Source organism: Macrococcus capreoli (genome assembly GCF_025628935.1).
Taxonomy (GTDB): domain Bacteria; phylum Bacillota; class Bacilli; order Staphylococcales; family Staphylococcaceae; genus Macrococcoides; species Macrococcoides capreoli.
The window spans coordinates 1-92,216 of the sequence record NZ_JAOTIS010000012.1 but is presented as its reverse complement, the minus strand read 5'-3'; the positions used below and the strand labels follow the sequence as shown (position 1 = coordinate 92,216).

The following is a 92,216-nucleotide window of genomic DNA, read 5'->3' as shown; positions in this document are numbered from 1 at the left end:
AATAACCTGCTGATTTTCAGCAGGTTATTTTTGTGTAGCTCTTGATATAAGCAATATGAAATAGCATAGTAAGCCAAATAACAACGTAATAAATAATGCATGTAATAATGCAATATATAAATTTAACATTGAGAATATCGATAATGCTCCGGTCGTTACTTGTAAACAAATTAATGCGAATGCAATCAAATAACCGTATTTGATCACGCGATATTGACTGTAGTTCTTAACTGCATGGTAAACAACGTAACTCAACCAGATAAACAATATGAAGGCTAACGTTCTATGACTCATTTGTACCCATTCATAGAAGTTTTCCGGTAATCCAACTTCCCCTTGTTTACAGAGTGGCCAGCTTAAACAGGCAAGACTTGCTTTTTCATGTCTTACAAGTGCACCACTATAAATAACGATATATATAAAACTTGTTAGTGCAATTGTCTGTCTTCTCAAATGGGGGTAAATAACTAATTGCGTTGCATCGAACTTTTGATCAACTTCAAAGATTAGTAGTGTGAGTAAAAACACTGAACTGAAACTAATTAATGAAATACCGAAGTGAAGTGCAAGTACAAATCCATTTTGCTGCCAAATCACTGCTGCAGCACCAATTAACGCTTGTGCAAAGATAAATCCAATACTCATACCACATAAGAACTTCGTTTCACGCTTATGTCCAATATATTTAATACTCAATATAACGAGCCATGTGACTGATAGTAATGCCATACCTGAAACACCACGATGTGCGAGTTCAATCAATGTTTCTTTCGGAATGTGTGTCGGTACAAATTGCCCGTGACAGAGTGGCCAGCTTTTACCACAACCATCTGCAGATCCAGTCTTCGTTACGAGTGCACCACCAATTTGAACAAACAACATCAGAAGTGTCGTAAACAAAGAAAGCCATTTTAAATTCTTTTCCTTTAACAAATACCTTCACCTCAAATTAGTCATTATCTACGTAAAGTGTAAATGTAATCTTTATTACATAATGACTTCAGTATATACTTAAGATATAGTATAACAATCTAACCAGGATGTAAATGTGTCACATTCGTGAATTATTTGCATCGTCACGAAAAAGAAAAATGTCACAATTTAATTTCGAAAATGTATAGAAAATGTGACAGTTTTCATATATTATTGTTATTATATGCGTTAGTATTGTTTAAGGAGGGTGAAAATGCAAAATGAACACGTATTAAATCGCGTCAAATCAGTGGATTCGTCGCGCCTGACATTTAAAGATGTCAAAGCAGTGGTTAAGCTAGGTCTCGTACAAGGTAATTTGATACCCACTTTTGCAGGTGCATTCGTTGCAATTATGATGACTCAGCGTTCATTTTTAAGTAGCATGCCTGAACTTTTAACGATGCTGATTGGCTCTACACTTATTATGGCAGGAAGTTGTGCATTAAATAACTTTTATGACCAGGATATCGACCGTATTATGCCGAGTAAGCAAGAACGACCGAGCGTTACGGGCAAGATTGCAACGCATTCGATATTTCGATTAAGTTTTATCTTAATGCTCATTGGAGAATTATTATTATTCTCAATTAATATCGAAACAGGTCTGATTGGGTTTTTAGGTATCTTTGGCTATGTGGTGCTTTATTCTATTTGGTCTAAACGTCATTTAGTGTCAAATACTATAATAGGAAGTTTCCCGGGAGCGATTCCACCTCTCGTTGGTTGGGCAGCCATTGATCCTGGACTTTCTAAGATTGCATGGATGTTATTCATTATTATGTTTATATGGCAACCCGCACATTTCTATGCGTTAGCGATTAAACGTAAAGATGAATATGCTATGGCAAATATTCCGATGCTGCCATCTGTTAAAGGTTTTGCACGCACGAGACTTGGAATGTTATTCTGGGTAGCATTGCTATTGCCAACACCGTTTTTAATGGGTGAGCTAGGAACAATCTTTATAGTACTTGCAACAATATTAAATCTTGGTTGGCTGTTACTTGCTTTATCAGGATTTAAATCAAATGTGAAAGAGAATAAATGGGCAATGTCAATGTTTATCTATTCTTTGAACTATTTGATGATATTTTTTGTTATGATAGTAGTAGTTACATTAATTCAAATGATTTGATTATGAATGGTGAAAGAGGGGTTAGAATTTAATGAAGAACAATTTGAAGCATGTGAAGTTGATGGGCTTAATTTCATTATTAATAATGACATTAGCTGGATGTGGTAAACCATATCTTTCAGCTTTACGTCCAGCAGGGGAAGTTGCAAAGGAACAATTCAACTTAATGATGTTAGCAGTTTACATCATGCTATTTGTTATTGCAGTTGTTGTAGTCATTTTCGTTTTAGCAGTTGTAAAATTCAGACGTGGTAAAGTTGGAGAGAACTTTGTACCGAAAGATGTTCACGGTAACCATAAATTAGAGATTATCTGGACAGCAATTCCAATCTTATTATTATTAATTTTAGCAATTCCTACAGTTATGCTGACGTTTAAATTAGCAGATACGAAAGCGATGGATAAAGTAGATGCTAAAGGTAACAATAAAGAAATCATCGTTGATGTAACTGCAAATCTTTACTGGTGGGAATTTAATTATCCAAACCAAAAGATTGTAACGAGTCAAGAGTTAGTTGTACCAACTGATACGAAAGTATACTTTAAATTACATTCAGCTGACGTTAAACACTCATTCTGGATTCCAGCAGTGGGTGGGAAAATGGATACGAACGTTGAAAATATCAACAAATTCTATTTAGTATTTGATGGCAATAAAGCAAAAGATGCTAAGAATATGTTCTATGGTAAATGTGCTGAGTTATGTGGACCATCTCACGCGTACATGGACTTTAAAGTAAAAACAATGTCTAAGGACGACTTCAACACATGGGTGAAATCAATGCAGGATATTAAAAAGCCTGTTGCTACAACAGATGCTAAAGAAGGCGAAAAAGTCTTCAAACAATCTTGTCAAGGATGTCACGCTGTTACACCAACAGGTAAAGGGGCGAAAGGTCCTAACTTAACAACGTTTGGTGATCGCAACCGTGTTGCAGGTATTTTAGAACATAACGAAGAAAACGTTAAAAAGTGGATTAAAGATCCTGAATCAGTAAAACCGGGTAACAAAATGACGGGTCAATATAAAGTAAGTGATTCAGATATCGATGCTTTAGCGAAATACTTAATGGAACGTAAAGTTGAAAAGTAATATTAAAGGGAGGTTACACAATTGGCTACACAAAAAAAACGTGGTTTAATTATGGAATATTTAACGACTGTTGACCATAAAAAAATTGCAATTTTATACTTAATCATGGGTGGATTATTCTTCGCCATGGGTGGTATAGAAGCAATGTTTATTCGTATTCAGCTTGCTGTTCCAGAAAACGATTTTGTTTCAGCAGGTTTGTTCAACCAAATTATTACGATGCATGGTACAACAATGATTTTCTTAGCGGCAATGCCGTTATTATTCGCATTTATGAACGCAGCGGTACCATTACAAATTGGTGCACGTGACGTAGCATTCCCATTCTTAAATGCATTAGGTTTCTGGTTATTCTTCTTCGGTGGAATTTTCTTAAACTTATCATGGATATTAGGTGGCGCACCTGATGCAGGCTGGACATCTTATGCTTCATTATCATTAGCGTCTCCAGGTCACGGGATTGACTTTTATGCATTAGGTTTACAAATTTCTGGTGCTGGTACTTTAATTGCAGGGATTAACTTTATCGTTACGATTATGAACATGCGTGCACCGGGTATGACTTACATGCGTATGCCGTTATTCACATGGACAACATTCGTTGCGAGTGTATTAATCGTATTTGCATTCCCACCATTAACAATTGGTTTATTCTTAATGATTTTTGATAGAATGTTCGGAACAGGATTCTTCGTTGTATCTCAAGGTGGTAACACAATTATTTGGGAACACCTATTCTGGATCTTCGGGCATCCTGAAGTATATATTTTAGTATTACCGGCATTCGGTATTTTCTCAGAGATTTTCTCTACATTCTCTAGAAAGCGTTTATTCGGATACTCAGCAATGGTATTTGCAACAGTATTAATCGGTTTCTTAGGATTCATGGTTTGGGCTCACCATATGTTTACAGTAGGTATGGGTCCAACAGCAAACGCAATCTTTGCTGTTGCAACAATGGCAATTGCAGTACCAACAGGGGTTAAGATCTTTAACTGGTTGCTTACAATCTGGGGTGGTAGTATTGAATTTACAACGCCTATGCTTTATGCATTAGCCTTCATTCCTTCATTCGTAATGGGTGGGGTTACAGGTGTTATGCAAGCATCTGCACCAGCTGACTATCAATATCATGATTCATACTTTATCGTAGCGCATTTCCACTACGTTATCGTTGGTGGGGTAGTATTCGCATTATTAGCAGGATTCCATTTCTACTTCCCATTAATGTTCGGTAAAATGCTAAGCGATAAATTAGGTAAAGTTGCCTGGGTATTATTCGTATTAGGTTTCCATTTAACATTCTTAGTGCAACATATTTTAGGATTAACGGGTATGCCAAGACGTGTATTCACTTACTTACCAGGTCAAGGTTATGATACGTACAACATGATTTCTACTGTCGGTGCGTTAACAATGGCGTTAGCGGTAATCATTACTTTAATAAACGTTGTGATGACATTAGCAAAAGCACCACGCGTTGGTCGCGACGCATGGGGCGATGGCCGTACTTTAGAATGGTCATTACCGCAACCAGTACCGTTCTACAACTTTGCTCAAACACCACTTGTACGTGGTTTAGATGCATTTGATTTAGAGAAGAAACAAGGTAATGGTCAAATCTTACCTGCTGAATCATTAGGTGATATTCATATGCCTAACAATTCAATCATTCCTTTCGTTCAATCATTAGGTTTATTCGTTGCAGCATTTGGTGCATTATACTTAGCTGATGGTCAAAAATGGGCTTTAGCTGCAGTGAAAGATTTACCAGCTCAACCATGGGCACCATTCGTATTAGTATTAGGTTTAGCGATTACTGCGGGCGGTATGATTGTTCGTTCACTTAAAGATGATTTAGGTTACCATATTACTAAAGAAGAGTTAATTGAGTACGAAAGAGGTGTTAAATAATGGCACATCACGAAGAGAAAATGACCGTTGAAAGATGGCCAAGTCATCCTGAAACAGCTTCGATGGAAGGTAAAAATAAGTTATTAGGATTCTGGGTATTCCTTGGTGGAGAAACTGCATTATTCGCATCTTTATTCGCAACTTATTTAGCACTAAAAGATCATGTACCAAGTGAAGATCACTTATTAGCGAAAGATTTATTCCATTTACCACTTGCTTTCGTAATGACGATGTTATTATTAACGTCTTCATTAACAAGTGTGTATGCGTTATACCACATGAAAAACTTTGATTTCGGTAAAATGATTACATGGTTTATCGTAACTGTTGTTTTAGGTTTAGGATTTTTAGGACTTGAAATTTATGAGTTTACTGAGTATGTACATCAAGGTCATACATTCAGATCAAGCGCATTTGGTTCTGCGTTCTACTTCTTAGTTGGAACGCACGGATTCCACGTAGTCATTGGTTTAACTTGGATTATTCTTTTAATCGTGCGTAACATGAAACGTGGATTAAGTGTTTACAACGCTGCGAAGTTTAATACCGCTGCATTATACTGGCATTTCATTGATGTTGTTTGGGTATTCATCTTCACAGTAGTTTACTTGTTAGGGGTGTTAGGATAATGTCAAATGAAACTAACAACAACTTAAAGTTTAATCGTGAGCGTTATAACTTCGAGAAAAGAACACGTACTGAAGAAATGAGAATGCAAGTAACGACATTTGCTGTAATGATCTTCTTAACATTAATCGCATTTGCTATGGTAGCAGCGGGATTAAGTAAAGATTTCGTTATTCCGGCAGTTATCTTAATGGCATTAATTCAAGTTATTCTTCAATTCTACTACTTTATGCATATGAAACATCCTGGTCATGGAGCAGCTAAAATTATGATGTTATCTGGATTATTTATCGCAGGAACATTCATCGTTATGGCATTATACATTACATGGTTAGGTGAACCGTTGTTTAAAAAGTAATTAATATGAGCTGAGGCACATTGTGTGTCTCAGTTTTTTATTTGTGAAATAAGATTGGCATTTTTATGTTGTTAGTTGTCAATAAATTGATAAATTTTATACACTTATATGCCATAAATTAAGTTATAATAATGAGAGTATATTTTATGGAGTGATAATATGGGTAGTATTCGTTCTATCTCAATCTTTGGATTTCTGGCAAACTGGTCACCATTTTTCCTCGTTGCTATTATATTTTCGACGATTGTGTATTTTTTAATTACAGTGAGATGGTACCAAGATATACCGGGCAGTCGACCGCTCAAAAAATCTGAAGGTATTTTATTTATCTTTTTAATGGTATTACTTTATATTATGAAAGGATCACCGATTGATTTATTGAGCCACATCATTTTTAGTTTTCACATGCTGCAAATGGCTGTGATGTTTTTATTAATGATACCTTTACTTTACTTTGCAATACCGAATTATTTAATTGATTATGTTATTAATCAACCTATTATTAAACCGGCGTTTGCATTTATGACACGTCCTATTATTGCACTTGTGACGTTTAATGCATTTTTCTCTTTATATCACTTACCAATCGTACTTGATTTCTTAAAGCAGAATGCGACACCACATTCACTGTATACGATATTATTAACGATTACAGCATTCACGATGTGGTATCCAATCTTTAATCAGAAAGAGAAAGTAAAAGATGAGAAACAATTATCAGGCCTTATGAAGCTTGGTTACATCTTTGCCATTGGTGTATTACTGACACCATCTTGTGGTTTAATCATCTTTGCACAACATCCGATGTATAAGACGTATACAGATCCGAAAGCATGGATGAGTGCAATGAGTTTATGTGTTCCGACGGGGACGCTCAATGATGTATTAGCGAATTCAGGTATTAGTGGACCACAATACTTTACGAATATGACACCGAAAGATGATCAGCAAACAGGTGGCGTTATTATGAAAGTATTGCAGGAAGTATTTTTTGGCTTTATGTTTTATTATATTTTTGTCAACTGGTCACGTTCAGAACGATTAAATCCTGAAGAAATTACACGATTAAGTTTAGAAGAAAAAAGAAAACAGGATGCTTACTTTAAAGAATTTGAATAGGGGGACACTATGAATTTACCAATTTTACCGACAATCAGTACATCTTTTATAGTCATTAGTGCGATATTAGTAGCCATTGGATGGTATTTAATCGCGAAAGGGAATATCGAGGCACATAAAAAAGTGATGATGGCTGCAGGTGTTGCTGCGACGATTTTCTTTGTCATTTATGCTTCAAGAACAATTTTTATCGGGAATACTTCATTTGGTGGTCCGGATAATATTAAAATTTATTATACGATCTTTTTAATTTTCCATATTACATTAGCGACGATTGGTGGCGCTATGGGGATTGTTAATTTATACACAGGTATGAAAGATAAGTTAAACATTCATCGTAAGTTAGGACCGATTACGTCGATTATCTGGTTCTTTACTGCAATTACAGGTGTAGCTGTTTATTTATTATTATATGTATTTTATCATGGTGGCGAAACAACATCTGTGATTAAGGCAATATTAGGATTTTAATAATGTGTTTGGGGATTCCGAAATGGGGGAATCCCCAATTTTAATATATTTTTGAGTTCTGAAATTGGTGACACCCCAATTTCGATTTGACAACTTAATACGAAAGCAATAAAAAGAGCATCCAATCCTCAAAAAATGAGGCAGGATGCTTTTATACTTTGAAATTTGTTTTGATTGCACCGGATTCAAAAATTGTTAAGATTAATATCAGTATGATAGGGCCAACGAAAAAGCCAATAAAGCCCATCAGTTTTAATCCGATATACATTGCGATAAGTGACGGTAACGGACTAAGTCCAACACCGTTTCCAACAATTTTTGGTTCCAATACTTTACGTTGGACAAGTAAAAATGTAGATAACACAACGAGTTTAATCGCCAGGCCAACGTCTCCAGTAGCATATGCGTATAGTGCCCAAGGAATCGTCACACCTGTTGCACCAATAATCGGTAATAAATCAATGATACAAATAATAAACGATAATACGAGTGCATTGCGTGGCGTAATGAAGAGCAACCCGATAAATGTAAAGAACCATGTAATACCTGAAAGAATGAACGCTGCACGTAACATTCCAAATATGGATGAAGTTACGCGATTCCATACGAAACTGACTTTTTGATATGTCTTATCATACGTATGTGTTTTTATAAAATGATGCATTCTCGGTATTTCTAGCATAAATAAAAATAACGCCACTAAAAATACTAAACTGGAAATGAAAGTTTCCGGTAAACTTGCCACTAACGATGTAATGCGCTCTACATTAAAATAATTAAGTACTGAACTACGCATAGATAATAAATATTTCTGTATTTCATCAAATAACGACGATGCAACACTATCTGGAATCATTTTAGAAATCTTTAATTCTATTTTGTCCCATACTTCCATTAAATTATTCATTTTATCTGGTAAATCTTTAGAGAACTGTATAATGTGTTCAATCAGTTTCGTTAAAAAGAAGTAAGTGAATAAGATGATGGATATAAGAATCGAAGCGTAAATGATCGTAACACTCCATTTGCGTGTGCCGACTTTACTTTCTAAATATTTCACTGCAGGTTCAATCATTAAAGCAATAATCAGTGCTGCGATAAGTGGAATTGAAATTGGAATAATGAAATATAATAAAAGCGCTGCTAAAATGATCATTGATGTGATGATTAATATGCGTTTATTAAGCCATTTTTTTACCATAGTTTCACCTCTTGACTGGTAAGAAAAGAGCGTGACACAAATAATTTGTTCACGCTTCAAAGTTATTTAAATTATGCTTGAATTGCTTTAATTTCGTTATAAATGCTTGTAATTGTACGTTTACAATGTTCAACAAGTGCATCACTGAATACTTCATCTTCACCGTATTCAACACCAGTTGGATAGTAATGTTTACCTAAGTAAGGATCCATCATTTGTAAAGTTGCATTACGTGCGCCAACGTCACCTTCTACTGCGTAACCTGGAATACGTAAGTAATAAATACCCTCAGATAATTCGTATTTTAAATCATATGTAACACGTTCGTAATCCCAATGTCCCCCTAATACTAAACCATGTTTATTCATAACATGCTGGATTAAAGATTGTTCAGCTACGATTGTTTCAATACCTGAATTTGTGAATACCATTATAGTTCCTCCCTAAATCATTCTACTTTCAATTTTAAGATAAAAACGCTATTCATGCAATCGAATATTCATTTCAATTCAAATAATGTTAAAATAGTAATAAGAAACAGAAAAAGAAGGTGTGCTGTTGAAAAGTATTTTCATTAAATTGTTATTAATATTTTTAATGGGTGTGTTTTTATTTTACTTATTTTATTCACCATCAATGCAATTTGATGTGCTGGAAAATCCTGCGAAAGAAAGAGTTGCACAGGATAAAAATATTAAACAATCCAATCAAAATAACATCAAACGACCGAAATTAAATAAAGGACTAGGTGTCTATATCGGCAAAGATATTGATACATTTACGAAGCGTTTCGGATATCCGAAGCGTATATATGATTCAAACTTTAACTATAAAAACTTTATCTACGAATTTAACGAGCAGTACTATATTGTTGGCGTTAAAGATAAGACAATCGTCATGCTTTATGCGACAGGGAAAGATGCCAATACGTATCCATTTAAAGTTGGCGAGAGCGCAGATGATATCTTTAATGGGAATGCGATCGTCAGTGAGCCAATCATTAAAACGAAGCAAGGGGAGTTTCAATTCCAGTTAACAGAAGTGGATATAAAGACGCAAACATTAATTCAATACGATAATGTCTTTGTGCAAGTGTACATCGATAGAATTTCAAATAAAGTGATGGCGTTGCGTTATATTAATCCTGAGAGTTTAGTCGTGATGCAACCGTATGCGATGAGTCGTAAAGGTAAGACGATAGAGAAGACTGCTAATGAAGCTACGCATACGAAAGATGAAGTAGCGATTAATAGTAATAAAGTATTAACGATGTTTGAAGTTACGAATTATATGCGTAAGATTAACGGGAGAGAGCCGTTAGAAACGAATGAGTTGATTAATCATGTTGCACAATTTCAGGTGGCGACGTTAAATAAAGATAAGAAAGAGAAAGTGAAACAAGTACAAGACGAAATTGGTAACGAATTGAATAAGATGGATATTGAATATTTACATTTATCGCAAAATATCGCGTATAATTTTGATGATGTACCGAGTTTAATCAATAGCTGGTTGAATTCAGATAAGCATCGTGAGAACATGTTGAATCGTGATATTAATGAAATGGGTGGCGGTATATCGGGATCGTATTATTCATTAATATTTATTGAACATGATAATAAAGAATAGCAGTTGAGGACGTGTCAGTATGATTTTTGATTCAGACGTATTAAATGTATTAGAAGAAGCAGAAACTTTAAATCAAATGATTATGAATAGTGAAGCTTATCAACAATATAAAAATGCATATATTGCACTTGCACAAAATGAAGAAGTGCAAAAGTTAAAACATGACGTTATAAAAATAAAAGAACGTTATGAAGAAGTCAATCGATTTGGTAGATATCACCCGGATTATCAATCTGTGATACTGGAAACAAGACGGAAGAAAAAAGCATATGATATGCATCCTGAAGTGGCGCAAGTTAAATTACTTGAGACAACGTTACAAAGTTTACTGGATGAAGTGATTGTCATTATAACTGAAAGTGTATCACCATCGATAAAAGTTGAAAAAGGGAATCCATTTTTTGAGACGCATACATGTAGTAGTGGGTGTGGATGCAGCTAGGAGGTATTCATGGGTATTGATGAGCAGAAGTTAATTACGAAATGGGAGAAAAAAATTAAATTTTTGAATCGACCGGATGAACGATTATATAAAGCGAAAAATAGTGATTTAATTTTTGTGCCAATATTTGAGAAATATTTAGCACAGTACTTGTCATTGAAATACCATCAAAAAGTATTATGCATCGGTTGTCATTCGGGGAGATGGGTCAGTACACTGGATAAAGTAACGAATATAAAAGGGTTTATATTAGACCAGTCTATTCGAAATTTACAGTCAGCGATGCATATTTATCCGCATTATAGTTATGAAATTGCATCGACTGAAAAACTGCCATATAAAGATAAAAAGTTTCATTATATTTTAATCAATCAAGCGTTTGATACGTTTTATGATAAAGATAAACTAGTAGTAGAATTGAAGCGAATTCTCAAGAAAAAAGGGCGCATACTTTTTTATTATAAAGTGAATTTATTTATTAATCGGAAACAACAGCTGGAACAGTTGTTTGAACCGGTTGACTTAGAAATCGACCATATAACGCATTTTCGTGGAATTGAGATTTATGAAGTGAAACATAAAGGATTGTAGCATGTAAGCTAAAATAATCCCCTCACACACTTAAGATTGTGGCGAGGGGATTATTGGTGCTGATATAAACTTAAAGCACAAGCGGTAGTAAATAGAAGATACAATCTTTTACTCAGCATATTAACTGTAGCTTACCCCTTGTTCGATAGCCTCATAAACGGCATCTCACAAGCAACTGCTAGACAAACTTCACCAATCTCTTCGAAATCAAAGACCGATTTCTAGAGATTGATTCCAGTTTGCTCGCAGCTTACACCTTGTTCGATAGCCTCTCGTGGACTAAGCGCATTGCGATATCTGGTCTGTCTGTCACGATAGTGTGTGCGCCACGTTTCAGTAGATCGTCCATTTCATCAATACTATTGACTACCCAGTAGCCTACTGCAATATTTAGCTTTTGTAAGTACGCAATAAACGACTCGCTATTTAACGGTATGCCATTAAATTGAACGGGAATTTGAAATGTATCTGCTTGTGGCTGATACGTATGTTTAAAACCAGAATGGAAAGCTGCAAACGCACGTGCAACTTCTTTTTGTCCGGCACCAATCGTTATTTTGTCATGCGCGAATTGATTGAAACGCATAATTTGTTCATCATCGAAACTTGTCACACAAACGCGATCACATGAATTTTTCTCGACGATTAATTGATAAAGTAGTGCGGGTGCTAACTTCCCTTTAACCGTATTCGAAAGGTCTTTAATATCGATATTAATTAACATATCCGGGAATGCTTCGAATAACTCACTTAATGTGACGATTTTAGCGTCTTGTCGACCTCTAAATGGATAATTTCCATTTAAATCTTTAAAGTGATAACCAAAGTCTAATGCACGTAATTCTTCAAGCGTATGTTCACTCACCAGTCCAGATCCATTAGAAACACGATCAACGAGCGCGTCGTGAAAGACGACGATTGCATTATCTTTCGTTAAGCGAATATCAATTTCAAAGCCATCGACTTGTAATTCGGCAGCCTGTTGAAATGCAGCCATCGTATGTTCCGGTGCAAGTCCTAAACCTCCACGATGTGCAAATATGTATGGTGCCCGTTGACTGAAGAAAGGTTTAATCTTGCGTGGTGCTTGATGACTGAACATTTTAGTCGCTGCTACTGAAATTGAATATGTAAGTCCGGCAACTGCTGCTGATTTTAATAACGTATATTTTTTCAAAGGTTTAACCTCCACTATAAATTTGTTATTTTAATTTTATCAAAAGTAGTGATACTATTAAAGAAAGCTGAATGAGAGGAAAGAACGATATGACTTTAGTTCAAAGAGAACAATTAATAATTTACTTAAAAAGCCATAAACATGAGCGCCAAATTAGAAAATACGGACACATCGTCCATAGTAATCGTAAAGAAAAGTGGGTGTCGATGTATGTCAACCAGGATAACGTTGAATCGACACTCGCTCAGCTTGAAAAACTAAAATTTGTAACGAACGTGCTCATATCACCTTATAAACAACTTAAAACAGATTATAGTTCGAATACAAAACAAATTAATGCATCGGTTTAATTACGCGTTGCAGTCGCAATACACCGATTAAATATTGATGGTAAAGTGCATCTTCATAAAAGTAATGTTTTGCTTTTACATCAAATTCTTTAATGTTTATATTGTATTGCTCAGCCCATGATTTGACTAAATCAAAGCGTTTATTGCGCGTTGGATATGGATAGTTCATGCCTTCGAATATACTATACATCGCCTGGAAATTACCGTCTTCTGTCGGATTCATAATGAGGACAACCGATGTTTTCGGTGTCGCTTCAAGCGTCGTATGTAAGAATAATAGACAATCAGTACGGGTGTGATTGTATTTCATTAATTGTTCAAGTTCGAATAAATCACTATAGCCATCACCAAGTGAAATAAATGATTGTTTCATAAAATGCGTCTCCTTTTTATCGTTTTTATCATTATACTATAGATTGTTCATACAAAGCATGATTGTTCAAAGTATGATAGCACATAAAAAGAGCGTGGTTCAAAGCAAAAAAATATGTTTAAAGGAGTATCACATGCGTGTAATTGCAGGGAAGTATAAACGATTTCCATTAACAGCACCGAAAGGCGTTACATCAAGGCCGACGACAGATAAAATTAAAGAGACAATGTTTAATATATTAGGACCGATGGAAGGTATTGGGCTTGATTTATTTGCCGGGAGTGGCGGACTTGGTGTTGAAGCACTCAGTCGTGGATTGTCAAAAGTTATCTTTGTTGATGGTAGCTTTGATGCGATTCAAATGATTAAGAAAAATACGTCATTTGTCGAAGAAGACGTTGAAATATATAAAAATGATTATAAAAGAGCATTGAAAGCATTGAATAAACGCGATGTTCAATTCGATATGATCTTTTTAGATCCACCGTACCAAAAAAATATCGTCAATGAAGCATTACCGTTAATTCAATCATTTGATTTACTTGCAAAAGGTGGGCAAATCCTTATAGAATGTGAAAAGAACGAACAAATTGATACGTTAGACTTTGAAGTCGTAAAAAATGAAACGTATGGCATTACAAAACTAATCATATTAAGAGGTAAACATGAATAAAACAATCGCAGTCGTACCCGGAAGTTTTGATCCTATCACTAAAGGACATTTAGATATTATTCAAAGAAGTAGTGGTTTATTCGATGAAGTCCATGTATCCGTGTTAAATAATTCAAAGAAAACAGGTTTTTTTTCAATTGAAGAACGGTTAGCATTAATTGAAGAAGCGGTAAAACATTTACCGAATGTTAAAGTAGATTATTTTTCTGGATTGCTTGTCGATTTTTGTGAAAAGATAGGGGCACAACAAATTGTACGTGGATTACGTGCCGTGTCAGACTTTGAATATGAAATGCAATTGACGAGTATGAATAAGAAGTTGAATGATGATATTGAAACGTTATATATGATGACCAATAATCAATATTCTTTTATTTCGTCGAGCATGGTAAAAGAGGTTGCGAAATACGGTGGGGATGTGTCGAGCATTGTACCGAAGAATGTTGAGATCGCATTGAAAGAGAAGTATCAGCAGTTAGCGGAAGAAGAAAAGTAAATCGTGAAAAGCCACATCGGATATGGATGTGGTTTTTTATGTGATGAGGATATTGATACGCGGCTATAAATAGAAAATACAGCCGCGTACTATACTACATGCGAATTACAAATAAAATGTCACTTTCTATATAACACAGGCGTATTAAAATCGGTCATGTTACTGCCACTTATAAGATTATAGATTTCAGTTGCCTTGATTTCTAAACTGAAATGCTCACGTGTTTCTCGGTTTATATTAGTGATTATATTAACATTATCAATTGATTTAATCAGTGTTCTACCTTTATCATTCATGCCCAGCACACGTATTGCTGAGATAGCCTTTAATGCATTCACATCATCTTCTTTTATATTCAACAATATGTAAACAAGTAATCGCTGAATGCGACTTTTCGTATAACGTTTTGATACCATTGTTTCAATCAAGTCATCAAACGTGTCAACTTGACCAATCACTTTCTTTAGTCTTTTTTCCAATCCTTCATACATCGTATAAATTTCAGAAAGTTCTTCAGTGCTCATCGATATAATACGATACTTCAGTAGCAGGAAAAAATCTTCCCATTTAACCGGATTTATAACCAGTTCACTTCGTGGCATCGTCGTTGAAATATCCGTCTTTTTAAAGTAATTTTTACGGATAGCAGTCGCGCTTGATATTTCTCCGGTTAACGTCTCATCTAAGTAGTCATTACCTAAGCGCTTAATTGGCATTAATTTAATCGATGGGTATATTGCCTGACTTGCTTTTAAATATGCATTGCCTAATATATCGTTTGATTTAAGCCTTTGATCCATTAGTTTAGGATAGGCCGCCCCTGTACGAATCTCTTTTGTTGTCGGTTGTGCGATTTCAGTGTATTGTAATTCACCACTTTCGCTACCGAATGATAAACCATCGAGACGTAGCAACTTTGCAATGTGAAGGCCTCCAAGCGCAAAATCATCTGCATAACTTACCGCATAGATTTGAGGGAGTTCTACAACTAAATCGACATAATCCAGTGCCATTTCTGTACGGATATATTTATTCACAAATGCAGGTTCACCACGTTGTACAAATTGCCCACTCATAATAGCGACAATGGTTGCATCAGGATGTAATTTTTTTGCTTGTGCAATATGATATTGATGGCCATTATGAAATGGATTATATTCACAAATTATTCCGATTGTCTGCATTGTAATTCCCCTTACATCAGTTTATAATGTTGATTGTAACAGAAAATGATGTTAAGAAAAAATCTTGACAAAGTGTTATAAAAAGAGGTAAAATAAATTTTGTGTTTGTAAGAGGTGAAACCATATGAAATGGTCATTAGCTGAATTAAGAAAACACCGTGATAATGGTTATCCATTTGAATCAGAAATCAACTTAAATCATTTGATCTCTAGCTTACAGTTAGTTGATATATCACCCATTGTGGTGAAAGGGAAATTAACGCCTAAGTCAAACGAAGTAGTCGCTGATCTTCATGTTACTGGACAATTCGTGATGACTTGTGCACGAACGCTTGAAGATGTTGAAGTACCATTTGACATTCATTCAGTTGAATATTTTGATGATAACGATTATGTTGAATATGATGAGAATAGACACGCCATTCAGAATGGTGTTATTGACTTAACGCCAGTTATTCAAGAGTTAGTTGTAATTAACAAACCTGTACGTGTGGTAAAAGAGGATGTTGATTTAGAACTAACGAAGGGTAAAGGGTGGGAAGTCATTGATGAAAGTCAAATAGAAGTACAGCCTAAGGTTGATCCAAGGCTTGCTAAACTTCAAGCTTTAAAAGACAGTATGTCTGAAAACTAGATCGATAGGAGGCAAAATACAATGGCAGTTCCATTTAGAAGAACATCTAAAACAGCGAAAAGAAAACGTCGTACGCATTTCAAATTATCAGTACCTGGTATGGTTGAATGCCCATCATGTGGCGAAATGAAATTATCTCACCGCGTATGCCCATCTTGTGGTTCATACAACGGTAAAGAAGTCGTTTCAAAATAATACCTATGAGTGCATCGCATGAGCGATGCACTTTTTTTAATTAACAAGCCGTAAAATTGTATTTGCGAAAAATAATCTTTATACTGAATAATGATAAAATGCGAGGTGTAAACAAAGTGGAGATATTAAAGCAGTTAGCAGATAAAGATAGTGCGTTTATCGCACGCTATACACATCAGGATAAAGTATTGTCACAATACCAATATGATGTAACAAAAGATGAAAGTTATAAAGTAAGATTGCAAACACCAGCCAATGGTCTGGAACATCAGTTAGGTGAAGTAATTAAAGGTTACATGTCTAAATTCGAATTATCGAATGCGCAGTTAACAAACATTGAACGCTTACAAGCCGGGCATAAAGTTGTCATTGGTGGTCAACAGGCTGGTTTATTTGTAAGCCCGTTATATACGATACATAAAATTATATCAATTATTGTATTGGCACAAGCGCAATCGAAAAAACTAAATACAGCAATCATTCCGGTCTTTTGGATCGCTGGTGAAGATCATGACTTTGATGAAGTGAATCATGTGCATGTTTACGATAAAGATGGAAATGTTCAAAAGATTAAATATCATCCGTCAGAGGATGTAACGGATAGTGTTTCAAAGCTTTCATTTGAGCAAGACGCACTTGCATATACAATAAAACGTTTCATTTCAAGTCTAACTGAAACGCCATTGACGAAAGCAGTGCACGCTTTGTTGCAAGATTTGCCATTCAATTGGACAGATCATTTTCAGTATATTATTCATACATTATTTAAATCGTACGGCTTACTGCTCATAGATAGCCAGAATGATGCGTTAAGAGCATTGGAAAAAGACATCCTCGTCTGGATGTTTGATCATCACCAGGCCATCGACGAAGCGTTCCGCACAGGCCAACAGCAAATGCAGTTATTAATTGACGAACAACAAATTACAACGGATACGAACGTCCATCTATTTATGATGTACGAAGGTAAGCGTCAATTGTTGAAATATATTGATGGACAATATGTCCTGCCGAAATCTGACGTTACTTTTACGAAAGCTGAAATCCGTTCAAAGATTCAGGCGGCACCTCATCTATTCAGTAATAACGTCGTCACACGACCATTAATGGAAGAGATGGTGTTTAATACACTTGCCTTTATTGGTGGCCCATCTGAAATCAAATACTGGGGCGAACTGAAGCAAGTATTTGACTATGCTAACGTTGAAATGCCACCTGTTGTACCACGTATGCGTATCACATACACAACAGAAAAAGTATTAAAAGACATGAGTCGCTTTAACATTACATTTGAAGCGTTGTTTGATCAAAGTATTAAACCGTTCTTAAATGCATTTTTAAGCTCTAAAGCGAATCCGGTATTATTAAGTCAAATGGCTTCTACAATGAAGCAGCTTGAAAAAGATTATGAAGGGATGCAATTGTTAAATGTATCGGCGGACACGAAACAATTATTACATGACAATTTACGTTATCATCAACGACAGTTTGAATATTTTAAAAAGCGTTATCATCAAGATATTCAACGTCGACATGATATTGACTTTAAAACATTGAATGCAATCGGAAATATATTAAATCCAGGTGGTGGATTGCAGGAACGTATAATGCACCCACTACAATTGATGAACAATCATCACATGGCAATCTTTGCTCAAGTGATTGATGTGTTACCAACGTATTCGTTTGATCATATCATTTTAAAACCATAATGCACCACTTATTTTCTACAATTGAATTGATTTTGGGATTTCCCCCCACCTTGCCAAAAAGGCATAGTGGGGGGATTTTTTTATGTCAAAAATAAAAATAAAAAAAGTTTTGTATAATTAGTGGAGGAAAGTGGTGTGATGTGGTAAATTTATATTAAGGCTAGGTGATGTATATGTTCATGGGTGAATTTCAACATCAATTGGATACAAAAGGTCGCATGATTGTACCTGCAAAGTTCCGAGATGAATTAACTGAACATTTCGTAATCACGCGTGGCCTTGATAAATGCTTGTTCGGGTATCCTTTAGATGAATGGAAAAGAATAGAAGAAAAACTCAAATCTTTACCAATTACTAAACGCGATGCCAGAAAATTTATGCGATTATTCTTCTCTGGTGCAGTGGAAGTAGAAATTGATAAACAAGGTCGCATTAATATTCCTAAAAATTTAATGGAATATGCCGGTCTTATGAAAGAATGTACAGTTATTGGGGTTTCTACACGCATAGAAATATGGGATCGAAATAACTGGAATAATTTCTACGATGAAACTGAAGAACACTACGAAGAAATTGCTGAAGAGTTAATTGATTTTGATTTATAGGAGGGTATTATGTTCCATCACGTTACAGTATTATTGAAAGAAACAGTCGATCAACTAAATATTAATCCTGAAGGTGTATATGTTGATTGTACGTTAGGTGGAGCAGGTCATAGTCTTTATTTAGTCGAACAATTAACGACAGGTCGATTGATTTCAATTGATCAGGACCAGACAGCGATAGATAACGCACACATCATTTTGAAAGATCATTTAGACAAAGTCACTTTCGTCAAAGATAACTTTAGAAACTTAAATGCCATATTATCAATGCTAAATGTTGATAAAGTTGATGGAGTTTTGTATGATTTAGGTGTTTCAAGTCCACAACTAGATGTTGGAGAACGTGGATTTAGTTATCACCAGGATGCAAGATTAGATATGCGTATGGATCAGACACAATCATTATCAGCATATGAAGTGGTGAATGAATGGCCATACGAGAAATTAGTCTCAATCTTCTTTCGATATGGTGAAGAGAAATTTTCGAAACAAATTGCCAGAAAGATTGAAAGTAGTCGTGAACAATCACCGATTGAAACAACGACTGCATTAGTTGAAATTATTAAAAATGCAATTTCGGCACCCGCCAGACGTACAGGAGGACATCCTGCAAAGCGTGTATTCCAGGCGATTAGAATTGCGGTTAATGACGAATTAGGTGCCTTTGAAGAATCTATCGAACAAGCGATTCAAGCTGTGAAAGTAGGCGGCAGAATTTCTGTCATCACGTTCCACTCTCTTGAAGATAGATTGTGTAAACAAGTATTTCAGGAATACGAAAAAGGACCGGATATTCCGAGAGGATTACCAGTTATTCCGGATGAATACAAACCGAAATTAAAACGTGTCAATAAAAAACCGATTGTATCAACACAAGAAGAATTAGATGACAATAATAGAGCGCGCAGCGCAAAACTTAGAGTTGTTGAAATATTAAAATAAGAGGTGACAACATGGCAGTCGAGTATATGAATCACAATTATTATGATCAAGTTAATACACAACAACAAGTAGCAACGAAAACAGTAATAAAAACCCATGTTGTTTCGTTATCTAAATTAGAGAAATTAGTCTATTTATCTTTAGTGACTTTGATTGCTTTCGTGAGTATTTATATGCTATCTTTAAAATATGATGCGTATCAAACGAATAGTAACATTGCTGATATTGAACAGAACATTGTTCACCAAAAATCAGTAAATGGTGAATTAAATTCTGAAGTGATGAAACAATCTTCTTACGAGCGTGTCTATAGTAAAGCGAAGTCATTTGGACTAAGCTTGAATAATGATAACGTAAAGGTAGTGCAAAAAAATGTCACGAACTAAGTTGAAAATAAGAAAAAATAAAATAGGAGCGGTCCTTTTAGTATTGTTATTCGGACTGCTCTTTTTTTCATTGATTTTAAAATATACTTTCATTATGGTTACAGGTCATTCTAGTGGACAAGATTTGACGATGCGTGCGAGTGAAAAATATGTACGAAATATAGTGAATCAGCCGGTACGTGGCAAAATTCTCGATCGTAATGGTGAAGTGTTAGCAGAAGACATTGAATCGTACAAATTAGTGGCTGTTCTTGATGAACGTATGAGCCAAAAAGGTCAGACACCGCGTCATGTTGTTGATAAAAAGAAAACGGCAAAAGCATTAAGTGAAATTATCGATATGCCTTACAAATCAATATTAAAAACATTAAATACGAAGAAAGCATTCCAGGTTGAGTTTGGTAAAGCAGGTAAAGATTTAACGTTTAATCAAAAAAAATCAATCGAGAAATTAAAATTACCTGGCTTAACATTCTTCGCAGAAAAGAAACGCTTTTATCCAAATGGTAACTTTGCATCACACTTAATCGGGTACGCAGAGAAAAATCCAGATACGAATCAAATTCAGGGGATGCTCGGTGTCGAAAAGATATTCGATACATATTTATCCGGTAAAGCAGGCAAAACAAGCTTCAAGCAGGATATATGGCAATATGTATTGCCGAAATCAGGTGACGTCATCCCTGCAGTGAATGGTGATAATGTCAAACTGACGATTGATAAAAATATTCAAATCTTTGTAGAAGATTCATTAGATGCAATGGTAAAACGATATGAACCGAAAGATTTATTTGCAGTCGTAGCAGATGCAAAAACAGGTGAAATATTAGGGTATAGCCAACGTCCGACGTTCAACCCTCAAACGCGTGAGAATTTCGGTGAGAAATGGGCAAACAACCTATATCAAAATACATATGAACCAGGATCAACGTTTAAAACGTATGGACTTGCCGCAGCGATTGAAGAAGGCAAATATCATGCCAATGAGAAATATAAATCAGGTGAACGAAAAATAGGTGATAGTGTCATTTCCGACTGGAACGATGTCGGTTGGGGTATGATTTCCATGAATAAAGGATTCCAGCTGTCTTCAAACGTGTTAATGATGAAATTGCAGGATGACGTTGGTGAAGATAAGATGAAAGCCTATTATGAAAAGTTTGGTTTCGGTAAATCAACGCACTCATTATTCGATTCTGAAGTGACAGGTAATATTTCCTGGGGTGACGAATTAAGTAAAAAAGTATCGGCATTCGGTCAATCTACGACGGTTAGCCCAGCGCAAATGATTCAGGCAGAAACAGCGATTATTAATGACGGTACGATGCTTAAACCGTATTTTGTACAAGATATCGTAAGCCCGGATAAGAGTGTCGTTTATAAAGGTGAACGAAAAGTTGTCGGACATCCGATATCGAAATCGACAGCGCATAAAACGATGGATGCACTATATGACGTCGTATATGGTTCAGAAATGCATGCGTATAGTTACCGTATCGATGATTATAAAATCGCAGGTAAGACAGGTACTGCGCAAGTGCCTGATACTAAAAATGGCGGTTATGTAAAGGGTTATCAACCTTACATGGTAAGCTTTATGGGGTATGCACCAGCGAAAAATCCGAGAGTAATTATTTACTATGGTATGTCACTTGCACAGAAGAATGCAGGAGAAGCATATAACTTAGGTGTGTCGAACGGTTATAAACCACTGATGGAAAACACATTAAAGTATTTAGATGTTGGTACATCGAAAGATAAAAATAAAAAATTATCACATGAAGTAAAAGATATGACAGGGTTAACTGTTGAAAAAGCGAAACAAAAAATAGAAGATGCAGGATTTAAACCGATTGTATTAGGTGGTGGCGAAAAAGTGATTGCGCAATTACCTTTAAAACAAGAATTGTTATCTGGAGACAGAGTATTCTTATTAACAGATGGCAAATTGACAATGCCGGATATGACATCATGGTCAAAACGTGATTTATTAATGTTTGAACAGCTGACACAAATTAAAGTTCAGTTTGATGGTAGTGGTTATGTCGTTAAACAATCGATTGATCCAAATAGCCAAGTGAGTAAAGGTGATAAAGTAGTCGTTTCTATGGATTCATTAGATCCGCTGAAACAATCACCAGCGTATGATAATATCATTGATGCAAACAAGAAAGATGAAGAAAATCAACTAAAGCAACAACTAGAAGATGAATTGAAGCGTCAGTCTAACGACAAACAGTCGTCTGGTGACAGTAAAACAACAGAACAACCGACAACAGAGGCGAACACGACAGCGTCGAATACATCAGAAGAGAGTACAACTGAAACAAAATCATCAGAATCAAATTAATTGAGAAGAAAGGAATCAGTGCATAACTGATAAGTGAATCACATGAATGCAATATTATTTGGCGTGTTAGGATTTATATTAACAGCGATTTTAGTACCGTTATTTATTCCGTTATTAAAGCGTATGAAATTTGGGCAATCCATTCGGGAAGAAGGGCCAGAGAGCCATCAGCAAAAGAGTGGTACACCAACAATGGGTGGTTTAACATTTCTATTAAGTACGATTGTATTAAGTATTATCGCAACATTTTTTGTTGCAGATAAAGGTCCAATCTTGCTCTTAATATTAGTGACGTTAGGATTCGGTTTAATCGGATTCGTAGATGATTATATTATCGTTGTAAAGAAGAACAATCAAGGTTTAACATCGAAACAAAAGTTTCTCTTTCAAATCGTGATTGCAGTGTTATTCTACATTGTAAGTAACGGATTAGGTTTATTAACATTATCTAATACAATCAATTTACCATTCACAAATATCGGTATCCCATTATCAGTATTCTATGTTGTGTTTATCGTATTCTGGCAAGTTGGTTTTTCAAACGCAGTGAACTTAACAGACGGCTTGGATGGATTAGCAACAGGATTATCAATTATCGCGTTTAGCTGTTATTTCTTCCTGGCGCAACACGCCATGAGCACAGGTATGACGTACTATCTGGCTATATTAATTGGTAGTTTATGTGGCTTCTTAATCTATAACAAATATAAAGCGAAACTATTCATGGGAGACACAGGTTCACTTGCACTCGGTGGCGTTATCGCAACTGTTTCAATTATGTTGAATCAAGAATTAACACTAATCTTCATCGGGCTGGTATTTGTGCTGGAAACATTATCAGTTATGATGCAGGTAACTTCTTTCAAATTAACAGGTAAACGTATCTTTAGAATGAGTCCATTACATCACCACTTTGAATTAGGTGGCTGGAGCGAATGGAAAATCGTTATTGTCTTCTGGACAGTGGGTCTTATTTCAGGACTAATCGGTATTTATTTAGGAGTGAACTAAATGAGAGCTATCACAAAATATCAAGGTCAAAAAATATTAGTACTCGGTCTCGGTAAAAGTGGTTATGAAACAGCAAAATTATTGCATCAGTTAGGTGCAATAGTTACGGTCAATGATGGTAAAGACGTTAGCCAGACCGCTGAAGCACAAGAATTAGCACAATTGAATATACAAGTGATTAGCGGGCATCATCCATTGGATTTACTCGATGATGTTACGTTAATGGTTAAGAATCCTGGTATCCCATATTCAATTCCATTAATTCAGGCTGCCATCGAACGTCATATTCCAATCATTACTGAAGTAGAGTTAGCATATGAAATCAACGAAGGTCAAATGATCGGAATTACAGGAACAAACGGGAAGACAACAGTTACTTCGTTAATTGGCGATATGTTTAAACATAGTAATCAAACAGGTTTATTATGCGGTAATATCGGCTTTGTAGCATCGTTAATCGCCCAAAATGCTAAACCAGACGACACATTAATTACTGAATTATCAAGCTTTCAATTAATGGGGATCAAAACATTTAAACCCCATATTGCATTGATTACCAACATTTATTCAGCGCATTTAGATTATCATGGCACGCAGGATGAATATGTTCGTGCGAAATTAAACATTATTCGCAATCAAACTGCAGAAGATTATCTTATCTTTAATGCACAGCAAAAAGATTTACTTAACGGATTAACGATTCATAGTCAAGTCGTATACTTTAGTTCAGAAGAACGTGTTGACGGTGCTTACATTGCAGATGGGAAAGTATATTTTAAAGATGAATATATCATTGATGTGCGTGATATCGTCTTACCTGGCAAACATAATTTAGAGAACGTGTTATCAAGTGTTGCTGCAGCGAAATTAAGTAACATTCCAAATGAAAGTATCATTGCAACGTTAAAGTCATTTGAAGGGATTAAACACCGTCTGCAGTATGTTACGACAATCGGCGACGTTAAATATTATAACGACTCTAAGGCAACGAATACGTTAGCGACGACTTTTGCACTGGATGCATTTGAAACACCGATACACTGGTTATGTGGTGGATTAGATCGAGGTAATGGCTTTGACGATTTATCATCCCATATCAGCCGTGTTAAACACATGTATATATTCGGTCAAACGACAAAGAAACTTGTTGCGTTTGCTCAACTGTATCACATTGCATATACAGAATGCACAGATGTTAAAGATGCGGTCATAAAGACACAAGGACAAACTGAAGCAGGTGACACAGTATTGTTAAGCCCGGCATGTGCGAGTTGGGACCAATACCCGACATATGAAGTACGAGGAGAAGACTTCATTCAGCAAGTGAAGTTAATACAATAAATGATGGAACAAAAAATTGTCGAAACACCACAATTTGTTGCTGAAAAAAAGAAACGTCGCAAACGTAGACAACGTATTCAGCTCGGCATTTTCCTAGCTGTCGTTGCGCTCGTCACTCTAGTGTTGCTCTTTATGTTTACAAATATTAGTTACGTGAGTAAAGTGACGGTAAATGACACCGTACTAAATAGTAAAGATAAAATCTTAAAAAAAGCAAATGTAACAAAATCGGATAGAATTTATAGTATAGACCCAGGTGAAATAGCGAGTAACATTGAATATCTGGACGGTATAAAATCCGTTACAGTGAAACGTCATTTTCCGAATAAAGTCGATATTCATGTGGATGAATATCAATTAGTCGGCGTCGTGCCAGACGGGAGTGCATTTCATCCTGTACTTGAGAATGGTCAAATATTGCATCGCGTTGATTTTTCAACACCAGGAGATGCACCCATCATTAATAACTTCAGCAAGAAAGAACTCAATCAACTTGTTAAAGTGCTTTCTGAAACGAAAAATGCTATCGCCAATCAAATATCAGAAATTAATTTTGTGCCGAATGAACAGGCATCTGCACGTATTCAAATCTTTATGAAAGACGGCATTGAAGTCATCGGTGATTTACGCACAATTTCTGATAAGCTCAATTATTACCCAAGCATGGTGAAAAATATTAAGCGTGACCAAAACGGCAATATTATAAAGCCCGGAATGATTGATTTAGAGGTTGGTGCAGTATTTATTCCGTACGAATCTAAAAAGGCGGAAGCACGTCGACTCGAATTGGAATCAGAAATGAAAGCGAAAGATTCTAAAGAGAAAAAAGAAGTCGAACAGGCTGTTCAGGATTTACAAAAACAGTTAAAAGATGTGAAACAAACAAAAACGACAGAATAATCTGGACAACGCTTGTTGTAATTTACAAAAAAATTATTTTATTGTGAAAAAAAGCGTTTATAGTTTTCTGAATAAAGTCTATAATGTAATATTGATAGTGTATGTTAAACAAACATAAATAGGAGGTGCCTATCGATGGAAGAACATTACTATGTTTCTATAGATATTGGATCATCGAGCGTTAAGGTAGTTGTAGGCGAAAAGTTTCATAATGGCATTAATGTGATAGGTACAGGTCAAACTTTTACTGACGGTATTAAAAAAGGTATGATTGATGATTTTGATGTCGCAAGTCATGCGATTAAAGATACAATTAAGAAAGCACAAATAGCTTCTGGTATTGAGTTTGAAGATGTATTTTTAAAGATGCCGATTATTCATACTGAAATTCATGATATTGAACATGAAATTACGTTTAATGGTGAGTCTACTGAAATCACTGGTGAACATATTGAAGATGTATTGGACGGCATTCGAGCAAAGAATACATCAAATGAAATTGAAATTATTGGCGTATTCCCGAAAATGTTTAAAGTCGATGACTTACATGAAGTAAGCGATCCGAAAGAAATGATTGCAACGCAAAGTTTAGCAGTGGATGCGGGTGTTATTACAACAAACCGTTCTGTGCTTGTCAATACGTTGAAATGTGTGGAAAGTTGTGGGGTTCATGTGCTTGATGTGTACTCAGATGCTTATAACTATAAACATATTTTAACACCAACTGAAGTTGAGTTAGGTGCAGTAGTGATTGATATTGGGGATCAATTAACGCAAGTCGCATACTATGAACGTGGTCATTTGTTCGATGCAGATAATATTCCGATGGCAGGTAGCCAGATTACGAATGATATTGCACAAGGATTAAATACGACGTTTGATCAAGCGGAAAAAGTAAAAGAACAATATGGGCATGCATTTTATGATTTAGCATCTGAACAAGATATCTTTACGGTAGCACAAATTGATTCAGATGAACCGATGAGCTTCAACCAAAAAGATCTAAGCGATATCGTCGAAGCGCGTGTAGAAGAAATTTTCTTAGAAGTATTTGATTTATTACAAGAAATGGGCTTAAATAAAATTAACGGTGGTTTTGTGCTTACAGGTGGTACTGCCAACATGTTAGGTATTAAAGAATTATTGACGGATATGGTGAATGAAAAAGTACGTATTCACGTACCACAACAAATGGGTATTCGTAAACCAGAATTTTCTTCAAGTATTTCTACAATCAATAGTGGTATTAACTTTGATGAACTATTAGATTATGTTACAATTAATAATCATGATGCGACTTCTGAAGAGGAAGTTGTAGAAGAGTACGTTGAAGAGAAACCGAAATCGAAAGGTCTGGATGGATTCTTTAAACGTAAGACAAATAAAGCAGTTGAAACAGAAGTGTATACATCTAAATCAGTCGGCGAACGCGTCGAACGACCAGATGGAACATTTGAACAACCTGAAAAAGAACAAGAACAAAATGTACTGAAAAAAATTATGAAATCATTATTTGAATAAAATTGGCCACAATGATATAGGAGGAAAATTGAATGTTAGAATTTGAACAAGGCTTTAATCATTTAGCAACATTAAAAGTAATCGGTGTAGGGGGCGGCGGTAACAATGCCGTTAACCGAATGATTGATCACGGTATGAACAATGTAGAATTTATCGCTATTAATACAGATGGCCAAGCTTTAAACTTATCAAAGGCATCTTCTAAAATCCAAATCGGTGAAAAATTAACGCGTGGATTAGGTGCTGGAGCAAATCCTGAAATCGGTAAAAAAGCAGCTGAAGAGTCTCGTGAACAAATTGAAGACGCAATTCAAGGGGCTGACATGGTATTTGTTACTGCAGGTATGGGTGGCGGTACTGGTACAGGTGCCGCACCTGTTGTTGCTAAAATCGCTAAAGAAATGGGCGCTTTAACAGTTGGTGTTGTGACGCGACCATTCTCATTCGAAGGACGTAAACGTCAAACACAAGCAGCTGCTGGTGTTGAAGCAATGAAAGCAGCGGTTGATACGTTAATCGTTATTCCAAATGATCGTTTATTAGATATCGTTGATAAATCTACGCCGATGATGGAAGCGTTCAAAGAAGCAGATAACGTATTACGTCAAGGGGTTCAAGGTATTTCTGACTTAATCGCTGTTTCAGGTGAAGTTAACTTAGACTTCGCTGATGTGAAGACAATTATGTCTAACCAAGGTTCAGCATTAATGGGTATCGGTGTATCTAGTGGTGAAAATCGTGCGATTGAAGCGGCGAAAAAAGCAATTTCTTCTCCATTACTTGAAACATCAATCGTTGGTGCACAAGGTGTGTTAATGAACATCACTGGTGGCGAATCATTAACATTATTCGAAGCACAGGAAGCTGCTGATATTGTACAAGATGCTGCAGATGAAGATGTAAATATGATCTTCGGTACTGTAATCAACCCAGAATTACAAGATGAAATCGTTGTAACGGTTATCGCAACTGGCTTTAATGATAAACCGACGCGCAATGTACCACAATCAACATTTGGTGCACCACAAGTGAATCGTGAGCCAAGAACTGAGGCAACTTCGACGCAAACTGCACAACCTGAAAGAGAATCTAATAGAGATGACTTAGATGTTCCTGGTTTCTTAAAAGACCGTCCACGTCGTCGTAGAAGATAATTTTCATTAAATAAAGATCAACCATACTGCCGGACAAACATAAGTCGCTTTTTGATTTTTGTTTGTTCGGTTTTTATATAAGATGCCACTCTGGAGGGTACAATGGAACCATTTCAATTAAAGCAACATACATATAACGTTGACAATGCATACGATAAAGTGATCGGGATTACGAGTCGTCACGGAGGTAAAAGTCACTTTCCGAAAGACAGCTTAAATATGGCTTTATATATAGATGATGTCCCGTCAAATGTCCATTATAACCAGGCGATTGTCGCTAATGAAATTGGGTTTGATACGCGTAATTGGGTATTTCCAATTCAAAAGCACGGGAATCATATTCAGGAAGTATTTGCAGAAGATAAAGGTACAAATGTTTTAGCATTAACGTCTAAATGGTTAGACATTGACGGTCTGTATACGTATGAAAAAGGAATATTACTGACGATGTGTTTTGCGGATTGTGTCCCAGTATACTTATACAGTACGACAAATGATTTCATTGCGTTAGGCCATGCAGGATGGCGTGGGACAGTTGGTTTAATACTGAATCGTTTAATCAACGCTTATACAGGAGATGTGGATGATTTAAGATGTATTATAGGACCGTCTGTAAGTGCACCATGTTATGAAGTCAATGAAGATATTAAACGCCAGTTTATTGACTTGAATTTAAATCTGGATGATTGCTTTGAAAGTAATACGAATGCATTGTATGATATTAACTTACAGGAAATCAACAAACGCATTGCGATGCATGCCGGCATCAAGGCAGAACATATTGATGTGACAACACGATGCACTTCAACTGAACATGATGAATTTTTCTCATATCGTTTAGAAAAAGGACAAACGGGCAGAATGCTCGCATATATTGGAACGAGGGATGATAATGGAAGTCAAAAATAATTTAGCAGTCATACAATCTGAAATCGATACAGCGGTAGCAGAGTCGCCTTATGGTCAACAACCCACACTAATTGCGGTGACAAAATATGTTACAATAGAACGTGCGCAGGAAGCGGTTGATGCGGGTGTTATGCATCTCGGCGAAAATCGTATTGAAGGATTTCTTGATAAAAAAGCACATATTCAAAATGTGACGATGCATTTCATAGGTTCATTGCAGACGCGTAAAGTTAAAGAAGTGATTGATAATATTGATTATCTTCATTCATTAGACCGAATGAGTTTAGCACAGGAAATTCAAAAGCGCGCAACGAAAAAAATTAAATGTTTTATCCAGGTGAATGTGAGTGGAGAAGAAAGTAAGCATGGGATAGCACCAGAAGATGTACAATCATTTGTACAAAGTTTATCTGAATATGATAACATTGAAGTAGTCGGATTAATGACGATGGCACCACTTGATGCAACTGATGATGCCATTAGAACTTATTTTAAACAATTGAAGCAATTACAAATAGCAGTGAATGCATTAGGATTACCCCATGCACCATGTACAGAAACTTCAATGGGTATGAGTAATGATTACAAAATCGCAATAGAAGAAGGTGCGACGTTTATTCGTATCGGTACGAAACTCGTCGGATAGGAGGAAACGATACTTATGGCCATTAAAGATGTATTTAAAGGATTCTTTGTTTATGAAGATGAAGAAGAAGTTGTTTATGAAGATAATGCCCCAAAGAAAGCAGTTGAATCAGTAGAACGTGAGAAAATGAAGGCAACAACGCCGCAACCAGAAAAGCAGCACGTCAAAAAAGAAACAATTTATCGTGCGAAACCTGAACCTGTTAAATCTAAAGTGAAAGTGAATGAACGCAAAGTGACGCAAAATAATGTCGTAAACATACATGACGAACCGTCTTCAAGTATTTCAAAAGTGTGTTTATTTGAACCACGCGTATTTAGCGATACGCAGGATATCGCAGATGAATTAAAAAATCGTCGCGCTACGCTTGTCAATTTGCAACGTATTGATAAAATTTCAGCAAAGCGTATTATCGATTTTTTAAGTGGGACTGTTTATGCCATTGGTGGCGATATTCAACGTATCGGCGCAGATATCTTTTTATGCACACCTGATAATGTAGAAGTCGCAGGGACGATAACAGAAATGTTAGAAGCACCTGAAGAATATCATGAACACGAGGAATATTAATGAGTACTTTAGTAATAATGATTTATATAATGAATATTGTGATGTATGCCATTCATGCATATACGATTGGGATGGTCATCTACTTCTTTATGTCATGGATACCAGGTCTTAGAGATTCTGTTATTGGTGAGTGGATGGGAAAAATTTATGAACCATTTCTTGAACCATTTCGACGTATGATACCATCCATCGGTATGATTGATATTTCAAGTATTGCTGCATTAATCTTTTTAAACTTTTTACAAAGAGGTTTAGCTGCAATATTTAATGCGATTTTACCTTATTTCGCTTAAAATTATTTAAAAAATCTCATTACGGTGAGATTTTTTTCATGTTAAAGGTCGTGAGGATGTTATGAATATATATCAGCATTTCCGAAATGAAGAAATAGAAATCGTAAAGCATCTGGAAAGTTTAGTTGCGCGTGCTGAGTCACAATATGCGCCAGTACTCACACATTTTTTAGATCCACGTCAGCAGTTTATATTGACGACATTAGTGAATCGTACTGAGCTCAATGTGTCTTTTAATGGTGGACTTGGAGAGCGTGAGCGCATGCGTGCTTTAATTTATCCTGATTATCATGAAGCAAGTAAAGAAGATTTTGATTTATCGATTATTGAAATTAAATACGCGGATAAATTTGTGACGTTAACACACCGTAATATATTAGGTGCATTGATGTCGATTGGATTTAAACGGGATTATCTTGGCGATATCATCGTCGGTGATAAAGTACAGTTTGTTATAGCACGTCATTTACAAGCATTTGTGTTTCAGAATTTAACGAAATTAAAAGGTTCATCGATAAGATTAAATGAGATTGATTTAGCAGATATGTTAACTGCAACGGAGGAATTTCAGTCACATCAATCGACAGTCTCAAGTTTACGGCTAGATAATATCGTGTCGTTAATGATTAATAAATCGAGAAGTATCGCACAAAAACATATTGAAGCTGAGCATGTGAAGGTGAATCATGTTGTGATCGATAAAACAAGTTTTAATGTTGAAGTCAATGATTTAATTTCTATTAAAGGGTATGGTCGTGGTAGAATAGAAGCAATAGGTGACCGTACGAAAAAAGATAAAATTCGACTCACATATGGCACAATGTTTAAATAAACTAGAGGTGAAAGTATGAAATTCAGTCCAGATGAAATTCAAAATAAATCATTTAATATCGTTCATAAAGGATTAAATGAAAACGAAGTAAGAGATTATTTAAAGCAATTAAGCGACGAATTGGAAACGTTACGTCGTGAAAAGAAAATGTTAGAACAATTAATTGCAGATAAAGATGAGAATATTAATCGATTCAAAAGTGTTGAAAATACAATCTCAGATGCCATTTTAGTTGCACAAAAAGCGGGAGACGAAATCAAGGCGAGTGCGGGAATGCAGGCAGATGTAATCATTCAGGATGCTAAAAATCATGCTGAACTAATTAAAAAAGATGCGATGCAGCAAGCACGTGAAATTGCATTCCAGACTGAAGATATGAAACGTCAGTCTAAAATATTCAGAGCACGATTTAAAATGCTCGTGGAAGCACAGCTGGATTTGCTGAAAAGTGAAGACTGGGATCATTTATTAAATTACGATTTAGAAACGAAACCATTGGCGCAAGAAGATTCAAAATAAGTTATTGAGTAAATTTGAATTTTTTACTTATCAAAATGAAATAAACGTGGTAGTATAAATAATAATCAAAAATAAACATATAGAACCGTATCTATTGATGACTTGAGCAGCGAATTAGGGATAGTGAGAGCCTAAGCAACGACCGGTAGATAAGATCAGTCTATATTTTTCAATATTATATTTTAAAGTGAACTCTTAAGTTGAGTTAAGTCAGGTGGTACCGCGGATCCGTTCGTCCTGATTAATCAACTTAAGAGTTTTTTTAATTTAAATTTTAGGAGGAATAAGAAATGGACTATAAAGATACGTTATTAATGCCGAAGACAGACTTTCCTATGCGTGGCGGACTGCCGAATAAAGAGCCTCAAATTCAGGCACAATGGGATGAACAGGATTTATATCAAAAAGTATTAAAGAAAAATGAAGGGAAAACACCATACATCCTTCATGATGGACCGCCTTATGCGAATGGACAAATCCATATGGGGCATGCACTAAATAAAATCATTAAAGACTTTATTACACGTTATAAAGCGATGAATGGTTTCTATACACCGTTTGTTCCAGGTTGGGATACACATGGTTTACCGATCGAACAAGCATTAACGAAAAAAGGTGTGAACCGCAAAGAAATGTCTACAGCAGAATTCCGTGAATTATGTCGTCAATATGCCTTAGAGCAAGTTGAATTACAAAAAGCGGATTTTAAACGTTTAGGGATTAATGCTGATTGGGTCAATCCATATATTACATTACAAGAGCAATTTGAAGCTGAACAAATTCGTCTGTTCGGTGATATGGCGAAAAAAGGTTACATCTATAAAGGTAAGAAGCCAGTGTACTGGTCACCATCTAGTGAATCATCACTTGCTGAAGCAGAAATTGAATATCAAGATAAAAAATCTGCGTCAATTTATGTTGCATTTGAAACAGTTGATGGGCGTGGTGTCGTTGCAGAAGGCGTTAAATTCGTTATCTGGACAACAACACCATGGACAATGCCAGCCAACGTCGCAATTTCAGTGAATCCTGAATTGAACTACGTACAAGTTGGTGTTGAAGGTAAGTCTTATATCGTTGCACAAGCGTTACTTGATAATGTGTGTGATGCCATTGGATGGGATAAAGATGCAGTAGTCATTGAAAAAGAATTTAAAGGGTCTGAATTAGAATTAATCACGACACAACACCCACTTATTGAAGATAGAAAATCAATCATCATTTTAGGTGATCATGTTACAACTGACGCTGGTACAGGTTGTGTTCATACTGCACCTGGACACGGGGAAGATGACTTTATCGTCGGTCAAAAATATGAGTTACCTGTTATTTCACCAGTAGATGACAAAGGTGTATTTACTGCTGAAGCGGGCGAATTTGAGGGATTATTCTATGATAAAGCAAATCCTGTTATCACAGAACGTTTAAAAGAAGCTGGCGCATTATTGAAATTAGAATTCTTCACGCATTCATATCCACATGACTGGAGAACGAAAAAACCTGTTATCTTCCGTGCAACACCACAATGGTTTGCATCTATTAACAAAGTGCGTCAAGATATCTTAAATGCAATCGATGAAACTGAATTTAAAGTTGAATGGGGTAAAACACGTATTTACAACATGATTCGTGACCGTGGTGACTGGGTAATCTCACGTCAACGTGTATGGGGTGTGCCAATTCCGGTATTCTATGCTGAAAATGGTGATATCATCATGGACGAAGCAGTGATTGAACATGTTGCTAAACTTGTTGAAGTGCATGGTTCAAATGTTTGGTATGAGCGTGAAGCGAAAGATTTATTACCAGAAGGATTTACGCATCCAGGTAGTCCGAATGGTGAATTCACTAAAGAAACAGATATCATGGACGTTTGGTTTGATTCAGGATCAAGTCACCGCGGTGTATTAGAGGCTCGTGACGATTTAAGCTTCCCAGCTGATTTGTATTTTGAAGGAAGTGACCAATATCGTGGATGGTTTAACTCATCTATCACGACAGCTGTTGCAACGCGTGGTAAATCACCGTATAAGAAGTTATTATCACATGGTTTCGTTATGGACGGTCAAGGTCGTAAAATGAGCAAGTCGCTCGGTAATACAGTCGTACCTGAAAAAGTTGTAAAACAAATGGGTGCAGATATTATCCGTCTATGGGTAATGTCAGTCGATTATTTAGCTGACGTACGTATTTCTGATGATATTTTAAAACAAGTATCAGAAGTATACCGTAAAATCCGAAATACATTTAAGTTCTTATTAGGTAATGTTAATGACTTTAATCCAGAAACGGATAAAGTGGCTTATGAGGATTTAAAAGAAATTGATAAGTTTATGTTAAATAAATTATATACCTTCGTAAATCATGCACATACACACTACGATAACAATGATTACTTAGATATTTATCAGGAATTACAAAACTTTATTAACGTAGAGTTAAGTAACTTCTACTTAGATTATGGTAAAGATATCTTATATATTGAAGGTGCAGATAGCCATGTTCGTCGTAGCATGCAGACTGTTGTGTATGAAGTGTTAACATCACTTACAAAAGTATTAGCACCAATCATCCCGCATACAGCTGATGAAATCTGGAGCCATACACCACATGTTAAAGAAGAAAGCGTACATTTAACAGATATGCCTGAAGTACATGACGTAGACAGTGCATTAATCGACAAATGGTCTCACTTCTTAACATTACGTGATGATGTATTGAAAGGTATCGAGGCATTACGTAATGAAAAAGTAATCGGTAAACCGTTAGAAGCGAAAGTAACTGTATATAGTGATAACGCTGAAGATTTAGCATTATTGAAATCATTCGATAATTTACATCAATTATTCATCGTATCGCAAGCGATTGTAAGTGATGAGGCAGTTGGCACGAAATATTCAAACTTAAATGTATTGGTTGAACGTGCAGAAGGTGAGAAGTGTGAACGTTGCTGGAATTTCTCTACGAAACTAACTGGAGTTGATCATGCTTTCCCGAATGTATGTCCAAGATGTTTAAGTGTATTAGAGAGTAAATAGATAATTTAGAGCCGGATGTACTGATATGTACATTCGGTTTTTTTATGGTTGTAAAAAGTCGAGCAAATGATGAGAGGGTTGCGATAAAGATGGATATCGCAATCACCGTTTGCTTGCGATAAATATTGGATATCGCTAGCTCGGAATAAAAATAAATTAAAAAGTATATTGAGCTAGCGACAAACGGTAAATATCGCTAGCTCGGAATAAAAATAAGTTAAAAAGTATATTGAGCTAGCGACAAACGGTAAATATCGCTAGCTCGGAATAAAAATAAGTTAAAAAGTATATTGAGCTAGCGACAAACGATAAATATCGCTAGCTCGGAATAAAAATAAGTTAAAAAGTATATTGAGCTAGCGACAAACGGTAAATATCGCTAGCTCAGAACAAAAATAAATAAAAAAGTATATTGAGCTAGCGACAAACGGTAAATATCGCTAGCTCGGAATAAAAATAAGATAAAAAGTATATTGAGCTAGCGACAAACGATAAATATCGCTAGCTCGGAATAAAAATAAGTTAAAAAGTATATTGAGCTAGCGACAAACGGTAAACATCGCTAGCTCGGAATAAAAATAAGTTAAAAAGTATATTGAGCTAGCGACAAACGATAAATATCGCTAGCTCGAGGCGTTTTAATGATTAAAAGCAATCTTAGCTAGGACCAAAAGATATATAATGCTAGATAATGATATACTATAAATATGTTATGTAAACAAAATGCAATTTATCACCCAAAAACAGACGTACACATAAAAATGTGTTAAAATACTATAGATTGGAGTGAAATTATGAATAAGCGATATAACTTGACGATGATGTCAATTCTTGCGATATTTTTCATCGCGATGGATCAATTGACAAAGTATATTATTGTAAAGACGATGAATGTTGGTGATAGTGTCCCTGTCATCGGTGATATATTAGAAATTACATCACACAGAAACCATGGTGCTGCATGGGGAATGTTACAAAATCAGATGACGTTTTTCTATATTATTACCGTAGTGGTCTTACTTGCCATTGCTTTCTTTTATTATAAAGAAGCTGCGTTCAATCCGGTTATGCAACTTGGTTTAACGTTAATTTTTGCAGGTGCAATCGGTAATTTTATTGATCGTATTATGAGAGGAAATGTTGTAGATTTTATTGATACAAAAATCATCAATTATGATTTTCCGATTTTTAATATAGCGGATAGTTGCTTAACAATCGGTGTTATCGTTTTACTCTATGATATGCTATTTAACCAGAAAGAGGAGAAACGAAATGGAAGAAACATATAATTTTTTAATTGAAGCAGAAGAAGTTGGCGCACGTATTGATAAATATTTAACAGATTCAAATGATGACTGGTCACGTAACCAAATTCAGGACTGGATTAAACTTGGTCTTGTACTGGTTAACGGTAAACCAGTTAAAGCGAATTACAAATTACGTTTAGATGATGAAATCATTGTAACTGAAAAGCCAGTAGAAGAAATTGATTTACAGGCTGAAGATTTAGGTATTGAGATTTATTATGAAGATAAAGATGTAGCAATTGTATACAAACCTAAGGGCATGGTCGTTCATCCGGCACCTGGTCATCCAAACGGCACACTTGTTAACGGTTTAATGTATGCGATAAAAGATTTATCTGGTATTAACGGAGAAATCCGTCCAGGTATCGTTCACCGAATCGATAAAGATACGTCAGGATTACTAATGATTGCGAAAAACGACATCGCACATCGTGGATTAGTGGAGCAATTGGTTGATAAATCTGTGACTCGTAAATATACAGCTTTAGTTCATGGCATTATTCCACATGAATTTGGTACAATAGACGCACCGATTGGTCGTAATGTACGTGACCGTCAGGAAATGGCTATCGTTGATAATGGTAAACAAGCGGTAACGCATTTTAATGTGATTGAAACATTTGATAAATACACACTTGTTGAATGTGTATTAGAAACAGGTCGTACACACCAAATTCGTGTCCATATGAAACATATCGGATTCCCGTTAGTTGGAGATCCAAAATATGGTCCAAAGAAAACGATGGATATCGGTGGTCAGGCATTACACGCTGGAGTATTAGGCTTCGAACATCCTGTAACAGGTGAATACATTGAGCGTACTGCACCACTACCTGAATACTTTGAAGAAATATTAACGAAGCTGAGAAAATAATATGTAATTTTTCATTGTGAGTTGACAATGAATTTAAGAATGCTATTATTATATTAAATAAATCACACGTTAATGCTTTTAAATAAGTCCAGAGAGGCTTAAAAGGCGTCGAGGAATCCTCACGTCTATTTGACGTGGGGATTTTTTTGAGGAGGAATTAATGTGGATAAAAGAATCGTATTAGATGACAAAGCAGTCGATCGTACTTTAACACGTATTGCTCACGAAATCCTAGAAAACAACAAAGGTGTCGACAATTTAGTGTTACTTGGCATACGAACGCGTGGTATTTATCTTGCGAACCGTATACAAGCTAAAATAGAGCGCATCGATGGTGTGAAAGTGCCGACGGGTATATTAGATGTGACGCATTATCGTGATGATATGACGGATCGTATTAGTTCAGATGTCATAGCATATGAAATTGACACGGATATGAACAATAAACATGTCGTTATTGTTGATGATGTGCTTTATACAGGTAGAACGGTGCGTGCTTCTTTAGATGCAATATTAGATCATGTGCGTCCGAAACGTATTAGTTTAGCGACACTCGTTGATCGTGGGCATCGTGAATTACCGATTCGTGCGGACTTTATTGGGAAGAATATCCCGACTGCGACATCTGAAGAAGTCATCGTATTACTCGATGAAGTTGACGAGCGAACACAAGTATATATTAAATAACTCTTTTAAGTTGGTGCGAGACACCTGCAAAGGGTTTAAGTGAGTAAGTAGGACACTTAAGTCTCTTTGCATGTGCAAAGAGACTTTTTTTTATGGAGGAAAATGACAATGAAAAATGAAAATGAAGAAATTTACGAACGTACGGTCGAACCGATTCTAGACGTACATGAGAAACCGAAAGCAAGTGAATGGTTATTACTAAGTTCACAGCATTTATTTGCAATGTTTGGGGCAACTGTACTCGTACCATTCTTAACAAAATTACCGGTATCTGCGGCGTTAATCGCTTCAGGACTGGGCACATTACTGTATATCTTAATCACGAAAGGTAAGATACCTGCATATTTAGGATCGAGCTTTGCGTTTATTACACCGATTATTGTCGGATTAAAATCACACAGTCTTGGTGAAATGTTAATGGCACTTTTCATGAGTGGATTAATGTATGTCATCATCGGATTAATCATTAAGATTGTTGGAACGAACTGGCTGCTTAAATTATTACCACCAGTCGTTGTAGGCCCTGTCATCATGGTCATCGGTTTAGGATTAGCGCCGGTTGCTGTGAACATGGCGATGTATACCAATAGCGCCAAAATGACTGGATATAATGGAAAGTATATTATCGTCGCAAGCATTACTTTACTTACAGTTATCATCTTCTCAGTCATAGCAAAAGGTTTCTTATCAATCATTCCTGTTCTTATGGGTATCATCGTCGGATACATTTCAGCTGTCATTGCAGGTATCGTTGATTTCTCAGGCATTCAAAAAGCAAAGTGGTTACAGTTACCAGATGTTCATGTACCTTTTGTCAGCTATACGCCGTCATTTGACTGGATGCTCATCATGATCATGGTGCCAATCGTATTCGTAACAGTCAGTGAACATATCGGTCACCAAGTTGTAATCAATAAAATAGTAGGTAGAAACTTCTTTAAAGATCCTGGTTTACACCGAAGCTTAATCGGTGACGGGGTATCAACAATGCTTGCATCAATCATCGGTGGACCACCAAGCACAACGTACGGTGAGAATATCGGCGTACTTGCCATTACAAGAATTTATAGTGTGTGGGTAATCGGTGGGGCTGCAGTTCTTGCATTAATTTTAGGATTTGTTGGGAAGTTTACAGCACTCGTATCAAGTATTCCAACGCCTGTAATGGGTGGCGTATCCATCTTACTATTTGGAATCATTGCATCAAGTGGTTTACGCATGTTAGTAGAATCTAAAGTTGATTTTGGAGATAAACGTAACTTAGTTATTGCATCTGTCATCTTAGTATTAGGTATCGGTAAAGCGCATCTGGACTTTACTGTAGGACAAATTAATTTAAACATTGAGGGTATGGCTTTAGCAGCATTATCAGGTATTTTATTAAATGCATTTTTACCAGCTTCAAAAACACATGAAGACTACTAATTAATTTTAGGGGAGAACACAATGAAACACTTACATTCAATAACAGACTTATCAAACGAAGCAATCATGACAACAATTAAACGCGCAATTGATATTAAGAATGGTAAAGTTGAGCAATTTCAGAATGTGTATGCAGCAAACCTATTCTTTGAGAACTCAACGCGCACGAAATGTTCGTTTGAAGTCGCTGAACGTAAACTAGGGATGCACGTCATTCCTTTTGAAACAAGCACTTCATCAGTATCTAAAGGCGAAAGCTTATTTGACACATGTAAAACGATGGAAAGCATCGGATGTAACGTACTCGTTATTCGACATCTTGAAAATGATTACTACAAACAGTTAGATGGATTAAATATCCCAATCGTCAATGGGGGAGACGGATCTGGTCAGCATCCGACACAATGTTTACTCGACTTAATGACAATTTATGAAGAGTACGGCAAGTTTGAAGGTTTAAAAGTCGTGATTTGCGGTGATATCTTAAATTCACGTGTAGCACGTAGTAACTACGATGCATTGACACGCTTAGGCGCAGAAGTGAAATTTGTAGCACCGGATGCCTGGATTGACAAATCAATCCCTGCTGAATATGTGAATATCGATGATGTCATCGAAGAAGTAGATGTGTGTATGTTACTTCGCGTTCAACATGAACGTCATGATAAAAAGGCATCGTTCACAAAAGAAGAATATAACAGTAAATACGGCTTAAATGAAGATCGTTATAATAAGTTAAAAGATAGTGCTATCATCTTGCATCCAGCACCTGTCAATCGCGATGTTGAGATTACGAGTGAACTTGTAGAAGCACCGAAAGCACGCATTTTTAAGCAAATGGAAAATGGCGTTTACACACGTATGAGTATTTTAAGTCAAGTTATCGAAAATAATCAATAAAAGGAGTGCACACAATGTCAACATTACTTAGAGGCGGAAAAATTTTAATCAACGGGGAACTAACTGCACGAGATATTCGTATTGAAGATGGAAAAATCACTGAAATCGGTGAAAGATTAAATGTTTATAACTCTGAAATCATCGACTTAAACGGTCAATTTGTATCACAAGGGTTTGTCGATGTCCATGTACATCTGCGTGAGCCAGGTGGAGAACATAAGGAAACAATCGAGACAGGAACTCAAGCGGCTGCACGTGGCGGTTTCACCACTGTTTGTCCGATGCCGAACACGCGTCCAGTACCTGATACAGTTGAACATTTAGACGCATTAAATGCTTCAATTGAGAAGAATGCGAAAGTACGTGTGTTACCGTACGCTTCAATATCAATTCGACAAAAAGGTGAAGAACTGGTTGATTTTAAAGCTTTAAAAGAACACGGTGCATTTGCATTTACGGATGACGGTGTCGGGGTTCAAACCGCTTCAGTTATGTACGAAGCAATGCAACAAGCAGCAGCGCTTGATATGGCAATTGTGGCACACTGTGAAGATAACTCATTGATTTACGGTGGTGCAATGCATGAAGGAAAAGTAAGTAAATCACTTAATATTCCTGGCATTCCTTCAATATGTGAAGCGGTTCAGATTGCGCGTGACGTGCTACTTGCTGAAGCAGCAGGTTGTCATTACCATGTATGTCATGTATCAAGTAAAGAAAGTGTTCGAGTGATTCGTGATGCGAAACGTGCTGGCATCCGCGTCACTGCAGAAGTTACACCACACCACTTATTATTAAATGAAGAAGTAATTACTAAAGACGATGCGATTCTGAAGATGAATCCACCGTTACGAGCAAAAGAGGATCACGAAGCCTTAATTGAAGCTTTACTTGATGGCACAATTGATTTTATTGCCACAGACCATGCACCACATGCAGCGGATGAGAAAGCACAACCGATGACGAAAGCACCATTTGGTATTGTAGGAAGCGAAACTACATTCCCTTTACTTTACACAAAGTTCGTTAAAAACGGTGACTGGACATTACAACAACTGATCGATTATTTAGCGGTTAAACCGGGAGAAGTGTTCAACTTACCATACGGAAAACCTTTAGCAGTTGGCAGCATCGCTGATATTACAGTCATTGATTTAGATGAAGCATATGAAATTAAAGCAGAAGATTTCTTATCAAAATCAAGCAACACACCATTTATCGGAGAAAAAGTATTCGGTAACGTTACAAAAACATTTGTTGAAGGACAACTAGTTTATGAGGGGGCACATCATGCGTAATAAAAAATATTTAGTATTAGAAGATGGAACGGTATTTAACGGTTATGCATTCGGAAGTGATAAAGAAGTTGTCGGTGAAATCGTCTTTAATACAGCAATGACAGGTTATCAGGAAACGTTATCTGATCCATCATATACAGGACAAATCATCACGTTCACTTATCCTTTAATCGGTAACTACGGGATTAACAGAGACGACTTTGAAACATTAAACCCATCATTAAAAGGGATGGTGATTCGAGAATTATGTGACTACCCAAGTAACTTTAGAAATACAGCAACATTAGATGAAACATTAAAAAGTTACGAGGTACCCGGGATTGATGGTGTAGATACACGTCAATTGACACGAATCATTCGTGAACATGGGGTGTTACGCGCTGCAATGATTAATGACGCATCAAAAATTGATGCTACAATTGAAAGTTTAAAAACAACGGAACTACCTACAGATGAAGTTGCACAAGTGTCAACGAAAACACCATATATTTCAACGGGCAGTGACTTACGCGTCGTACTAATCGACTTCGGTAAAAAAGAAAACATCGTCCGTGAATTAAACTTACGTGGTTGTGATGTAACAGTAATGCCTTATACGACAACTGCTGAAGAAATATTACGTGTGCAGCCGGATGGCGTTATGTTATCAAACGGCCCAGGGAATCCGGAAGTTGTTACAGAAGGGATTGAAATGATTAAAGGTATTCTCGGTAAAGTACCATTCTTCGGTATTTGTTTAGGACATCAATTGTTCAGCTTAGCGTGTGGCGCAACGACATTTAAATTAAAATTCGGTCACCGCGGTGCGAACCATCCAGTTAAAAACTTAGCAACTGGAAAGATTGAAATCACATCACAAAACCATGGGTATGCAGTAGATGCTGATTCGATTGCTAATACAGATTTAGAAATCACACATATTGCTTTAAACGATGGCACAGTAGAAGGTGTTAAACATAAATCATTACCAGCTTTCTCTGTACAGTATCATCCGGAAGCGTCCCCTGGACCTCATGATCCAAACTACTTATTTGATGACTTTATTACATTAATGACTAACTTTAAGGAGCGTGTGAAATAATGCCAAAACGTACTGATATTAAAACAATTCTTGTAATCGGCTCAGGTCCAATCATTATTGGACAGGCAGCAGAATTTGATTACGCAGGCACACAAGCATGCCTAGCCTTAAAAGAAGAAGGTTATAAAGTCATTCTTGTAAACTCAAATCCAGCAACAATTATGACGGATACAGAAATCGCAGATAAAGTTTACATTGAGCCATTAACTTTAGATTTCGTAGCACGTATCATCCGTAAAGAACAGCCTGATGCGCTACTTCCAACATTAGGTGGACAAACAGGATTAAACATGGCTGTGCAACTAGAAGAAGCAGGCATCTTAAAAGAAAATAACGTCAAACTTTTAGGAACAGAGTTATCGTCAATCAATCAGGCAGAAGATAGAGATTTATTCAGAAGTTTAATGTATGAATTAGATGTACCGGTACCTGAAAGTGATATCGTTAATACGGTTGAACAAGCTGTTCATTTCGCTACAGAAATCGGTTACCCGGTCATTGTCCGCCCTGCATTTACGATGGGGGGTACTGGTGGCGGTATTTGTCACGATGAAGCGGAATTGATTGAAATCGTGACGAACGGTTTAAAATATTCACCGGTTACACAATGTTTAATTGAAAAATCAATCGCAGGCTATAAAGAAATTGAATACGAAGTAATGCGTGATTCAAATGATAATGCCATCGTTGTATGTAATATGGAAAACATCGATCCGGTTGGCATCCACACAGGAGATTCAATCGTAGTTGCGCCATCACAAACATTAAGTGATAAAGAATACCATATGTTACGCGACGTATCATTAAGAATTATCCGTGCCTTAAAAATCGAAGGTGGATGTAACGTGCAGTTAGCATTAGACCCGCATTCATTTAATTATTATATTATCGAAGTTAACCCACGTGTATCGCGTTCATCAGCACTCGCATCAAAGGCAACAGGTTATCCAATTGCAAAACTAGCAGCAAAAATTGCTGTCGGTTTAACGTTAGATGAAATGTTAAACCCTGTTACAGGTACGAGCTATGCAGCATTTGAACCAGCACTTGATTATGTTGTGTCTAAGATTCCACGTTTCCCATTCGATAAATTTGAAAAAGGTGAACGTGTACTCGGCACACAAATGAAAGCGACAGGAGAAGTTATGGCGATTGGTCGTACGTATGAAGAATCATTACTTAAAGCCATTCGTTCATTAGAATACGGCGTTCATCACTTAGGTTTACCGAACGGTGAAAACTTCGAACTTGATTTCATTGAAAAACGTATCAAAGAGCAAGATGATGAACGTTTGTTCTTTATCGGAGAAGCGATTCGTCGCGGCGTATCTTTAGAGGATATTCATGAATGGACGAAGATTGACTACTTCTTCTTAAATAAATTTAAGCATATTATCGACATTGAACATGATTTAAAAGAACACATCGGTGATATTGATCGTTTAGAATGGGCGAAAAAATATGGCTTCAGTGACCGTGTTATTGCTCACCGCTGGAATATGACAGAGCGTGAAGTATATGATTTACGCCAGGCAAACCATATTAATCCAGTATTCAAGATGGTAGATACGTGTGCCTCAGAATTTGAATCGAATACACCTTATTTCTATGGCACATATGAATCTGAGAATGAATCGATTGTGAGTGATAAAAAGAAAGTCATCGTCTTAGGATCAGGACCAATTCGTATCGGACAAGGTGTTGAGTTTGATTACGCGACTGTACATGCCGTGTGGGCAATACGTGAAATGGGTTATGAAGCAATCATTATTAACAATAACCCTGAAACGGTTTCAACAGATTTCTCGATATCAGATAAATTATACTTTGAGCCATTGACTGAAGAAGATGTAATGAACATCATCAACCTAGAGCAACCTGAAGGTGTGGTTGTACAGTTTGGTGGTCAAACGGCAATTAATTTAGCAGAGAAATTAACGAAATACGGTGTGAAAGTATTAGGTACAACACTTGAGAACTTAGACCGCGCTGAAGACCGTAAAGAATTCGAAGCTTTGATGCAACGCATTGACATTCCACAACCATTAGGGAAGACAGCTACATCAGTTGAAGAAGCGGTCGATAATGCAAACTTTATCGGTTATCCGGTACTTGTGCGACCTTCATATGTACTCGGTGGTCGCGCGATGGAAATTGTATATAACGAATCAGAGCTTGTTGATTATATGAACCGTGCAGTTAAAGCAAGCCCGGAACATCCAGTATTAATTGACCGTTATTTAACAGGGAAAGAGATTGAAGTTGATGCAATTTGTGATGGTAAGACGGTTGTTATTCCAGGGATTATGGAACATATCGAACGCGCTGGGGTTCATTCTGGCGACTCAATTGCGGTATACCCACCACAAACATTAACTGAAAAACAAATCGATACATTAGTCGACTACACAACACGCTTAGCACATGGATTAGAAATTGTCGGCTTACTGAACATCCAGTTTGTTATTGCAGATGAAGAAGTATACGTATTAGAAGTGAATCCACGTGCATCACGTACCGTGCCGTTCTTAAGTAAGATTACTGAAGTACCGATGGCAAACATCGCGATGAAAGGTATTCTTGGGGAATCATTACTTGATAAAGGTTACAAAGAAGGTTTAGTACCATTTAAAGAAGGTGTCTTCGTAAAAGCACCAGTATTCAGTTTCTCTAAACTTAAAAATGTCGACATTACTTTAGGACCAGAAATGAAATCAACTGGAGAAGTCATGGGTAAAGATTTAACGTTAGAGAAAGCACTATACAAAGGTTTAGTAGCAAGTGGATTACAAGTGAAGGATCACGGTACAGCATTAATTACTGTAGCGGACAAAGATAAACAGGAAGCATTAGGTTTAGCACGTCGATTACACGAAATTGGTTATCGTATTATGGCGACAAGCGGTACAGCAAAGTTATTACAAGATAATAACATTCCAGTTGTTGAAGTAAGTAAAATCGGTACAGAATTCAGTTTATTAGATGTGATTCAAAATGGACATGTCCAAATTGTCATCAATACAATGACAAATGGTAAACAAACAGAACGTGATGGCTTCCAGATACGCCGAGATTCTGTTGATAATGGTGTACCATGTTTAACATCATTAGACACAGCGCGTGCATTAATTGAAGTAATTGAAAGCATGACATTTAATATGAATCAAATGTAGGAGGGATCACGATGCAGGAAGAAATGAGTGTCGTTAGTCAACGAAGTATTGCCAGAAATATATATGAAATCGTGTTAAAGGGTCAAATAACGAAAGAAATGACAACACCAGGACAATTTGTGCATATCCGTGTTGGTCATACAAGCGAATTTATGCTACGTCGTCCCATTTCTATTTGCTCGGTTGATCAAACTCAACATACATTAACTTGTCTTTACCGTGCTGAAGGTAAAGGTACGAAAGCATTATCGAAACTAAAGGAAGATGATACTGTTGATATATTAGCACCACTGGGACATGGTTTCCCGGTGAATGCTGCTAAACATACTGCATTGCTAATCGGTGGTGGTATCGGCGTCCCTCCTTTATATGAATTATCAAAGCAGTTAAATGCCCGCGGTATTAGAACGATTCATGTGTTAGGATTCCAATCAAAAGAAGATATGTTCTATTTAGATGAATTTACCAAGTTAGGTGAAACGCATATCGCTACAGTAGATGGTTCATTTGGTACACAAGGTTTTGTAACGGATGTTATTAAAGCATTACCGAAAAACTATGACACATTCTACACGTGTGGACCGATTGTTATGATTAAAGCGATTGAAGATGTATTACCGGATACACCGGGTTATGTGTCACTAGAGGAACGTATGGGATGCGGGATTGGTGCATGTTACGCATGTGTTTGTAAAGCAGATAACGATGAAGGATATGTCAAAATCTGTACTGACGGTCCTGTATTTAAGAAAGGGGCGTTAGCACTATGAGTCGATTAAATATCAATTTACCTGGGCTAGATTTAAAGAATCCGATCATGCCTGCAAGCGGTTGCTTTGCATTTGGTAAAGAATTTGCAAACTTCTATGATTTAAATGAACTCGGTGCCATTATGATTAAAGCAGCAACACCTGAATCACGTTTCGGAAATCCAACACCGCGTGTTGCCGAAACTTCTAGTGGTATGATTAATGCTATTGGGTTACAGAACCCAGGCGTCGACCATATTATTGCACATGAACTCAAATGGTTAGAGCAATTTGAAACACCGATTATCGCAAACGTAGCTGGTTCTAAAGAAGAGGATTATGTTGAGGTTGCAGAGAAGATTTCAAAGTCACATAATGTAAAAGCATTAGAACTGAATATCAGTTGTCCAAACGTCAAAGAGGGCGGTATTCAATTTGGTACGGATCCAAAAACTGCTGCTGAATTAACACGCAAAGTGAAGGCTGTATCAAGTGTTCCGGTATATGTTAAGTTATCACCAAACGTAACGAATATCGTTGAAATGGCAGTTGCAGTAGCTGAGTATGCTGACGGTATTACGATGATTAATACACTTGTTGGTTTACGTATCAATGAGAAGACGGGTGCACCGATCATCGCGAACGTTATTGGTGGACTGAGTGGTCCTGCTGTGAAACCTGTTGCAATGCGTATGGTATATGAAGTACGTAAAGCGTTACCAGATTTCCCGATCATCGCAATGGGCGGTGTAACAGACGCACAAGATGTCATTGATTATATTTCTGTCGGTGCGGATGCAGTTGCAGTAGGGACTGCCAATTTCCAAAATCCAACTGTATGTTTAGATATCATCAACAGTTTACCAACTTATTTAGATCAACTTGGTGTTAATCATATTCATGAATTAAAAAATAGAACACATAAAATACTGGAGGCAAAATAAATGTTTCATAAACCGATTATTGCATTAGATTTTAAAAATATGGATGAAGTAAATGCATTTTTAAAACCGTTTGAAGAACCGTTATTTGTAAAAATCGGAATGGAATTATTTATGCAAAACGGCCCGGAAATTGTGAAAGCGATACGTCATCAAGGTCATGAAATATTTTTAGATTTAAAGTTGTATGACATCCCGAATACTGTCCGCCAAGCAATGCTAGGTTTAGGTAAGTTAGATATTCAAATGGTCAATGTCCATGCAGCAGGCGGTAAAAAGATGATGAGTGAAGCAATGCAAGGATTACGTGACGCAGGAAGTGATGCAAAACTCATCGCTGTGACGCAACTGACAAGTACGTCACAGGAAGTGATGCAGCAAGAGCAACGTATTCCACTTTCAATCGATGAATGTATATTACATTATGCAACGTTAACGCGTGATGCGGGACTTGATGGTGTAGTATGCTCAGCAAACGAAAGTAAGATGTTACGTGAAGCATTAGGTGAAGACTTCTTAAAAGTAACGCCTGGTATTCGTACTTTAACAGATGCAGTAGGGGATCAAGTCCGTGTTGCAACACCTGAATTTGCAAAAGAGAATGGCTCAACTCATATCGTTGTAGGCCGTTCTATTACACAAGATAGCAATCCAGTAGAGAAATATTATCAAATTAAGAAAGCGTGGGAAAATCATGTTAAATGAGCAAATAGCGAAATCATTATTAGAAATTGAAGCAGTATCACTTCAACCGAATGACATGTTCACTTGGTCATCGGGGATTAAAAGCCCGATCTATTGCGATAACCGTTTAACGATGAGTTATCCAGCAGTTCGCGACGAAATTGCTGAAGGTTTAAAGTCATTGATTGAAACACATTTCAGTGATGTAGAAGTGTTAGCGGGTACTGCAACAGCTGGTATTCCACACGCAGCATTTGTATCTCAAAAGATGAATTTACCGATGAGTTACGTAAGATCATCTAGTAAGAAACACGGTAAAGGCAATCAAATTGAAGGTAAAGTTGAACCGGGACAAAAAGTTGTTGTTGTAGAAGATTTAATTTCTACTGGTGGTTCTGCAATCGAAGCGGCAGATGCTTTAAAAGCTCATGGTGCTGACGTATTAGGGATTGTAGCCATTTTTAGTTATCAATTAACGAAAGGGAAAGAACGCTTAGCAGAAAGCGGCTATCCATACTATACGCTTAGCGACTTCGATACGTTAATTCATGTTGCAAAAGATTTGCAAAAAATTGAAGCGAGCGATATTGAAGGATTAATTGCATGGCGCGACGCATTATAATGTGATATAAAGCTGTTTAATGTATAATTACATTAGACGGCTTTTTTTGAGGTGAAATAGATGGCGGATAAATGGAGTCATATTAATAAATTTATAAAGAACCCACAATCAATAGCAGAGAAGAAAAGACTGGATACTGAAAATGTGAAGAAAGAAAAATTCACAAAAAATAAATTGATTGCACAAGTGAAGAAACCGATTAAAGAATTCGACTATCATATTGATTCGTTTATTAATTATGTTTATCGTACGATAATGATGCCGAATAAAATAATAGACAATCCGAAAAGTGGTAAATATTTTTTCTTCGCGTTTACAAATTTTTTATTATATTTGTTGCTTATCTTTATATTAGGTACATTTCATACAACACCGTTAAGTATGAATGCAGGATTAAAAATGGTTGTGAGTGGTGCTACTTTTACCATACTATCGTGTATTATGACATATTTAATACAAATGGTAGCACTCAATCGAACGAATAATTTTTATAAAGTATTTGTGGATACGATTAGTTATTATACGATATATAATGTGTTTATCATATTCGAATATATTGCGTTGTTTATTACGCCTGAGAGTGCGATCATCTTCTATTTAATTCGTTTCTTAATTATTATGACGATCCCGCTTAAATTGTTTGCAACGTATCGTGAAATGAATAATGTTGAAATAGATGTATTTCCGCTGCATATTACCTTTATTATCATAATGGTGATTTATTTATTCATCGCAAAAGATATAGAGTGGCTGAATTTCTTTAAGTTTATGTATTTAAAATAGGAGAGGCTATCGAATGAGCGTTTAGACGCATGCAAACTGGAAACAAAGCCGAAAAATCACGCTTTGATTTTGAAGGATTTGTTGAAGTTTGACGGGCGTCTGCTCATGAGATGCCGTTTAGAGGCTGTTTTCGATGCGCTTTGACAATAAAAAACCCAACCGCTAATTCAATTCGAATTGAATTGGCGGTTGGGTTTTTTTATTTGTCATTAAAGATCGCTGCATTCATTTTTTCAGCAATGGCATCAATGTCTTCTGTAATAAGTGATACATATAATTTTATTTTTGGTTCCGTACCAGAAGGGCGTAATGCAACCCAGCCTTCTTCAAAGTAGAACTTTAATACGTTTGCTTTCGGTAAGTCAATTGGCGTAACACCGTCTGCCGAAGTGCTTGTTTGAGCTTCGTAGTCGTCTGTTTTAATAACTTTCAGACCTGCAATTTCAGTCGGTTGGTTATTTCGATAATTGGCCATAATGGCATCAATTTTAGCTTTCCCAGCTTGTCCTTCAAATGTATGCGAGAATAACTTTTCCTGATATTTTCCGTATTGCACATAAATTTCATTCATTGCATCCACTATCGTTTTACCTTCATTTTTCAGTTCACTTGCATATTTGATGATTAACGGCACAATTTGAACGGCATCTTTGTCACGGACAAATGGACCGGCCATAAAGCCATAACTTTCTTCATATCCAAATATATAATTGTAATCATGATTTGCTTCAAATGACGCAATTTTTTCAGCGATAAATTTAAAGCCTGTTAATACATCAAACATTTTAACTTGATTCTGTTCAGCAATAATGCGGCCTAATTCACTCGTCACAATTGATTTCACTGCTGCACGGTTACTAACATTTTGTGTAGATTGAATGCGGTAATTTAATAATAACGCACCAATCTGGTTGCCGTTAAAGTAGTGGAATTCACCATCAACATGCGCTACAATTCCCATTCTGTCTGCATCTGGATCAGTTGCAATCAGTAAGTCAGCGTTACTTTTTCTCGCATAGTCAATCGCCATATCAAATGCATCGTGATCTTCTGGATTGGCAGATTTCACAGATGAGAAGTTAGCATCGGGTATCGCTTGTTCTTTAACAACTTCATATTGTGTAAAGTTTAATGCATCTAACATTTCAGGTACAATCGGAACACTCGTACCGTGTAAACTTGTAAAGACTACTTTTAAGTCAGACGCTGGGATTGAATTTACTAAGTTTAATACTTCTTTTTTGTATGCTTCAATAACCTGATTATCTACAATTTCGATTAAACCTTTGTCTATTAATGTTTGTTTATCTTCAGTTTGCAAATGAAATACATCATTGATTTTATCAATATAACCACTTACTTTAGCAGCACCTTCCAGTGCTAATTGTCCACCGTCCGGGCCGTAAATCTTAATTCCGTTATATTCAGGAGGATTATGACTGGCAGTAATCATGACACCAGCATCCGTTTGTAAATGTCTTACGCAGAATGATAATTCAGGTGTTGTATGATAACGGTCAAAGATATATGTTTTTACACCGTAACTTCCTAACACGCAGGCAATGACATCACAAAATTCTGGTGAAAAATGACGTGTATCATAGGCGATTACAACGGTCGCATCTTGTTTCACTTCATTTAAATATTGCGCTAATCCCGTTGCTACTTTTTGTACTGTAAATTTATTAAGTCGATTTGGCCCTAAACCAATTTTCCCACGAATACCTGCTGTACCGAATGCAAGTGCTCCAACATATCCGTCTTCTTTTAAAGCTTCAGACGTTGCTGAATATGCTGCTTCAGTGATTAAACTATTTTCTAAATTTGATTCCCATAATTCACGTACTGACATCTCTTCCATCTCCTTAAGTTTTCTCTTCTTTATTAAAGCATGTTCATGATGCCGTTTACAATTAATTTATCTGATAATTGATTATAAACGTTTCTTTAATACGACATATTCAAAAGGGGACAAATTATAAAAATGTTTAATACGTGTCCCTTCTAAATGGTTAGATAATAACACTTCATATTCTCCGAGTCGTGGTAAATTTACGATATGATGTAATGCTGTCGGATTGAACAGTAAGATTAATTCTGACTTTGTATCAAATAATAGTACGCCAAATAACGGATGCTCAAGTTCAATAGGCAATACACGCTGACGAATTGTTTCGATATTTTTCGTTCTAAATATACGATGTGTATTTCTAATATGAATCGCTTGTTTAATACGCTCAATATCGGGCTGATATTTAATACGTCGATTCCAGTCAATGCGATTAATAAAGTCACTTAAATTGTACGTATTACCATGACCATGTTTCGTACGATAAAATTCCTGACCGGCATGTAAAAACGGTGTCCCCAATGCAAAAATTGTGAAGATAGTTGCCAGTTGATGAATTTTATTTTTTTCTTCGAGTGTTTTTTTACTCGTATAATTAATGCGATCAAATAATGTATGATTATCATGCACTTCAACGTAGTTTACTGTTTGGGAGATTGGCAGTTCATTGCCGCGCGCGATAAAGAGGTTAAACATGCGCTCGTAATATTTACCTCCACCATTAAAGTATCCACGATCCATTAAATTAAAATTATTACCTTTTAATGTATCTCTAAAGTAATCATTAAAGAAATGGATTTCAGGCACACGCCATGCATTCACATGTGTTGTTTTCATTTCTTTCGGCATAGCTGTCGCTAAATCCCAGCCTTCTCCTAACAGAAACGCATTCGGATTGTCTGCCATGACGATCGACTTAATTTGCTGCATCGTTTCAATATCAATCGTTCCCATTAAATCAAAGCGGAAGCCATCAATTTTAAATTCATGAATATAATATTTAATCGTATCAACAAAGAATTTACGCATCATAATACGCTCTGTCTTCGTATCATTGCCAACACCCGTTCCATTACTTACACTACCATCACCATGATATCTAAAGTAGTAGCCTGGTACTAACTTTTCAAATGGTGATGAAGGCATATTGTATACATGATTAAAGACAACATCTAAGATGACGCTAATCCCTTGTTCATGGAATACTTTCACAACTTGTTTTAATTCCTGTATACGATATGCTGCGTTTGCAGGTTGTGTTGAGTAACTACCATCAATCGTTTGAAAATATTCAGGATCATAACCCCAGTTATATGCCTTTTCAAACTCAATATCATCTACGCGTGCAAAGTCATTAATCGGTAGTAATTCTACGTGGGTGATGCCGAGGCGTGTAATATAATCAAAGCCTGTTGATTCACCTGATTGTGTTGACGTATTCGGTTCAATTAAACCGAGTAGTTTTCCTTTTTTATGAGGTGATACACCACTATTAGGGTGCATCGTAATATCACGCACGTGCACTTCATATATAATGGCATCTTTTTGCATCGTTTCTGGTCGTCTCGTCTCCAGAAACCCTTCAACATGCGTCTTATTAAAGTCAATGACGACTGACTCTGTACTATTTACAGTGAGTCCTTTAGAATACGGGTCATTGACCTGAATCCATTGGTGATTGATGTAAGCATCATAATGATAACTTTGTAAATGGTAATTACCATATAACGTGATACGATGCGCACCATCAGATAATTTCTCCATCGTATGCACTTTATCATTGATATTCAATTTGATCACTTTGGCAACAGGTGACCACACAGTAAAAGTTGTTTTATTATCACGAACGACAGCACCGAGTTCATGATGGCGTGCATCGAAACGTTTTTCAAATGCCTCGGTTTGTGTCACCGTTCCAAGCAGGACAGGTATTTTTATTTGTCCGATATGAATAAAGAATTTATCGGAAATTTCAAGTGGGCGATCAGTATGAAATTTATAATAAGATTGATGATCTAAATGAATGACGTCAAATAAATCTAAGTCATGAACATATTTATTACTTACAAGTTGTATCGACTTAAAGTATTCATGCGGCTTTTCAATAGAGTCATAATGTAATGTGATGAGATTAAAGTCATCGATATATGCTGTGTTCATAAGAACCTCCTGTCACATTCATTATAACGCTTCTTGATACTTGAAGTAACTAAAATGATATTGTTACTAAAAAAGTGAAAACAGATGTATACTGAAGAGAAGAACAAATAATAAATTCAAGTGAACGTGCTTATCTCTATACATGTTAACAAAGTTGTAAAGATATCTTAGCGTTAATTTACACTAATTGACGTAATTTTTACAAAATTATCATATAATAAATGTTGTATAGAGAATAAGCCTGTTAGGGGTGAACGGATGATAACAGATTTAGATAAGTTTTTATTTCATCAAGGCACACATTACAAATCATACTCATTTTTAGGCGCACATTATGATAAAGCAGCGCATGCAACAACATTTACGGTATGGGCGCCAAACGCTGTATCAGTTGCAGTCGCTCTAAATGAGAATAATTGGACGGGTAAAGATTTTGAACTAAAGCGCGTTGAAGAGAGTGGTTTATTTACGGGAACATTTAAAGTCAAAGAGCATACCGTATACAAATATCGTATAACACCTCATACAGGGCCGTCATTTTTAAAAGCGGACCCTTACGCATTCTACGCTGAAAAGAGACCACGAACGGCATCCATCGTACGTAATATCGATTATGACTGGAACGATGCCCGATGGATGAAACAGCAACAGGTAAATCAACATCTGGCACGCCCGATGAATATATACGAAGTACATTTAGGTACATGGAAGAAGCATGACATCGAACGTACAGATAAAGATACGATAGACTCATATACTGACAAAACGTACTATACGTATCGTGAAATGGCAGAAGCGTTGATTCCATATGTGAAAACTATGGGGTATACCCATATTGAAATCATGCCCGTGACTGAGCATCCATTTGATTTAAGCTGGGGGTATCAAGTGACTGGTTATTACGCGCCGACGTCACGTTACGGAACACCACAAGACTTCAAATATTTTGTTGATCAATGTCATCAGAAAGGTATTGGCGTCATTTTAGACTGGGTACCTGCACATTTTTGTAAAGATGATCACGGATTGCGTATGTTTGACGGAACACCATTATTTGAACATCCAGATCCATACCGTGCTGAGAAACGTAACTGGGGCACGTTAACATTTGATTTTGGTCGTACGGAAGTACAGAGTTTCTTAATTTCAAATGCATTGTTCTGGTTGAATGAATATCATATTGATGGATTACGCGTTGATGCAGTGCATAGTATGACCGATTTAAATTTCGAGAATTTTGAACCGGGTGAACAAATCTTTAATGAAGATGGTACGAGTGAACATAAAGAAGCGGTCGCTTTTATTAAGAAGTTGAATCAGGAGATTCATTATAACGCACCGCATGCGATTATGATTGCGGAAGATTCCTCAGATATTACTTCTATTACGACACCTGTATCAGAAGGCGGCTTTGGCTTCGATTATAAATGGGATTTAGGATATATGCATGATACGCTGGATTATTTCGAAATAGTACCGGAAGCGCGTCAGGCGCATCATACACATTTAAATTTCCCGATGATGTATCGCTATAATGAACATTATATTTTACCGTTTTCACATGATGAAGTTGTGCATGGTAAATTATCAATGCTTGATAAGATGCCTGGGGATGAATGGCGTAAATTTGCACAATATCGTTTGCTCTATGGATATCAGTTAACACAACCTGGTAAGAAGTTAAACTTTATGGGTAGTGAAATTGGTATGTATGCTGAATGGAAAGATAAGGAACAAGTCGATTGGTTCTTATTGAAATATCCGATTCATGATGGGCTGCGTACATTTATTCGAGACGTTAATCAGCTTTATTTGAGAGAGAAAGCATTATTTGAACTCGATTATGACCCGAAAGGCTTTCAATGGATTGATGCAGATAATCATGAACAACGTATATTAAGTTATATTAGGCGCGCTGCGGATGGTACGGAATTAGTAATTGTATTAAATTTTTCACCTGAAGTGTATTATGACTTCAAAGTCGGTGTGACACATCCTGGTAAATATCGTGAATTATTTAATTCTGATGCGAAGCAGTATGGTGGTTCAAACCAGATCATATCAAAGTATTTATTTAGTCAACCTCATCCGATGCATGGTTTAAGTCATTCAATCCAGGGGAAAATACCACCATTAGGTTTTGTTATTTATAAGAAAGTCAAAGAGAGAAAAAGTAAATAAACAAAGAGATTTTTGCAAGACAATATAAATAATATAGGAATAGGGGTTATCAATATGGCGAAAGAAATAGTAGGGATGTTATTAGCAGGTGGTAAAGGTACAAGGTTAGGTCAATTAACGAAAAAAGTGGCGAAACCTGCAGTACCATTTGGTGGTAAATATAGAATTATAGATTTTACGTTAAGTAATTTAGCGAATTCAAATATTCATACAGTCGGTGTACTGGTACAATATGCACCGCTGATGTTAAATCGTCATATTGGGATGGGTAAACCATGGTCGTTAGATAAACAAGAGGGCGGCGTTACAGTATTAGCACCCTTTGCAGATCAAACAGGCGCATCGTGGTTTGAAGGAACAGCAGACGCCATTACGAAAAATATTCATTTCATCGATCAATATGACCCGGAATATTTATTAATTCTTTCTGGTGACCATATTTATCAAATGGATTATCAGGCGATGCTTGAGCATCATAAAGCGAAAAATGCAGATGCAACAATTTCAGTTATAGAAGTACCGTTTGAAGAAGCGAGCCGATTCGGTATATTAAATACGGAAGATGACTTAAAGATTTATGAGTTTGATGAAAAGCCAGCCGTACCGAAAAATAATTTAGCATCGATGGGGATTTATATCTTTAACTGGAAAGTTTTACGTGAGTATTTAATTGCAGATGAGAAAGATACAAATTCTGAACATGATTTCGGAAATGATATTATTCCGAAAATGTTAGCAGACAATAAATTGTTATATGCATACCGCTTTGAAGGATACTGGAAAGACGTTGGTACAATTCAGTCTTACTGGGAAGCGAATATGGATTTATTAAATGAAGATTTATCTGAATTATTAAATAGTAAGACGTGGCCAACATTCTCACATGAAGCGAACTTACCACCACAATTTATTGGTGGTGAAGCGAATATTACTGATTCTTTAATTTGCCCGGGGTCATTTATATTTGGTCATGTAGAACATTCTGTATTGTTTAGTGAAGTGACAGTGGGCAAAGGTTCTCACATAAAAGATGCTATCATTCATCCGAAAACTGTGATCGGTGAGCACTGTAAGATTGATAAAGCGATTATTATGAACAAAATCGTAATTCCAGACGGCACAGTAATTGATGGCACACAATGTGACGAACCAATCGTCATCGGTCCAGATAATTTAAGTGAGTATACAGGGGGGACAAAGTAATGAGATCATTAATGGGATTAATCAATTTAGAGAATGAACATGATTTTTTAGAAGAATTAACTTATTTCAGAAATGGTGCGAGTGTTCCATTTGCAGGCCGTTATCGTCTTGTTGATTTCAGCCTATCAAATATGGTGAATAGTGGTGCGAAAGAAGTTGCACTCTTTGTAAACCAGAAATACCGCTCATTAATGGACCATTTAGAAAATGGCGATAACTTTGGACTAGATGATCGTCAATCAAGATTATTCGTATTACCTCCTGACTGGCATGATCCGACAGATATTTCACGTGGAGATTTAAGACATTTCCATAACAACCGTGATTTCTTCTTACGTTCAAAAGCAACAGATGTGATTATTTCAGGTTCACAGTTTATTGCGAATACTGATTTCTGTGATGCATTTAAACACCATATCGAGAGTGATGCTGATGTCACATTAATTACAGAGCATAAAGAACAATTAGATGAAATGCATAGCCCGTTACTTCGTGTCAATAATGAGGGCGATCGCGTTATATTTTTAAATCATGATCAAGGAAATCATCATATCTTTACGGGAACTTATATTATTAAGAAAGATAAACTATTTGAAATTATGGATTTCTGTATTCAAAACTATAAAGAGAATTTCTTTTTACATGGTATTCAGGAACGTATGCATGAAATCAAAGTAACGTTTTTCGATATTGAAGAAACAACGATGTATATTAATTCTTTGAAAGCATTCTATAAATGTAATTTAGATATATTAGATCCAGATAAATATAAGAAAATATTCATGAAAGAGAATCGTATTAAAACAAAAATTTCAAATCAACCACCGACGAAATACAAAGACGGCTGTGTCGTTAAAAATTCTACAGTTGCTAATGGATGTGTCATTGCAGGTCATGTAGAGAACAGTATTCTATACCGTGGGGTTGAAGTTGCTGAAGGTGCAGTGATTAAGAATGCAATCATAATGACGAACTGCTGTATCCATAAAGATGCATATATTGAAAATGTTATTTTAGATAAAGATGTTATTGTGAATGAACACCAGAAATTAATTGGTTCTAAAGATAAACCATTTGTAGTTGCCAAACGACAAACAATTTAACAGAAAGTTGGAAAAAATAATGAAAAAAGTATTGTTTGTGGCTTCAGAATGCACACCATTCTTTAAATCTGGAGGACTTGCGGATGTAATCGGCAGTCTTCCGAAATATTTAAATCAAACAAAAGCGTGTGAAGTACGCGTTGTATTACCGATGTATGCAAGTCTAAAAAAAGAATATCGTGATATGCTCGAAGAAGAAATGGTCTTTCAAACACCTGTTGGCTGGCGCTTTCAATATACACGTATATTATCGTTAACACTTGAAGGTATTAAATATTACTTTATCGATAATTTGCAGTATTTCGGTCGTGACGGGATGTACGGTTATGAAGATGATGGCGAGCGCTATGTGTTCTTCTCAAATGCTGTAATAGAATTTATTTATCGTTCTGACTTTAAGCCAGATGTATTACATGGGCATGACTGGCAAGCTGGTGCAGCAGTTGCGATTTGTAATATTAAGCGTCCGGTTGAAGGGATTAAGACCGTATTTACAATTCATAACATTAAATATCAAGGATTGCTGATGTATGATGCCTTTGAAGATGTCTTTAATTTAGACCGTTCGCACTTTGCTGGATTTGAATGGGGCGGTATGCTGAATTTGATGAAGGCAGGAATCTTCCATGCGGATAAGATTACTACTGTGTCACCAAGTTATGCAGAAGAAATTAAGACACCTTATTATGGTGAAGGATTAGAAGATTTACTGAATATGCGTCATCATGATTTAATTGGTATCGTAAATGGAATTGATGTCGATGACTATCATTCAATGAAAGATCCAGCAATTCCAGTGAAATTTAAAAGTTCAATTCCGAAGAAACATGACAATAAAGCGATATTACAAGAGAAAATAGGTTTGCCAGTGAATAAAGAGATTCCGATGTATGCAATTATCACTCGTATGGTAGAGCAAAAAGGTTTAGATTTAGTGATGCGCATTTTTGAAGAATTTATTCAACAAGATGTTCAAGTTGTTATTCTTGGCAATGGAGAGCATCGCTATGAACAATACTTCCATTATTTAAGCGATAAATATCCAGATAAAGTGAGCTTACATTTAGGCTTTAATGAAGCTTTCTCTCGTGAAATATACGCAGCGAGCGACTTCTTTATAATGCCGTCATTGTTTGAGCCATGTGGATTAAGCCAGTTGATTGCACTGCAATATAAATCAATTCCGATTGTACGTGAAACGGGTGGATTACGCGATACGGTTAAACCATTTAATTTCGAAACCTATGAAGGTACTGGATTAACATTTGCAAATTATAATGCCCATGAATTACTGGATCGATTAAATGCATCATTATCAGTGTTCCATAATAAAGAACAATATAAAGCTTTAATAAAAAATATTGCTAAAGTTAACCATAGCTGGACTGCTTCAGCACAAAAATATCTAGAGATCTATTAAGGAGACTTCAATGAAAACATATTCAAAAACAGAATTCCGTGAACGCCTGGAGATGAAATTAACGAACAAGCGAACAGCAACATTAGAGGACACAACAGATACAGATTTGTTTTATGCGATTTGTTCAATATTAAAAGATGAAATCAACCAAGCGAGTGTTGAAACGAAAAAAGCAAATATACAGCAAAAGAAACGTCAAATCAACTATTTATCAATGGAATTTCTTATTGGTCGTTTAATTGAAAGTAACTTACTCAATGCAGGTTTATTAGATGTTTGTAATGAAGTATTAATTGAATTAGGAAGAGACCCTAAAAAAGTTTATAGTGAAGAGAATGATGCAGGTTTAGGTAACGGTGGTTTAGGCCGTTTAGCAGCATGTTTCTTAGATTCAATTGCAAGTTTGGGCTATTTAGGCAATGGTTTCGGTATCCGTTATCGCTACGGATTATTTGAACAACGTATTGTTAATGGTAATCAAATTGAATTGCCGGATAACTGGCTGCAAGAAGTATATCCATGGGAAACGCGTAAGATTGATGAAGCAATGCATGTACATTTCGGTGGAGAAGTTACGACTGAAGTGGATGAAGCCGGTAACTTTAAGTTTACGTACCATAACCAGGAAACAGTATTAGCTGTACCTTATGATGTAGGTGTAGTAGGTTATGATAACGATGTTGTGAACCAATTACGTTTATGGAGTGCTGAATTACCGTCTGAAGTGATTGACCATGGTGATTATAAGAACCGACTTGAACATATGCAAAATGTTGAACGTATTTCAGGCTTCTTATATCCAGATGATTCTACAGAAGAAGGTCGTTTCTTACGTTTAAAGCAGCAGTATTTCTTAGTATCATCAACGATTCAAACGTTAATTAAACAATTTAAAGAGAAATATAATTTACCAGTAACGAAGTTCCATGAATATCATTGTATTCAAATTAATGATACGCATCCGACATTTGGGATTCCTGAATTAATGCGCATCTTAATGGATGAGGAAGGATTAGGTTGGGACGAAGCGTGGGCAATTGTTACGAAAACATTTGCATATACTAACCATACGATTATGCAGGAAGCATTAGAGAAATGGCCAGTCAGCCAGGTTCAAAAAGTTAATCCAAGAATCTTTATGATTATTAATGAAATTAACGAACGCTTCTGTCGTGAAGTATATGAAAAACATCCAGAAATGCATGACAAAATTGCTGATCTTGCAGTGATTAGTAATGATTTAGTGCATATGAGTAAATTGGCAATTGTTGGCTCGTTCTCTGTGAATGGAGTAGCAGCGCTGCATTCAGAAATTATTAAAGACCATACTTTCAATGATTTCTATCGCATTCAACCTGAGAAATTTAATAATAAGACGAATGGGATTACACACCGTCGCTGGTTAATGACAGCAAACCCTGGGTTAACACATTTAATCAATGATGCAATTGGGGATGCATGGCATAAATCACCGCAGGAATTGACACAATTAATGCGCTATTATAATGATGAAGTATTCCTGAATCATTTAGCTGATGTAAAGATAGAGAATAAACGCGTATTAAAAGAAGTTATTTATCAAAAAACAGGTATTGAAGTCGATGAACACTCAGTATTTGACGTACAAGTTAAACGTCTCCATGAATACAAACGTCAATTATTAAATGTTTTACACATAATCTATCTATATAATGAAATTAAACGCAAACCATCTATTAAAATACAACCAAGAACATTTATCTTTGGTGCGAAAGCTGCACCAAGCTATCATATTGCAAAAGAAATCATTAAATTGATTCATGCAGTAGGTAATGTAGTGAATAACGATGCAGATGTTGATAATAGAATTAAAGTTGTATTCTTAGAAAACTACAACGTAACATTAGCTGAGGACATTATGCCAGCAGCAGAAATCTCTGAACAAATTTCAACAGCATCAATGGAAGCTTCAGGAACAGGTAACATGAAGATGATGATGAACGGTGCCGTGACATTAGGAACAATGGATGGTGCGAACGTTGAAATCGCTGAATTAGTAGGTAAGGAAAATATCTTTATCTTTGGATTAAGTTCAGAAGAAGTGATTAACTACCAGAACAATGGTGGTTATCAGGCAGAAGCGATCTATCAAACAGATGCACGTGTACGTGGAGCAATGGATGCACTTAAGAACGGTCAATTTGGTCGCGACTTTGCATTTAATGATTTATACTACCACGTATTAACGAATAATGATCCATACTTCTTATTAAAAGACTTCAATTCTTATGTTGATATTCACTTAACTGCGATGGCAACATATCAGGATAAGAAGAAATGGAATCAAATGAGTTTAATGAATATCCTGAAATCAGGACAATTCTCAAGTGATAGAACAATCCAGCAATATGCAACTGATATTTGGAAGTTAGTATAAGATTGATGTAGCCAACCTTAGAAACGGGGTTGGCTTTTTTAGGATACATTATCGAGAGATTTAGCGGAATCGTTATGGATAACATCCACTTGCCTGCTATAACGTATTAATATATTTATAATATTGCATTTGATATAATTTAAATAAAGGGAAGGTGTGGATAAAATGACTAAACATATCATGAGTGTCAATGCATCGATGTCTTTATATCGATCAACTTTAGTACCAGGTAAATTAAATTTATATGATGATATCATTACCTTTGAAGCACAAGGTCCATTAGCAGGAACCGAAGTAAAGGATACTTTTTTATTAGATGAAATAAAAAGTATCAAAAGCGGCATCTCAACTGTCCCATTCCGTATCGCGATAATGGAAAAAAACGGTGAATCGTGGTTGTTTGATCAAGTGAACCGCCAAGAAGCAAAAGCATTTGTGAAAAGCTATAAAGCAGTTGTTGGAGAATAGTCAAGGCACTATTCTGTATACGAACAATCAATGATATTAAATTTTTATAGTCATTGATTTATTGTTATTATTTAATAAAATAATATCATCTATACACTAGGGGTGCACATTGATGCTGAGAGGATTTATCCGACCCTTTGAACCTGTTGGTTAATTCCATCGTAGGGAAGTGGGCTGAATACCTATACCCTATGTGTATAGGTATTTTTTAGGAGGTTAATATGTTTACAGATCGAATTTGGAATCGTGTTGAGCCTATCTGGCATTCTTATTTAGAACATCCGTTTGTCATCGGATTAGGGGATGGTACTTTACATCAGGAAAAGTTTCAGCAATGGCTCAAGCAGGATTATGTATACTTAATAGAATATGCAAAGTTAATGGCAATTGGTAGTGCGAAATCTCGTGATTTAGAGACAATGGGTCTCTTTGCGAATTTGTTACATGGCACATTATTTATGGAGATGGACTTACATCGTCGTTTCGCGAAACAATTTGAAATAACGAAAGAACAATTAGAAGCGACGGATGCATCAGCAGTCAATACAGCATACACAAGTTATATGCTCAATCATGCACAGCGCGGTGGTCCGGAACATGTTGTTGCGTGTTTACTTGCATGTGCATGGAGTTATAACTTTATCGGTCAACATTTATCAAAAGTACCCAACGCATTATCAGTCAATAATCCTTATCATGAATGGGTTACAACGTATTCTGGTGAGGAATTCACTGCACTGACTGAAGATGCTAAGCGTTTAATGAATCAGTTAACAGAAGGTAAACCTGAAACTGAACTTGCTGAACTAGAAGAAATTATTGTTAAGACAAGTTACTTTGAATATATGTTTTGGGATATGTGTGAGTATCTTGAAGAATGGCCAATTCCCCAAAAATAAACCTAGGTTCTGCCTAGGTTTTTATTGTTCGAATAAGACAAGTTCCTTTACTAATGTTCGATAAAAATCAATCAGTTCATATGGGGTATGCAATAAATTCGTCATATTCCCACCGATTTGGTCCATATGATCCCAACCATACATTCTAGGAACAACATGCCAGACACCGCGTTCAATTTTGTATTGCTCATGATATAATTTAGGTTCAGTGAACGGTGCTTCAGCGGATATTGCAGGTACTAAACCATCATTTTCCCACCATTCTTTAGTCCCTGAGAAAGTACCGATAATGCCTGTTAAGTAAAACGGCGCAAACATCCCAACGTTTACTATTTGTAAATTTGTAAACAAACTTTTATGTGTTGCAACTGTTGAATAACTTTTATATCGTATATTTGGGTTGATAGACAATTGTTGATTTAAAGCTTTTGCCCCTTGTATCGTTAAGTCGTAAAAGCCATTATCAGTTGTATTCCAAAGTTGATTTGATCTCACACGTTTTATATAAGCTAAATAACTTTCACTTTTTTGCTGTCTTAAATCCCATTGACCAAACCCCCAATCGACTTTAAATGTCGAGCGTCCTTCATTTTCAATCAGTCGATAAAAAAATGATTTTATTAGATTCGATTTACCGATGCGATCAGCAACAAATGTTCCGTTATGAGGTGTACCGATTGTCGTTATTGTATTGATCATATCATCTTTCCCACCTTGAAATAGGGGAGAAATCTTTACTTGGTGTGATTTGGCATACTCAATTTCTTCTGGTTGTCCAAAGCGTAACATATGTTCTAAAAGCCGAATTGTCTGGCCACCCATACTATGACCGATGAGATGAACTTTTTGTCCAGGTTGCCAATCTGGAAATATGCCGTCATAGGTCTTACCAAATCGATGATGACCAAATTTTTTACTATGATAAGCACCATAATCTACACGACCGCCTTTAATAAAATAATACAGTTCAACTGCACGATCATAATTGGAACTCATTGAACCTATACTCGCCTCATAAATGTCATAGCCTTCAATTTTTAAAGTTTCAGTAATATTCACTTTAAGCCCGCCCCAATAAGGCATTAATCCGTGTGGCGTATTATCTCTAGCAAAACCAGCGAATCCATGTACAAGTATAATAGGCGCTTTATTTCGCTTATGTGGTGGAATGGGCGCATCTTCGACTAATAATGGTGCTCGGTTCATTAATCGTGTTGTGAGTCGTTTACGCATAATGATAACTCCTTATTTAAATATAGTTCACTTATTATAATTAAAGCCTATTATACCATCAAAAAAAGATTTCCGATTGATTAAACAGTTGACTATGACGTAAGGTTATCGTTTATATTGAACTTGAAAGGGGATGACGCAATGAAAATAAGCCAGGTTGCTCGATTATCAGGTGTAAGTGTGCGGACGTTACATCATTATGATAAAATCGGTCTGCTTATACCTAATAAGAATGAACAAGGGTATAGAATATATTCACAAGATGATATCGACAAACTTCAGATTATTTTATTCTATAGGACACTTGAAATGCCACTAAAGGAAATTCAGAAAATAATGAATGAACATCATAGTCACATCGGTCATTTAAGGGCGCAACGAAAAAAATTATTAGATAAACAAAAACATACTGGACACCTTATTGAATTGATTGATAAAACAATTGAATCAAAGGAAAGAGGGATATTGATGACAGCTAAAGAGAAATTAAATGGTATCAATTTTAAAGATAATCAATACGAACAAGAAGCACGAGAAAAATTTGGTGATGAGGCAGTAGATACATCACAACAAAAGTTAGATCGCTTAAATCAACATGAAATAGAGCAACTTGGACAAGAATGGATGAATATATTTATAGCGTTTAATCAGTTGAAAAACTACCCAGTTGAAGATGAGAAAGTATTAGAACACACGGATAATTTTTTTCATTTCTTAAATAAGAATTTTGGGAATTACACATATGATGCATTTTATGGATTAGGAGATATGTATATTTTCGATGAAAGATTTACTCAAAATATAAATCAATATGGAGACAATCTTGCACAATTTATAAGTGAAGCGATGAAATACTATGCAACGATTCATTCTTAAAATGAAATACTTATTCAAGTAATTAATATTGTCCACACCTTTAAAATACCCTTAATATAATATAAAATAAAAGTAACAAATAAAATTAAAGGTGGCACGTATGACAAAACCAAAAAAAATAAATAAAGGTGATACTGTTGCTATAGTATCTTTATCCAGTGGTATGGCTGGAGAAGATGATTTTGTGTGGAGAACAAAACAAGGATTAGAACGACTTGAAACAGTATTTGGATTAAAATTTAAAGTGATGCCAAATGCATTGAAAGGAAATGACTATCTATACCATCATCCGGAAAAAAGAGCAGAAGACTTTAATCAAGCAGTATTAGATCCTGAAGTTACTGCTATAATCTGTACGATAGGTGGAACGGAATCTGTAAGAATAATGCCATATATCGATATGACTGCATTTAAAAACAATCCCAAAATCTTTATGGGCTATTCAGATACGACAGTACAGCATTTGTATTTCTATCAACATGGTATAACAACGTTTTATGGACCAGCATTACTCACTGATTTTGCAGAGAACATAGCAATGGATGATTATACAGTGAATCATATAATAAATACCCTTTTCTCAAGTGATATCATTGGTGAAGTTAGACCATCAGATTATATAAGAAAATTTGGCTTACTATGGGATGAAATTGCAAAAGACTTTGAACGCGAGAAATTACTTAATGAAGGCTATGAAGTGATTAATGGTCATGGGAAGTGTCAAGGACAACTGATTGGTGGATGTGTGGAATCACTCATATTACTGACGGGGACAAAGTACTTTCCTGAAATATCAGCATTTAATGATGCCATATTATTTCTTGAAACATCAGAGCAACATACAGAACCCGCAGTACTTGAGCAATATATACGCAAGTTATCGGTGATGGGCATATTGGACCGTATCAGTGGCTTGATTATAGGTAGACCGCAAGACGGGGTGTATTATGAAGAAATTAAAGCGGTATTTCAGAAAGTACTAAAAGAAATAAATCGAGACGACTTGCCTGTGCTATATAATGCAAGCTTTGGCCATAATGAACCGAAATGCATCATACCCTATGGTGTGGTCGCAGAAATTGATACTGAAAATAAGACATTTATTATTTTAGAAAATGCAGTAGTATAACCAGCCTTGGCTGGTTTTTTTATAGATAGAACAAAAGATAGACTCTTTCGAAAAATCAGATAATAAGGTAACATTTAATAAAGAAATATAGGTAGGTGATAAGTTAGAGAATTTGAATGAATAAAATGGATAACGATATCTGAATACGATGAAATTGATAAGATGTATCCTGAAAATAAATTGTTCATAAAAGTTATATAAATTCTGGAGGTCAATATGTCTAATAAAGTATCTATCATTTTACCAAATAAAGAATTTATTGCTGATTTATATTATTGGTTATATGAAGATGAGGTACAAGAATCAGCAAAGTGGAATGGGCCGTATTATGCAAGATCAACGACGGAATTATCGAAGAAGGAATACGTAAGCAAGCCACTTAAAATTGAATATCTCTATCAAGGTATTCCGAGATCAATGTATATCATTCACGAAGGACAATTTCTAGGAACATTACATGCTTACTGGGTGAGTTCTGAAACAAATTGGATGGAAATTGGAATATGTATTTATAATCCTGATTATTGGAGTGGAGGTTATGGTACCTCTGCATTCAAGCAATGGATTGATTATATCTTTAATCATAGTGATTTACACCGGATCGGAATATCAACATGGTCTGGGAATGTTCGCATGATGAAATTAGCAGGAAAAGTTGGGATGATCGAAGAGGCAAGAATTCGTGATGCGAGAATAGTTAATGGAAAGTATTATGATGCCATAAAAATGGGGATGCTGAGAAGTGAGTGGGAGGTTCAAAATGATCATAAGACATGCGACAGATAAAGATGCTGAACAATTAATGAAATTAATAGACCATGTTGAATCGACATCTAACTTTATGTTAATGGAACCTGGAGAGCGTAATAATAGTGTTGAGAAACAAATAAAAATGATTGAGCATTTTAATAATCAATCTAATAGCACATTATTAGTTGCTGATAATGATGGATTATGTGGTTATCTCATCGCGATAGGCAATACTTCATTACGAAATAAACACACGGCATATCTAGTTATTGGCGTACATCAAGAAGTTAGAGGACAAGGTATTGGAACTCTACTGTTTGAAGCGGTTGAACAGTGGGCCAAGACTGTTGGTATAACGAGATTAGAATTAACTGTTGTAACCGAGAATGAAGCAGGTGTTTATTTGTATCAAAAAAGCGGATTTGAAATAGAAGGTACTAAACGACGATCATTGAAGATTAATGAGAAATATTATGATGAATACTATATGAGTAAATTGGTGTAGGTGAATTATGAACTATATACAAAAGATGAGACAACATGTTGGGCATGATTGTTTAATTGTAATTGGTTCAGGTGTGATTGTTGAACAAGATGAAAAGATTCTGTTAGAACAAAGAGCAGATAATGGACTATGGGGAATACCCGGTGGATTGATTGAAATCGGAGAAAAGGTAAAAGATGCTGCAATAAGAGAAGTAACAGAAGAGACAGGTTTAATTCCAAGAGAGATTACCTTGTTTGGTATATATTCTGGTGAGGATTACATGGTGACTTATCCTAATGGCGATGAAGTTTATTCAGTAACAATTGTGTTTTATACTAAACATTATGATGGTGAATTAACGATTTCTAAAGAGTCTAAAAAATTAAGATTTGTATCTCGTGAGGAAATAATGAATATTGAAATTAACCCACCACATAAAGCATTTGTTTCTGATTGGGTGAATGGTAACAATGAAATAAATATTTACTAATTAAAGGAGAGTTTATATGCTTGAAACTAATCGATTAATAATTAAAGCACCAACGCTTCATGATGTTGACGCATTATTTGCAATTCATAATGATCCAGAAAATCAAAAATTTAATCCTAAGGGACCTGATACAGATATTGATAAATTTACTGATGGGGTTAAAGAATGGATAATGCATCATGAACACCATGGATTTGGTTATTATGTATTAATAGATAAAATAGACCAAGAAATATTTGGTGTCTGTGGATTGAAATTTAATACTATACTTGATAATACGTATTTAAATATTTATTATCGTATTAATTCAAATAAAACGAGAAAGGGGTTCGTTAAAGAAGCGGCGAATGAAATCATTAATCACGTAAATCAAATAACTGAAGGTAAGTATAAACTTGTTGCTCAAACTAAGTATAATAATATCCCATCAATTAAAACTGCTGAATCATTAGGTTTTGAAATGGACTCAACTTTTGATGACGTGTTAGAGAAAGGCAATGTATTTTTGTTTAGATGAAAATGATGTACGTGTGAAAGTATCAGAAATGTATTCGAGAATTTTTAACTGAATATAATAGGAGATTAATAAGATGGAATTTAGAAGACTGACGATTAATGATGAAATATTATTTATGGAATATTTTAATGCTTGGGGAGAAGAGCAGGAAAGTATTGTTCCATCGGCTACAAATCTAAATAGATATGATTCTTTTCAAAACTTTATTTATAATTTAGAAGAACGTGAAAATTCATATGAAGTATTAAATACTACATTATTTTTATTTGAAGATGGAAAAATTATAGGTTCCTCTAATATTCGTCATTATTTAAATGAGTTTTTAATTTACTATGGTGGTCATGTTGGCTATGGCGTAAGACCTGATAAGAGAGGTCAAGGTTATGCAACAAAGATTTTAAATGAATCATTAAAATTTTTGAAGTCTTTGAATGTAGATAAAGCACTTATAACCTGTGATGAAGATAATATTGCAAGTAGAAAAGTAATATTACACAATGGTGGCGTACAGGATCAGTCACATATAAGAGAAGATGGTGGCGTTACACATAGATTTTGGATTGATTTATAATATGATAATAAATTAGTCGATGTACTAATTATTATTTTGTTGATGTCTGAAGTATTATTTATTCTTTTGTTTTGTTATACTAGTATTAGTTAAATTTTAGGAGTGACTACTTTGATTAAATATGTTTGTGCGAATTTAGTTGATATTAAAGAGAATCGAATCCTTTTAGTGAAAGTAAGGCAAAATGAAAAATATTATTTACCAGGTGGAAAGATCGAAGCGGGTGAAAGTGATATTGAGTCATTAATTAGGGAGATGGAAGAAGAGTTATCAGTTAAGTTAGATACAAGTAAACTTACATACCTAGATACAATCGTAGGTCCAGCATATCCTGATACTGATAATGAAGTAGAATTAAGATGTTATACATATGAAGGGCTTGGACAAATAAAGAAATCAAGTGAAATAACAGATGTTCAATACATAGATATGAATGATACAACAAACATTGCTCCGGCAGTAAAAGTTTTAATTCAAAAATTAAATAAGTATTAGGAGAATTTAAATGAAAATTATCGTATATTGTGGTGCTAGTACAGGAAATGAAACAGTGTTTAATGATAACGCAATTGAACTCGGGAAATGGATTGCAGAAAATAATCACACACTTGTCTATGGTGGTGGTCATGTTGGATTAATGGGGACGATCGCGAATACTGTATTAGAAAATGGTGGAGAAGTAATTGGTGTGATGCCAAAGTTCCTTGCGGATAGAGAAATCTCACATCCTGGACTTACTGAACTTGTTATTGTAGATAATATGAGTGAGCGTAAAAATAAAATCTTGTCTCTTGGTGATGTATGTGTTGCGCTACCTGGTGGCCCAGGTACTTTAGAAGAAATCGCTGAAGTAATTTCATGGTCAAGAATCGGACAAAATGATCGTCCATGTATTCTATATAATAAAAGTGGTTACTACGATTTATTAGCTGGATTTTTTGATAATATGGTTGATAAAGGGTTCTTGACAGCTGATGATCGAGAAAGAATAGCGTTTGTTGATTCAATTGAACAAATAGAATCTGTAATAACAAACTATAAACCAGCAGAAATAAGAAAGTATTAATATTTTTGCATTTCATAGCTATCCATTGTAAAATGTAAATGAATAGAGGAGTGCGGTAACACTCCTCCTGTAGATCCGTTTATACGGTGACTAGCCTATGTTATTTTTTACTCAATAATCACTCAGCTATGTCCAGCTTATGAGTGGTTATTTTTTTGATTTTATACCAAAATCATTTTTAGTAATATGCATAATTTCTTTCTGTTTGCGAAGAGTAGGAATCAATAACCAGAGCAATGAAAGTGCAAAATAACATACGCCTGAAAGTGAAATAAGCTGTATAGCACTTATATATTTCAATAATATTCCTGCAAGTAGGGAACCTAATGGTAAACCTAATATTCCAACACTGTTTGATACTGAACTGACTCTCGCTAAATATTCATTCGGAATAATGCTTTGATTTACACTTACTAGAAGAATATTAGCAATTCCTACCATCACCCAACTTAAGCAATAAAACAATAAATAATATGGTAATGGTATGAATAATCCTAAAACTATAGATGTACCTGCAGTTACAAATAGAAATATCATTAATTTACCGAGCGCTTTGTTATTAAATTGATTCGCAATAAAAGTAGAGAGTATCATTCCAATACTCATCGTTGCCAGAAAAAGCCCGTAATACACAGGATTATCAATCTCATGAGCTAACGTTGGTAACGCACCATAAACGATACCAATTCCTAAGTTTACTGAAAAAGCACCAATAATAAATATCCATATATATGATGATGTGACTATCCTAATACCAGATCGTAATGAATTGAAATAATTAAATTTTGCATATTTATCTAAATTGGTTTGATTCACCCCTGGTAAAAGGGCATAAAAAAATACAGCAAATAGGAATAATATTGCACTGAAAAAATAGAAGAATTGTGTATCCAATTTGATAAACAACCCAGCTATTACAGTGTTTAATACAATATCTAATGTATTATTCACAAACGTCAACTGCGCATTTCCTTTAACTCGTTTTTCTTTACATAACAATTGTGGTACGAGTTTATTACTAATTGGGTATGAAACTTCACCACATAACATAGACAGCACTACTAATGTGATTATTAGAGACCAATGATTATTCTGATTCATAACACAAATAGCTAAAATCGCCATTAAGATTGATTGTGAACACTGAGAGAATATCAATATTCTTTTTACATTAAAGTGATCTATTACTGGTCCATAAAATAATTGAGTAAATTTTACTGCTAACATTGCAGATGTAGTAAAGCCTGAAATCATTACACTTTGCGTAATTTCAAATATATATAGTGATGAAGTAATAAAATAAATACTATCTGCTGCATTTGTAAATAGACGACCTAATAATAATTGATGAAAGGGACTTAAAGTCATTGAATCACCTCTTTTATTCAAATATATCTTTTGTTATTTCGAAAGCTGTGAGATTAAAATAATAGCTGCTTGATAAATTTTTTTCTTTTCCTTCCATTTCATCCTCAGTATCAATTGATTTACTGTATTTTTTAATCAATTGATTAATCTCATCTTTGAATGCTGTCACCTCATTTTTATCAATCCTAAGTTGCTGTGTTGTTGAAATTACATATTGATTATCTTCAATTATTCCAAATTGATTCAATACTTGAATTGTTCTATATAATTGTTCTGTTATGATTTTTTTGGATGGATGAATATTATCGCTGTTAATTAATGCAGGATTGATATTAAACCCGTTGTGAGTAGCACGGTAATATTTTAGTATATTGCTTCCTTCAGGAATTTGATGTGTCATTTTGATTATTTTGTGTTTCTCTAATTCTTTCATATGATAATAGATTTTTGCTTTCGGGATATTTAATTGTTTAGCGATATCTGTAACAGTCATTTCTTTTTCAATTAATAAAATAGAAATTTTCATTCGTAATTCATCTGAAATGCATTTTAATTGTTCAAACGTATTAACTTGAAATTGTGTCATATTGGCCTCCTAAGTTAGATGAAATAAACCGGTTAATTTATTTTAACTCTGAATTTAAAAATTCTCAAATTATTTATGGGAATATTCTAACAATTTATGCTATATTACATAAGAAGGGATGTTTTTTTATGATTAGATTAGAGTGAGCAAAGCATTCAGAAGTGGATGAATTATTAAAAATTCAAATGGAAGTGTACGGCGAAGCTGAAATAAGTGATAAATTAACACTTTATAAATATAAGAAAGAGGAATAATTGAATGATTCAAGCTATTAATGATAATAATAGAGAATTAGTTATAAAGTGGTTTAAAGAAAAATGGGGATCACCAGAAATGATTATTTCATCTGGGCGGTATGATTGTTCTACATTACCAGGATTAATTTACATTGAAAATGATGTAATTATTGGATTATTAACATATGTCATTAAAGAAAAGACAATCGAAATAATATCGCTAGATAGTCTAATTGAAAACAAAGGTATCGGTACTAAGTTAATAATGTTCTTAGAACAGTTAGCCTATAAAAATTGTATGTTAAAAATAGAATTAATAACTACCAATGATAATTTAAGAGCATTAAAATTCTATCAAAAATTTGGATTTAGAATGATAAAAATAATTCCTAATGCTGTTAATGAGGCTAGAGAAATAAAACCACAAATACTAGTCATTGCTGAGAGCGGGATTCCAATAAATGATGAAATTGTTTTAGAGAAATATTTATAAATTCACCCAGAAAACGGTGAAGTGTCTTTAAAACAAATGATTTCACTTTATGTATAGCACGGAAATCATCATCTAGAGCATATTAAAATAGCGTTAGGTATAATAGGAGGTGAAAGATGGAAGTTTTAAAAATATTTCATGAAAACTATTTGTATAAAGGCAAAATGTCACGCGAAGACGTCCATATCAATGAAGAATGGCATGAAACGTTCCAATGTATATTTGTATGTGATGATTATGTGATTTTACAGAAACGTAGTCAATTTGTTGCTGATTATAAAGGGTTACTGGATGTGACGCTAGGTGGTCATATTAAAAGTAATGAAACGATGGCTGACGGTGTGCGTGAGGTAAAGGAAGAATTAGGCATTGATTTAAAATTTGAAGATTTAAAGCTTTTATGCGTAATTCCGGAAATACTTAATAATGAGGGAAAACTAGATAAAGAATTTATTAATGTATTTCGATATGATATTTTGATAGACAAACTTAATCAGATTAGTTTTGAAGATGAAGAAGTAGAAGCCCTCGTAAAAGTGCATATTAATGACTTTAATGCTTTATGTTGGGGTCAGAAAGAAATTGTAAATGGTTATCATGTTTTTTCTAATGATAAAAATTCGATAACTATTAAAGATTTTCTACCTTATTCAGTAGGATACTTTAAAATGTTATCGTGCAAGCTAAGTGGTGAATAATAATGAAAATTAAAACTTTAATCAGACAATTTAATAAACAAAATAATCACACGCCTGAATTTATTCAAAGGGTAATAAATGAATGTTTAAAAAATGTAGGTAATACTGATCCTTTTATCAGAGATGAATTATCCTTTAATACTTTTGCAAAATGTATGATAGAAGAAAATATTAAAGAAATAGAACTAGAGCTAATTATCCAGGAATGTATTGAAAATATACATATTAAAGATGATGTAGTAAATGATGAAGTATTCAAAAGAAGTTTTAGTATTTTATATTTAATGTGTATTCTATTTAGGGATAATCAAGTAGAAATATTATCAGTCAATCAATATAAAAAAATTACTATATCAGTCATTCAATATTTTAACAAAGAAAATGATATACGTGGTTTTGTAACTGATAAAGGATGGGCACACGGCATAGCACATGCTTCAGATGCGATTATTGAAATAATAAAGAGTCGATATTATGAAGATTCTTATACGAATATTATATTAGAAGGTGTAAGAAATAATTTATTGAAACTTCAATTTGATCAAGTTCCTTATATTGATGACGAAGATGAAAGAATGAGTAGTATTATTGTTGCACTGTTAAAGTATGATAAGGTAGAAGAACGAATTATAGTGAAGTGGTTGTCGACATTATCTATTAGCAAAACTGAAAATGGTAATCAGGATATTTCATATTATAGAAAAATGAAAAATATTAAAGATTTCAAGAAAAGTTTGTACTTTATGCTTGAAGACTACCCTAATTTACAAAACTCAATTAAATTGTATATAAACTAATACCTGCAAATCAATGTTTTGCAGGTATTAGTTTTGCACTCTTTAGAAAGAAGAATACCGATATATACGTTATCCCTCCAAGTAATCCCCAGATTAAGAATCCGTTCGATATTGTGTCAATGAGCAACCCACCAACTAGTGGTGCGATGATGCGCGAGATTCCTGTGAGTCCGGTTAGGGCATAATATGAACCTTTCAATGCTTTTGGCGATAGTTCATCTATTCTTAAATCCCACATTGTAAATACGAAGATTTCACCGATAGTTAATATAAACATGGCAATACATAAATTGAGCAAACCCGGTGATATCCCAACTAAGATCAATCCTAGCGGTAATAGTATCGCACCAATAATGATGGATGTACTTGTTTTAATATGTTTCCCAATTTTATACACAAAGTATTGGAGCGAAATAACAGCAATAGAATTTACGAGTGTGAGAATGGCATAATGATGAATCGCTGTTGCATATGGGTAAATCTTGCTTAAATATATACTAAGTGATGACATCATTTGCGTATAGCCAAACACGATAAATATGTCTCCGATCACCAAATATAGGAATGCCTTATCCTGTTTGAAAATATACATCATATTGAAAAACGGAATATTATTCATTGTTTGAGTCGTTTTTAGATTTAAATCGTTCTTATTAAAGATATAAATAAATAACAGAAGATTAATGATGAGTGCAGCGACTACTATATAAAATAAATTATTAATTCCAACCCATTGAATCTGACTTGATAAATACGGACCGATAGCAGCTGCGACATTGATTAAATAGTATCTTATATTAAAGATCAGTTTCTTATCTGCGTCAGCTGTAAACTCTGCGATAAGCACGCGATATGTAGGTTCAACAAGTGTATTACTTATGGTTGATGTAATTGAAAAAAGAATAAAGCCAGGAAATGTGTGTATCATTGGAAAAGCAAGATAACTTAATATACCAATAACGAGACCGAAATAGATGACATAGCGTTTATTGAAGCGGTCGATAATACTCCCTGAGGTCATACTTAGGATAATTGCAACGACACCAGCGACAGATAATATAATGCCAATTTGAAATGCAGAATAGTGATATGTATTGATTAAATAAATCGATAAGAATGGCATCACCATAAACATACTGAACCTTGTGATGAATGTTGCTGCAAGCAGCGTTATGATAATGGGTGAGAAACGTTTCATATATAACCTCCCTCATATAAATTTTTAAATCATTATATCATAAGAAATAAAAAAACTGCCGGTTAGGGCAGTTAATTATTGTCGAATTTTAAATACCTTTGAGACATTCATAAAAATTACAGCAGATAGGGTTGTTGCTATATAAATGCTGATGGTTAAATATTCCGGGAGTAAGTTATATTCCATAATAACAACGAATATTGATGTAAGTAACATTAACAATCCTACGAACTGGCATAACCGTTTTTCATTATACTTTGCCTTTTCTTCTTTAGGCATAAAGTTATATCCCGCAATTAAGAAGCTACCACGACCTGTTAACATATAAATTCCGACTAATGCAAATAAAAATATAATAATTAACACTATCCTCTACCTCACTTTAAAATAAATTCCGAATAGTAATAGTATCAGTACAATAATGATTGGCGTTAAACTAAATAAAATGACCCATTTCTTTTTAGTTGACTTTGCATATAAAGCAAATACGAAACCAAATAAACCGAATAAATACTCAATTGTTGTAAGCGTATTGGCAGTTTCCAGTGGAAGTTGTGTATAACCGTTAAAGATTAAATATAACATAATGATTATACTTGTCGCTGTACAGCCAATACTTAACCATTTAAATTTCATCGAATCACCTCTTACTTCTATTATACAACATTTACAAATAAAGTATGAATCAGAAGGTAATGATGATATTCTTAAATATTATACAAGCAACCACAATGATTATTATTGATGAAATCTTATTTAATATTATTATAAACTTTCCTTCTTCATCCATAGCTCCAACTATTTTTCCGAAGGATGCAAGTCCAATAAACCAGCACCAGGATACAGTAATACATGCGACTGTAAATGCAACTTTTAATTCACCTGAATACGCTGAAGCACTTGTGCCGATAACGCCTATAGTATCCATAATTGCGTGTGGATTTAGTAATGAAACACTCATTGCAAAGCCAATTTGTTTTTTGGGTGACATTGCTTCTGCTTCTTTATTTTTATTTGGTTGCTCATGCCATATTGAATAAGCCATATATAATAAGAAAAATAATCCTATAATATAAATAATCAGCTTCAATTCAGGAAAAGTATTTAAAAATAACGTAACACCAAGTACTGCCATCAAAATTAAAAACGTATCGCATAATGCTGCGGTAATAATGACGGGAAATGTTTTTTTCATACTTTTATGATTTGCACCTTGATTGAATACAAATACATTTTGAGCACCTAAAGGTAATATTAGACCTACTGAAAGTAAGATGCCATGTAACATCGCTTGAATCATAATAACTCCTCTCCATCCAACCAAAAAAAATCGAATTAATGTTCATTTACTTTGATTATAAAGTAGAATAATATTGAATTAACCAACCAGATTAATTTTTTCGTACCAACCAGAGGTGATGAGATGAATAAGAAGGAAGAAATTATCAATGCAATCATAGATGAAATCAATAATGGATTATTTGAAGTTGGAGATAAATTGCCATCTCAACGTGCCTTAGCTGATCGTTTCAATGTTAATCGTTCAACGATAGTTGAAGCACTCAATGAACTTAAATCGATAGGTATATTAACAACTATCGAGAAAAAAGGGATATTCGTAAGTGATACGATTAATGTATTAGTTCATAATCATACAAAATGGAAGGAACGTATTCATCCACATATAGAAAAGCAAAATCAATATTATATAAAACGCATTAATGAACTCGAATTTGATGAAGGAATTGTACGATTAGGGACTGGTGAGTTATCTCCAGATTTAATCCCGGTTAAACAATTTCAGGATATTATGAAAGGTGAATCAGAACCTCCATTTACATCTAATTATGAAGCACCCCTTGGAAATATACAGTTAAGACAAGCCATTCAAAAGCATGTGATTAAAAGAGGAATTAAATGTGAGATAGATGAAATTTGTGTCACATCTGGCGCATTACAAGGTTTGAAGTTGATCGCTGAAGGTTTCTTATTGCCCTCATCAAAAATATATATAGAATCACCTTCTTATATGAATTCAGTTAAAACTTGGAAAACAAATGCTGCGACATTAATTCCGATTGACATCCATCAATTAGAAAGAAAATTGATGATAGAACATCATAACCAAGCAAATAGTTTTTTATACTTAAATCCAATTCTACATAATCCAACAGGTCATACATACTCTCAAGAAATGATGGAACGGCTGATTAAAGAAAGTAATTTAATTGGATTACCGATTATTGAAGATGATATTTATAGTGAATTATGGTTTGATGGTGTACCACCATTACCAATGAAGTCGTACCAATCAAGTAATAATGTGGTATATATTGGAAGTTTGTCGAAGGCAGTTAGTCCTGGTCTGAGGATAGGTTGGGTTATCGCGAATCGTAATGTAGTGAAACATCTGGCAGATTTAAAGATGCAGTCAGATTATGGTGCAAGTTCAATCGCACAGTATGTTGCAGCAAATTGGTTATTACATTATCATGATGATCATATAAAGCAATTAACTGAGAAGCTTAAAGTAAGAAGTAACATAATGCTAGAAGCATTAGATAAATATTTTTCAGATATTGCGACTTGGAATAAACCCGAGGGTTCATTTTATATATGGTTAAAATTTAAGAAGAAAATAGATATGCGAGATTTGTTTGAAACGTGTGTTAAAAATAAATTATTAATTCATCCTGGTGAAATTTATGATGAAAAACAAAAATCATCTATACGATTATCGTATGCTTATATTGATTCAGAGTTAATTGAAACATCATTGCGACAAATACGAGATATTATTAATAAAATAACAACTTAAAGGAGTAAATATGGATATACATTACAGGCAATTAGAATTAGATGATATTGAAGCAATTTATGATTTATTGACGAAAGATGAAACATCACGTTACCAGTCATGGGTTATTGAAACTTTAGAGGATACAGAGCAATATATCAATCAAATGATTTCATTATGTGAACAGAAGAAAATGCACTATCGCGTGATTGAAGATAAGGATACACAAAAATTAATCGGGGTTTGCAGGATTACTTTGAATCAAAAACATCACAAAGGTGAGATAGGCTATATGATACATCCGGATTACTGGGGCAAAGGCATTGCTACGCATGCGGCTAAAGATTTAATTCGGTATGGATTTGATGACCTTTCGCTTAATCGTATTTATGCGGTTACAGATGTTCGTAATAATGGATCAATACGTGTATTAGAAAAATGCGGATTACAAAGAGAAGGTTTAATGCGCCAAGATAAAATTATACGTGGCAATTATAGGGATAGTTATATGTATAGCATTTTAAAACAAGAATATAGGGGATAAAAATGAAACATATAGAACTGGATGATGATTTAGCGCATCAAATATTTACTCGATTCCTGAAAAAAGTTTCACCTTACGGAATAAAATATTTGGGTATTCATCAAATCAACCGTATAGCAAATAAACGCTATGATGTAATATTTAATAATAACGATGATTACTATAATCAAGGAGAAGAAGAAGCATTAGATGTCTATAATTTTTACTTTGTAAAAAATATTATGGATTCATTTCCTAATCATAAATTATATACGTTATGTTATCATACTGAAAGTTTTGAAGTTCAGTATGCTCCAGATTTATATATTGACCTTCCATCTTACCCAAATAGTGATGATGTATTGTATTATATCGACGACAATCACATGATTTGGATACCGTGGTTTGGGCATTCTATTTTTGTAATAGGTGATAAATTAATTGAAGCTGTCAATCGATTCTGTGAAAATCAACATGAACGTAAGTTTTTAATTACAATATCAGAACATAAAAGTCGTAAGTATTTTAAAGACAAATACACTGAATCAAGAGGCCCAGTGATTGATATTATTATGAAAGCAAATGATGCTGTCATAGAGCATGTAGAAATATATGAGGAAGACTTTGCATTAATAGATGATTTAATAAGTAAACATCATAATAATTATTCTATATATGGCGAAACATTTTTAGACAAAAGCCACATTTCGAATATATTAAGAGATATTCGAAATGAGCAATATGATAAACAATATGAATCTATCGTAAAAGAATTCGAAGCCCTATTGAAAACGTATAATATGACGACCTTAATTATCGGAGGGGTGTAGTTATTGTTAATTAACTACTAACCATCCGATAAAACCAAATATGATTAAAGCAAGTATTAATAATCCAATGGCTTTAGTGCTCATTGAACTAGCTAAGTTTCCAGTTTGAGAATACTGTGAATGATCTTTTAAGTTACCGATTGCATTATTTTTCAATTCATCATTACGCAATGCATCTCTTTGTTCTTCTGGAGATTTATTCATGAAATCACCTCTATCATTATTTTCATTTATTATAACTGAATTGTCAGACAAAGGAAACGTTGTTTATTTTTCATTTTTGCGGGTAGTTATTTACTTTAAGATATTTCAACTAACTTAGAGGAGGCGCATATGAAAGATATCGAAATTATTCAGTACACAGATGACTATAAGCAAGAGGTGAACGAGTTTATCATCAATATTAAGTTACATGAATTTGATATTGATAACGTAACCTACAATAATCAGCCAGATTTAAAGAACATTATGGGCACCTATATTAATACAGGAGGTCAGTTTTGGTTAGCTTTATATGAAGGTAAGGTTGTTGGCACAATTGCTTTAGTAAGATTGAAAGATAACAACAGTGCTTTGAAGAGAGTATATGTTGATCAAAATACACGAAACATGAAGATTGGGAAGAAAATGCTTGATCATGTCATAAAACATGCACATGACGATGGTATTAAATCGATTTATCTTGGAACGATTGATAAATTTGAAGCGGCGCAGCATTTCTATAGAAAGAATGGTTTCCATTTGATTCCGAAAGAAGAATTACCGAGTGACTTCCCTTTAGTAACAGTAGACAATCGATTTTTTTATAAAGATATTTAAAGATGCCGAAAGGTGTCTTTTTTTGTATGCTTATTATAATAGAATGTAATGAGGTGTTTCATGATAAGAGAAATTAATGATATTACGTTGGTTAATCAGCAGCTAATTGATTTGATAGCCTTAGCCATAAATCCAAGTAAAGCTAATATTGCGCTGATAAATGCTATTCAAAATAACAATGAGGTTTGTTATACAATTGAAAAAAATAATAAATTTCTTGGAGTTATTACTATTCGAGAAAAAGATGGAATATGCAAAATAACGAGTATTGCTGTTGATATGAAATGTCAAAAAGAAGGTTATGGTAAACAGTTAATAGATTATATCAAAAGAGACTTTAAAAAAATTATTGCAGAAACGGATGATGAAGCAGTTAACTTTTACAGAAAACAAGGGTTTAAAATAATTACATTAGGAGAAAAATATCCTGGTGTTATTCGATATCAATGTATTTTTTTACCTTAAATTTACCTTAAATTTAATGGAATATTAACAAATATTATTATTTTGGTGGTAAATTGAAAGTGTGATGATGAAAGGAAGATGATTATGAATAATGGAATAGAAATTAAAGATTATAAGTTTATGTTGTTGTATTTAATCCCATTCGCATTCTTTGATGCGTGGGCAGAGATTGTAAGAGGAGATAGGATTGTATTTATTCCTATTATAATTTTTGTTGTAATGATGAATATGATAGTTTTTAAAAAGAAGTTGAATTTCGGTGTAATAATTTTAGGGGTTATTGTAAGTTATATAGTAAGTTTAGGTGTGAGTTATATTGCTCCGGTTACGATTGAAGCTAGAAATAATAGTTATACGTTAATGCCACTTGGTGTTAATATATATATATTATTATCATCAATTGTATTTTTGTTTGTCCATGCCATTTCTTACTTCGTTATGAAAGTCATTCATAATATAAGAAACAACGGTCTATTCAGCAATAAATAATGGAGGTAAATATGGTGAAACAGATAAATCACTGTATATTTGGTGGAATCTCGGCTAAAGTACGATAAATTCCGCTAAATAGTTTATTATTAATCAATTAAAGCACCAGGCACGGTTTTGTGTCTGATGCTCTATATATAAATTATCGATTAAATTCTTCTGATTTCTTATAATATGCAATCGTAGAATATACCAATACTGCAGTAACACCAACCATCGCGAATACTTGATTTTCTCCTGTACCAGCTTGATAAATTGCTAATAATATTAATAAGCATGATAACATGTATATCATAATTGTATAAGTTTTAGATAATGCGTGTAACATAACCAGCCTTTCACCTTCATCAATATGGTCAATAATTGTATTTAATATATTTCGATCTTGATAATCAATTTCAAAATCTGAATTTGTAATTTTCGGATAATGTGAAAGTATTTTAATGTTATGCATACGAGATATCGTAATAAATACTAAAAATACTACAGCAAACACTGCGCAAATGATAATATTATGCATCGTTGGTAAAAATAAAAAATTTGCAATCGTTAAAGCAAAGGCTAATACTGCAATATTTGTTGCATTCACAATATTCATCGACGCTTTATTATAAGATTTTAATTGATGAATATATTGCGCGTCTTCAGATGAATATGTTCTATTTTCCATTGCATTATATTGTTTTGTAGATAAATAATACAAATAAAACGCAATGAAAAATAATAACGCAATAATATAAGGCATGATATGAATATTTAATGTATTGTTTAAATAGTTTGTCATGTCATTAAAAAAAGGTATACCGAATCCGATAGCAAATCCAGCAATCGCTCCAATAAATAACGCAATCAACATCCTCATCATTTTATTATGCTTTTTCATAACTCATCCTCCTCAAATATAAACACATTTTCTACCGGTTCATTAAATATTCTTGCGATACGGACAGCTGTCAATATGGACGGCATAAAGTCATCGCGTTCTATGAGTGAGATCGTTTGTCTGGAGACATGTGCAAGCTTAGCCAGCTGCGTTTGATTATAGCCATCTCTTGCACGTAATTCTTTCAGTCTGTTTTTCACCTCATTGACTCCTTTCTACTCTTATGCATTTGATTGTAATCTATATTTGTCTTTTTGACAAGTATATTAGTCAAATAAATAATGCAATAAAATTATGTGTTATTTCACACATTCTGAATAGATATTTTTTGTATAATGCAATCGACTGATGTATTATGAATTAAGGAGTGTGAAAAAATGAATAAAGAATTAAGAGAGTGGATCGTATCCATCGCTATTGCAGTCGCATTAGTCTTAGTTGTGAGATCATTCTTCTTCGTACAATATCAAGTCAGCGGAGATTCTATGGTACCAACATTTGAAAATAAAGATCGATTGGTCATTAATAAAATGGCTACATGGTCTAACGGCTTAAATAGGGGAGACGTCATCGTCTTTCATGCCAATAAAGACAAAGACTATATTAAACGTTTAGTTGGTTTACCAGGGGATAAAGTAGAATATAAAAATGATACTTTATACATCAATGGTACAGCTGTCGAAGAAAACTATTTAAAATCAAACAAAGCTTTAGCACCAAACGGCAAATTAACGGAAGATTTCTCAGTGAAAACGTTGTCTCATAGTGATGGTAAAGACACTATTCCTAAAGGGAAGTATTTAGTACTGGGGGATAATCGTGCGATTAGTTTAGATAGTCGACGTCCTGAATTAGGGTTAATTGAAAGTAAAAACGTTGTCGGTAAAGTAGCATTACGCTTCTGGCCATTTAGTAGTTTTGACACAGGATTTTATGAAGAAGATTTTGATAAAGTGAATAAGTAATGTTTAATCAAAGAAAGACACCTTACTCAATGAATGTAAGGTGTCTTTCTTTATATCAATGTAAATAAAAACAGAGAATGGATATCCATTCCCTGTTTAAGTTATACTATATTATTCGCCCCAAGCAGCTAAACCTTGAGCGTTGAAAGCTCTTGTTGCAGAATCTAATTGATCACCTACAGTTGCAGTTGAACCCCAACCTGGCATAGTTTGGAATAAACCTCTAGCGCCTGATGGATTGTAAGCATTTACTTGACCGTTTGATTCACGTGCAATGATACGAGCCCATACTTGAGCTGATACACCAGTACGACGAGCCATTTCTTGAGCTGCATAGCTACCAGTTGCTCCAGCAGTGTTCCCATTGCTTAAAACAATTCCAGTGTTAGCGTATGAAGTTTGAGCTGTTGGTGCTTTGTAAGTTTGTTGTACAGCTGGTTTGCTTACAGGTGCACTGTATGATTGAGTTGCTACAGGTGCTTGAACTGTTGCAGCTGCTTTAGGTGCTACGTATGCAGGTGTAACTGTTTTGTTTACTACTGTGTCAGCGCCACCAGTGTAGTTATATTCCCAAGTCCAGTAGATACCGTCTGATTTGAATTCGAAAGTGTAACCATCTTTAACGAATTTGTAATCGTAAGCACCAGCGTGAACAGGTGATTGATTTAATGAAGCATCGTTTGATTTAGCTAATTCAGCTAATTGATCAAAGTTTACTTTAACTTCTTGTGTATTTTCAGAAGCTTGTGCTTGGTTAGAACCCGCTACTCCAGTTACGCCTAATGCTAATGCTAATGATGATGTTAAAATTGCTTTTTTCATAATATATAAATCCTCCAGTAAAATTCTTTTTTTATTTTTCGTATAAATTTAGTCTTAATCTTAAAGTTTCAATTGTCTATGGTGTCGATTAATGTTTGTTGCTTTCGACAGTTACTAATATAGCACATTTTTTTTGCTTGTAAGTTACAGAGAAATAACAAATCATTACAACAAACATGCGATTTTGTAACAAACTTTGCGTTACAAAATAATTTGTAACGGTTCAAATTAGACCACAGAATTTATGAAATTTCAAAAGATAAGCGAAAAAGAAAAACGAATGAGGGAGATTTATTTACAAAAAGTAGAATTATTAATAGTGTGTGTAAATGCGGGCAAAGTATATAGAAGTACTGATATTATTGACTTTTTGCTAATTTGAAAATATGCTAGTAGTTTACTTTGTCACATTTTAGACACATTTAAAATTTGTTGTGAATGAATTGGGATAAATTGTGCATATATAAAATGGTTGGTATGAAAATACACTGTTACGTTAATGAGATGAAATGTTACAAAGCGCCGTATTTTTGTAATATAACTGAAAATTTAAATGCGAAATAGGGTTGTATTTCTAGTATGTTACTCAATTTAGTTGTTGATTTACTGAAAAATTGAAGTGATTTTATTGATAAGTTGAGATAAACTGATATATCATTCAAATGAATATTTTGAGTTTCTTCTATTATAATGGCGAATAAATAAAAACACTTGAGCATAATACTCAAGCGTTTTTAGATGAATCATTCTTTGTCATGGATTCAATATAGTGTGCTTCTGGTGTAACAATCACAGTCGTTTGATCAGTATACGTCACAAATCCTGGTTTAGAACCATTTGGTTTATATACATAACGTATTTCTGTGTAATCGACAGGGACTTTACTTGATCCTTGTGCTTTTGAGAAGTGAGCGGCAAGCATCGCTGCATCTTCAATGGTACCATCTGTTGGATTACTATCCAGTATGACTACGTGACTGCCTGGAATATCTTTCGTATGGAACCATAAATAATTGTTTCGTCCCATCTTATGTGTAATATATTCATTCTGTAAATTATTACGCCCCACGACCATCACTTGTTGATCACGTGATACATAATGATCGATATCCTGCGTTTTCTTTTGTTTCTTATCATTCTTTTTATGTTTCTTCTTAATTAAGTTCTGTTCGGCCAGTTCATTACGAATATCATCGATATCTTCCAGTTCAATATGATTCAACTGCATTTGTATCGTCTGAATATATTCGATTTCGGCTTTAGTTTCTTCAATTTGAACAATTGCATGTTGTTTACGTGTTTTTAATCGATTGTACTGTTTATAGTAATGTTGCGCATTCTCAGCAGGGGACTTTCTCGGATTGAGCGGTATCGTCACCATTTCATTATTATAATAGTTAATCGTTTCTAACTGTTCCATCCCTTGTTTTAACATATACATATTACTCGTTATCAGTTCACCAAACAAATTCATCTCATCCATTTGCTGCGTTTCTTCTAATTCATTAACGAGCTTCGCAAGTTTCTTTTCATTTTTAGATAATAAACTCGATAAATGACGCGCTAAATCATTCGTTTGATTGCGCACACGTTCACGCGTCGCGCGATCTTTATAGAACGTATCAAGCAACTGACTCAAAGTCGTAAATGAAGCGATATGCGATGCGTGTGTAACAGGTTTATAGTAGAAGTCTTCTTTATCATTTAATGTAAAAGCGACTGGACGAACGGACTGATCATCCATAAATGCTTTAAACGAAGCGTCAATGTCATTGCCTAGCGAAAGTACTTCATTTACCGCAACAGGACTAAATCCTTCGAGTACATTGAGTATTGCTTTCTTATGTGTGAGCGATGGATCGAGTAACGCACTAATGGTCGTTAGCTCGTACGGGTTGTATTTTTTTAATGTCGGAGGAAATTCGTACGTAAATCCTGGCATTAAAGTACGAGCACTATTTGTATTAGGGGTTAAATGCTTTAAACTATCTAATATTTTCTTATGTTCATCTGTTAAGATGATGTTACTATGTTTCCCCATAATTTCGACATATAAATGGCGGATGATTCGGTCACCAATTTCATTCGTATTATTAATAATGATTTCAATAATACGGTCGTTTCCCATTTGTTGAATGGATTGAATGATACCACCTTCAATATGTTTACGTAATACACGTAAGAACATAGGCGGTTCAAACGGATTATCTAAGGTCTGTTCCGTTATATGAAAGCGCGCAAAGTTTGGATGCGCCGACAGTAATAATTTATTGTTCTTTCTATTGGCACGAATGACCATCACGACCGTATACTGATCGGGTTGTGTTATTTTATTAATTCTTGCAGTTTCTAAAAATGACAATTCCTTTATCATTTGATGTGTAAATAAGCCATCAAAAGCCATACTATCACCTCGTTTATTCGTCCTATAAGTGTACCATGAAATAGTGTTTCATCCTATATAACAGCATGATTTATCGATTAAATAATGAATAGGGTAATATTATCATGTATTTTTCGATGAATTTATGATAAATTTAAATATAATTACTTTTAGATGAAAGGTCGTTATTATGGAGAAGGAAAAAGGATTATTAATCGTATTATCAGGTCCATCTGGTGTAGGTAAAGGGACAGTGCGTAAAGCAATATTTGATGACCCGGAAACGGATTTCCAGTATTCGATTTCAATGACTACACGTCAAAAGCGTGAAGGAGAAGTTGATGGAGTAGATTACTTCTTTAAGACGAGAGAAGAATTTGAAGCATTGATTAAAGCAGATGCTTTTATTGAATATGCAGAATATGTTGGTAATTATTACGGAACACCTGTACAATATGTAAGGGATACAATGGATGCCGGTAAAGATGTATTTTTAGAAATAGAAGTACAAGGTGCGCGTCAAGTACGTAAGAAATTTCCTGAAGCATTGTTTATTTTCTTAGCACCACCAACTTTAGAACATTTAGAACAACGCTTAATTGGTCGTGGTACTGAAACACAAGAAGTGATTCAAAACCGTATTAATGAAGCGCGTAAAGAAGTTGAAATGATGAATTTATACGATTATGTGGTTATAAATGATGAAGTAATGATGGCCAAAGAGAAAGTACAAACCATTGTAGAAGCAGAACACTTAAAGCGTGAACGCATTGAAGCGCGTTTTAGAAAAATGATACTGGAGGCAAAATAAATGTTAAACCCACCGTTAGATCAATTAAAAAAGAATGTGAATTCTAAATATTTAATCGTGACACTTGCAGCGAAACGTGCACGTGAATTACAAGATAACCCTGAAGGTGCTTTACTGGATGATTATATTTCTTATAAACCTGTTGGCCGTTCTTTAGAAGAAATCGCTGCACACAAAATTAGAATTACAAATGAGCAACCGAACTAAACAATATGTAGTATTAAATTAAGACTGACAAATTCATTTTTGTCAGTTTTTTTTCTAGGAGGATAATATGAAAATTATATTAGGTGTCACTGGTGGCATTGCAGCATATAAAGCGATAGATTTGACGAGTAAGTTGACGCAGGCGGGGCATGAGGTGCGAGTTATTATGACAGAAAGCGCGCTTGAGTTTGTTACACCGCTTGCTTTTCAGGCGTTAAGCAGAAATCCGGTCTATACAGATATATTTAAAGAACACAATCCAGCTGAAATTCAGCATATTAGTTTAACTGACTGGGCAGATTGTATGGTGATTGCGCCGATTACTGCATCAACGATCGGAAAGCTTGCGCATGGTATTAGTGATAACATGTTAACAGCGACGTATCTTGCATTTACGGGGCCGGTTTATATTGCGCCAGCGATGAATTCAAAAATGTATGATCATCCGGCAGTGATTGAGAACTTAACAACATTACATAATAGAGGCGTTCAAATCATTGAACCAGGAGCCGGCTTTTTAGCATGTGGCTATATTGCGAAAGGACGCATGAGTGAGCCGGTTGACATTATGGAGATTGTGACGAATAACAAACAAGTGAAACAAATCGAACAAGATTTAGTTGGTAAGAACGTATTGATTACGGCAGGACCAACGATTGAAAAGATTGATCCAGTACGTTATTTAACAAATCGCTCTTCAGGAAAAATGGGCTACAGTTTAGCAGAAGCGGCAAGTGTCCGTGGTGCAAACGTTACGTTAGTTTCGACGGATTTACCACTGGAAGTCCCTCAAGGCGTAAAGCACATTAAAATCGAAAGTGCAGAGGATATGTTCAATGCAGTAAAAAATCATATGGAACAAGCGGATATTATCATTAAAGCAGCAGCAGTTGCGGATTATACGCCGGTTGAAGTATATGAACAGAAGATGAAGAAAAAAGAGGGCGATTTAACACTTCAATTAAAACGTACACAAGATATATTAATGTATATCGGAATGCATAAAACACATCAATATGTCATTGGCTTTGCAGCTGAAACCGAACAAGTTGAAATGTATGCACGCGGGAAACTCGTGAAGAAAAATGCCGACGTTATTATTGCGAATAATGTTGGAGATAAGACGATTGGCTTTAAATCTGATAGTAATGCAGTGACGATGTATTTTAAAGATGGTAGTGAAGTGGTGATTGAAAAGCAACCGAAGTTAGGTGTATCGCATGAAATATTAACACAAGTAATAAAGAAGGGATTTAATTGATCGCAAAAGTTATTGTAGATGTCAATAGTAAACGTGTAGATCGATTGTTTGATTATTTAATTCCGGATCATCTTGATGGTCAAATCGTTCCGGGTATGCGTGTCGTCGTTCCATTTGGACCGAGAAAAGTACAAGGATATGTCATTGCATTAAGTGAGACGACTGAATATGACAAGTTGAAACCGATAATCGGTGTGCAGGATTATGTTCCTGAATTAACGCAGGAATTGGTTGCATTAAGCGAATGGATGAGTTATTCACACGTATCAAAACGCATTGCAGTACTGGATGCGATGTTACCTGCAGCACTTAAAGGAAAGTATAGGAAAGTACTGCGTATGACAGATGATACGGAAATACATGATGATTTGTTATGCTATTTTAATGGAGATAAATTGTATCTGGAAAAAGCGCAACAATTAGAAATCATGCCATTACTAGCACCATATATTCAATCCGGCATTATTATTGAAGACATTGAAGTGACGCAGCAACATAAAGTAAGGAAATTACTCGGTGTTAAGCTAAAGGACAATGTTGATTATGAAGCATTAGCGAAAAATGATAAACAACTGGCAGCATGTGAAGAAGTACTAACAAACCGCGATGGACTAACGTTCGTGGAGCTAGAAGCGCGTGGTATTTCTAAAGGTGTGTGCAATACGCTTATTAAAAATGGTGTATTTGAAAAAGTTGAACTTGAACAGACGCGTGATCCGTTTGCGCATAAAGTGTTTTTTGAAGATACGAAGAAAGTATTACTGGATGAACAGCAGGCTGCTTTTGATGCGATACATACAGCGTATCAAAATAAACAGTCAGAAACGTTTTTACTGCACGGTGTGACTGGTTCAGGAAAGACAGAAGTCTATTTACAGCTGATTAGTGAAGTGCTGGATAACAATCAGCAAGCGATTGTACTTGTACCGGAGATTGCGTTAACACCTCAGATGGTAGACCGCTTTAAATCGCGGTTTGGTGAGGAAGTGGCTGTGCTGCATTCGGGATTATCAAGTGGCGAACGTTATGATGAATGGCGTAAGATTAAAAATCAAACTGCAAGCGTATCTGTTGGTGCACGAAGTAGTATTTTCGCACCATTTAAAAATGTGGGCATCATCATCATCGATGAAGAACATGAAACAACATATAAACAAGAAGATTATCCGAGATATCATGCGAGAGAAATTGCAGAATGGCGTGCGAAGTATCACCAATGTCCGCTCGTATTAGGTAGTGCGACACCATCACTTGAAACATATGCACGCGCAGAAAAAGGTGTTTATACGAAACTTGAAATGTTAACGCGAGCGAACCAGCAGGCGATGCCTGAGATGCATATTGCAAATATGCGCGATGAACTGGCGAATGGCAATCGTTCGATGTTCTCTGAAATATTACGTGAGAAGATTCAGGAGAAGATTGATAAAGATGAGCAGGTGGTACTGTTCTTAAATCGACGAGGACACGCACAATTTATTTTATGTCGTGATTGTGGACATGTGCCAATGTGTCCGAATTGTGATATTAGTTTGACGTATCATAAATTTACGGATGAACTGAAATGTCATTATTGTGGACATACAGAACCACCCGTGAATGTCTGTCCAAGCTGTGGCAGTGAACACATTCGTGAGATGGGTATCGGGACACAGAAAGTTGAAGAAATTATTTATGAGACATTCCGTGATGCGAAAGTGATTCGTATGGATAACGATACAACCCGAAAAAAGGGTTCGCATGAAAAGTTACTTGAGCAATTTAAACGAAAAGAAGCGAATATATTACTTGGCACGCAAATGATTGCGAAAGGATTAGACTTTCCGGATATTACGTTAGTTGGGGTATTAAATGCGGATACGATGCTGAACTTACCGGATTTCAGGGCGAGCGAGAAGACATTCCAGTTACTTACACAAGTATCAGGACGTGCCGGGCGTAGTACGAAACGCGGGGAAGTGGTCATTCAGACATACAATCCAGAACATTATGCTGTGCAATATGCAATGGAGCATAATTATAAAGGATTCTATAAAGAGGAAATGAATTATAGAAGACTTGGGAAGTATCCGCCGTATTTTTATATGTTGTATTTAAATTTCAGTCATCAGGATTTGAGGAAAGTATTATTAGAAAGTAAACATATTCATCAAATACTATTGCAACATTTAACGCCTGGGAGTTACGTGTTAGGACCCGCTCCAAGTCCGATAGCGCGGATCAATAATCAACACCGCTTCCAGATTATAATCAAGTTTAAATCAGAACCAGAGCTGCTTAAGGCATTAAATTATTTAGATGATTATTATCATGAGCAGTTTGTGAAGGATAAGTTTACGCTGCATATAGATATAAATCCTTATATGATGATGTAGTAATAAGTGAAAAGTGGCTTAATAATAGTGTTTATAGGTGTTAATATCTTGTGATAGGTATAAAAAACGACAGAAAAACGACAACTTATAGGACTTTTGATAAAAATTCATAAAAATAAGGTGGTATGATTTAATGTCATATCACCTTTTTTTCATGCTCATTTAGTTTATTGATTAAGTCCTTAGTCATCTGATCAGTTACATGTGTATAGAGTTGGATTATTGAGAACATGCGTGATGTTTATATTACCTCAACAGTTGCATCAGATATTGAAAAAGATATAGAGCGTATTTTTGATGAACTAAAGAAAGAAAATGCTGATAATACGACAACCGACCAAAGCGACGTATTACCAGCGTGGAAGAACGATTAATTAATCATTCTCATTTCATAATAACAGAAAAGAGTGTTTTTTGACTAGGAAGCGAGGAGTGATGGATGGGAAAACCTAAAATTCCTTACGGTTATATTTTACTTTCTGATTGAAAAAGTACAAGAGGT

General features: G+C 35.1%; 96 protein-coding genes and 1 riboswitch. Of the genes, 76 read left to right on the top strand and 20 right to left on the bottom strand.

Annotated features, from left to right (window positions below; all coding sequences use genetic code 11):
• Positions 1-24: 24 nt before the first annotated feature.
• Positions 25-933 carry a COX15/CtaA family protein gene (locus tag OCL94_RS10000; protein WP_262996779.1) on the bottom strand — a complete coding sequence of 303 codons (909 nt, stop codon included), beginning with the start codon at positions 931-933 and terminating at the stop codon, positions 25-27.
• 253 nt (positions 934-1,186) lie between these two features.
• Here OCL94_RS10000 and cyoE point away from each other — a divergent pair, with 253 nt between their 5' ends.
• The 7 genes from cyoE (at position 1,187) to OCL94_RS09965 (ending at position 7,692) form a co-directional block, all read left to right on the top strand.
• Positions 1,187-2,110: a heme o synthase gene (cyoE, locus tag OCL94_RS09995; RefSeq protein ID WP_262996778.1), complete on the top strand. Its 924-nt coding sequence runs from the start codon at positions 1,187-1,189 to the stop codon at positions 2,108-2,110.
• A 31-nt stretch (positions 2,111-2,141) separates the two neighbouring features.
• Positions 2,142-3,203 (top strand): cytochrome c oxidase subunit II, encoded by a 1,062-nt coding sequence (gene coxB, locus OCL94_RS09990; RefSeq protein WP_262996777.1) that lies wholly within the window; start codon positions 2,142-2,144, stop codon positions 3,201-3,203.
• 51 nt (positions 3,204-3,254) lie between these two features.
• Complete coding sequence (locus tag OCL94_RS09985; RefSeq protein WP_262996782.1) at positions 3,255-5,117, top strand: cytochrome c oxidase subunit I; 1,863 nt, start codon at positions 3,255-3,257, stop codon at positions 5,115-5,117.
• Positions 5,117-5,746: a cytochrome c oxidase subunit 3 gene (locus tag OCL94_RS09980; protein ID WP_262996776.1), complete on the top strand. Its 630-nt coding sequence runs from the start codon at positions 5,117-5,119 to the stop codon at positions 5,744-5,746. The genes OCL94_RS09985 and OCL94_RS09980 overlap by 1 nt, the downstream gene beginning before the upstream one ends.
• On the top strand, positions 5,746-6,102 hold the full coding sequence (locus OCL94_RS09975) for a cytochrome C oxidase subunit IV family protein (RefSeq protein ID WP_262996775.1): 357 nt from the start codon (positions 5,746-5,748) through the stop codon (positions 6,100-6,102). Before OCL94_RS09980 ends, OCL94_RS09975 begins: the two co-directional genes overlap by 1 nt.
• A 159-nt stretch (positions 6,103-6,261) precedes the next feature.
• The gene (gene ctaG, locus OCL94_RS09970) at positions 6,262-7,221 is read left to right on the top strand and encodes a cytochrome c oxidase assembly factor CtaG (protein WP_262996774.1); all 960 of its coding nucleotides are present in this window, start codon (positions 6,262-6,264) and stop codon (positions 7,219-7,221) included.
• Between the two features lie 9 nt (positions 7,222-7,230).
• Positions 7,231-7,692 (top strand): DUF420 domain-containing protein, encoded by a 462-nt coding sequence (locus tag OCL94_RS09965; protein ID WP_262996773.1) that lies wholly within the window; start codon positions 7,231-7,233, stop codon positions 7,690-7,692.
• Positions 7,693-7,843: 151 nt separating this feature from the next.
• Here OCL94_RS09965 and ytvI read toward each other — a convergent pair whose 3' ends face one another.
• Both ytvI and OCL94_RS09955 read right to left on the bottom strand, forming a co-directional pair.
• A complete protein-coding gene (ytvI, locus tag OCL94_RS09960; protein WP_262996772.1) occupies positions 7,844-8,893 on the bottom strand; it encodes a sporulation integral membrane protein YtvI in 1,050 nt (349 codons plus the stop codon).
• A 71-nt stretch (positions 8,894-8,964) separates the two neighbouring features.
• Positions 8,965-9,324, bottom strand: a complete 360-nt coding sequence (locus tag OCL94_RS09955; RefSeq protein ID WP_262996771.1) for a YugN-like family protein — start codon at positions 9,322-9,324, stop codon at positions 8,965-8,967.
• 127 nt (positions 9,325-9,451) lie between these two features.
• On the opposite strand from OCL94_RS09955, the gene OCL94_RS09950 reads away from it, so the two are divergent.
• From OCL94_RS09950 to OCL94_RS09940, 3 genes are read left to right on the top strand one after another with little or no spacing between them, the layout of a single operon-like run.
• Positions 9,452-10,522, top strand: coding sequence for a CAP-associated domain-containing protein (locus OCL94_RS09950; protein ID WP_262996770.1), 1,071 nt, complete (start codon positions 9,452-9,454; stop codon positions 10,520-10,522).
• Between the two features lie 19 nt (positions 10,523-10,541).
• Positions 10,542-10,964: a YlbF/YmcA family competence regulator gene (locus tag OCL94_RS09945; protein WP_262996769.1), complete on the top strand. Its 423-nt coding sequence runs from the start codon at positions 10,542-10,544 to the stop codon at positions 10,962-10,964.
• 9 nt (positions 10,965-10,973) lie between these two features.
• The gene (locus OCL94_RS09940; protein ID WP_262996768.1) at positions 10,974-11,555 is read left to right on the top strand and encodes a class I SAM-dependent methyltransferase; all 582 of its coding nucleotides are present in this window, start codon (positions 10,974-10,976) and stop codon (positions 11,553-11,555) included.
• Between the two features lie 250 nt (positions 11,556-11,805).
• Here OCL94_RS09940 and OCL94_RS09935 read toward each other — a convergent pair whose 3' ends face one another.
• On the bottom strand, positions 11,806-12,732 hold the full coding sequence (locus OCL94_RS09935; protein WP_262996767.1) for a glycerophosphodiester phosphodiesterase: 927 nt from the start codon (positions 12,730-12,732) through the stop codon (positions 11,806-11,808).
• Between the two features lie 89 nt (positions 12,733-12,821).
• Here OCL94_RS09935 and OCL94_RS09930 point away from each other — a divergent pair, with 89 nt between their 5' ends.
• On the top strand, positions 12,822-13,082 hold the full coding sequence (locus OCL94_RS09930) for a YlbG family protein (protein ID WP_262996766.1): 261 nt from the start codon (positions 12,822-12,824) through the stop codon (positions 13,080-13,082).
• Here OCL94_RS09930 and OCL94_RS09925 read toward each other — a convergent pair.
• Positions 13,066-13,455: a DUF7147 family protein gene (locus OCL94_RS09925; protein ID WP_262996765.1), complete on the bottom strand. Its 390-nt coding sequence runs from the start codon at positions 13,453-13,455 to the stop codon at positions 13,066-13,068. The genes OCL94_RS09930 and OCL94_RS09925 overlap by 17 nt on opposite strands.
• A 73-nt stretch (positions 13,456-13,528) precedes the next feature.
• On the opposite strand from OCL94_RS09925, the gene rsmD reads away from it, so the two are divergent.
• Positions 13,529-14,128 carry a 16S rRNA (guanine(966)-N(2))-methyltransferase RsmD gene (gene rsmD, locus OCL94_RS09920; RefSeq protein WP_262996764.1) on the top strand — a complete coding sequence of 200 codons (600 nt, stop codon included), beginning with the start codon at positions 13,529-13,531 and terminating at the stop codon, positions 14,126-14,128.
• On the top strand, positions 14,121-14,624 hold the full coding sequence (coaD, locus tag OCL94_RS09915; protein WP_262996763.1) for a pantetheine-phosphate adenylyltransferase: 504 nt from the start codon (positions 14,121-14,123) through the stop codon (positions 14,622-14,624). The genes rsmD and coaD overlap by 8 nt, the downstream gene beginning before the upstream one ends.
• A 119-nt stretch (positions 14,625-14,743) precedes the next feature.
• On the opposite strand, the gene OCL94_RS09910 is transcribed toward coaD, so the two are convergent.
• The gene (locus OCL94_RS09910) at positions 14,744-15,808 is read right to left on the bottom strand and encodes a tRNA(Met) cytidine acetate ligase (RefSeq protein WP_262996762.1); all 1,065 of its coding nucleotides are present in this window, start codon (positions 15,806-15,808) and stop codon (positions 14,744-14,746) included.
• Positions 15,809-15,932: 124 nt separating this feature from the next.
• Here OCL94_RS09910 and OCL94_RS09905 point away from each other — a divergent pair, with 124 nt between their 5' ends.
• The 32 genes from OCL94_RS09905 (at position 15,933) to OCL94_RS09750 (ending at position 49,890) form a co-directional block, all read left to right on the top strand.
• Positions 15,933-16,442, top strand: coding sequence for a YceD family protein (locus OCL94_RS09905; RefSeq protein WP_262996761.1), 510 nt, complete (start codon positions 15,933-15,935; stop codon positions 16,440-16,442).
• Positions 16,443-16,463: 21 nt separating this feature from the next.
• Positions 16,464-16,637: a 50S ribosomal protein L32 gene (gene rpmF, locus OCL94_RS09900; RefSeq protein WP_041635879.1), complete on the top strand. Its 174-nt coding sequence runs from the start codon at positions 16,464-16,466 to the stop codon at positions 16,635-16,637.
• Positions 16,638-16,753: 116 nt separating this feature from the next.
• A complete protein-coding gene (bshC, locus tag OCL94_RS09895; RefSeq protein ID WP_262996760.1) occupies positions 16,754-18,349 on the top strand; it encodes a bacillithiol biosynthesis cysteine-adding enzyme BshC in 1,596 nt (531 codons plus the stop codon).
• A gap of 173 nt (positions 18,350-18,522) precedes the next feature.
• Positions 18,523-18,954 (top strand): division/cell wall cluster transcriptional repressor MraZ, encoded by a 432-nt coding sequence (gene mraZ / locus OCL94_RS09890; RefSeq protein ID WP_262996759.1) that lies wholly within the window; start codon positions 18,523-18,525, stop codon positions 18,952-18,954.
• Positions 18,955-18,963: 9 nt separating this feature from the next.
• Positions 18,964-19,896 (top strand): 16S rRNA (cytosine(1402)-N(4))-methyltransferase RsmH, encoded by a 933-nt coding sequence (gene rsmH, locus OCL94_RS09885; RefSeq protein WP_262996758.1) that lies wholly within the window; start codon positions 18,964-18,966, stop codon positions 19,894-19,896.
• Between the two features lie 11 nt (positions 19,897-19,907).
• Positions 19,908-20,282 (top strand): cell division protein FtsL, encoded by a 375-nt coding sequence (gene ftsL / locus OCL94_RS09880; RefSeq protein ID WP_262996757.1) that lies wholly within the window; start codon positions 19,908-19,910, stop codon positions 20,280-20,282.
• A complete protein-coding gene (locus OCL94_RS09875) occupies positions 20,269-22,632 on the top strand; it encodes a penicillin-binding protein (protein ID WP_262996756.1) in 2,364 nt (787 codons plus the stop codon). The genes ftsL and OCL94_RS09875 overlap by 14 nt, the downstream gene beginning before the upstream one ends.
• Before the next feature lie 42 nt (positions 22,633-22,674).
• Complete coding sequence (gene mraY, locus OCL94_RS09870) at positions 22,675-23,643, top strand: phospho-N-acetylmuramoyl-pentapeptide-transferase (protein WP_262996755.1); 969 nt, start codon at positions 22,675-22,677, stop codon at positions 23,641-23,643.
• A complete protein-coding gene (gene murD, locus OCL94_RS09865) occupies positions 23,644-24,984 on the top strand; it encodes a UDP-N-acetylmuramoyl-L-alanine--D-glutamate ligase (protein WP_262996754.1) in 1,341 nt (446 codons plus the stop codon).
• Positions 24,985-25,884, top strand: coding sequence for a cell division protein FtsQ/DivIB (locus OCL94_RS09860; protein WP_262996753.1), 900 nt, complete (start codon positions 24,985-24,987; stop codon positions 25,882-25,884).
• Positions 25,885-26,019: 135 nt separating this feature from the next.
• A complete protein-coding gene (gene ftsA, locus OCL94_RS09855; RefSeq protein ID WP_262996752.1) occupies positions 26,020-27,405 on the top strand; it encodes a cell division protein FtsA in 1,386 nt (461 codons plus the stop codon).
• 32 nt (positions 27,406-27,437) lie between these two features.
• Positions 27,438-28,559, top strand: coding sequence for a cell division protein FtsZ (gene ftsZ, locus OCL94_RS09850; RefSeq protein WP_262996751.1), 1,122 nt, complete (start codon positions 27,438-27,440; stop codon positions 28,557-28,559).
• 102 nt (positions 28,560-28,661) lie between these two features.
• The gene (gene pgeF / locus OCL94_RS09845) at positions 28,662-29,468 is read left to right on the top strand and encodes a peptidoglycan editing factor PgeF (RefSeq protein ID WP_262996750.1); all 807 of its coding nucleotides are present in this window, start codon (positions 28,662-28,664) and stop codon (positions 29,466-29,468) included.
• On the top strand, positions 29,452-30,114 hold the full coding sequence (locus OCL94_RS09840) for a YggS family pyridoxal phosphate-dependent enzyme (protein WP_262996749.1): 663 nt from the start codon (positions 29,452-29,454) through the stop codon (positions 30,112-30,114). The genes pgeF and OCL94_RS09840 overlap by 17 nt, the downstream gene beginning before the upstream one ends.
• Before the next feature lie 15 nt (positions 30,115-30,129).
• Positions 30,130-30,684 (top strand): cell division protein SepF, encoded by a 555-nt coding sequence (locus OCL94_RS09835; protein ID WP_262996748.1) that lies wholly within the window; start codon positions 30,130-30,132, stop codon positions 30,682-30,684.
• Positions 30,684-30,977, top strand: a complete 294-nt coding sequence (locus tag OCL94_RS09830) for a YggT family protein (RefSeq protein WP_262996747.1) — start codon at positions 30,684-30,686, stop codon at positions 30,975-30,977. The genes OCL94_RS09835 and OCL94_RS09830 overlap by 1 nt, the downstream gene beginning before the upstream one ends.
• A 61-nt stretch (positions 30,978-31,038) precedes the next feature.
• Positions 31,039-31,809, top strand: a complete 771-nt coding sequence (locus OCL94_RS09825; protein ID WP_262996746.1) for a YlmH family RNA-binding protein — start codon at positions 31,039-31,041, stop codon at positions 31,807-31,809.
• A 15-nt stretch (positions 31,810-31,824) separates the two neighbouring features.
• Entirely contained in the window at positions 31,825-32,328 is a 504-nt protein-coding gene (locus OCL94_RS09820; RefSeq protein ID WP_262996745.1) for a DivIVA domain-containing protein, read from the top strand.
• A gap of 290 nt (positions 32,329-32,618) precedes the next feature.
• Positions 32,619-35,366 (top strand): isoleucine--tRNA ligase, encoded by a 2,748-nt coding sequence (ileS, locus tag OCL94_RS09815; RefSeq protein WP_262996744.1) that lies wholly within the window; start codon positions 32,619-32,621, stop codon positions 35,364-35,366.
• A 794-nt stretch (positions 35,367-36,160) separates the two neighbouring features.
• Positions 36,161-36,655 (top strand): signal peptidase II, encoded by a 495-nt coding sequence (gene lspA / locus OCL94_RS09810; protein WP_262996743.1) that lies wholly within the window; start codon positions 36,161-36,163, stop codon positions 36,653-36,655.
• Complete coding sequence (locus tag OCL94_RS09805; protein WP_262996742.1) at positions 36,639-37,547, top strand: RluA family pseudouridine synthase; 909 nt, start codon at positions 36,639-36,641, stop codon at positions 37,545-37,547. The genes lspA and OCL94_RS09805 overlap by 17 nt, the downstream gene beginning before the upstream one ends.
• A 162-nt stretch (positions 37,548-37,709) precedes the next feature.
• On the top strand, positions 37,710-38,234 hold the full coding sequence (gene pyrR / locus OCL94_RS09800; RefSeq protein WP_262996741.1) for a bifunctional pyr operon transcriptional regulator/uracil phosphoribosyltransferase PyrR: 525 nt from the start codon (positions 37,710-37,712) through the stop codon (positions 38,232-38,234).
• A 102-nt stretch (positions 38,235-38,336) separates the two neighbouring features.
• Positions 38,337-39,659 (top strand): uracil-xanthine permease family protein, encoded by a 1,323-nt coding sequence (locus tag OCL94_RS09795; RefSeq protein ID WP_262996740.1) that lies wholly within the window; start codon positions 38,337-38,339, stop codon positions 39,657-39,659.
• 21 nt (positions 39,660-39,680) lie between these two features.
• Positions 39,681-40,559 (top strand): aspartate carbamoyltransferase catalytic subunit, encoded by an 879-nt coding sequence (locus tag OCL94_RS09790; RefSeq protein WP_262996739.1) that lies wholly within the window; start codon positions 39,681-39,683, stop codon positions 40,557-40,559.
• 14 nt (positions 40,560-40,573) lie between these two features.
• Positions 40,574-41,857, top strand: coding sequence for a dihydroorotase (locus OCL94_RS09785; protein ID WP_262996738.1), 1,284 nt, complete (start codon positions 40,574-40,576; stop codon positions 41,855-41,857).
• Positions 41,850-42,938 (top strand): glutamine-hydrolyzing carbamoyl-phosphate synthase small subunit, encoded by a 1,089-nt coding sequence (gene carA, locus OCL94_RS09780; protein WP_262996737.1) that lies wholly within the window; start codon positions 41,850-41,852, stop codon positions 42,936-42,938. Before OCL94_RS09785 ends, carA begins: the two co-directional genes overlap by 8 nt.
• Complete coding sequence (gene carB, locus OCL94_RS09775; RefSeq protein WP_262996736.1) at positions 42,938-46,111, top strand: carbamoyl-phosphate synthase large subunit; 3,174 nt, start codon at positions 42,938-42,940, stop codon at positions 46,109-46,111. Before carA ends, carB begins: the two co-directional genes overlap by 1 nt.
• A gap of 5 nt (positions 46,112-46,116) precedes the next feature.
• Positions 46,117-46,881 (top strand): dihydroorotate dehydrogenase electron transfer subunit, encoded by a 765-nt coding sequence (locus tag OCL94_RS09770; RefSeq protein WP_262996781.1) that lies wholly within the window; start codon positions 46,117-46,119, stop codon positions 46,879-46,881.
• Positions 46,878-47,804, top strand: a complete 927-nt coding sequence (locus OCL94_RS09765; protein ID WP_262996735.1) for a dihydroorotate dehydrogenase — start codon at positions 46,878-46,880, stop codon at positions 47,802-47,804. The genes OCL94_RS09770 and OCL94_RS09765 overlap by 4 nt, the downstream gene beginning before the upstream one ends.
• Positions 47,805-48,506, top strand: coding sequence for an orotidine-5'-phosphate decarboxylase (gene pyrF, locus OCL94_RS09760; protein ID WP_262996734.1), 702 nt, complete (start codon positions 47,805-47,807; stop codon positions 48,504-48,506).
• Positions 48,496-49,107 carry an orotate phosphoribosyltransferase gene (pyrE, locus tag OCL94_RS09755; protein ID WP_262996733.1) on the top strand — a complete coding sequence of 204 codons (612 nt, stop codon included), beginning with the start codon at positions 48,496-48,498 and terminating at the stop codon, positions 49,105-49,107. The genes pyrF and pyrE overlap by 11 nt, the downstream gene beginning before the upstream one ends.
• Before the next feature lie 60 nt (positions 49,108-49,167).
• On the top strand, positions 49,168-49,890 hold the full coding sequence (locus tag OCL94_RS09750; RefSeq protein ID WP_262996732.1) for a hypothetical protein: 723 nt from the start codon (positions 49,168-49,170) through the stop codon (positions 49,888-49,890).
• A gap of 199 nt (positions 49,891-50,089) precedes the next feature.
• Here the strand turns inward: OCL94_RS09750 and OCL94_RS09745 are convergent, their stop codons facing one another.
• The gene (locus tag OCL94_RS09745) at positions 50,090-51,742 is read right to left on the bottom strand and encodes a phospho-sugar mutase (protein WP_262996731.1); all 1,653 of its coding nucleotides are present in this window, start codon (positions 51,740-51,742) and stop codon (positions 50,090-50,092) included.
• A gap of 81 nt (positions 51,743-51,823) precedes the next feature.
• Entirely contained in the window at positions 51,824-53,899 is a 2,076-nt protein-coding gene (gene pulA / locus OCL94_RS09740) for a type I pullulanase (protein WP_262996730.1), read from the bottom strand.
• A 258-nt stretch (positions 53,900-54,157) separates the two neighbouring features.
• Between pulA and glgB the strand changes: the two genes are divergently transcribed.
• From glgB to tenA, 7 genes are all read left to right on the top strand, one after another.
• Positions 54,158-56,080: a 1,4-alpha-glucan branching protein GlgB gene (gene glgB / locus OCL94_RS09735; protein ID WP_262996729.1), complete on the top strand. Its 1,923-nt coding sequence runs from the start codon at positions 54,158-54,160 to the stop codon at positions 56,078-56,080.
• Positions 56,081-56,134: 54 nt separating this feature from the next.
• Complete coding sequence (locus OCL94_RS09730; protein WP_317618555.1) at positions 56,135-57,283, top strand: glucose-1-phosphate adenylyltransferase; 1,149 nt, start codon at positions 56,135-56,137, stop codon at positions 57,281-57,283.
• Positions 57,283-58,386 carry a glucose-1-phosphate adenylyltransferase subunit GlgD gene (glgD, locus tag OCL94_RS09725; protein ID WP_262996728.1) on the top strand — a complete coding sequence of 368 codons (1,104 nt, stop codon included), beginning with the start codon at positions 57,283-57,285 and terminating at the stop codon, positions 58,384-58,386. The genes OCL94_RS09730 and glgD overlap by 1 nt, the downstream gene beginning before the upstream one ends.
• A gap of 19 nt (positions 58,387-58,405) precedes the next feature.
• On the top strand, positions 58,406-59,806 hold the full coding sequence (locus OCL94_RS09720; protein WP_262996727.1) for a glycogen synthase: 1,401 nt from the start codon (positions 58,406-58,408) through the stop codon (positions 59,804-59,806).
• Between the two features lie 10 nt (positions 59,807-59,816).
• Positions 59,817-62,222 carry a glycogen/starch/alpha-glucan phosphorylase gene (locus tag OCL94_RS09715; protein ID WP_262996726.1) on the top strand — a complete coding sequence of 802 codons (2,406 nt, stop codon included), beginning with the start codon at positions 59,817-59,819 and terminating at the stop codon, positions 62,220-62,222.
• A 165-nt stretch (positions 62,223-62,387) separates the two neighbouring features.
• Entirely contained in the window at positions 62,388-62,690 is a 303-nt protein-coding gene (locus OCL94_RS09710; protein WP_262996725.1) for a hypothetical protein, read from the top strand.
• A gap of 88 nt (positions 62,691-62,778) precedes the next feature.
• Positions 62,779-62,875: riboswitch (TPP riboswitch) on the top strand.
• A gap of 36 nt (positions 62,876-62,911) precedes the next feature.
• Positions 62,912-63,589: a thiaminase II gene (gene tenA, locus OCL94_RS09705; RefSeq protein ID WP_262996724.1), complete on the top strand. Its 678-nt coding sequence runs from the start codon at positions 62,912-62,914 to the stop codon at positions 63,587-63,589.
• 21 nt (positions 63,590-63,610) lie between these two features.
• Here tenA and OCL94_RS09700 read toward each other — a convergent pair whose 3' ends face one another.
• Entirely contained in the window at positions 63,611-64,822 is a 1,212-nt protein-coding gene (locus tag OCL94_RS09700; RefSeq protein WP_262996723.1) for an esterase/lipase family protein, read from the bottom strand.
• Between the two features lie 141 nt (positions 64,823-64,963).
• Between OCL94_RS09700 and OCL94_RS09695 the strand changes: the two genes are divergently transcribed.
• From OCL94_RS09695 to OCL94_RS09655, 9 genes are all read left to right on the top strand, one after another.
• The gene (locus OCL94_RS09695) at positions 64,964-65,698 is read left to right on the top strand and encodes a MerR family transcriptional regulator (protein WP_262996722.1); all 735 of its coding nucleotides are present in this window, start codon (positions 64,964-64,966) and stop codon (positions 65,696-65,698) included.
• A 100-nt stretch (positions 65,699-65,798) separates the two neighbouring features.
• Positions 65,799-66,827 carry a S66 family peptidase gene (locus tag OCL94_RS09690; RefSeq protein ID WP_262996721.1) on the top strand — a complete coding sequence of 343 codons (1,029 nt, stop codon included), beginning with the start codon at positions 65,799-65,801 and terminating at the stop codon, positions 66,825-66,827.
• Between the two features lie 216 nt (positions 66,828-67,043).
• Positions 67,044-67,613: a GNAT family N-acetyltransferase gene (locus OCL94_RS09685; protein WP_262996720.1), complete on the top strand. Its 570-nt coding sequence runs from the start codon at positions 67,044-67,046 to the stop codon at positions 67,611-67,613.
• Entirely contained in the window at positions 67,588-68,082 is a 495-nt protein-coding gene (locus tag OCL94_RS09680) for a GNAT family N-acetyltransferase (protein ID WP_262996719.1), read from the top strand. Before OCL94_RS09685 ends, OCL94_RS09680 begins: the two co-directional genes overlap by 26 nt.
• A gap of 7 nt (positions 68,083-68,089) precedes the next feature.
• Entirely contained in the window at positions 68,090-68,554 is a 465-nt protein-coding gene (locus tag OCL94_RS09675) for an NUDIX hydrolase (RefSeq protein ID WP_262996718.1), read from the top strand.
• A gap of 16 nt (positions 68,555-68,570) precedes the next feature.
• The gene (locus OCL94_RS09670) at positions 68,571-69,071 is read left to right on the top strand and encodes a GNAT family N-acetyltransferase (protein WP_262996717.1); all 501 of its coding nucleotides are present in this window, start codon (positions 68,571-68,573) and stop codon (positions 69,069-69,071) included.
• 73 nt (positions 69,072-69,144) lie between these two features.
• Complete coding sequence (locus OCL94_RS09665; protein ID WP_262996716.1) at positions 69,145-69,642, top strand: GNAT family N-acetyltransferase; 498 nt, start codon at positions 69,145-69,147, stop codon at positions 69,640-69,642.
• A gap of 111 nt (positions 69,643-69,753) precedes the next feature.
• Complete coding sequence (locus tag OCL94_RS09660) at positions 69,754-70,137, top strand: NUDIX hydrolase (RefSeq protein WP_411268499.1); 384 nt, start codon at positions 69,754-69,756, stop codon at positions 70,135-70,137.
• A gap of 10 nt (positions 70,138-70,147) precedes the next feature.
• Positions 70,148-70,708, top strand: coding sequence for an LOG family protein (locus OCL94_RS09655; RefSeq protein ID WP_262996714.1), 561 nt, complete (start codon positions 70,148-70,150; stop codon positions 70,706-70,708).
• 147 nt (positions 70,709-70,855) lie between these two features.
• Here OCL94_RS09655 and OCL94_RS09650 read toward each other — a convergent pair whose 3' ends face one another.
• Together OCL94_RS09650 and OCL94_RS09645 are read right to left on the bottom strand one after the other, a co-directional pair.
• Positions 70,856-72,076 carry an MFS transporter gene (locus tag OCL94_RS09650; RefSeq protein WP_262996713.1) on the bottom strand — a complete coding sequence of 407 codons (1,221 nt, stop codon included), beginning with the start codon at positions 72,074-72,076 and terminating at the stop codon, positions 70,856-70,858.
• Between the two features lie 13 nt (positions 72,077-72,089).
• Positions 72,090-72,662: a winged helix-turn-helix domain-containing protein gene (locus tag OCL94_RS09645; RefSeq protein WP_262996712.1), complete on the bottom strand. Its 573-nt coding sequence runs from the start codon at positions 72,660-72,662 to the stop codon at positions 72,090-72,092.
• A gap of 258 nt (positions 72,663-72,920) precedes the next feature.
• On the opposite strand from OCL94_RS09645, the gene OCL94_RS09640 reads away from it, so the two are divergent.
• The 3 genes from OCL94_RS09640 to OCL94_RS09630 all read left to right on the top strand — a co-directional run bounded on the left by OCL94_RS09640 (position 72,921) and on the right by OCL94_RS09630 (position 74,886).
• Positions 72,921-73,391 (top strand): GNAT family N-acetyltransferase, encoded by a 471-nt coding sequence (locus OCL94_RS09640; protein ID WP_262996711.1) that lies wholly within the window; start codon positions 72,921-72,923, stop codon positions 73,389-73,391.
• A gap of 116 nt (positions 73,392-73,507) precedes the next feature.
• Entirely contained in the window at positions 73,508-74,089 is a 582-nt protein-coding gene (locus OCL94_RS09635; protein ID WP_262996710.1) for an NUDIX hydrolase, read from the top strand.
• 2 nt (positions 74,090-74,091) lie between these two features.
• Positions 74,092-74,886, top strand: coding sequence for a DUF2785 domain-containing protein (locus tag OCL94_RS09630; RefSeq protein WP_262996709.1), 795 nt, complete (start codon positions 74,092-74,094; stop codon positions 74,884-74,886).
• Between the two features lie 10 nt (positions 74,887-74,896).
• Here the strand turns inward: OCL94_RS09630 and OCL94_RS09625 are convergent, their stop codons facing one another.
• The 4 genes from OCL94_RS09625 to OCL94_RS09610 all read right to left on the bottom strand — a co-directional run bounded on the left by OCL94_RS09625 (position 74,897) and on the right by OCL94_RS09610 (position 77,384).
• Entirely contained in the window at positions 74,897-76,084 is a 1,188-nt protein-coding gene (locus OCL94_RS09625; protein WP_262996708.1) for an MFS transporter, read from the bottom strand.
• Between the two features lie 75 nt (positions 76,085-76,159).
• Positions 76,160-76,450 (bottom strand): DUF3784 domain-containing protein, encoded by a 291-nt coding sequence (locus OCL94_RS09620; RefSeq protein WP_262996707.1) that lies wholly within the window; start codon positions 76,448-76,450, stop codon positions 76,160-76,162.
• 6 nt (positions 76,451-76,456) lie between these two features.
• Positions 76,457-76,720, bottom strand: a complete 264-nt coding sequence (locus OCL94_RS09615) for a hypothetical protein (protein WP_262996706.1) — start codon at positions 76,718-76,720, stop codon at positions 76,457-76,459.
• A gap of 49 nt (positions 76,721-76,769) precedes the next feature.
• Positions 76,770-77,384 carry a LysE/ArgO family amino acid transporter gene (locus tag OCL94_RS09610; protein WP_262996705.1) on the bottom strand — a complete coding sequence of 205 codons (615 nt, stop codon included), beginning with the start codon at positions 77,382-77,384 and terminating at the stop codon, positions 76,770-76,772.
• Between the two features lie 123 nt (positions 77,385-77,507).
• Here OCL94_RS09610 and OCL94_RS09605 point away from each other — a divergent pair, with 123 nt between their 5' ends.
• From OCL94_RS09605 to OCL94_RS09595, 3 genes are read left to right on the top strand one after another with little or no spacing between them, the layout of a single operon-like run.
• The gene (locus OCL94_RS09605; protein ID WP_262996704.1) at positions 77,508-78,902 is read left to right on the top strand and encodes an aminotransferase-like domain-containing protein; all 1,395 of its coding nucleotides are present in this window, start codon (positions 77,508-77,510) and stop codon (positions 78,900-78,902) included.
• A gap of 10 nt (positions 78,903-78,912) precedes the next feature.
• Positions 78,913-79,425 carry a GNAT family N-acetyltransferase gene (locus OCL94_RS09600; protein WP_262996703.1) on the top strand — a complete coding sequence of 171 codons (513 nt, stop codon included), beginning with the start codon at positions 78,913-78,915 and terminating at the stop codon, positions 79,423-79,425.
• Between the two features lie 2 nt (positions 79,426-79,427).
• A complete protein-coding gene (locus tag OCL94_RS09595) occupies positions 79,428-80,234 on the top strand; it encodes a hypothetical protein (protein WP_262996702.1) in 807 nt (268 codons plus the stop codon).
• A gap of 6 nt (positions 80,235-80,240) precedes the next feature.
• On the opposite strand, the gene OCL94_RS09590 is transcribed toward OCL94_RS09595, so the two are convergent.
• Positions 80,241-80,438, bottom strand: coding sequence for a DUF6366 family protein (locus OCL94_RS09590; RefSeq protein WP_262996701.1), 198 nt, complete (start codon positions 80,436-80,438; stop codon positions 80,241-80,243).
• A gap of 129 nt (positions 80,439-80,567) precedes the next feature.
• Here OCL94_RS09590 and OCL94_RS09585 point away from each other — a divergent pair, with 129 nt between their 5' ends.
• From OCL94_RS09585 to OCL94_RS09575, 3 genes are all read left to right on the top strand, one after another.
• Positions 80,568-81,053, top strand: coding sequence for a GNAT family N-acetyltransferase (locus tag OCL94_RS09585; protein ID WP_262996700.1), 486 nt, complete (start codon positions 80,568-80,570; stop codon positions 81,051-81,053).
• 60 nt (positions 81,054-81,113) lie between these two features.
• The gene (locus OCL94_RS09580; RefSeq protein ID WP_262996699.1) at positions 81,114-81,518 is read left to right on the top strand and encodes a GNAT family N-acetyltransferase; all 405 of its coding nucleotides are present in this window, start codon (positions 81,114-81,116) and stop codon (positions 81,516-81,518) included.
• Between the two features lie 84 nt (positions 81,519-81,602).
• A complete protein-coding gene (locus OCL94_RS09575; RefSeq protein WP_262996698.1) occupies positions 81,603-82,007 on the top strand; it encodes a hypothetical protein in 405 nt (134 codons plus the stop codon).
• 142 nt (positions 82,008-82,149) lie between these two features.
• On the opposite strand, the gene OCL94_RS09570 is transcribed toward OCL94_RS09575, so the two are convergent.
• Complete coding sequence (locus tag OCL94_RS09570; protein WP_262996697.1) at positions 82,150-82,890, bottom strand: DUF3169 family protein; 741 nt, start codon at positions 82,888-82,890, stop codon at positions 82,150-82,152.
• Entirely contained in the window at positions 82,887-83,090 is a 204-nt protein-coding gene (locus tag OCL94_RS09565; RefSeq protein ID WP_138072374.1) for a helix-turn-helix transcriptional regulator, read from the bottom strand. The genes OCL94_RS09570 and OCL94_RS09565 overlap by 4 nt, the downstream gene beginning before the upstream one ends.
• Before the next feature lie 177 nt (positions 83,091-83,267).
• On the opposite strand from OCL94_RS09565, the gene lepB reads away from it, so the two are divergent.
• The gene (gene lepB / locus OCL94_RS09560; protein ID WP_262996696.1) at positions 83,268-83,855 is read left to right on the top strand and encodes a signal peptidase I; all 588 of its coding nucleotides are present in this window, start codon (positions 83,268-83,270) and stop codon (positions 83,853-83,855) included.
• Positions 83,856-83,966: 111 nt separating this feature from the next.
• Here the strand turns inward: lepB and OCL94_RS09555 are convergent, their stop codons facing one another.
• Entirely contained in the window at positions 83,967-84,677 is a 711-nt protein-coding gene (locus OCL94_RS09555) for a transglycosylase SLT domain-containing protein (protein WP_262996695.1), read from the bottom strand.
• 724 nt (positions 84,678-85,401) lie between these two features.
• Entirely contained in the window at positions 85,402-87,081 is a 1,680-nt protein-coding gene (locus tag OCL94_RS09550) for an Rqc2 family fibronectin-binding protein (protein WP_262996694.1), read from the bottom strand.
• A gap of 169 nt (positions 87,082-87,250) precedes the next feature.
• Here OCL94_RS09550 and gmk point away from each other — a divergent pair, with 169 nt between their 5' ends.
• The 5 genes from gmk to OCL94_RS09525 all read left to right on the top strand — a co-directional run bounded on the left by gmk (position 87,251) and on the right by OCL94_RS09525 (position 92,088).
• On the top strand, positions 87,251-87,871 hold the full coding sequence (gene gmk / locus OCL94_RS09545; protein ID WP_262996693.1) for a guanylate kinase: 621 nt from the start codon (positions 87,251-87,253) through the stop codon (positions 87,869-87,871).
• Complete coding sequence (gene rpoZ, locus OCL94_RS09540) at positions 87,872-88,078, top strand: DNA-directed RNA polymerase subunit omega (RefSeq protein WP_262996692.1); 207 nt, start codon at positions 87,872-87,874, stop codon at positions 88,076-88,078. It abuts the gene before it with no gap.
• Positions 88,079-88,145: 67 nt separating this feature from the next.
• On the top strand, positions 88,146-89,339 hold the full coding sequence (gene coaBC, locus OCL94_RS09535; protein ID WP_262996691.1) for a bifunctional phosphopantothenoylcysteine decarboxylase/phosphopantothenate--cysteine ligase CoaBC: 1,194 nt from the start codon (positions 88,146-88,148) through the stop codon (positions 89,337-89,339).
• Positions 89,336-91,714, top strand: coding sequence for a primosomal protein N' (gene priA, locus OCL94_RS09530; protein WP_262996690.1), 2,379 nt, complete (start codon positions 89,336-89,338; stop codon positions 91,712-91,714). Before coaBC ends, priA begins: the two co-directional genes overlap by 4 nt.
• A 230-nt stretch (positions 91,715-91,944) precedes the next feature.
• Positions 91,945-92,088 (top strand): hypothetical protein, encoded by a 144-nt coding sequence (locus OCL94_RS09525; protein WP_262996689.1) that lies wholly within the window; start codon positions 91,945-91,947, stop codon positions 92,086-92,088.
• Positions 92,089-92,216 lie beyond the last annotated feature (128 nt).

Excerpts from the sequence above, each read along its gene's own strand:
- cyoE (WP_262996778.1), top strand. The coding sequence starts at position 1,187 with ATGCAAAATGAACACGTATTAAATCGCGTCAAATCAGTGGATTCGTCG.
- coxB (WP_262996777.1), top strand. The coding sequence starts at position 2,142 with ATGAAGAACAATTTGAAGCATGTGAAGTTGATGGGCTTAATTTCATTA.
- OCL94_RS09985 (WP_262996782.1), top strand. The coding sequence starts at position 3,255 with ATGGAATATTTAACGACTGTTGACCATAAAAAAATTGCAATTTTATAC.
- OCL94_RS09980 (WP_262996776.1), top strand. The coding sequence starts at position 5,117 with ATGGCACATCACGAAGAGAAAATGACCGTTGAAAGATGGCCAAGTCAT.
- OCL94_RS09975 (WP_262996775.1), top strand. The coding sequence starts at position 5,746 with ATGTCAAATGAAACTAACAACAACTTAAAGTTTAATCGTGAGCGTTAT.
- ctaG (WP_262996774.1), top strand. The coding sequence starts at position 6,262 with ATGGGTAGTATTCGTTCTATCTCAATCTTTGGATTTCTGGCAAACTGG.
- OCL94_RS09965 (WP_262996773.1), top strand. The coding sequence starts at position 7,231 with ATGAATTTACCAATTTTACCGACAATCAGTACATCTTTTATAGTCATT.
- ytvI (WP_262996772.1), bottom strand. The coding sequence starts at position 8,893 with ATGGTAAAAAAATGGCTTAATAAACGCATATTAATCATCACATCAATG.
- OCL94_RS09955 (WP_262996771.1), bottom strand. The coding sequence starts at position 9,324 with ATGGTATTCACAAATTCAGGTATTGAAACAATCGTAGCTGAACAATCT.
- OCL94_RS09945 (WP_262996769.1), top strand. The coding sequence starts at position 10,542 with ATGATTTTTGATTCAGACGTATTAAATGTATTAGAAGAAGCAGAAACT.
- OCL94_RS09940 (WP_262996768.1), top strand. The coding sequence starts at position 10,974 with ATGGGTATTGATGAGCAGAAGTTAATTACGAAATGGGAGAAAAAAATT.
- OCL94_RS09930 (WP_262996766.1), top strand. The coding sequence starts at position 12,822 with ATGACTTTAGTTCAAAGAGAACAATTAATAATTTACTTAAAAAGCCAT.
- OCL94_RS09925 (WP_262996765.1), bottom strand. The coding sequence starts at position 13,455 with ATGAAACAATCATTTATTTCACTTGGTGATGGCTATAGTGATTTATTC.
- rsmD (WP_262996764.1), top strand. The coding sequence starts at position 13,529 with ATGATAGCACATAAAAAGAGCGTGGTTCAAAGCAAAAAAATATGTTTA.
- coaD (WP_262996763.1), top strand. The coding sequence starts at position 14,121 with ATGAATAAAACAATCGCAGTCGTACCCGGAAGTTTTGATCCTATCACT.
- OCL94_RS09910 (WP_262996762.1), bottom strand. The coding sequence starts at position 15,808 with ATGCAGACAATCGGAATAATTTGTGAATATAATCCATTTCATAATGGC.
- OCL94_RS09905 (WP_262996761.1), top strand. The coding sequence starts at position 15,933 with ATGAAATGGTCATTAGCTGAATTAAGAAAACACCGTGATAATGGTTAT.
- rpmF (WP_041635879.1), top strand. The coding sequence starts at position 16,464 with ATGGCAGTTCCATTTAGAAGAACATCTAAAACAGCGAAAAGAAAACGT.
- mraZ (WP_262996759.1), top strand. The coding sequence starts at position 18,523 with ATGTTCATGGGTGAATTTCAACATCAATTGGATACAAAAGGTCGCATG.
- rsmH (WP_262996758.1), top strand. The coding sequence starts at position 18,964 with ATGTTCCATCACGTTACAGTATTATTGAAAGAAACAGTCGATCAACTA.
- ftsL (WP_262996757.1), top strand. The coding sequence starts at position 19,908 with ATGGCAGTCGAGTATATGAATCACAATTATTATGATCAAGTTAATACA.
- OCL94_RS09875 (WP_262996756.1), top strand. The coding sequence starts at position 20,269 with ATGTCACGAACTAAGTTGAAAATAAGAAAAAATAAAATAGGAGCGGTC.
- mraY (WP_262996755.1), top strand. The coding sequence starts at position 22,675 with ATGAATGCAATATTATTTGGCGTGTTAGGATTTATATTAACAGCGATT.
- murD (WP_262996754.1), top strand. The coding sequence starts at position 23,644 with ATGAGAGCTATCACAAAATATCAAGGTCAAAAAATATTAGTACTCGGT.
- OCL94_RS09860 (WP_262996753.1), top strand. The coding sequence starts at position 24,985 with ATGATGGAACAAAAAATTGTCGAAACACCACAATTTGTTGCTGAAAAA.
- ftsA (WP_262996752.1), top strand. The coding sequence starts at position 26,020 with ATGGAAGAACATTACTATGTTTCTATAGATATTGGATCATCGAGCGTT.
- ftsZ (WP_262996751.1), top strand. The coding sequence starts at position 27,438 with ATGTTAGAATTTGAACAAGGCTTTAATCATTTAGCAACATTAAAAGTA.
- pgeF (WP_262996750.1), top strand. The coding sequence starts at position 28,662 with ATGGAACCATTTCAATTAAAGCAACATACATATAACGTTGACAATGCA.
- OCL94_RS09840 (WP_262996749.1), top strand. The coding sequence starts at position 29,452 with ATGGAAGTCAAAAATAATTTAGCAGTCATACAATCTGAAATCGATACA.
- OCL94_RS09835 (WP_262996748.1), top strand. The coding sequence starts at position 30,130 with ATGGCCATTAAAGATGTATTTAAAGGATTCTTTGTTTATGAAGATGAA.
- OCL94_RS09830 (WP_262996747.1), top strand. The coding sequence starts at position 30,684 with ATGAGTACTTTAGTAATAATGATTTATATAATGAATATTGTGATGTAT.
- OCL94_RS09825 (WP_262996746.1), top strand. The coding sequence starts at position 31,039 with ATGAATATATATCAGCATTTCCGAAATGAAGAAATAGAAATCGTAAAG.
- OCL94_RS09820 (WP_262996745.1), top strand. The coding sequence starts at position 31,825 with ATGAAATTCAGTCCAGATGAAATTCAAAATAAATCATTTAATATCGTT.
- ileS (WP_262996744.1), top strand. The coding sequence starts at position 32,619 with ATGGACTATAAAGATACGTTATTAATGCCGAAGACAGACTTTCCTATG.
- lspA (WP_262996743.1), top strand. The coding sequence starts at position 36,161 with ATGAATAAGCGATATAACTTGACGATGATGTCAATTCTTGCGATATTT.
- OCL94_RS09805 (WP_262996742.1), top strand. The coding sequence starts at position 36,639 with ATGGAAGAAACATATAATTTTTTAATTGAAGCAGAAGAAGTTGGCGCA.
- OCL94_RS09795 (WP_262996740.1), top strand. The coding sequence starts at position 38,337 with ATGACAATGAAAAATGAAAATGAAGAAATTTACGAACGTACGGTCGAA.
- OCL94_RS09790 (WP_262996739.1), top strand. The coding sequence starts at position 39,681 with ATGAAACACTTACATTCAATAACAGACTTATCAAACGAAGCAATCATG.
- OCL94_RS09785 (WP_262996738.1), top strand. The coding sequence starts at position 40,574 with ATGTCAACATTACTTAGAGGCGGAAAAATTTTAATCAACGGGGAACTA.
- carA (WP_262996737.1), top strand. The coding sequence starts at position 41,850 with ATGCGTAATAAAAAATATTTAGTATTAGAAGATGGAACGGTATTTAAC.
- carB (WP_262996736.1), top strand. The coding sequence starts at position 42,938 with ATGCCAAAACGTACTGATATTAAAACAATTCTTGTAATCGGCTCAGGT.
- OCL94_RS09765 (WP_262996735.1), top strand. The coding sequence starts at position 46,878 with ATGAGTCGATTAAATATCAATTTACCTGGGCTAGATTTAAAGAATCCG.
- pyrF (WP_262996734.1), top strand. The coding sequence starts at position 47,805 with ATGTTTCATAAACCGATTATTGCATTAGATTTTAAAAATATGGATGAA.
- pyrE (WP_262996733.1), top strand. The coding sequence starts at position 48,496 with ATGTTAAATGAGCAAATAGCGAAATCATTATTAGAAATTGAAGCAGTA.
- OCL94_RS09750 (WP_262996732.1), top strand. The coding sequence starts at position 49,168 with ATGGCGGATAAATGGAGTCATATTAATAAATTTATAAAGAACCCACAA.
- OCL94_RS09745 (WP_262996731.1), bottom strand. The coding sequence starts at position 51,742 with ATGTCAGTACGTGAATTATGGGAATCAAATTTAGAAAATAGTTTAATC.
- pulA (WP_262996730.1), bottom strand. The coding sequence starts at position 53,899 with ATGAACACAGCATATATCGATGACTTTAATCTCATCACATTACATTAT.
- glgB (WP_262996729.1), top strand. The coding sequence starts at position 54,158 with ATGATAACAGATTTAGATAAGTTTTTATTTCATCAAGGCACACATTAC.
- OCL94_RS09730 (WP_317618555.1), top strand. The coding sequence starts at position 56,135 with ATGGCGAAAGAAATAGTAGGGATGTTATTAGCAGGTGGTAAAGGTACA.
- glgD (WP_262996728.1), top strand. The coding sequence starts at position 57,283 with ATGAGATCATTAATGGGATTAATCAATTTAGAGAATGAACATGATTTT.
- OCL94_RS09720 (WP_262996727.1), top strand. The coding sequence starts at position 58,406 with ATGAAAAAAGTATTGTTTGTGGCTTCAGAATGCACACCATTCTTTAAA.
- OCL94_RS09715 (WP_262996726.1), top strand. The coding sequence starts at position 59,817 with ATGAAAACATATTCAAAAACAGAATTCCGTGAACGCCTGGAGATGAAA.
- OCL94_RS09710 (WP_262996725.1), top strand. The coding sequence starts at position 62,388 with ATGACTAAACATATCATGAGTGTCAATGCATCGATGTCTTTATATCGA.
- tenA (WP_262996724.1), top strand. The coding sequence starts at position 62,912 with ATGTTTACAGATCGAATTTGGAATCGTGTTGAGCCTATCTGGCATTCT.
- OCL94_RS09700 (WP_262996723.1), bottom strand. The coding sequence starts at position 64,822 with ATGCGTAAACGACTCACAACACGATTAATGAACCGAGCACCATTATTA.
- OCL94_RS09695 (WP_262996722.1), top strand. The coding sequence starts at position 64,964 with ATGAAAATAAGCCAGGTTGCTCGATTATCAGGTGTAAGTGTGCGGACG.
- OCL94_RS09690 (WP_262996721.1), top strand. The coding sequence starts at position 65,799 with ATGACAAAACCAAAAAAAATAAATAAAGGTGATACTGTTGCTATAGTA.
- OCL94_RS09685 (WP_262996720.1), top strand. The coding sequence starts at position 67,044 with ATGTCTAATAAAGTATCTATCATTTTACCAAATAAAGAATTTATTGCT.
- OCL94_RS09680 (WP_262996719.1), top strand. The coding sequence starts at position 67,588 with ATGATCATAAGACATGCGACAGATAAAGATGCTGAACAATTAATGAAA.
- OCL94_RS09675 (WP_262996718.1), top strand. The coding sequence starts at position 68,090 with ATGAACTATATACAAAAGATGAGACAACATGTTGGGCATGATTGTTTA.
- OCL94_RS09670 (WP_262996717.1), top strand. The coding sequence starts at position 68,571 with ATGCTTGAAACTAATCGATTAATAATTAAAGCACCAACGCTTCATGAT.
- OCL94_RS09665 (WP_262996716.1), top strand. The coding sequence starts at position 69,145 with ATGGAATTTAGAAGACTGACGATTAATGATGAAATATTATTTATGGAA.
- OCL94_RS09655 (WP_262996714.1), top strand. The coding sequence starts at position 70,148 with ATGAAAATTATCGTATATTGTGGTGCTAGTACAGGAAATGAAACAGTG.
- OCL94_RS09650 (WP_262996713.1), bottom strand. The coding sequence starts at position 72,076 with ATGACTTTAAGTCCCTTTCATCAATTATTATTAGGTCGTCTATTTACA.
- OCL94_RS09645 (WP_262996712.1), bottom strand. The coding sequence starts at position 72,662 with ATGACACAATTTCAAGTTAATACGTTTGAACAATTAAAATGCATTTCA.
- OCL94_RS09640 (WP_262996711.1), top strand. The coding sequence starts at position 72,921 with ATGATTCAAGCTATTAATGATAATAATAGAGAATTAGTTATAAAGTGG.
- OCL94_RS09635 (WP_262996710.1), top strand. The coding sequence starts at position 73,508 with ATGGAAGTTTTAAAAATATTTCATGAAAACTATTTGTATAAAGGCAAA.
- OCL94_RS09630 (WP_262996709.1), top strand. The coding sequence starts at position 74,092 with ATGAAAATTAAAACTTTAATCAGACAATTTAATAAACAAAATAATCAC.
- OCL94_RS09625 (WP_262996708.1), bottom strand. The coding sequence starts at position 76,084 with ATGAAACGTTTCTCACCCATTATCATAACGCTGCTTGCAGCAACATTC.
- OCL94_RS09615 (WP_262996706.1), bottom strand. The coding sequence starts at position 76,720 with ATGAAATTTAAATGGTTAAGTATTGGCTGTACAGCGACAAGTATAATC.
- OCL94_RS09610 (WP_262996705.1), bottom strand. The coding sequence starts at position 77,384 with ATGATTCAAGCGATGTTACATGGCATCTTACTTTCAGTAGGTCTAATA.
- OCL94_RS09605 (WP_262996704.1), top strand. The coding sequence starts at position 77,508 with ATGAATAAGAAGGAAGAAATTATCAATGCAATCATAGATGAAATCAAT.
- OCL94_RS09600 (WP_262996703.1), top strand. The coding sequence starts at position 78,913 with ATGGATATACATTACAGGCAATTAGAATTAGATGATATTGAAGCAATT.
- OCL94_RS09595 (WP_262996702.1), top strand. The coding sequence starts at position 79,428 with ATGAAACATATAGAACTGGATGATGATTTAGCGCATCAAATATTTACT.
- OCL94_RS09590 (WP_262996701.1), bottom strand. The coding sequence starts at position 80,438 with ATGAATAAATCTCCAGAAGAACAAAGAGATGCATTGCGTAATGATGAA.
- OCL94_RS09585 (WP_262996700.1), top strand. The coding sequence starts at position 80,568 with ATGAAAGATATCGAAATTATTCAGTACACAGATGACTATAAGCAAGAG.
- OCL94_RS09580 (WP_262996699.1), top strand. The coding sequence starts at position 81,114 with ATGATAAGAGAAATTAATGATATTACGTTGGTTAATCAGCAGCTAATT.
- OCL94_RS09575 (WP_262996698.1), top strand. The coding sequence starts at position 81,603 with ATGAATAATGGAATAGAAATTAAAGATTATAAGTTTATGTTGTTGTAT.
- OCL94_RS09570 (WP_262996697.1), bottom strand. The coding sequence starts at position 82,890 with ATGAAAAAGCATAATAAAATGATGAGGATGTTGATTGCGTTATTTATT.
- lepB (WP_262996696.1), top strand. The coding sequence starts at position 83,268 with ATGAATAAAGAATTAAGAGAGTGGATCGTATCCATCGCTATTGCAGTC.
- OCL94_RS09555 (WP_262996695.1), bottom strand. The coding sequence starts at position 84,677 with ATGAAAAAAGCAATTTTAACATCATCATTAGCATTAGCATTAGGCGTA.
- OCL94_RS09550 (WP_262996694.1), bottom strand. The coding sequence starts at position 87,081 with ATGGCTTTTGATGGCTTATTTACACATCAAATGATAAAGGAATTGTCA.
- gmk (WP_262996693.1), top strand. The coding sequence starts at position 87,251 with ATGGAGAAGGAAAAAGGATTATTAATCGTATTATCAGGTCCATCTGGT.
- rpoZ (WP_262996692.1), top strand. The coding sequence starts at position 87,872 with ATGTTAAACCCACCGTTAGATCAATTAAAAAAGAATGTGAATTCTAAA.
- coaBC (WP_262996691.1), top strand. The coding sequence starts at position 88,146 with ATGAAAATTATATTAGGTGTCACTGGTGGCATTGCAGCATATAAAGCG.
- OCL94_RS09525 (WP_262996689.1), top strand. The coding sequence starts at position 91,945 with ATGCGTGATGTTTATATTACCTCAACAGTTGCATCAGATATTGAAAAA.